Raw genomic sequence first — 112,835 nt, 5'->3', positions numbered from 1 at the left:
CCGATCAGGGCTTCGGGCGAATAGTATTTCGTGATCTGGGCCGAGGATTTCTTCACCCCGATCACGGGACCGAAATCGATTTTCAACTTGATCGCCGGCTTGCGCGCCTCGGGAAAAGGCTCTGCCTCGACGATCGTGCCGGCGCGGATGTCGACGCGGTCGAAATCGGCAAAGCTGATCTCGGGTTTTCGCGCGTTGCTCGAAACCATCGACGGTCAGGCGTTTCCGTAGGTTTCGAACAGCACGCCGGCCAACGCATCCTTGGCCGAAGTTCCCGACCAGACGACGAACTGGAACGCCTGGAAATAGCATTCGCAGGCCTCCAGCGCCGACGACAGCAGCACCTCGACCTGCTGGCTCGACGGCTCGACCCCACCGGCCAGCAGCAGCGACTGGCGGAACATGATGGCGCCTTCCTGCTCCCAGAGATCGAAATGGCCAAACAGCATCTGCTCGTTGATCAGCGAAAGCAGCCGCATCACCTCGAGCGCGCGCGCCTCCGGGACCTTGATGTCGAAGGCGCAGGCCAGGTGCAGCGCCTCGTAGTCCTCCATCCAGGAGAATGAAACGTGGTAGTCGGTCCAGCTTCCGGCAACCGAGATCGAGATCTCGTCGTCGCCGGCCCGCTCGAAGGACCAATCGTTGTTGTGCGCCACCTGCTCGATAACATCCACCGGATGGATTTCGCGGGAGAATTCGAGTTCGAGAAGTTCCATGAAATGCTTCCTGTCGTTCTGGGAGCGCCACCACACGCTCCGCGGGAGAGGCACACTCGAACAATTCTGCCTAGAACTCGGACGGCCAGGACTTCGTCAACGCAAAGACCCCGGACCGGACCCCACCGCCCGGCGCATGACCCTGCTCCGAATCATGCAACAAATTCAGTCTATTGATCGGGAGTCGCGTGACCAGCCAAATTTTTCGCACTGCGTCATTCGCATGTGGAAAGGCGCTGTCACAAAGATTCACGCAGTACCGGTAAGCGATTCACGACAAAGCGCTTTTTGCGATCCGGCTTTGTGGAAAAGTTTAACGATTTATTTCTTGTTATTTTTTTGCACGCGGCTTTGACGCAGCCGCAGGCGCTGGTTGACCGGTCAATTCGGCAAGCCTGGCCTCGAGCGCCTCGATGCGAGCGGCGAGGCGGGTGTTTTCTTCCCTGGCCTTCGCCGCCATGTCGCGAGCGGCCTCGAATTCCTCGCGCTGCACCACGTCCATGGAGTTGAGTATGCGCTCGGCCTGGCCCCTGAAGGCGGTCTCCACCTCGCGCCGCACGCCTTGCGCGGCACCGGCTGCGTCGGTCATCAGCTTGGCGAATTCATCGAGAATGCGGTTCGGTCCGGTCGCCATGGCAAATCCTCGCTTGGTCGAATTGACGTAGTGGCGCGCGATTCGGAATGCAAGCATATGCTTGCCTTGACCCCGCCAAAAGCCTGCCGCATGGTCCGCGCCCGAACCTGATTGGGAACCCGGAGACCCTGTTGAGCGAATATTTGCTGCCGCTGGCCGCCCTGCCCTTTCCCAACATCGACCCGGTCATCGTCCGGATCGGACCGCTGGCGGTGCATTGGTACGGCGTCGGCTACATCGTCGGCATTCTGTTCGCCTGGTGGTATGCCAAGCGCCTCGTCACCAACCCAAAACTGTGGCCCGACGGCACCCTGCCGATGAAGCCCGTCGACCTCGACGACTTCATCGTCTGGGCAGCCATCGGTGTGGTGCTCGGCGGACGCACCGGCTACGTGCTGTTCTACGACCTGCCGCGCTACATCGCCAATCCGCTCGATATCGTCGCCGTCTGGCAGGGCGGCATGTCGTTTCATGGCGGCCTGATCGGCGTCATTCTCGCAATGACGCTGTTTTCCCGGTCTCGCGGCATCCGCACATGGTCGCTGTTCGACGTGGTTGCCGCCGGCGTGCCGGTGGGGCTTGGCCTCGTTCGCCTGGCAAACTTCATCAATTCCGAACTATGGGGCCGGCCGACCGACGTTCCATGGGCATTCGAATTCCCCAATGGCGGTCCGTTTGCACGCCATCCGAGCCAGATCTACGAGGCGCTGCTCGAAGGGCTGGTGTTGTTCCTTATCCTGCGCTTCCTCACCCATTCGCGGCTCAAGCTGAAGACGCCGCGCTTCGTCGGCGGCGCCTTCATCGCCGGCTATGGCGCCTCGCGCATCTTCGTCGAATTCTTTCGCGAGCCCGACCAGCAGCTTGGCTACCTCCTTGGCACGAGCTGGCTGACCATGGGAATGGTGCTGTCACTGCCGATGGTGCTGGCCGGCATCTGGGCGATGGCTACAGCCAAGCCGGTGACAAAACCGCAGCCGGCATGACGCGGCTGGAGACCCGCATCGCCGAGCTGATCGGTGCGGTGGGACCGATCCCCATCAGCGAATACATGGCGCTCTGCCTGTTCGATCCGCAGGACGGCTATTACACGACACGCGAGCCGTTCGGCGCCGCCGGCGACTTCGTCACCGCGCCGGAGATCAGCCAGATGTTTGGCGAGCTGGTCGCCATCTGGCTCTACCAGGCGTGGCTGGCGATCGACCGGCCGACGCCGGTCGCCATCGCCGAAATAGGCCCCGGCCGCGGCACGCTGATGAGAGATATGCTGCGCACGCTTTCGCGGCTCGATCCGACGCTTACCGCCAGCGCATCGTTCGCCTTGATCGAGACCAGTCCGCGGTTGACCGAGGTCCAGAAACGAACGCTTGCCGGGACGTCGGCCACCGTCGCCTGGCATGAGGCCGTGGACACACTACCGCAGGCGCCGCTTCTGATTGTTGGTAATGAGCTGTTTGACGCGGTGCCCATCCGCCAGTTCGTCCGCGCCGGAGCCGGCTGGCGCGAGCGGATGATCGGTCTCGACGATGCGAACCGGCTGCGCTTTTTCGTCGGCGCCGGCTCGCTCGACCCGATGCTGCTGCCGGAGGGTGCCGAGAATGCGCCGGAAGGTGCGATCGTCGAGGTGGCGCCAGCCCGCGCCGCCCTGATGGCGGCCATCGCCGGGCGACTTGCCGGATTTGGCGGCGCCGGCCTGTTTCTCGACTACGGTCACCTCCAGCCCGGGATCGGCGACACCTTGCAGGCCTTGCGCAAGCACCGTCATGAGGACGTGCTGGCCAATCCGGGGCGGGCCGATCTCACAGCCCATGTCGATTTCGCTGCCCTCGCGGCAACCGTTCGGGCACACAGCCTCGATGCCCACCTCTCAACGCAAGGTGAATTCCTGCTCAAGATGGGGCTTCTCGAACGAGCTGGCCGGCTCGGCGCCAATGCCGATGAGGCAGCTCGCGAAAAGATCGCGGCCGACGTCGAGCGCCTCGCCGGCCCGCTGGCCATGGGCGAACTCTTCAAGGTGCTTGCCGTCCTCCCCGCCGGCATTGCCGTTCCGCCGTTTCCAAGCATGGATTGACTTTTCGCTGCCGCCTCTCCCACTCTCCCGTCTCCGACTAGCGGCCGACATCAACTGCGCCAGCCTTCAACTGACCAGCCTTCAACTGCGCCCCTTCAACTCGCTTGACGAAATCGCCTATACGGACAACAAAGCCGCCATGCTGAATCAGACCAAACCGGATCCCGTTCGGTCGCCCTTGCTGGAAACGGCGCAAGGCATCCGCCACGGCTACTTCACGCGCGTCGGCGGCATTTCCAGCGGCATCTACCGGGGCCTCAACATCGGCACCGGCTCGAACGACGACCAGACGCTGGTGCGCGAGAATCGCCGCCGGGTCGCCGAATGGATGGGCGTGCCTGCAAACCATCTGCTGACCGCTCACCAGGTTCATTCGCCGGACGTCGTCATTGCCAGGGAGCCTTTTGCCGGCGAGCGGCCCAAGGCCGACGCCATTGTCACCGACCGGCCGGGCATTGCCGTCGGTGCCTCGACCGCCGACTGCGGACCGGTCCTCTTCGCCGACGCCGAGGCGCGCATTATCGGCGCCGCCCATGCCGGCTGGAAAGGCGCTTTCACCGGAGTGCTGGAAAACACCATCGCGGCAATGGAAAGCCTCGGCGCCCGGCGCGACCGCATCGTCGCAGTGCTCGGTCCTTCGATCGGCCCACGGAATTACGAAGTCGGACCGGAATTTGTCACCCGTTTCGTCGACGCCGATGCCGGCAGTGCCCGCTATTTCGCGCCCTCCGCAAATGCCGGACACGCGATGTTCGATCTCAACCGCTACACGGTCGACCGGCTGACCAAGGCTGGCGTCAATGCCGAAGGACTTGGCCGCTGCACCTATGCCGAGGAAGAGCTTTTCTACTCCTATCGGCGCAGCACGCATCGCAACGAGCCCGACTACGGGCGGCAGGTTTCGGCAATCGTTTTGGAGGCTGACTGATGGCGCTGCATTTCGAACGCTCGGAATTCGACGCGCGGCGCGATCGACTGATGATCGAGATCGCCGAAAAGAAGCTCGACGCCGTCCTGCTGTTTGCCCAGGAAAGCATGTATTGGCTAACCGGCTACGACACCTTCGGCTTCTGCTTTTTCCAGTGCCTGGTGGTCAAGGCCGACGGCTCGATGGTGCTGCTGACGCGTTCGGCCGACTTGCGCCAGGCGCGCCACACCTCGATCATCGACAACATCGTTTTGTGGACGGACCGCAACGGCGCCAATCCGGCGGTAGATCTGCGCAATCTGCTCAACGAGCTTGACCTGCTCGGCGCCCGGATCGGCGTCGAATACGACACCCACGGCCTGACCGCCTATAATGGCCGGCGCCTCGACGAGCAGTTGCAGACCTTCGGGCAGATCGCGGATGCCTCCGGCATTGTCAGCCGGCTACGGCTATTCAAGAGCCCGGCAGAAATCGCCAAGGCGGAAAAAGCCGCAAATCTGGCCGACGACGCGCTGGACGCAGCACTGCCGCTGATCAAGCAGGGTGGCGATGAGGCGCTGATCCTCGCCGCCATGCAAGGTGCGATCTTTGCCGGCGGCGGCGATTATCCGGCCAACGAGTTCATCATCGGCTCCGGAGTCGACGCCCTGCTTTGCCGCTACAAGGCCGGTCGCCGCAAGCTCACCAAGAACGACCAGCTGACGCTCGAATGGGCCGGTGTCTTCCATCACTACCATGCGGCAATGATGCGCACGGTGTTGACCGGCAAGGTATCGAAACGCCACCAGGAATTGTTCGATGCCGCCCGCGCCGCGCTACTTGCAGTCGAGAAGGCGATGACGCCCGGTAATACGTTCGGCGACGTGTTCGACGCCCATGCCCGCACCCTCGAAGCCCACAACTTGACCAAGCACCGGCTCAATGCCTGCGGCTATTCGCTCGGCGCCCGCTTCACCCCGTCCTGGATGGATATGCCGATGTTCTATCAGGGTAATCCCGAACCGATTGCGCCGAACATGACGCTGTTCGCCCATATGATCATCATGGACTCCGAAACCGAAACCGCGATGACGCTTGGCCGCACCTATCTGACCACCGAATCCCAGCCGAAGCCGCTGTCCCGCCATGATCTCGACTTGATCGTGCAGTGAATCCATAATGGAGAGAGTGTGAGGGGCGTTCGTCGCCAAGGAGTTTTCAGGCTAATGAGACGATCGCATGTGACGACCGTGTCATTGCTCGTGGCGCTGGCACTGGCGGCCTGCACCAATGCGAAGGACGTTCTCGAACCCTCGGCCATTGCCCCGCAATCGACGCAATCCCTCTCCGGAGCCGGAGGTGCCGCGACGCCCCCCGCAACTCCGGCTCAGCCTGCCGGCACCGCGCAAACTGCAGATACGGCGCAGCCTTCCGCTGCAGCAGCCGTGCCGCGCGCCAAAAGCGCGGCTGCCATTGCGCGGACCCGGCTGCAGGTGGCGCCGATCGTCGGCGCCTCGGTAGAAGCCGCGACACCGCTGACCGCCGAGCTTCAGACACGCGCCAGGCAGCGCGGCATCACCTTGGCCGGCAGCACCGACCAGACCCCAACACATGTGCTCAAGGGCTATTTCTCGACCATGACGGAAGGCAAGGACACTACCGTCATCTATGTCTGGGACATCTATGACCCGGCCGGCAACCGGCTGCATCGCATCAACGGCCAGCAGAAGGCGCCCTCTGTTGGCGGCGGCGAAGGCTGGACGGCGGTCGCCCCGGCGACCATGCAGGCAATTGCCGACCAGACAATCGACCAGTTCGCCACCTGGCTTGGCGGCGGCGCCGGCTGACCTGGAGTATGATTTCCGAAAAGTGAATCCGGTTTTCGGAAAAGACCATCCTCAGACTGAAAGATAGAGCTATCCCCGATTCCGTCGGCATCGAAGTGGACCTATCGCGGCATCGTCAAGCCGTAAGCGTTTATTGAGATTAGCCGGCGGATTCCCATTCACGACGCTTGCAATACCGGCGCGGGCCGCTAAAAGCCCGACTAAGAGGCTGGAGTGCTATCGGAGTCTCTCAATCCTTCGCCAGGAACGGTGCATGAAGCTCTTCGCGGGCAATTCCAACAGGGTGCTGGCCGAATCAGTCGCCCGCTACCTCAACATTCCGCTGGGCAAGGCCAGCGTCAGGCGCTTCGCCGACCAGGAAATCTTCGTCGAGATCCAGGAGAATGTGCGCGGCGAGGACGTCTTCATCCTGCAGTCCACCTCGTTCCCGACCAACGATCATCTGATGGAACTGCTCATCATGATCGACGCCTTCATGCGCTCTTCGGCCAAGCGCATCACTGCGGTTATTCCTTATTTCGGCTATGCCAGGCAGGATCGCCGTGCCTCGGGCCGCACACCGATCTCGGCCAAACTGGTCGCCAACATGATCACGAGGGCGGGCGTCGACCGGGTGCTGACCCTGGATCTCCATGCCGGCCAGATTCAAGGCTTCTTCGACATCCCGACCGACAATCTGTTTTCCGTGCCGGTCATGGCCCGCGACGTAAAGGCGAAATACAAGCAGCTTGCCAATGTCATGGTGGTGTCGCCGGATGTCGGCGGCGTGGTCCGCGCCCGCGCGCTCGCCAAGCGCATCGACGCCCAGCTTGCCATCGTCGACAAGCGCCGCGAGCGCCCCGGCGAATCGGAAGTCATGAACGTCATCGGTGACGTGCGCGGCAAGGATTGCCTGTTGATCGACGACATCATCGATTCGGGCGGCACGCTGTGCAATGCGGCCGATGCGCTGCTTGCCGATGGCGCCACCAGTGTGACCGCCTATACTACCCATGGCGTTTTGTCCGGCGGCGCCATCGCCCGCATCGGCGCCTCGAAACTGCAGGAACTGGTCATCACCGATTCCATCCAGCCGACCCAGGCAGTGCTGGACGCCGCCAATATCCGCGTCATCTCCATCGCCGAACTGATGGGCGAGGCGATCTCGCGCACGGCGACCGAGGAATCGGTGTCGAGCCTGTTCGATTAATGCGTGTCGCGCAAAACTGTGCAGCGGTTTTGCGATAACGACATGCATACAACAAGAACCCAAAGCGCGTCGCATGAGGCCGGTCGAACGCGACGCCCTTCAGGGCTGCGCCTCAGGCCGAGCCGGACCACTTGTTCGTCGCACACCTTCGCCAGCATCACGGGCGCCCCGCATGTAACCGCGTGGCGAGGCTCCCAGCATGCGCTTGAACATGGTGATGAACGCCGGCACGCTGTCATAGCCGAGATCGAGCGCCACCCTCGTGATCGGCTCGCCGTCGGCCAGCCGTGGCAGCGCCGCGAACAGACAGGCCTGCTGACGCCAGGTCGACAGCGACAATCCGGTCTGGCGGTGGAACGCGCGGGTGAAAGAGCGGCGGCTCATGCCGACGATAGCGGCCCACTCGTCGATCGTCGCATGCGGTGACGGTGCCGAGACGAAGCGCCGGCACAGCGTCGCCAACCTTGCATCGGACGGGAACGGAAGGCCGAGCGGCCGTTCCGGCAGGTTCGGGATTTCGTGCAGCAGGAGCTTCATGATCAGTCCGCCCCGCCCCTTCAGCTCGGCGCCTTGCGGCAGCTTTTCCGATTCCACGATCAGGCTGTGCATCAGGTCGGTGATGCCGACGACACGCAACCCGTCCGGCAGGCCGGGAATGGCCTCCGGCATCACATAGACGGACCGCATGCTGACGTCGCCCAGCATCTCGACGGAATGTTCGGTGCCGGCGGGGATCCACATCGCGTGGTCCGGAGGCACCATCCAGCGCCCATGCCGCGTCGTCACCAGCACGACACCGACCAGCGCGTGCAGCAACTGGCTGCGGCTATGATGGTGCCGTGGCACATGGTAGCCGTCCGGATATTCGGTCGGCAGCGCCACTGCCGGCCCGACGGCCTCTTCCAGCCATTGCCAGCGACGCTCATGCAACAGCCCGAGATCGGTGTCGCCCGCTCTGAACATTTCCCTGCCATGCGGCATCAGCTATGGCCCACTTGCGAAACTATTGGACCAAACCACGAAAGAAGTCGCGTGACAAGCAACGTATAAGGCTGCGCCCTATAAGACCGCCTGCGGGAGCGCCCGCCAAAAAGACCACGGAGCCTGCCTTGACCGATACCACAGCAACCGCCGACGCCAAGCCGGCAGCGGCCAGCCACATTTCAGCTCAGGCGACGGCCTTCACCGTCATCCTGGCGGTGAGCTTCTGCCATTGCATCAACGATATCATGCAGTCGCTGCTGTCGGCGATCTATCCGCTGCTGAAGGACAATTACGGTCTCGATTTCTGGCAGATCGGCCTTTTGACTTTTACCTTCCAGGTGACGGCATCCTTGCTGCAGCCGGTGATCGGCATGATTACCGACAAGCGGCCGATGCCTTATTCGCTGCCCTACGGCATGGCTTCTTCGCTGATCGGGCTGGTCGTGCTGGCCTATGCCGGACATTACTCGCTGCTCCTCATCGGCGCCTCGCTGATCGGCATCGGCTCGGCGATCTTCCACCCGGAATCCTCGCGCATCGCCCGCTTCGCCTCCGGTGGCCGGTTCGGTCTTGCGCAGTCGCTGTTCCAGGTCGGCGGCAATTTCGGCCAGGCGATGGGGCCGCTGCTGGCAGCCTTCATCGTCGTGCCCTTCGGCCAGACCAGCATCGCCTGGTTTGCCGGCGGCTCGCTGATCGGCATCATCGTGCTGTGGCAGGTTGGCGGCTGGTACAGCCGCCTGCGCGCCGCACAGGGCACCCGCAAAGCGGCAGGCTTCGTTTCGCCTTTCCCGCGCCGCAAGGTCCTGGGCGCGCTGGCGGTGCTGACCTTGCTGGTATTGACCAAGAACGCCTACATCGCCAGCCTGTCCAGCTACTACACCTTCTATGCCATCCATAAATTCGGCGTTTCGGTGCAGATGTCGCAGGTCATGCTGTTCCTGTTCCTCGGCGCCTCGGCCCTGGGCATCCTGCTCGGCGGCCCGTTCGGCGACCGCTACGGACAGAAGGCGATGATCTGGTTCTCGATCGTCGGCGTGCTGCCCTTCACCCTGGCCCTGCCCTACGCCAATTTCGAGTGGACAATGGTTCTCACCGTGCTGATCGGCCTGATCCTGTCCTCGGCCTTCTCGAACATCGTCGTATTCGCGCAGGAACTGGTGCCCGGCCGGGTCGGCATGATCGCCGGCATCTTTTTCGGCTTCGCCTTCGGCATGGGCGGCATCGCGGCCGCCGTGCTTGGCGTCGTCGCCGACATGAAGGGCATCGATTTCGTCTTCCAGGTCTGCTCGTATTTGCCGCTGCTCGGGCTGCTGACGGTTTTTCTTCCCAACATGAAGGAGGCGAGGAAGCTCAAGGCGGGGACCACGATCGGGTGAAGTTTGGGTTGGACTTCGGCTTCCCCGCCCACCGGGCAGCGCGAAATTCGGTTCTCGACATAGACTTCGAGCCGGTCAGGGCCGCCGCTTAGCGACATCGCGGCCATTGGCTGACACGCTCCGTCATCTGAAACACGCTCCGTCATCTGAGCTTGAAAGCACGCGTCGCCCGCATCAGCCGGAATGCCTGCTCGGCAGCGTTCGCCAGCAGCGTGTCGGCGTCACGGATCGCGTCTTCGAGGGAACACGGTCGGCACAGAATGCTGAAGAAGGCATCGATGCCGATGTCGTGGGTCGCCTCTGCACCTGCTCCGATCGTTCCGGCCAAGGCGATGACGGGCAGATTGTGACGTTTCGCGCGCCGGGCAATCTCGGCTGGTATCTTTCCAAAGCTCGTCTGACCATCCAGGCCACCCTCGGCTGTCATGACGATGTCGGCGTTTGACAGCCGATGATCGAGATCCATATACCGCAGGATCAGGTCGAAGCGCGGATGCAGCCGGGCTCCAGCAAAGGCGTGAAGTCCGGCGCCGAGTCCCCCGGAAGCTCCTCCGCCGACAAGCGGCGTCACGTCGACGCCGAGGTCGCGGCGAACGACGTGAGCGACATTTTCCATGCCCTGCTCGAGCAAAACCACCTGATCAGGTGTTGCACCCTTTTGCGGGCCGAACACCCGAGCGACGCCTCTCTCGCCGAGCAGCATGTTGTAGGGATTTACCGCGACGTCGACACGAACATTCGAAAGGCGATGATCACGACTGGAAAGATCGACACGAGCTAGCGATGAGAGGGCCGAGCCGCTCCCCGAAATGGGACGGCCGCCGCCATCGAGCAGACGCACGCCTAATGCTTGGGCCATGCCGGTTCCTGCATCGTTGACACCCGAGTCACCGCAGCCGATCAGAATTCTTTCCGCGCCAAGATCGAGCGCAAAACGAATCAACTCACCAACCCCATAACTTGTAGTGCGGGTCGGGTCACGCATGTCAGTGGGGACGAGCCGGAGCCCGGCAGCCGCCGCGATTTCCAGAACTGCAGTCCGTTTCTTTCTTCGCCCGAGAAAACCGACATTGGCCGCCACGGGTTGTCCCACCGGTCCCGTCACTGTGACGGAATGCAGCTCGCCATCAGACAATTCAACAAGGGTCCGCGTAAAATCCTCGCCGCCATCCACCATTGGAAGGCCCAGGATCTTTGCTGTCGGAACGGCATTGCGAACGCCGCGCGCCAATGCAGCGATGACATCACGAACGCCGAGGCTCTCCTTAAAGCCGGAGGGTGCGACCAATACTCGAAGCCGTCTTCGTTTCGTCAATCCTTTCTTTTTCGACATTCTACGGCTCTCCAACAAGTTGCAGATGGAGCGTGTTGAGCAGGGCTCCGGTGGCTGGCCACACGGTGACCGCGAACACGACGATGAGGATGAACTGCATCGGCAGCAGGATTGAGCTGAGCAAGGCGAGGTCTTTCGGGCCGTAGCCTTCCTCGTCGACCCCCGCGAAAAGCGCCACCGGTTTCGCGCAGATCGCGAGGGTTTGGCAAAAGCCGGTCGCCGAGACGAGGACAAACATTGCCAGGAGAGGGTCGAGCCGCGCTGTCGATGCGAGCATCAGCGCCGGGGGCAGCAGCACCGAGACACGCGCCGTGCGACTGTGGATCACGAGATGACTGAAAAGCCCAAGCAAGGCTAATAAGGAGATAAGCGCCAACGGACCCAAGCCGGTGCCGCGCAGCGGATCGACAGTCGTCTCGATCAACCACCGATTGAGGCCTGATGCCGTCAGGCCGTCTGCCAAGCAGATCGTCGCCGCCAGAAACAAGAGCAGCTTCCACTCCGCACTCTTGATTGCATCGCCAAACGCCACGGAGCCTACTCTAGGAAGTGTGGCCAAGAGAGCGCCGCCAAGAGCGACAACGGTGGCATCAAGTCCGTGGACAGGTTCGGTCAGCCACGCGGTGACAACCCCGCCGGCGATCCAGAGTATCGGCTGCCGTGCCAATCCGGCACCGCCACTAGTCACCGTCGTTGGCTGCAAAAGGGTCATCCGCCGTTCGACCGGCGACAGGAAAAGCCGGAGCAGGCATTCGACCGAAAGGAAGGTGCTTACGGCCGCAAACGGCAGGCCGAAAGCGATCCATTCCAGATAGCTTACTTTCACACCCGAGAGGCGGCCGACCATTTCGATCGCCAGCAGATGGGCACCGGCGCCGACGGGCGATGCAATGGCCGAGAGCAGGATAACAGTGGGGAACAGCAGCGCGAAGGCCCTTCGCAACCGGGCGCTTCCACAGCGTCCCGCGATCGCCTGAAAGGCGGGGATCATCAAAGCTGCGCGACCTGAGGTCGACGGAATGACGAAGGCTGTGGCGATCATGACGGCCGTCAAGGAATAGGCGATTGCGCGAACCGATCGCATGCGCCCCGTCACGAGGCCGAGAACGCGATCTGCGACCCCACTCGCCTTGAAGGTGGCCGCCAACATGAAGGAGGCAAGCAATAGCCAGATCAACTCATCGCCGAGCGCATGAAACAGCGCGCCTGGATCACGGTTGACCAGCAGCGCCATTGCCAGCCCGGCGGCGATCGCAACGAAGGTGTCGTCGAACGGCGTCAGGGTCCACCCGATGATCGCGACAAGCAGGATCTCGAGCGCTCGCCGGGCGTCGGACGGGAGCGCGGAGAGGCCGAATTCAATGATGGCCACACACAGGGATACACAGGTTCCGATCAGTGCGGCTCGCCATATCGGCCAGAGCACCGGCGGTGTCCTTTCCCGAAGGGTGGCGTCACTGTCGGTCCGAAAATCTACTTGTGCCAACCGAAACCTCGTCTAGTTCGCCGCCAACGTGGCGATGAGGGCGTCGCACACCCTCCGCTCGAACTTAGGAGGTTCCGATTAGACGCTTGCGAGGGCTCCGGTTAGAATTTGGTGAGAGGCATTATCCGATCGCCGGCAGGATTACCGCATGACCGTTCGAGGCCGCATCTTCCTATTTCAAATCGTCATTCTCGCCCTTGTCGGACTGATTTCAGGACTGGCATTCGCAACACTCCAGCTGACAGAGGAATTCGTCCGCCGAATCGACAGCGTCCACGGGCGGTTCGAGGCGCTCGCCGAACTCAATGGGCAAGCCAACAATTACACCGAGCAACTCTCTGAAGTCTTGCTGCTTGGGCCCGAGCAAATGCCGGATTTCGAAGCGGCACGAGAAGCAGTGAAATCCGGATTCTACAAGCTGGAGGGCGCCACTCGCGAGGAACTCGGTGCTCTCGGATATTGGAGCGATAGACGCCAGGAGGAGGCCGAACTCAGATTCGTCGGTCGCGTCAAGGCGCTGTTTGAGGCGATCGATCGGGCCGCCCAGCGACTGTTCAGCCAGCGAACAAAGGGGGATCCAAAGGGCATCGTAGACGCCTTCCGCAACGATGTGGAGCACCGATTAGAGAACGATCTTGAAGAAATGATTGAAGCCGCTTTGCACGATGAGCGCAGGGAGGTTGGAGAGGAACTCGCCGGCGTCCGTGGCGCACAATGGCGGCTGCTGCTGCTGACCGGCGGCTTCGCTGCGTTGCTCATGCTGGGCAGTCTGGGGTTCGGCCTGGTCCTGCGACGATCAATCGCCACACCTGTGCGTGAACTGAACGAAAGCGCCAAAGCCATCGCTGCAGGCAAGCTCGACCATCGCGTTTCCGCGACCGGACGCGACGAGTTCGCTTCCCTCTCGCGAAGTTTCAACAGCATGGCCGAGGCTCTCGAGATCGAACGTGCTGCTCTGATTTCGGTACAGGACCGCTTGGAGGCGGAGGTTCAGTTGCGCACCCGTGAACTGCGGAAAGCCAATGAGCAACTGAGAGCGATCGATAGCCGACGCACACAATTTTTTGCGGAGGCAAGCCACGAACTCCGCACGCCGTTGACGATTCTCCGCGGAGAGGCCGACGTTGCCCTCCGCGGCCAACCGCGTGTTCGATCTTACCGCGAAGCTCTGAGCCGAATCCGCAATTGCGCTGAAGATATGGCTCGCAACCTGGGGGACCTTCTGGCATTCGCCCGCTCCGAAGCTGAAAATTTCAGGTTCTCCTTGCGCAACATCGATACCGGTGAGGTTGTGAAGGCGGCCGTTCAGGAGGCTTCCGTACTCGCAGGTCCCAAGCAGATATCCGTTGACCTGTCGCTCAACCCAGACCATTGCCTCATTCGGGGTGACGCCCAGCGCCTAAAGCAAGCGCTGCTGATCGGCTTCGACAACGCCATAAAGTACTCAAAGCCGTATCAGACAATAGCAGTCGAGATGGCTGAGCGTCATGGAATGCTTGAGATCGCCATCCGCGACAACGGTTCAGGGATCGATGCCAACGATCTCCCGTTCGTGTTTGACCGATATTATCGCGGGCGTGTCGGCGGGAGGTCCGCAGCCGACGGCCTTGGTGTTGGCCTCGCGATCGCCAAGGAGATTATAGACGGGCACAATGGCACAATCGGCCTTGAAGGAATTGAGCCTTCGGGAACCCTCCTCAGAATCAGACTGCCGCTGGTACATCGCACCCATGATTCGAATCCTGATCGTTGAAGACGACCGGCGTGTCTCCGACTTTCTCCGCCGGGGGTTGGAGGCCGAAGGCTTCCACGTGAGTGTCGCGGAGGACGGTCGCGAGGGACTAGCCATTATTCGTACGGATCCATTCGATCTCGTGATCCTGGACCGTCTGCTTCCCTACCTGGACGGCCTTGAGCTGTGCCGGATCGTGCGATTGGAGCAGTGGCCGGTTCTCATCCTGATGCTGACCGCGAAGGAGACAATTCAGGATCGCGTAGATGGGCTCAAGGGCGGTGCCGACGATTACCTGACGAAACCGTTTGCGTTTGATGAACTGGTGGCCAGGATTGACGCGCTGCGCCGACGCCGTCAGGGTGCAGTGGATCGACAATTGCTTCGAGTGAGCCGCCTCAATCTCGACACGAGCGCTCGTCGTTTTGCGGACGGCGACCGGGAAATCAGCCTTACCCGACGTGAATTCGACCTTCTGCATTTTCTCATGCTCAACGCGGGGAAAGTGGTTAGCCGCGAGCGCATCCTCAACAATGTCTGGTCATACAGCTTCGAACCCGGGACGAAGATCGTGGAGGTATACATTCGCTATCTGCGTGCGAAGCTCGGGCCGGATGCATCGGCCAGCATTCAGACAGTTCGTGGGATCGGCTACATGCTGGTCGAGCGGAAGCCATAGAAGGTAGAGCGAAACTCTTTATCGCACCGTTCTCGCCACTCGCTGGAAACCTCCTCTTTCCGCAACGCCGCTTCCACCGCTTGTTTCCGAATAGGTGTTCATCGGCTCCCTTCCATGCTGCCGGCGCGCGCCGTCCACCCGCCGTGGGCATTGCCCCGCCGCGGTTCCCCTTTCCACCCGCCGCGGTTCCCCTTTCCATTTGTGTTCGGGCTTGGGCGGCGACACCGATTTTGGCGGCCGTTAACCGCTTTCGTAATTCACGGCCTCTACCCCCAGGCCTGCAGCCACCCAGTCGGGGAAGCCGCCTTCGAACCGGCGCGGGGCCCAGCCTCGTGCCCTGAGGATTGCCAAGGCGTCGGGCGAAAGAACGCACTGGACTCCACGACAATAGGCGACACGGGTGAAACAAGAGATGCCAAAATGTTGGAGTTCGTTGTTCGTGCGGCCGTCGTTGGAATCGGCGCGACAGCCCTGATGGACCTCTGCGGATGGTTTCTGAAGCGAATGTTCGCGATTCCACCGCTTGATTACGCCTGGGTCGGCCGCTGGATCGGGCACTTTCCACATGGACGTTTTGCACATGCGAATATCGCACAAGCTGCCCGCGTTCGCGGCGAAACCGCCATTGGATACCGCCATTGGATGGAGTGCGCATTACGCGACCGGCATCGTATTTGCCGCAGCGCTGATTGGAGTGTGGGGCCTCGACTGGGCACGGCACCCGACAGTGCTTCCGGCCCTGTTGGTCGGCGTCTGCACCATCGTCGCCCGTTCTTCGTGATGCAACCGGCTTTTGGGATCGGCATCGCGGCTTCGAAAGTTCCCAACCCGCGCACTGCGCGCCTGCGCAGCCTTATGGCCCATCTGTCTTTCGGGGTTGGGCTGTACGTTGCAGCATCGCTTTCGGCATTGCTACTTCCGGCCTGATGGGCCGCCCGCTTGCACCTCGCGCCGCCTTCCGCTATAGAGCCGCCACCCGCGTAGACACCCTTGGAGGCAACGCGGCGGAAGGCCGCCTTCCCGCATGATCCCGAAAAGTGGATTCCGGTTTTCGGACCAGGTCATGCGTTAGCTATGTCGGCTTTCGACGTTTACGGCCCCGGCACGTTGCCGGCCGCGAACGCTCCAGAACAACGCGAAAGGAAATGCCATGAGCCACGATACTTACGAGCTCAAGGCCGAAGCGCGCGAACAGGTCGGTAAGGGGTCCGCCCGTGCAGTTCGCCGCAACGGTAAAGTGCCTGCAGTGATTTACGGCGACAAGCAGCCTCCCCTGGCGATTGCGCTGACCTACAAGGACATCTACTACAAGATCCATGGCGGCGGGTTTCTGACCACGGTCGCCACGATCGATGTCGACGGCAACAAGATCCAGGTTCTGCCCAAGGATTTTCAGCTCGACCCGGTCAAGGATTTCCCTGTCCATGTCGATTTCCTGCGCATCGGCAAGGATACCGAAGTCAACGTCGATGTGCCCGTGCACTTCATCAATGAAGACAAGTCGCCCGGCATCAAACGCGGCGGCGTGCTCAACATCGTGCGCCACGAGGTCGAGTTCCACTGCCCGGCCAATGCGATCCCGGATTTCATCACCGTCGATCTCACCGGTACCGATATCGGCGATTCGATCCACATTTCGGCCGTCACCTTGCCGGCCGGCGTCAAGCCGGTGATCTCCGACCGCGACTTCACCATCGCGACCATTGCCGGCTCCTCGGCGATGAAGCCGGAGGCTGCGGAAGAGACGACTGAAGCGGCTGCGCCCGAAGCGGCTCCTGCCGCCGAAGAGAAGTAACCCCTTCCCGCCCGGAGGCGACGATGCTTGTCTTTGCAGGCCTCGGCAATCCGGGCGCGAAATACGCCAACAACCGGCACAATGTCGGCTTCATGGCGGCGGACGCGATCGCCCGCCGCCATTCCTTTTCGCCTTGGTCGAAGAAATTCCAGAGTCTGATTGCCGAAGGCACGCTTGCCGGCGAAAAGGTGATCCTGATCAAGCCGCAGACCTTCATGAACCTGTCCGGCCAGGCGGTCCGCGAAGCCTTGCGCTTCTACAAGCTCGGCCCTTCGGCGCTAACTGTCTTTTATGACGAGATCGACCTTGCCGCCGGCAAGGTGCGGGTCAAGGTCGGTGGCGGTTCCGGCGGCCACAACGGCATCCGCTCCCTCGACCAGCACGTCGGCAAGGATTTTCGCCGTGTGCGCATCGGCGTCGGCCATCCCGGCGTCAAGGAAATGGTGCACGGCCATGTGCTTGGCGATTTCGCCAAGGGCGACCGCGAATGGCTGGACGTGCTGCTCGACGCAATCGCCGATGGTGCCGGATTGCTTGCCAAGGGCGACGACAATTCGTTCATGAACCGCGTGACGCTGGCGCTGCGCGACAAGCTCACGCCGACGGACGACGACGATCGCCCGCCGCCCAAGGCGCCAAAGGCGCAAAGCCACGTCCGCCAGGCGCGGCCGCAGCAGCCGGCGGCCAAGCTGCCCGAAACCGGCCCGATGGCGGCCATGCTGAAGAAGCTTTTTGGCGGCAAGGACTGAGCCATGGATCTGGATGACATTCAGGAATTGGTCCGTCTCATCAGACAGAAGTATGTTGATTATTTCGTCACCGCTGCCGGCGAACTTGCTCGCAACAGCCAAGGATCGCATGCGACCGAAATCAAGTTTTCGAACGTCGATTCCTTCTATCGAAATTTCATCGCGGTTGATTTCGTCAGTAATGACGGACAGCCAAATCCGCAATTCATCAACAGCGATTCCTATGTGAAATTCTCTCCGGATATTCACGCCGGGATGGGTGGAATGGATGTCCTCATCTCACCTTTCAGGTGGGATGAGGTTCATTTTAAATTCCCTATAAATGAGCTCGACGGCGATCTCTTCGACGAATGGTTTCGCGGCTGGTTCGATATCGATAGCGAGCGTGAAACATCGGAGACCGTCGGAAACGTCATTCACAGTGCGCAATTGCTCGAGGGGCAACTGACCATCGATTTCGGAACCGCTGAGGTCGACGCGTTCTGGCATCTTCTGCAAATACTGAGCAGGTCCGGCGTTCGTTCGTTGGCGATAGGCACCGATGACATCGCGCAGCGTCTGAATTGAATTGCGCCTTGACGATCATCGGGGCTTTCGCCCATAGCCCTGATTAAATTTCGATTTCCCGATAGGACCAGACAAAAATGGGTTTCAAATGCGGCATCGTTGGCTTGCCCAATGTCGGCAAGTCGACGCTCTTCAATGCGTTGACCAGGACGGCGGCGGCGCAGGCCGCCAATTATCCGTTCTGCACCATCGAACCGAATACCGGCGAGGTGGCGGTGCCCGATCCGCGCCTGCAGAAGATCGCCGCGATCGGCAAGTCGAAGGAGATCATCCCGACCCGCATCTCGTTCGTCGACATTGCCGGCCTGGTGCGTGGCGCCTCCAAAGGCGAAGGGCTTGGCAACCAATTCCTCGCCAACATCCGTGAGGTCGACGCCATCGTCCATGTGCTGCGCTGCTTCGAGGATGACGACGTCACCCATGTCGAGGGCCGCATCGATCCTGTCGCTGATGCCGAGACCGTCGAAACCGAATTGATGCTTGCCGACCTCGACAGCCTTGAGCGCCGCATCGTGCAGATCCGCAAGCGTGCCGCCGGCAAGGACAAGGAAGCAGCGACCGCACTTCCGATGATGGAAGCGGCGCTTGAACTGCTGCAGGCGGGCAAGCCCGCCCGCATCCTGCTCAACGGCATCTCGGCTGAGGATCTACGCATCCTGCAGGGGCTGAATCTCTTGACCTCACACCCGGTGCTTTACGTCTGCAACGTCGCGGAAGCCGATGCCGCCACCGGCAACGCGCATACCAGGGCGGTCGAGAAGATGGCCGCCGCGCAAGGTGCCCGCACCGTTGTGATTTCCGCGGCGATCGAGGCCGAGGTCGCCCAGCTCTCGGACGAAGAGGAAATGGAATTCCTGGCAACGCTCGGTCTGGACGAACCCGGCCTGAACAAGGTCATCCGCGCCGGCTACGAGCTGCTCCAGCTCATCACCTACTTTACCGTTGGCCCCAAGGAGACACGCGCCTGGACCGTGCACAAGGGCGCCAAGGCGCCGCAGGCGGCAGGCGTCATCCACACCGATTTCGAGCGCGGCTTCATCCGCGCCCAGACCATCGCCTATGAGGACTTCGTCAGGCTAGGCGGCGAAGTCGCGGCCAAGGAGGCCGGCAAGGCGCGCGACGAAGGCAAGGAGTATGTCGTCCAGGACGGCGACATCATGCTGTTCAAGTTCAACACCTGAACCGGCGAGGGAGCCCAATGGTCACCATTGCCGTCGCTCGATGACAAACTTCAAAGCAGGGTGTCGCAGTGCCTCTTGCGCTGCTTGACGGGCCATCGTGCGGGGTCTAAGGGGCCTCTGCACCGGCCTCGCGCCTCGCCTGCCCGTGTCCGTGCGATGTGACTGACGCGCCCCCTCCAAACGAACGCTCTTTGGCAACAGCAAGGGAGACCCGGCGATGATCAAGGCCTTCGTCGTCGACAATGATCGCCTGCGCCTGGTCGACGATCTCGTGCAAAACAGCGACACTGTCGTCTGGGTCGACCTCTTCAACCCGACAAAGGAAGAAGAGACGACAATCGAGACCTGGCTCGGCATCGCCGTTCCGACCCGCGAAGAGATGGAAGAGATCGAGATCTCGAGCCGTCTCTACGTCGAGGACGGCGCCTACTTCATGACCGCCATTCTGCCTGCGCAGACCGAGGTGAACGATCCCTTGATGTCGCCGGTCACCTTCGTGCTCGCCGGAAGCAGGCTGATCACCGTGCGTTACCACGAGCCGAAGGCGTTCAAGACCTTTCCGCTGCGCGCCGAGAAGGTGGCGACCGGCTGCACCAGCGGCGACACCATCCTGATCGGACTGCTGGAGGCGATCGTCGACCGCCTCGCCGACATTCTGGAGCGCGCCGGCCGCGACGTCGAGGCGATCTCGCGCGACATCTTCGAGGCACGCTCGACCAAGGTTTCCAAGCGCAACCGCGACTTCCAGGAGCTGTTGAAAGGCATTGGCCGCAAGGAGGACCTCGCCTCCTCGATCCGCGACAGCCTAATCTCGCTGCAGCGCCTTGCCGGCTTTCTCGCCCATGCCTCCACGCAAAGCAGGATGAGCAAGGATACCCGCGCTCGCATCAAGACCTTGTCGCGCGACGTGCTGTCGCTCGCCGACCACGCCACGTTCCTGTCGCAGAAGATCAGCTTCCTGCTCGACGCGACGCTCGGCATGATCTCGATCGAGCAGAACGCCATCATCAAGATCTTCTCCGTCGCCGCTGTCATCTTCCTGCCGCCGACGCTTGTCGCTTCGTCTACGGCATGAATTTCGACATCATCCCTGAGCTCAAATGGCACTTTGGCTATCCCTTCGCCATCGGCATGATGGTGCTTTCGGCAATCCTGCCCTTCTGGTATTTCCGCCGCCGCGGCTGGCTATAGGGTCGTCAATACCGCGCTGCGGCTTGGCGCAGCGGGCTGGCGCAATAGAAATTGCTTGACCAAATGCCGCCCTGCCTGCATCCGGGACCCGGACCCGTAGCGATCGTACAATCCTGAACAGGATTTCCAGACCATGACCGCAAAAACCTGGGCTTATGAGGATTTTGTCGAGGGCGCTTCGCTCGACCTCGGCACCAAGCTGGTAAGCGCCGCCGAAATCATAGAATTCGCCAACGAGTTCGATGCCCAGCCGATGCATCTCGACGAGGCCGCGGGCAAGGCCAGCATCCTCGGCGGGCTGGCGGCTTCGGGCTGGCACACCTGCGCCATGTTCATGCGCATGCTGTGCGATGCCTTCCTGCTCGACTCGACCTCCCAGGGCGCGCCGGGCGTCGACCAGGTCAAATGGAAACGGCCGGTCCTGGCCGGCGACCTGTTGACCGGCAGCACCACCGTCCTTGCCAAGCGAGTGTCCAGATCGAAACCCCGCCTTGGCCTGGTGACCATGCGCAGCGAGTTGTTCAACCAGCGCGGCGAAGGTGTTTTCGAGCTCGAAAACACCGTCATGTTCCTCACCCGCGAGGGCAGTGCGTGAGCCTCGACGAATTCTTCTGCATCGGTATCACCGTCACGCTCGGTTCGCATCGATTCGAACCGGAGGCGATCAAGGCGTTCGCCCGCAAATACGATCCGCAGATATTCCATATCGATGAAGAGGCGGCGAGGAACAGCATATTCGGCGGGCTCTGCGCCTCGGGCTGGCACACCGCCGCCACCTGGATGAAATTGAACCTCCAGGCTGGCATAGAGGCAGAGGTCGCCCGCTGGCCCGGTCCCGGGCCGGTGCCCGAATTCGGTCCCTCGCCCGGCTTCAAGAACCTCAAATGGCCCAAACCTGTCTATGCCGGGGAAACCGTGACTTTCACCCGCACCGCGCTGGCCCATCGCCCCATCGCCTCGCGACCGGGCTGGCGGCTGCTGACGCTCCGCTCGGAGGCCTTCGATTCGAGCGGCGACAAGGTCATCGAATTCGAAAGTGCCGTGCTGGTGAAGGTGGAGTGAGCGGAGTTCTTCCCTTCTCTACAAGAAGGGGAGAAGGAAGAAACGCTCAATGCCCCTCAAACCCGATCAGCGTCCTCACCGGTACGCCGAGCGCCTCTAACCTCTCGCGGCCGCCAAGGTCCGGCAGGTCGATGACGAAGCAGGCGGCGAGGATGTCGGCGCCGATCTGCCGCAATAGCTTGACGGCCGCCTCGGCCGTGCCGCCGGTGGCGATCAAATCGTCGACGAGGATTACCTTCTCGCCTGGAGAAACACCGTCTTTGTGCATCTCCATCTCGTCCAGCCCGTATTCCAGGCTGTAGGCGACGCGCACCGTCTCGGAAGGCAACTTGCCCTTCTTGCGGATCGGCACGAAGCCGGCCGAGAGCTGGTGGGCGATGGCGCCGCCGAGGATGAAGCCGCGCGCCTCGATGCCGGCGATCTTGTCGATCTTGAGGCCGGCATAGGGATGCACCAGTTCGTCGATGGCGCGGCGGAAGGCCCGCGCATTGCCGAGCAGCGTGGTGATGTCGCGAAACAGGATGCCCGGCTTGGGATAATCCGGAATGGTGCGGATCGCGGCAAGCAGCGTCTCTTCGAGCGAGGATTTCATCAAGCGGCTCTCCGGGCCTTTCAGATTCGGCTGAAGACGTGAAGGGAATGGGCCAATCGTAACCCGGTGCAGCTAAGTCCGGCTACCGCCATGTGACGCCTGACGGAAAATTGTCCGGCAAAAGGGCCACTCTGCGCCGGCAGCGATGAATCGACATGCCTGCAATGAGAAGGGCGTCTTTCGACGCCCTCGCATTCTCGTAAATCGCAGGGCTCAGTGCGCCACGCCGGCCCACACCTTGCGCTTGGTCAGGTAGACCAGTGCGCCGAACAGCAGCAGGAAGACCAGTACGCGAAAGCCGGTCTTCTTGCGGTCCTCGAGGTGTGGCTCGGCCGCCCACATCAGGAAGGCCGACACGTCACGCGAATACTGGTCGACCGTCTGCGGCGCGCCGTCATCATAGGTTACCTGGCCGTCAGAGAGCGGCTTCGGCATCTTCAGCGACACGCCGGACAGGAAGTACGGATTGTAGTACGTGCCTTCTGGTATGACCATGCCCGCCGGCGGCTGCTGGTCGTAGCCGGTCAGCAGCGAGTGGATGTAGTCGGGGCCGCCCTGGGCATACTGGGTAAAGATATCGAAGACGAAGCGCGGGAAGCCGCGTTCGACCCCGCGCGCCTTTGCCAGCAGCGACATGTCGGGCGGTGCTGCGCCGCCATTTGCCGCCGCCGCCGCCTCCACATTGGGGAACGGCGCCGGGAAATGGTCGGACGGCTTGCCGGGACGATCGAACATGTCGCCGGCATCGTTCGGTCCGTCATGGATCGTATATTCGGCCGCCAGCGTCTTGATCTGCGCATCCGAATAGCCAAGGCCCACCAGTGTACGGAACGCCACCAAATTCATCGAATGGCAGGCCGAGCAGACTTCCTTGTAGACCTTCAGCCCGCGCTGCAGCTGGGCCTTGTCGTAGGTGCCGAATGGCCCGGCGAAGCTCCAATCCATTTCCTCCGGTTCGTGTATCGGGAAATGCGTCGGCGCCGCCTCATTGTGCGCCTCTTCCTGGGCGCTGGCTCCAGTGCTTGCGGCACCCATGCCCGCGGCCAAAAGGCCAAGCAGCGCCAGCGAGGAGAGAATCTTCTTCATGCCAAATCCCCTTGAGATTCTCTGACGCGCCGTCACCGTCTCGAGCATGACCTTGTCCGAGTACCGGTTTCCACTTTTCGGAATCATGCTCAGCCCTTGGTTTCCGGCGCGGTCGTGGCGCCGGCAGGATGTCCACCGCCGCCCTTGTTCTTCTCGAGCACCGCCTCGGTGATCGAGTTCGGCAGCCGCCGCGGCTTTTCGATCAGCCCGAGCACCGGCAGCGCTACCAGGAAGAAGGCGAAGTAGAACAGCGTCGCCATCTGCGCCATGAATACATAGCTGCCCTCGGCCGGCTGCGAGCCCAGCCAGCCGAGCAGGATGGCGTCGGCCACGAACAGCCAGAAGAACAGCTTGTACCAGGGCCGGTAGACTGCCGAGCGCACCTTCGAGGTGTCGAGCCACGGCACCAGGAACAGCATGACAATCGCGCCGAACATGCAGAGCACGCCGCCGAGCTTGGAGTTGATGGGCCCGATATTGAAGGTGATAGCGCGCAGGATCGCGTAGAACGGCAGGAAGTACCATTCCGGCACAATGTGGGCCGGCGTCTTCAGGGGGTTGGCAACGGTGTAATTGTCCGGATGGCCGAGATAGTTCGGCAGATAAAAGACGAAATAGGCGAAGACGAACAGGAACACGATCATGCCGAACCCATCCTTGATGGTCGCGTAAGGCGTGAAGGCGAGCGTGTCGGTCTTCGATTTGACCTCGATGCCGGTCGGATTGTTCTGGCCGCCGACGTGAAGCGCCCAGATGTGCAGCACGACAACGCCGGCGATCATGAACGGCAGCAGGTAATGCAGCGCAAAGAAGCGGTTCAGCGTCGGATTGTCGACCGCGAAGCCGCCGAGCAAAAGCTGCTGGATCCAGTCGCCGACCAGAGGTATGGCGGTGAAGAAACCGGTGATGACGGTGGCGCCCCAGAAGCTCATCTGGCCCCAGGGCAGCACGTAGCCCATGAATCCGGTCGCCATCATCAGCAGGTAGATGATACAGCCGAGGATCCACAGCAGCTCGCGCGGCGCCTTGTAGGAGCCGTAGTAGAGCCCGCGGAAGATATGGATGTAGACGGCGACGAAGAAGAACGACGCGCCGTTCGAATGCAGGTAGCGCAGCAGCCAGCCCGAATTCACGTCGCGCATGATCTTTTCGACCGAATCGAAGGCGAGAGTGCTGTCGGCCGCATAGTGCATGGCCAGCACGATACCGGTCAGGATCTGCGCCGCCAACATAAGCGCAAGGATGCCGCCGAAGGTCCAGGCATAGTTCAGGTTGCGCGGCACCGGATAGGCGATGAAGCTGTCATAGACCAGCCGCGGGAGCGGCATGCGGGAATCGAACCAGCGTCCGATACCGGTCTTGGGCGTATAGGTCGAGTGTCCCTCGCTCATCGAAATATCCCTTGCCTCAGCCGATACGGATCTTGGTGTCGGAAACGAATTGAAACACCGGCACCGCCATGTTCTCCGGCGCCGGTCCCTTTCGGATGCGGCCGGCCGTATCGTATTGCGAACCGTGGCATGGGCAGAACCAGCCGCCGAAATCGCCTTCCTGGCCGAGCGGGATGCAGCCGAGATGGGTGCAGACCTGGACCATCACTATCCAGGCTTCCTTGCCCGGCGTGGTCCGGTTGGCGTCGGTTGCCGGCGCGTCGGCCGGCAGGTTGGCATTGCGGGCAATTGGATCCTTGAGTTCGGCGAGATTGACCGCCTCGGCGTCCTTCATCTCCTTTTCGGTGCGGTTGCGCACGACAACCGGCTTGCCGCGCCACTTCACGACGAGCGACATTCCCGGCGTCAGCGAGGAGACGTCGACCTCGACCGAGGCGAGCGCCAGCGTCGAGGCATCCGGGCGCATCTGGTCGATGAATGGCCAGGCAACGGCGCCCGCGCCGACCACTGCGGCCATGCCGGTGGCGACGTAGAGAAAATCACGACGGTTGGGATCCTGGGTGTCGGTTGCGCTCACGGGTGCCTGATCCTTTCGCCTCTTCCGTGCCGGCGGCCGAGCCTTGTTCCCCGCTCAATCGCGCCGGCCCGACAGCGCATGGCGAACAGGCTAGCGAATTCCTCCGGCATTTGGGACTTGGGTTTATGCGTGAAGCCTGTTTTTGTCCAGACGGGTGAAGGCACAAGGGCAGATTGTCGCGGGGGCGTAATTCGCACGGCGGAACGATTGGAAAACAGCAGCAAAACCAAATGGCTGCGTTCGCCTCGACAGCTGGCGCTGGCCCGGTTTATCCTCGGCCTATGGCGCATGTCATAGACCGCGGCAAATGGGCCGAAGCGCCCGACCGCTGGCCCGACCACTGGCAGGGCGAGCTGCAAGGCGGAGCTTACGGCTCCCGCAGCTGCCTGATCTTCAACTACCTGCCCGAGATCGGCGGCGGCCCCAGGCTGCACAGCCATCCCTATTGCGAGATTTTTATTATCCGGACCGGCACCGGCCTGTTCACCGTCGGCGACCGGCAGATCGAGGCCACCGCCGGCCAGATCCTGGTCGTACCGCCGAACACGCCGCACAAATTCACCAATGTCGGGCCCGGCCCGCTGGAAACCACCGACATACACGAGAACGGCAGCTTCATCACCGAGTGGCTGGAATAACGCTTCTCAAACCAGTTCCGGTTCGGATCATGCGCTGGCGCCGAGCCTGGCCAGCACGGCGTTGGGAATGTTGTATTCCCGGATCACCGCGTCGTGCTTGCGAAGGCCGCAGAGTTCGCGCTGGATGAAATACCCGTGCACCGCTTCGGCTGCATCCCTGAGCAGCCGGGCGCGGTCGACATCGTCGCAATTCTCGCGCAGCCTCGTCAATGTTTCCTCGACGCGCCGGCCGGCGCGGCCGAGCGCGGCCGCCTTCTCGCCGAGGATTTCATGGCCAAGCAGGTCCAACGCGCTCTCCTGCGCGCCGGACCGTCCGAAATTCGATGGCATTCTCACCGCCATGGTCTACTCCGGTCTTTAGAAACTACTCCGCCGGCCGGGTCTCGGCCAGCGCGCTCTCCTCGTTGAACAGGAAACCTCCGGACTGCCGCTTCCACAGCCTGGCATAGAGCCCGTCGAGCCCGACCAGCTCGTCATGCGTGCCTTGCTCGACGATGCGGCCCTCGTCGAGCACCACCAGCCGGTCGAGTGCCGCAATGGTCGACAGCCGATGCGCGATGGCGATGACCGTCTTGCCTTCCATCAGCCTTGCCAGATTTTCCTGGATCGCCGCCTCGATGTCGGAATCGAGCGCCGAGGTCGCCTCATCGAGCACCAGGATCGGCGCATCCTTGAGGAAGACGCGGGCGATCGCCACGCGCTGGCGCTGGCCGCCGGAGAGCTTGACGCCGCGCTCGCCGACATAGGCCTCGTAGCCGATACGATCGCGATTGTCGCGCAGACCGAGGATGAACTCGTGCGCCTCGGCCTTCTTCGCTGCCGCGACCACCTCGGCGTCGGTCGCTTCCGGCATGCCGAGCTTGATGTTGTCGCGCAGCGAGCGGTGGAAAAGTGCCGTATCCTGGCTGACGACGCCGATATTGGCGCGCAGCGAATTCTGCGTGACCCTGGAGACGTCCTGCCCGTCAATGGTGATCTTGCCGCTCTCGAGGTCGTAGAGGCGCAGGATCAGATTGACCAAGGTCGTCTTGCCGGCGCCGGACGGGCCGACCAGGCCGACCTTTTCGCCCGGCCGCACGACGAGGTCGATGCCGTTGAGCACGCCGGACCCCTTGCCGTAGTGGAACTCCACATTGCTGACGTTGATGCGCCCGCCGCCGACGACAAGCTCTTTCGCGTCCGGCGCATCGGTCAGGCCGAGCGGCTGTGAGATCAGCGCCTTGGAATTCTCCAGCACGCCGAGGTTCCGCAAGATGCCGTTGAGCTGCATCATCAGCCGGCCGAGCAGCATGTTCAGCCGCAGCACCAAAGACAGCGTGAAAGCCACGGCGCCGACTGTGATCGCACCCTCGACCCAGAGATAAACGGCAAAGCAGGCGATCGCCGTGATCATAATGCCCGACAGCATCGTCAGCGCCATGCGCACGCCGGTCAGCCTGCGGGTGAACGGGCGCAGCGCGTCGAGATAGATGTCGAAGCCGTTCCTGATGTAGCGGTCGTCGCCATCGGCCGAGAACAGTTTCAACGTCTGCACGTTCGAATAGGAATCGACAAGGCGGCCGGTGATCATCGAGCCGGCTTCGGCGGTGGCTTCGGCATGTTTGCGGATTGCCGGCAAATAGCGCCTGGCCAGAAAGCCGAAGGCGGTAATCCAGATCACCACCAGCACCGCCAGCCGGAGATCGAGCCCGGCGACCAGCGCCAGCGTCGTCACCGTATAGACGACCATGAACCAGACCACCTCGATGAAGCTTTCCATCAGATCGCCGGTCGCCTGTCCCGCCTGCCAGACCTTGGTCGCGATACGCCCGGCAAAGTCGTTCTGGAAGAAGGCGTAGGATTGGCGCGAGACATGGCGATGCGCCTGCCAGCGCACCAGATTATAGAAACCCGGCGTGATCGTCTGCTCGTCGACCAGCGCCGACAGGCCGACGACAATGGTGCGGATGACCAGCACCACCGCGATCATGAAGACAAGTTCCGGGCCGGCGGCAGTCCACAGAGCGTGCCAGCTGCGTTCACCGGGAAGCTGGTCGAGGATGTCGACCAGCCGCCCGACGAAATAGAACAGTCCGGCTTCGACCAGTGGCGCGATGCCGCCGATCACCAGCATGGCGAAGAAGGCGATCTTCGCCTGCCCGACATAATGCCAGAGGAAACCCCTGACGCCGGCAGGTGGGCGAAGGTCCGCAGGCTCGCGGAATGGATAGACCCAGTTCTCGAACCAGCGGTAGATGGCAGTCATCATTCGGCGGCTTCACCCTTGGCGATTGCATCGTTGGCGGCTGCATCGTTGGCGGAGGGGCCGTCGTCGAGCAGGAAGCCGCCCGACTGGCGCTGCCAGAGCTGGGCATAGAGCCCGCCGCTGGCAACCAGTTCCTCATGCGAACCTTCCTCGATGACGCGGCCCTTGTCCATAACGACGAGCCGGTCCATGGCGGCGATCGTCGACAGCCGGTGCGCAATGGCGATGACGGTCTTGCCTTGCATCAGTCTGTAGAGGTTCTCCTGGATGGCCGCCTCGGCCTCGGAATCGAGGGCGGAGGTCGCTTCGTCGAGGATAAGGATTGGTGCGTCCTTCAGCATGACACGGGCTATGGCGATGCGTTGCCGCTGGCCGCCGGACAATTTGACGCCGCGATCACCGACATGCGCGTCGAAACCCTTTCGACCGTTAGAATCCGACAATCCGGCGATGAAATCCAGCGCCTCGGCGCGCCGCGCCGCCTCGATCAGCATCTGGTCGCTGGCGTCCGGCCGGCTATAGAGGATATTCTCGCGCACCGAGCGATGCAGCAGCGAGGTGTCCTGCGTGACCATGCCGATCTGGGCGCGCAGCGAGTCCTGCGTCACCGCCGCAATGTCCTGGCCGTCGATCAGGACCTTGCCGCTTTCGAGGTCATAGAAGCGCAACAGAAGATTGACCAGCGTCGACTTGCCGGCACCCGAACGGCCGACGATGCCGACCTTCTCGCCCGGCTTCACCGTCAGCGACAGGCTTTCGATCACGCCCTTCTGCTTGCCATAGTGGAAGCGGATGTCCTCAAAACGGATCTCCCCCTTGGTCACGGCAATATCGTTGGCGCCAGGCCGGTCTTCGACGAGGCGCGGCAGCGAGATCGAGGCGATGCCGTCCTGCACCGTGCCGATATTCTCGAACAGCGTGGACATCTCCCACATGATCCATTGCGACATGCCCCAGAGCCGAAGCACGAGGCCGATGACCAGGGCGACGGCGCCGATCGTCACGACTTGGCCGAGCCACAGCCATAGCGAGATTGCAGTGACCGAAAACAACAGCAGCGAATTCAGGACGTAGAGCAGGCCGTAGAGCTGCGTCACCAACCGCATCGACCGGTAGACTGTATCGAGAAAGCCGGCCATACCGTCCTTGGCGAAGGATGCCTCGCGCCGCGCATGCGAGAACAGCTTGACCGTCTGGATGTTGGAGTAGCTGTCGACGACACGGCCGGTCATGGTTGAGCGCGCATTAGCCTGCTCCTCGCCGACCTTGCCCAGCCGCGGGATGAAATAGCGCAACAGCAGGACATATCCGGCAAGCCAGACGGCAAGCGGCGCAGCCAGCCGCCAGTCTGCCGAGCCGACAATGAACAGCATGCCGAGAAAATAGACGACGATATAGTTGAGCACATCGATGAGCTTGATGACGCACTCGCGCACCGCGAGCGCGGTCTGCATCAGCTTGGTCGCGATGCGCCCGGCAAACTCGTCCTGATAGAAGCTCATCGACTGCTTGAGCAGGTAACGATGCACCTGCCAGCGGATACGCATCGGATAATTACCCATCAGCGTCTGCTGGTTGAGCAGCGAATGGAACCAGACCGTCGCCGGCAGCGCGAAAACCACGATGAAGGCCATCCCGGCCAGCTTCAAGCCTTCGGTCTGCAGGAACGTCTCGCGATTCTGTCCGGACAGCCAGTCGACGATCCGGCCCATGAAGCCGAACATCCACACCTCGGCAAGGGCGATGGCCGTCACCAGTACCGCATCGAGAGCGATGTAGGGCCACGCGCCGCGCGTATAATGCACGCAGAAGGCGATCAGTGTCCGCGGCGGCTCGACCGGCTCCTTGGCAGGGAACGGATCGAGCCTTTTTTCAAACCAGCTAAACATAGAGATGCTCACAATACCTGTTTCCGCTCACGCGGCACGCGAACGGACGGGGTGCCCAGACCGCATGGCGTCAAGGACCGGCGATACGGAATCGTCCGCCTCGCCGGTCCTGCTTCGCGCTATATAGGTTGTCGCGGGCCTTTCGCCGACAGTCTCGTTTGACGATGCTGACGACGTTTTGACGATCCGGATTTTCGCGCTGGTTTTTGCACCAGGCCGGATCAGCCTGATGATCCGGCGCACCAGCGACGGCCGGCTATAGTCCGGAACGGCGCGCGAGAAATCGACGTCCGGCAGCATACCGCGATGCGGACGCCGGCGGGTCTCGGCGTGAACCGCCGACGAGTAGGTCTCGCCGATCAAAAGCGCCCAGGTCGCAGTCTTCCGCTCGTGCAGGCTTCTTGAGCCGGGTATTCTACAGGGATCGAACATCGGTCCGTCCTCCAGTTGAAGATGCAGGTAGAAGGGTGAACCAACCCAGGCCGCGGGCACGCGCGGCGCGGCAAAGGTGGCATCGGTCGAAGCGTGTTCAGGTGGGGCGTTCAGCCCCTTCCACAGCTTGAAAAACATCGCAGGATTCCTTCAAAGGCCGAAAAAGGTTTCGGCGGGAATCGGTGCGATTGAAGTCTAGAAGGTCAGGAGAATCGTCGTACCGAAACCGCCGTCGGGCTGGTAAGCCCACGAGAGGGGTGGTGGATGTGCATGGCCATCATGAATTACCCCTCCGTCGGTTCGGGTTGACAATGCTGGCCGTATAACCGACTTCGCAGAAAATGACCACCCGCCAGTCCAGGAATTTCCGAAACCGCGAGAGCTCTGTGGCTGATCTGCCACTTATTAGAAAGACGCGGAAATGAACGACCGTCTCCGCATCGCGCTCTACCAGCCTGATATCGCCGGCAACACCGGGACAATCCTGCGCTTCGCCGCTTGCCTCGGTCTCGGCGTCGACATCATCGAACCGGCGGGCTTCCCGCTCGGTGACCGGGCGCTGAAACGGGCCGGCATGGACTACCTCGAAATGGCGGCGCTCACCCGGCACGTCGACTGGCACGCCTTCGAGGACTGGCGCAAGCTTGCCAAGCGGCGGCTGGTGCTGCTGTCGACCAAAGCCACGACCCCTTACACCAGCTTCGCCTTCGGCGATGACGACATTCTTCTGTTCGGCCGCGAATCCGCAGGCGTTCCGGATCTTGTTCATCAAGCGGCGAATGCCCAATTGACCATTCCCATGCAAGACGCTGCGCGCAGCATCAACGTCGCGCTTTCCGTCGCCATGGTGGCGGGTGAAGCCATCCGGCAACTCGGATAACGGCACTCCGTCTCCCGTCATCCTGGCCCAGGCGCACATCACCATCTCCTTGGTTTGCAGATCCCGGGTTTCTTCGCTACAAGCTCAACTTAACTTTAGGTCAAGCGAAAAAATCGGAACGGAAAAAGAGGGATGGCACCGGTAACGGAATTGACGGTCGGCCAAGTGGCCATGCGCAGCGGTGTGGCGGTGTCGGCGCTACATTTCTATGAGGCCCGCGGGCTGATCCGCAGCCACCGGACGTCAGGCAACCAGCGGCGCTACGGCCGCGACGTGCTGCGCCGTGTCGCGATCATCAAGGTAGCGCAGGAGGTCGGTATCTCACTGGCCGAGATCGGCACGGCCCTTGCGTCACTGCCTGAGGGCCGGACGCCGACGCGCGAGGATTGGAACTTGCTTTCGACCGCCTGGCGCGACGGGCTCGACCACAAGATCGCCCAGCTGAAGAAACTGCGCGACGGGCTGACCGACTGCATCGGCTGCGGCTGCATGTCGATCGACAAGTGCCCGTTGAGGAACAAGGGCGACCGGCTGGCAAGGGAGGGGACCGGGGCGCGGCGGCTGATTGTTGCATCCTAAATGGAAGCAGTGCGATTATGGTGCGATACGGAAGGGAACCTCAGTGCTGGGACATCTAATCCAAGCAGAAGAAGAGACACAGCTCATCGTGATCTATCGGATCGATTCCGGCGGCATGCCAACGCCCTATACGTCCTTGAGCTTCGATGAGGCGCAGAAAATGGGCTTCGAAAAATTCGGCAAGCTACTTGGTGAGAACCTAATTCTAGATTCTCCAAAATTGCGCGATCTATTTTTGTCGTGACATCCCTTAATCTGCTGCCGGCAACCGTCGTATCGTGAACTCGATCACGTCGCCCGGCCGCTCGAACCAGCTTTCGATCTCGGTCCAATAGGCCTGCTTGGGAAAGCGCTCGAACCATTCCTTCGCCTTGAGACGAGCGTCGGAGCGCGGCAGCACGAAGGTCTCGCGCAGGAAGCCGTCGCGCGGCATGCGCGCGTTCTCGGCGCGCGAACGGTCGAGCCTCTTCTTCAGGCCATCCAGCGGCGGTCTTGCCGGGGTGCGCACGAATGAACTCCATTCTGACTTGACCCTTGCACCCAAGAGATTAGGGATCGCGGCCGGAAAAGACGAGTCATTTGTCGGGCGCGCCCGCAACCGGAGACAGGATTTGCAACGACCCGAGATACCGGCGGGGCTGCCAGCCGACATCGAACAGAAGAAGACGAAGGCACGGCTGTGGTTCGAGACGTTGCGCGAGCGCATCTGTGCCAGCTTCGAGCAGATCGAGCAGGACCTGCAGGGGCCGCAGGCTAGCTGGTCGCCCGGCCGCTTCGAAAAGACGCCGTGGCAACGCGATGCCGGCAAGGGCGGCGGCGGTATCATGTCGATGATGCACGGCCGCGTCTTCGAGAAGGTCGGCGTCCACACCTCGACCGTCCACGGCGAGTTCTCCCCCGAATTCAGGAAGCAGATGCCGGGCGCCGAAGAGGACCCCTCCTTCTGGGCAAGCGGCATTTCGCTGATCGCCCATCCGTGGAACCCCAACGTGCCGGCCGTGCATATGAACACGCGCATGGTCGTCACCTCGCGCCAGTGGTTCGGCGGCGGCGCCGATCTGACACCGGTGCTCGACCGCCGCCGCAGCCAGGACGACCCCGACACGATCACCTTCCACAGAGCGATGCAATTTGCCTGCGAGAAGAACGCGGCGATCGCCGACTACGTGAAATTCAAAGCCTGGTGCGACGAGTACTTCTACCTGCCGCACCGTGACGAGCCACGCGGTACCGGCGGTATCTTCTTCGACTGGCTGCATTCGGATGAGGACAAAGGCGGCTGGGACGCCGATTTCAACTTCGTCCAGGACGTCGGGCGATCTTTTCTCGTCGTCTACGAACATCTGGTGCGCGCCAACTTCAATGACAACTGGACCGATGGCGACCGTGACGAGCAGCTCATCCGCCGCGGCCGTTATGTCGAATTCAACTTGCTTCACGATCGCGGCACCATCTTCGGGCTAAAGACCGGCGGCAATGTCGCCTCGATCCTGTCCAGCCTGCCGCCAGAAGCGAAATGGCCGTAAAATCTCGGTGAGCACGACGTGAGCCGCAATCGGGTCCAAATCCCCAGAATTTGACGGCGAATGTGGCGCAAGACGCGCCAGAAAATATCTTTTTCGTCTAATATATCATTGTAAAGATTGGGCTATTTGTCGCGTCGGGCCGGGAAACGCCGGCGGTTCTTTACTCCCGAGAGCCGCGACCCGACGTGACCGGACGGCCCATGATTGAATCGGGCACCTTTCCCAAGCGGTGCCCGTATTTTCCAGGAGAGCATGCCATGCGCAAGCTTATTATGACCGCAGCCGCCACTGCCGTTCTCGCCTCTGGTACTGCCGCATTCGCTGCGGTCAAGCACACCACCGGCACGATCAAAAGCTTTGATGGAACGGCGATGAGCCTAGTTCTGGATAACGGAGCCACCTTTACGTTGCCCCAGACCTTCAAGGATCCTGGCCTGAAGGTCGGCGAAAAGGTCCGCGTCACGTGGGATATGAGCGGCAAGGATAAAATTGCCGAGGCAGTCAAGATCGTGAAGTGATGTCCTGCCCGCTGGAGCAAGACGAGGTCTTACTCCTGGGTGGCGTAAGAGGGCGGAGCAGCGATGCTCCGCCTTTTCGCAACCCGATCACCAGAGGGCCGCGTGTCGGCTTGGACGCACGGCACTCTAAGGCAACCAAAACCGTTCGATCGTGTTATGCTTAGCTGGCCAGCGTGTAGCCCGGATACCGTACGCGGTTTCCGGATCGCGCAATCAAAGGTCTGGAGCTTCCGTGTCAGTGCGCTGCGCGGCGCTCCAAGGAGGAGATGAGGAGAAGCCGATGAAGGAATTCCATTGCGGGTCGCTCGTACCCGGCTGCGAGTGGCACACACGCGCCGAGGAGGAGGCTGAGGTCATGCGCCGTGCCGTCGAGCATCTGCGCGAGACGCACGGCGAGACGGTGATCCGCGAGACGATGATCGAGGCGATCCGCTCGCGCATCGAAAAGGTCCGCGACGCAGCGTGACGGTCAGGATTCGAGTGCCTCCGCGGCGCGCTTGAGCAGCGCGCCGCGATCAAGCGCAAAACCGGACTCGACCCATTCCTTTTCGAGATTCTTCAACGTTGCACCAAGCTTCGGCCCCGGTGATGCGCCAAGCGTCGTCAGATCGGCGCCCTTGACCGGAAAAACAGGGTTTTGCCATTTTGCAGCGAAGGCAAGCAGGCGCGAGAAGCCGCCGGCTTCGAGCAGTGCGTCATTGTCTTCGACCGCGCGGGCTCGAGCGGAAGCGAGCAACAGCCGCAACCGGTCGACAAAGCCTTGGCGGTCGCCAAAATAAAGCCTTTTCGCCAACTCTCCTTCAGTCGTTTTCGGATCGACGGCAGCCGTGATCGCCCAATTCCGCAGCCGGCTTGCTTCGCTCACGGAAAGCCTCAATCTCTCGGCAAGCGTTTTCATGCGCGCGGCATCCGGCGGCACGATGGATTCCAGCCTGAGCAGCGGGTCCGGCGCCCAGGCCAGGTCCTTCTCGGTCTTGGTCAGCCCGTGGATGGCATCGATGCCCCATTTCTCGCTTTCCGGCAAAACGGCGGTCAGAACGCCGGCCTGGCGCATCCACAGCAGCGCCCGCGACGGATCTGGCGCCGACAGCAATTTCTTCAATTCCCACCAGACGCGCTCGACCGAAAGCTGGTCGAGCCCCTGCTTCAGCCGAGCACAAGCCTTCAACCCTTCGGCATCCGGCCTACCGTCGCCATACCATGCGAAGAAACGGAAGAAACGCAGGATGCGCAGATAATCCTCGCGGATACGGGCTTCCGGATCGCCGATGAATCGCAGCCTCCGCGCTTCGATATCGGCGATACCGCCGACCAGATCGACGACCGTTCCATCGGCTTCGGCATAGAGTGCATTGATGGTGAAATCACGCCGCTCAGCGTCGGCTTTCCAGTCGCGGCCGAACGACACTTTGGCGCGCCGGCCGTCGGTTTCGATATCGGCACGCAGCGTGGTGACCTCATAGGCCTTGCCGTGGCCGACCGCGGTGACTGTGCCATGCTCGATGCCGGTCGGTACCGTCTTGAAGCCTGCCGCCTCGGCGCGCCGGATGGTTTCCTCGGGCACCGTGGTGGTGGCGATGTCGATGTCGGCGACCGGCTGGCCGATGAGCGTGTTGCGCACCGCACCGCCGGCGACACGCGCCTCCTCGCCGCCATCAGTCAGCGCCGCGAGCAGGCGCTGCAGGTGGCGTTCGCCGAGCCACCCGGCCTTGCCCGCGATCGACACTGGATCGCTCACGAATAGAGCCTTTCATAAAGCGTACGGATGATGCCCGCGGTGACGCCCCAGATGCGCTGGCCGCCATAGGGCATCTCGTAATAGAACCATTCGAGGTCGTTCCACATGCGACTGTCTCTGGTGTGGTTGGCGGGGTCCATCAGAAAGCCCAGCGGCACCTCGAAGACGGCATGGACTTCGTCGGAATTCAGCGTCAGGCTGAAACCGGGCCGCACAATCCCGAGCACCGGGGCGATGCGATAGCCGCTGCCGGAAACGTAGTCCGGCAGACGGCCGACGATCTCGATGTAATCCCTATCGAGACCGATCTCCTCGAATGTCTCGCGCAACGCCGCCGCTTCCGGGCTCGCATCGGTTTGATCGATGGTACCACCGGGGAAAGCCACCTGCCCCGAATGGTTGCGCAGCTTTTCGGCCCGCCTGGTCAAAAGGACCGTGGCTTCATGGCCATGATCGACCACCGGGATCAGCACGGCGGCATCGCGCAGCGCCTTGGCCAGCTTCAGCCTGGGATGGCCCGGATTGAAGCGGTGGTCGCCAAAATCGTCGCCGGCATGCGCCAGCGGCTGCGCCGCGACGCGCTGGCGAAACCCGGCAACGGAAAACGGCAACGGCATCACCTGATCCATCATAGGCGGTCCATCATGCGCTCAGCCGTTTCAGTTTCTCAGCCGGCATGATTGGATAGACCTCGCCTTTGGAACGGACGGCAAACATCCTCTTGCCACCGATGTCGATCTCTTCGCCGTGCTCGACCAGCTCGTACATCACCGGCCGTGCCACCAGCGCCTCCAGCCGCCCGCGCACCAGCACATAAGGCTTCAGGCCACCTGTCTCGTCCTCATCGACGAAGCGCAGCGGGTGTCCCGCCCCAGCCTCGACCACGTCGCCGACATTGGTGCGAAAGGTGATGATTTGTCCGTCGCCGGCGCCCGACACGTCCATCTCGACGGCAATGAAGGGCGCGTCGGCGACGCGGATGCCGACCTTTTCCACCGGCGTCACCAGGTAAGTCCTGCCGTCCACGTCCTTGCGCAGCACTGAGGAAAAAAGCTGCACCAGCGGCATCCGGCCGATCGGCGTTCCCAGATAGAACCAGGTGCCGTCCTGCTTGATTTCCATGTCGAGATCGCCGCAAAATGCCGGATTCCAGCGTTCCACCGGCGCCGGCCCCTTACCGGCGCGCGTCGCGCGCGAGACCAGCGCTTCCAGCCCCCGCGCCTCGGTCGCGGCCGTCAGGCTCTCTTCACGATGGTCGGCGGCTTCCGTCATGGTCACGAAATAGTCACTGTTGTTCCGCTTGTCAGCCTAAGTCTGTGATTTAAGTTCATTGCAGGCGCATGCGAAGCCGAATCGCGGCATTCTCTGCGGCACCAAGGTGCCAAGCGGTGTTTCCAACAGAAGGATCGATGCTGCATGAGCGTTATGATCAAGGAAAGCCCAATCAGCGAAAAGGACATGGTGGCGCAGGCCGAGAAAGCGCTGGCCGACATTTCGAGGGTCCGTGACGGCGTCGGCCGGGTCATTTTCGGCCAGGAAAGCGTCGTCGAGCGCACGCTCGTCGCATTGCTGGCCGGCGGCCATGCACTGCTGGTCGGCGTGCCCGGCCTCGCCAAAACCAAGCTGGTCGAAACGCTGGGCATCGTGCTCGGCCTCGATTCGCGCCGCATCCAGTTCACGCCCGACCTGATGCCATCCGACATTCTCGGCTCCGAAGTGATGGAGCAGGATGAATTCGGCAAGCGCTCCTTCCGCTTCATTTCCGGGCCGATCTTTGCGCAACTGCTGATGGCCGACGAGATCAACCGCGCCTCGCCACGCACCCAGTCGGCGCTGCTGCAGTCGATGCAGGAATACCACGTCACCATTGCCGGCGTGCGCCATGATCTGCCGTCACCGTTCCACGTTCTGGCGACGCAGAACCCGCTGGAGCAGGAAGGCACCTATCCGCTGCCGGAAGCGCAGCTCGACCGCTTCCTGATGCAGGTCGATATCCTCTACCCCGAGATCGAGGCGGAGCGCCGCATCCTGCTGGAAACCACCGGTATCGAGGATGCCAAGGCTGAAAACGTGCTGCAGCCGGCGCGGCTGAAGGACATCCAGACGCTCATCCGCCGTATGCCGGTGCCGGAAAGCGTCGTCGAGGCGATCCTCAAGCTGGTGCGCTCAGCGCGCCCCGGCCAGGGCAACGCCGATACCGACAAGCACGTCGCCTGGGGCCCAGGCCCGCGCGCCAGCCAGGCGCTGACGCTGTGCACCCGCGCCCGCGCCCTCTATGACGGCCGGCTGGCGCCGTCGGTCGACGACGTCCGCGCGCTGGCCGAGCCGGTGCTGCAGCACCGCATGGCGCTTACCTTCGCCGCCCGCGCCGAGGGCACCACGGTTCGCGATGTTGTGGCGAAGCTCGCGAAAGGGATTTGATGGCGCGCATCGGTGAAGCGCAGGCACCGGCAGCGACGCGCGATGCGCTCGCCAGAGGCCGGTTGCGGGCTTCGTTGGTGCCGGACCTGCTGGTCGAGGCGCGCCGCATCGTCAACACGGTAATTGCCGGCTGGCATGGCCGCCGCAAGCGCGGTATCGGCGAGAATTTCTGGCAGTTCCGGCCCTATGTCGAAGGCGATTCCTCGCGCATTGACTGGCGCCGTTCCGCTCGCGACGACCACACCTATGTCCGCGACCGTGAATGGGAGGCTGCCCACACGGTGTGGCTGTGGGCCGATCCCTCGCCTTCCATGCTCTACAAATCGACCGGGGCCAGCGTTTCCAAGGAATCGCGCGCCCTGGTGCTGACGTTGGCCATGGCCGAGCTTTTGTCGCGCAGCGGCGAGCGCATTGCCTGGCCGGGCCTGACCGACCCGTTCACCGCCCGCAATGGCGCCGAGCGCATCGCGGCGCAACTGATGCACGCCGGCGACCTGCCGGCAAAGCCCGATCTATCCGGCATTCGCCGGTTCTGCGACATCGTCCTCGTCAGCGATTTCCTCGACCCCGTCGAGGACACTATTGCGTGGCTGGACGTTCCCGCCCGCCACGGCGTGCGCGCCCATCTGGTCGAGGTCGCCGATCCGGCCGAGGAAAGCTTCCCCTATGCCGGGCGCACCGAATTCACCGATCCTGAGACCGGCGACAAGCTGACCGCCGGCCGCGCCGAAATGCTGGGCGAGGAATATCGCCTGCTTTATGCCGCCCGCCGCCAGGAACTGGCCGCCTGGTGCAAACGGCTTGGCTGGAGCTTTACCGTCAATCATACCGATCGCCTTGCCTCCGAGGCGCTGGTGCGCATCCACATGGCGATGACCGCCGAAGGCAGCTTTGCCGGGAGGGCCCGCGCATGAGTTGGCTGCCGCTCTCCTTCGGGGCGCCGATGGTGCTGTGGGGCCTGCTGGCGCTGCCGGTGATCTGGTGGCTTCTGCGGCTGACCCCGCCCAGGCCGCAAGCCGAGGTGTTTCCGCCGCTCAGGATTCTCGCCCGCGTGCTGAGGCGCGAAGAAACGCCGCAGCAGAGCCCTTGGTGGCTGACGCTGCTCAGGCTGCTGATGGCCGCGCTTGTCGTGGCAGCACTTGCCGAACCCGTCTTCAACCCGCGCGAAAAGCTGCCGGCCGAAGGCGCCGCCCTGGCGCTGGTGATCGACAATGACTGGGCAAGTGCCGCCGACTGGGGCAAGCGGGTCGCCACCGCCGAGCGGCTGATCGCCGATGCCAATTCGAACGGCGTGCCGGTGCTCATCGCTTTCACCGCCGAGAAGCCGAATGCCGAGATCGGTCCCTTCGATGCCGCTGCCGCGCTCGACCGGCTGCGCGCGGCAAAGCCGCGGCCGATCCCGACCGACCGCCCCGCCGTCTACGCCCGCGTCGCGTCAGCCCTGGAGTCGCTGCCGGGCGCAAGCGTCGCAGTGCTCGCCGATGGCTTGGCGGCGCAAGGCGACGAAGCCGCCTTCAACACGTTGTTGTCAAAGAACGCGGCACGTGTCGTCTGGGCCGTCTCCGACCGGCTGTCGCTGACCGGCCTGACCGGCGCCGACAACCAGGTCGACGGCTTCGCCCTGACCGCCATCCGCGCACCGGGCGATCCGGCACCTGCACAGGTGACGGCCGGCGCGTTCGACGACAAGGGGCGCCGCATTGCCGACGCGACGCTGACCTTTGCCCCGGGCGGAACCACCGCAACCGGCACGATGGCGGTGCCGTTCGAACTGCGCAACGACTTCGCCTACATCGCGCTCGATGGCGAGCGCCAGGCCGGTGCCGTCCGCGTGCTCGATGAGAGCTCAAAACGCCGCCGCGTCGGGCTGCTGTCGCAGTCCGAGGCTGATCAGGCGCAACCGCTGCTGTCGCCGCTCTACTACATTCGCCGCGCCCTGCAGCCCTTCGCCGATCTCGTCGAGCCGTCGAGCGTCGATCTCGCCGACGCCATCCCGCAACTGCTCGACCAGAAACCGGCGATGATCGTCATGGCTGATGTCGGCACCATTCCGGAACAGGCGCGGCAGAGGCTGGTCGACTGGGTCGACAAGGGCGGCACGCTGGTGCGTTTTGCCGGTTCGCGGCTGGCCGCTGCCGGCAATGACGACGATCTGCTGCCGGTCCGGCTGCGCACCGGCGAGCGATCGCTTGGCGGCGCGCTGTCATGGACGGCGCCGCAGCCGGTCACCGAATTCCCGAAAACCGGTCCCTTCGCCGACCTCGCGCCGCCGACCGAGGTCACCGTTACCAGGCAGGTGCTGGCCGAGCCGACGCCCGACATTGTCGAGCGCACCTGGGCCACGCTTGCCGACGGTACGCCGCTGGTGACCGGGATGAAGAAGGACAAGGGCACCCTCGTACTGTTCCACGTCACCCCCGAGGCGACGTGGTCCAACCTGCCGATCTCCGGCAGCTTCGTCGAGATGCTGCGGCGCATCGTGCAATTGTCGCGCAACCAGGGCTCGGCGGTCGCCAATGCCGAGGCAGCCGCCACGTCGCTGGCACCCTATCGCATGATCGCTGCCGACGGCACGCTGGTGCCGCCGACGCCGGATGCCAGGCCGCTGGTGCCCGGCGCCGGCCCGCTGCCGGTGACGCTGGAAAACCCGCCCGGCCTCTACGGCTCGGAGACGGGAGTGTTCGCTCACAATCTGCTCGGTGGCGACAGCGCATTCACGCCGCTGACCCGGCCTGAAATCACGGTACCGGTCACCACCATCCAGTATGCCTTCGACGAGCAGCACAACCTCAAAGGTCCGCTTGTCACGGCCGCTCTGGTGCTGATGGTGCTCGACACGCTTGCCGTATTCTGGATGGGCGGCCTGTTGTCGCGCCGGCCGCGCCGTGCCGGCGCTGCGGCCACGGCAGCCGTCCTGCTGATTGCGCTCGGCGCTTTGATTGGCCACGCGGACGTCGCGCGCGCCGACGACGCCAAACCGGGAGATACGGAGGCGATCGGGGACATTTCAAAGACCCGGATCGCCTATGTGCTGACCGGCGAGCCGGGTGTCGATTCGATCAGCCGCGCCGGGCTCGAAGGCCTGACCCGCTTTCTTATCGAAAAAACCGCGCTCGAACCCGGAGCACCGGCCGGCGTCGACATCTCGAAGGACGAACTTTCCTTCTATCCGCTGATCTACTGGCCGATCGATCCCTCGGCCCCGATGCCCAGCGAGGCCGCCATCGCCCGCATCGACGCCTACATGCAGCAGGGCGGAACGGTCTTGTTCGACACCCGCGACCAGTTCGCCAATGGCATTGGTGCGGATTCGACCAGCCCGGCGACGGAGCGGCTGCGCGACATCCTCGGCAACCTCAACGTGCCACCGCTGGAGCCGGTGCCGTCGGACCACGTGCTGACCAAATCCTTCTATATCCTTCCGGAGTTTCCTGGCCGTTTTGCCGGCAGCCCGCTTTGGGTCGAGGCATCGCTCGAAGCCAGCAACACCGAGAACCGCCCGGTGCGCACCGGCGACGGCGTTTCTCCGATCATGATCACCGCCAATGATTTCGCCGGCGCTTGGGCCGTCGACGAGAATGGCGACCCGCTATTGCCGACGGTGCCTTCGGATCCGATGCAGCGCATCTATGCGCTGCGTGCCGGCGTCAACATTATGATGTACATGCTGACCGGCAACTACAAATCCGATCAGGTGCACGTCCCGGTGCTGCTCGAACGGCTGGGGCAATAGACCATGAACTGGTCGCTCGCCTTCGAACCGCTCATCACCTGGCCGCTGCTCGCCGTGGTTCTGGTGCCGCTGCTGCTGCTGTCCCTCGCCGGCCTTTGGTTTCGCCAGCGCGGCGCGGTCTTCCGCCTGGCAGCCCTGATTGCGCTGGCTGCGGCGCTGCTCAATCCGGTGTTCCTCGACGAAGAGCGCGAGCCGCTGAAAAGCATCGTCGCCGTCGTCGTCGATCGCAGCCACAGCCAGGATATCGGCGACCGCACCAAGCAGACTGACGCGGCGTTGGCCGGGCTTCAGCAGCGTCTCGGCCGCTTCAAGCAGTTCGACGTCCGTGTCGTCGAAGCCGGCAAGTCCGAAGCCGCTGACGAGCGCACCGAGACGCGGTTGTTTTCCTCGCTCGAAAATGCTTTCCGCGACGTGCCGCCATCGCGCATCGGCGGCGCCATCATGATCACCGATGGCGAGGTGCATGACGCGCCGTCCGGCGCACCCGACTTCAATGCCCCGCTGCACGCGCTGATTACCGGCAACGAGCATGAGAAGGACCGCCGCATCCGCTTCGAGAATGCGCCGCGCTTCGGCCTCGTTGGCAAGCCGCTCGACATGACCTATCGCGTCATCGCCACCAACAACGAAACCGGCCCGGTCGATGTCCGCGTATCGGTCAACGGCGAGCAGGTATCGGTCGAGCACGCCAACATCGGCCAGGCGATGCCGCTGCAGGTGACCATTCCCAGCGCCGGGCGCAACATTGTCGAACTCGCCATCAACCACGAGCCGGGCGAACTCACCGACACCAACAACCGCGCCATCGCGCTGATCGACGGCATCCGCGAAAATCTGCGCGTGCTGCTTGTTTCCGGCGAACCGCATGCCGGCGAGCGCACCTGGCGCAATTTGCTGAAATCCGACGCTTCGGTCGACCTCGTGCACTTCACCATCCTGCGCCCGCCGGAAAAGCAGGACGGCACGCCGATCAACGAATTGTCGCTGATCGCCTTCCCGACGCGCGAGCTGTTCGTCGAGAAGATCAAGGATTTCGACCTGATCATCTTCGACCGCTATCAGCACCGCGACGTGCTGCCGATCCTCTATTACGACTACATCTCCGAGTATGTCGAAAAGGGCGGCGCGCTACTGATCGCGGCAGGCCCCGAATATGCCGGCGAAAGCTCGATCGCCCGCACGCCGCTGATGTCGGCGCTGCCGGCAATGCCGACCGGCGAGGTCATCGACAAGGCCTTCTATCCGCGCCTCACCGATACCGGCCAGCGTCATCCAGTAACGCGTGGGCTCGACGGCTCCGCGACCGAGCCGCCGCACTGGAGCCGCTGGTTCCGCACCATCGGCGTCGAGAACCCCGAGGGCGAGGTGGTGATGAAGGGCGCCGACAACCGGCCGCTGCTGCTGCTCGACCGCAAGGGCGAAGGCCGCGTCGGCATGCTTCTGTCCGACCAAGGCTGGCTGTGGGCGCGCGGCTTCGAGGGCGGCGGCCCCCATGTCCAGCTCTACCGGCGCATCGCCCACTGGCTGATGAAGGAGCCCGAACTCGAGGAAGAGCGGCTGACCGCCGACGGCCGCGGCATGGTGCTTGAAATCCGCCGCCAGACGATGAGCGACGACCCCGGCCCGGCGCAAGTCATCACGCCGTCCGGCAAGGCACTGATCGTCAGGCTCGAGAAATCCGAACCAGGCGTCTTCCTCGGCAGCGTCGAGACCAACGAAATCGGTCTCTATCAGGTCGGCAATGGCGACCTGACGGCATTGGCCCATGTCGGGCCGGTCAACGCCCCGGAATTCACCGACGTCGTCTCCACCGAGAACCGGCTGAAACCACCGGCTGAGGCAACCGGCGGCAGCGTTCGCCGGCTGGCGCCGGCCTCAGCACTTGGCACTCTCACCAGCACCGTCACGCTGCCATCCGTAGTCCCGGTCCGTTCCTCGGGCGCTGCCTCCGGCGATGATTGGATCGGCCTGCGCACCACCGACGACAGCGTACTCAAGGCCGTCTCGCGCGTGCCGCTGTTCGGCGGCTTCCTCGGCCTCGGCCTGCTGCTTCTGGCGATGGGCTCGATGTGGTACCGCGAAGGGCGGTAACGCGGTTTATCCTTCTCCCCTTGTGGGAGAAGGTTGATTGGCGCGCAGCGCCAAGACGGTTGAGGGGTGTTGGACGGAGTGCCGTCGTTGCCAAGCTGGAACACCCCTCATCCGACCGCGCTTCGCGCGGCCACCTTCTCCCACAAGGGGAGAAGGAAGAAAGCGAACCGCCCTACTCCTCCGGCTCCGTCGTGAACATCAGCGGGTAGCCCTTGGCCTTGCCGGCATCGGTTGCCCGCGCCGCCTTGGTCTCGGCGACATCCCTGGTGAAGACGGCGACAACGCAGACGCCGCGCCGGTGCGCGGTGATCATTATCCTATGCGCCTGGTCTTCGCTGAGCTTGAACTCGGACTTCAGCACCGTCACGACGAACTCGCGCGGCGTGAAATCGTCGTTGACCAGGATGACCTTGTAGAGCTTCGGCCGTTCGACCTTCGGCTTCGTGCTGGTACGGGGTTTTGTCGTGATTTCAGGCATTGGACCGGCAATTGCGTACGACAGCTTTGCGGTCATTTTGACATGGACAAAAGCGGTCGTCCATTCAACCGCGCGCGATCGGCTTCCCGGCAGGCGCAGTTCAAAGTCCGTGCCTATGTGGGAACTGCCGTCTGGCGTTCAACCGGGGGTGTGGGCCGGGCCTGGCCCTATTGTATGCACGCAACAAAAAAGACGACCGCTCCAGGCAAATCGCAACTGGAGCGGTCTTCTCGTAGGGTAGAAAGATGTCGCTTGATCAGGCCTTCGGGGCTGCCTTGACCGCGTGCTTCTTGTGCTTCTTGACGGTCTTCTTGGCAGCGACCTTCTTCACGGCCTTGGCCGGCGCAGCGGTCGTCGTTGTCGTCGCAGCCGGGGTGGTGGTCGCGGCATTGGCGCTGCTGGCGCCGAGAACCGGCATCGAGACGGCCAGCGCGATGGCGAGACCGAGGGCGGAGAGGAGGGACTTTTTCATGGCTTCACTTCCTTTTTGTGCAGATCGGATTGAGTGTCACTGAACGGGATCGATCGGTGTCACTCCAAGCAGCTTCAAAGCGTTCGCGAGCATCCGGATTCCCTGTGCCTGTTTCTTGTTGGCGCAGAACCGGTTTCCCTTTCTTTGAAGTGCTTTCGCCGCGGTGACCTGCGTTGCCGCGGCATGGGTTTCGAGGGCTTCGTCAAACTGGCGGTTCAGATCGATGCAACGCTCGCTGCGGGTGGTCGCCACCTTTGCATCGGCCGCCTTTGCATTGGCCACCTTCGCATCGGCCAGTTTTGCATCGGCATGTTCGACCGCGACCGTGACGAGCGAAATGGAAAGCAACGCACCCATCAGACTGATCGAGAACCTTTGCATTGGTCTGTCCGTAATCCCGTAACGCGTGTCGCAGCCGATGACCTGACCGCCACGGCACCACTTATGCCTTTGATTTTTTTCGGCAGTTTTTCCGGATTGTAGAATTTTGTTTCTGGATTGTTTCTGGGCAGCCCGGATCGGGCCGCCGATCTCCACTGGCCAACTTATGGCCTGAATTCTATCGTCTGGCTGACAGCCGAAGCAGCGCTTGGGCGATCCACAAATGACAGGTTCCCTGTGAAATCCGACCCCCACATACTGATCGTCGACGACGACAAGGGCATTCGCGACCTGCTTCAGGAATTTTTCCAGAAGCGAGGGCTGCATACATCGGTCGCCGCCGACGGCACCGAGATGGAGACCATCCTACGCCGCGCCCAGGTCGACCTGATCGTCCTGGACGTCATGCTGCCCGGCAAGAGCGGGCTGGAGCTCTGCCGCGAGTTGCGCGCCAATTATTCGACGCCGATCATCATGCTGACCGCGGTTACCGAAACTACCGACCGCGTGGTTGGGCTGGAGATGGGTGCCGACGACTACGTGCCGAAACCCTTCGATCCGCGCGAGCTGCTCGCACGCATTCGTGCCGTCTTGAGACGCAATGGCGCCGCCGAACCGCGACGCGCGGCCTCGCGGCAGATCTACCATTTCGCCGGCTGGACGATGGACTGTTCGCGCCGCCGGCTGATGGCGCCCGGCGACGTCAGGATCGAGCTGACGATGGCCGAATTCAATCTACTGCAGACCTTCGTCAAGAGCGCGCAACGCGTACTGAGCCGCGAGCAGCTGATCGAGCTGTCCGGCGGCGACAGCGGCTACAGTTTCGACCGCAGCGTCGACATTCTGGTCAGCCGGCTGCGGCGCAAGATGGAGGATGACCCGAAAACGCCGAAGCTGATCTTGACTGTGCGCAGCGGCGGCTACCAGTTCCTGCCTGAGACGACCGCCGAATGAGACGTATTCTGCCACAAACACTGCCGGTCTGGGTGCTGCTCATCGTCATAGCCGGCCTGCTGATCAGCCAGATCGCGACCCTCTACATCGTTTCGCGCGACCGTGCCGCCGCCAATGACGTCGTCGATCTCTACCGGCTGAACGACCGCGCCTTCTCGCTGGTACAGCTGATGCATGACGCCACCCCCGAACAGCGCAAGGCGACGGCGTCCGGCCTGTTCAACGCCACTTATGCGCTCACCGTTTCCAACACGCCTGCCGTTACTTCCTCGATAGCCGGCGACGACGAGCTGGCCGAATTGGAGGACATATTGGTCGGCCGGCTATCGAAGTTCGGCATCACCGACGCGCGGGTCCGCCGCGACCCGGCAACGCACGAAGCCGACGCTCCCGGCGGGACGGTCGCCGGTCCCGATATTGGCCAGGTCGAGCGCGACCTGCTGGTGCTGGCGGCCGATTTCGCCCAGAGCGACAAGCTGACCGCTTCGCTTCGCTTTGCCGACGGCCAATGGCTGAACTTCACCGAGCCGAACACGCCGGCCGGGCCGATATTGAGCTTCGATAGCCTGCCACTCTATGCCTTGATCGCCGGGCTGGTGGTGGCTTCCTCGATCTGGTCGCTGCGCCGGCTGACGGCGCCCTACCGGATGATGGAGACCGCGGTGAAGCGGATCGGCGAGGACCTGAAGAGCCCGCCGATCGCCGAGAGCGGCAGCCGCGAGGTGCGTACCGCGGCAAAGGCGGTCAATGCCATGCAGGCAAGACTGCGCGCCTACGTCGAGGACCGCGAGCATCTTGCCGCCGCACTGGCGCACGACCTGCGCACGCCGTTGACCAGGATGCGGCTGCGCCTCGAACTGCTGAGGAATTCGTCCGTGCGCGCCGCACTGGCGCACGACCTCGCCGACATCGAAGGCATTGCCAGCTCGGTCATCGACTTCGCCACTTTCGAGGTGACCGAGGAGAAGAGCGAGAGGATCGATTTCTGGTCGCTGGTAGAATCGATCGCCGACGGCTTCGACGAGGTCTCCTTCGACAATGAGGACGCGCGCTCGCGCGGCCTGATCTGCGTCGCGCAGCCGGTCGCGCTACGGCGCTGTGTCACCAACCTCGTCCAGAACGCGGTGACCTATGGCAAGAGGGCGCATCTCAGCCTGCGTCAATCAGGCAAGACAATCACGCTGGCGATCCATGACGAGGGTCCGGGCATCCCGCAAGCCGAGCTCGACGCCGTGTTCGGCTCGTTCGTGCGCCTGGAACAGTCGCGCAGCCGTCAGACCGGCGGCCTCGGCCTCGGCTTGACCATCGCCCGCAACATCGCCCGTAGCGCCGGCGGCGAAGTCAGCCTGTCCAACCATCCCGATAGCGGCCTGATGACGGAGCTGCGCCTGCCGCTGGCGGTTTAGCTTGCGTATCGGGCTAAGCCGGCGTTCCTTCGCGCCCCCCTCTGTTCTGCTGGACACCTCCTCCACAGGTGGGGAGATTGGCCGTCATCGCCGATTTCGCCAATTACAAACGTTGGAATGTGAGAGCCGTCCGCGAAGCCGCCGATCTCCCCCCAAGTGGGAGAGATGTCCGACAGGACAGAGGGGGGCGCGACAGAACTCGGCGTTTGGTCTTGGTTCTCTCCCCAAGGAGAAAAACTATCTTCGCAACACCGCGCTCAACACATCCCTGACGCCGATGGCGCCGACGAAGCGCGACTGCTCGTCGAATAGCGCGACGGGTGCGGTCTGCGAGCGATGCATGGCCAGCATCACGGTCTTCAGCGAGGTGCCGGGATTGGCCCAGAATACCTGAGCCGTCTCCTCCGGCTGGGCTTCGACATCGGCGCAGGACACCCAGACCGCCGGCTTGCCGTCGCGCTCGGCCGCCGCCACCAGCCCATGCTCGTCGATCTTGAAACGTGTCGTCCTGCGCCGGTCGAGCCACACCCAGCCGTTCTCGCCATGTTCGAGGTCGCGTCGGTCGCGCATGACGTTCCACGCGGTCAGCACCGAGAGCGGGTTCACATTGGCGATGAAGTCGCGGACATAGTCGTTGGCGGGCCGCAGCACGATGTCTTCCGGCGCGCCTGTTTGCACGATGCGCCCGCCTTCCATGATGGTGATATGGGTGCCGATCTTCAGCGCCTCCTCGAGGTCGTGGCTGACGAAGATGATGGTCTTCTTCAGCTCGGCCTGGAGCTGCAGCAACTCGTCCTGCAGCTTGGTCCGGATCAGCGGATCGAGCGCCGAGAACGGCTCGTCCATGAGCAGGATCGGCGCCTCGGTGGCAAAGGCGCGCGCCAGGCCGACGCGCTGCTGCATGCCGCCGGACAGCTCATGCGCATATTTCTTCGACCACTGGTCGAGATGAACCAGCTTCAGTTGCCTGTTCACCCGCTCCTTGCGCTCGGCTTCGGGTACGCCGGCGAGCTCGAGGCCAAGGCCGACATTCTCCTCCACCGTGCGCCACGGCAGCAGGCCGAACTGCTGGAACACCATCGCCACCTGCTTCTGCCGCAGCCGCCGAAGCGTCGCCTCGTCGCAGGTGACGACGTCGACCGTACCGTCGCCGTCCTTGACCAGCACCTGGCCGCGCGAGACGACGTTCAGCCGGTTGACGGCTCTGAGCAGCGTCGATTTGCCGGAGCCGGAAAGCCCCATCAGCACCGAGATCTCGCCCTCGTTCACGGTGAGGCTGGCGCCGGCGCAGCCCAGCACGTTGCCGGTCTGTTCGAGGATCTCGGCGCGGGTGGCGCCGCTGTCGATCAGCGCCAGCGAGCCGGCCTGGTCGGCGCCGAAGACGATGTCGACATTCCTGAAATCGACGGCGACGGTCATTTCTTGCCTCCCACGCCGATGCGCGTCATCCGGTCGAGCACGATGGCGAGCACGACGATCGCCAGCCCTGCCTCAAGCCCGAGGTCGATCCTGCGCGAACCGAGCGCCCGGTTGATTTCCGTACCGAGGCCGCCGGCGCCGATCAGGGCGGCGAACACCACCATCGACAGCGACAGCATGATCGACTGGGTCAGCCCAGCCATGATGGTCGGCAGCGCCGAAGGCAGCTCGACCTTCCACAGCAGCTGGCGCTTGGTGGCGCCGAACGCCTCGCCCGCCTCGACGATCGATTTCGGCACTGAGGTGACGCCGAGATGGGTGAGCCGAACCGAGGTCGGGATGACGAAGATGATGGTGACGATCAGGCCGGGCGCGTTGCCGAGGCCGAACAGGGTCAGCACCGGGATCAGGTAGACGAAGGTCGGCAATGTCTGCATCAGGTCGAGCACCGGCAGCATGACGCGATACACCTTCGGCTTGTGCGCGGCCCAGATGCCGAGCGGCACGCCGATGGCCATCGACACGGCGGCGGCGGCGACCACCAGCACCAGCGTCTCCACCGTCTGCTTCCACAGGTTCTGGTTGAGGATGAACAGCAATCCGATGAATACCGCCAAAGCCAGGCCTTTCGAGCGCTGCAGGAAATAGGCGAGCAGAGCGATCAGCGCGATCAGCAGAACCGGCGGCAGCAACAGCAGCCCGTCGACGATGCCGTCGAGCAGGAAGTTGAGGCTGTTGGAAAAAGCCCTGAAGATGGTGTCGAAATTGTCGGTGAGAAAGCCGAAAAACGCCTTCCCCCATGCCCCGATGGGAATCTTGTAACTGACCAGGAATTTGGAGATCGGATCCATCTAGCCCCTCTTCTGCCGGCGCCGTCCTTCGCCGGACGGTCATCTTGTCACAGGATACGAAAAAGGGCAGCCATTTCTACCGTGGCTGCCCCTTGTCTCGTCATGCCAGATGGTCGGGTCAGCTTCCGAGCGCCGTTTTCACCGCAGCCGCCGCATCGCCGCCGTCGAAGGTGGTGACGCCGGCGATCCAGGGAGCGACCGCGTCCGGGTGCTTCTTCAGCCAGTCGGTCGCGACCGTATTGGCATCGCCGCCCTTCAGGATCGCGTCCATCATCTCGCCTTCCATGTCCAGGTTGAACTTCAGATTGGCGATGAACTTGCCGGCGTTCGGGCATTCGCTCATGTAGCCCTTGCGTACATTGGTATGCACGGTGGCAGCACCAAAGCCGCTATCGCCCATCCCCTCGAGATAGGTGATCTTCATGGCGCCCATCACCGGATGCGGCGTCCAGCCGAGGAAGGCGATCCATTCATTGTTCTTCATCGACTGCTCGGCCTGGGTGAGCATGCCGGCCTCGGAAGATTCGACCAGTTCGAAGCCTTCGAGATTGGTCTTCGGATCCTTGATCATGTCGAGGATGATGCGGTTGCCGTCATTGCCGGCCTCGATGCCGTAGATCTTGCCGTCAAACTTGTCCTTGAACTTGCCGAGATCGGTCAGCGTCTTGACACCGGCATCGGCGACATAGGTCGGAACGACGATGCCGTAGCCGGCACCGCTGAGATTTTCGCTGACGGTCTCGACCGAGCCTTCGGCGGCATAGTCCTTGATGTCGTTGGTCATCGACGGCATCCAGTTTCCGAGGAACACGTCGAGGTCTTTGTTCTTCAGCGACGCATAGGTCACCGGCACCGAAAGCTGGATCACCTGCGGCTCGTAGCCCAGCGCCGTGAGCAGCACCGAGGCGACGCCGGTGGTCGCCTGGATGTCGGTCCAGCCGACATCGGACAGCCGCACCGTCTTGCAGCTTTCCGGATCGCCGGCGAAGGCCCCAGTCGTGGATAGAAAAGCCGCCAGGCCGAGGCCGGCGACGAATGAACTCATACGCGACATGAAAATTCTCCCATTTCAGTTCTCGGTGAAGCGACGCGACGGTTTTATCTCCGCCTTTGTTCCGTCAGCCAAACATCATTCTGCTGCGGTTTCAAGCACTAAGGCAATCACGAACAACGGCGCAGGCTGGCCGATCAGCGACACGCCCGCCGCTTTCCGGATGGAAGTCGTCTTTTCCCGGTGGAATGTAGGCGCTCCCCCTCCCCGCTTTGTTGCAACTCGGCTTAAAAGGACGGCATGGCCAAGCTGTACTTCCATTATGCGACGATGAATGCCGGCAAGACGACGATGCTGTTGCAGGCCTCGTACAATTACCGCGAGCGCGGCATGACGACGATGCTGTTCATCGCCGGCCACTACCGCAAGGGCGATACCGGGCTGATCTCGTCGCGCATCGGCCTGGAGACGGAAGCCGAGATGTTCCGCGACGGCGACGACCTGTTCGCCCGGGTCGCCGAGCATCACGACCACGCCACGGTCCATTGCGTCTTCGTCGATGAGGCGCAGTTCCTCGAAGAGGAGCAAGTCTGGCAACTCGCCCGCATCGCCGACCGGCTGAACATCCCGGTCATGTGCTACGGCCTGCGCACCGATTTCCAAGGCAAGCTGTTTTCCGGATCGCGCACCCTGCTGGCAATCGCCGACGACCTGCGCGAGGTGCGCACCATCTGCCGTTGCGGCCGCAAGGCGACGATGGTGGTGCGCCTCGGCGCCGACGGCAAGGTGGCGAAACAGGGCGAACAGGTGGCGATCGGCAAGGATGTCTATGTCTCGCTCTGCCGCCGCCATTGGGAAGAGGAAATGGGCCGCGCCGTGCCCGACGATTTCATCGGCTTCACCAGAACCTGACTAGCGCTATTGCCTTCATCCGACCTCCCGGCCGACATTCGTTCGCCAATCGCGCCATCGTGCGGCGCTTATTTAAGGCCTGCTTGCTATTTCAGAACCTCTCAGCCAGAGCCGTCGGGGAGTTCCCATGCTTCGAGCCATCTCATCTGCAACTGCTTTCCTCATCGCCGGCGCTCTTGCCGCGCATGCCGACGGCGATGCCGCTCTCGGCAAGAAAGTCTTCAACAGATGCATGGCCTGTCATGAGGCCACGAGCGACCACGACAAGGTCGGCCCGCATCTGCTGGGTGTCGTCGGCCGCAGCGCCGGCACCGCGGACAGTTATCTCAGCCGCTACTCGCAGGGGATGAAGGACGCCGGCGCCGCCGGCCTGGTCTGGGACGAAGCAAACCTCGCCGAATACCTGCGCGCGCCGCGGCAGAAGGTCCCCGGCAACAAAATGGCCTTCTCCGGCCTGACCAGCGACGACGACATCGCCAATGTCATCGCCTACCTCAAGGCCGATCCCAAGCCCTGAGCGTCGCTCCCGACCTAAAGTCCAGCCGCGGTTGAAGCGGTGTCTGATTGGACGGCAGTTACACCGTAATCATTGCCTGACTATCCTGCGGTCGGCCTCCTGAAATTCTTTTGTTTTCCTGTAATCCCATGTCTTCCGTCTTTCATTCGCCAAACCCGGCACATATATTCGCGGCGGTTTGCGAAACGAAACCGATGCCGAAGCGGGAGGCCCCAATGGCGACATTGCAGAATTTCGACGCCGAGATTGCCAAGACCAAGCAGGTCGTTGAGGACATGCGCACCAAGATCGAGCAGTCCGGTACTGTGCTCGACACGCTCGCCACCGCCGACAAGAAGATCGGCGACGCCAATTTCGACATCGAGAATGCCCGCATCGAGGACGTGCTGAAGCAGCAGAAGGTGATGGAAGGCAATATCGCCGACCTGATTATCGGCCTCGAGGACGCCACCAACGTCTTCGGCGCCGAATTCGAGAGCATGAAGAACTACACCGGCTGGGAAAATTTCGTCGGTGTCTTCTCCAGCCAGCGCAAGCAGCGCCTGCGCACCGACCGCGTCCGCAACATGTCGCTGGCCGGCAATCTGCAGGAGCTGCTGGCGAAATCCGACACCATCGTCGGCATCCTCAAGGCGCAGAAGCAGGTTCTCGACACGCGCTACAAGACCTCCGAGGCCAGCCTGTCGCAGGTGATCGAGCGCCGCAAGACCACCATGTCCAATCTCGAGACCGTGCAGAAACGCATCGAAGAACTCAACCCGATGCTGCTCGACATCGAGAACAAGATCGCCGCCTCGACCAGCCAGAAGGAGCGCACCCAGCTGGAAGGCGAACGCTCGAAACTAGCCACGGAATACAACGAGAAGCAGGCCAAGGAGCAGGAATTGCTGGCCGAAAGCCAGACGCTGGAGCGCTACACCTCGATGTTCCAGACCTTCGTCGATTCCCTCAACAACCAGATCGCGGCGCAATCGACGCTGATCAACAAACTGACCATCGATACCGAGCAGCGCATCGTTCTGTACAAGGCGCTGGAAGATTCGCTGAAGACCGCCGCCCAACAGGATGTCGCCCACAAGATCAATACGCTGGGCAGCCAGGTCGACAATACCGCCGAAGAGACCATGGCCGGCATTGGTGCCGCCTCGCAAAAGCACATCGGCGATCTGCTTGAAATGCACGAGAAAAACATGGTCGCCACCGCCGACATCCAGCGCCGCAAGAAGCTCGCCGACGATGCCTTCGCCCGCCGCTTCGACGATGTGATGAAGAAGCACAATTCGGCAAATTACGTGCAGTCGTAATTGCTGCACGTGCACTGCTCCCAAGGGCTGGCAGCATGACCCCCGAAAACGAAGCTGCGGCGCGTTATTTCTCGGCGATCGCGGCGGCACTTGGCGGCCTCGAAGTGTTCATGCGCGACGATCGCTCGCCGCTCTACCGGCACGGCATCGTCGCCAAGGTCGTCGCCGAATATATTGCGCGGCTCGACAAGTCGTTCTCGTGCTGGCGCAACCGGCTGGGCTTCACCGAGACGTTCCGCATCTCGCGCGCCGAAAGCGGTTTTCCGGTCTTCCAGAACCTGCTCGAGTTGGAGAACGACCGGCTCCAGGCCGATGCGCGACTCGCCAACCTTCCGCTGGCCGATGAGCTGCGCGAGGAAATGGCGGACTTCATCCTGCGCCACAAGGAATTTCCCGAAGCACTGCAGAAGTCGATGGCCGAGCGGCTTTACCTCGAGGACGTCAAGAGCGAGACTACCTTCGGCCCGTTCACGCTGGCCCAGACGGTCAAGGTGTCGGTCAATCCGAAGACGTTGCGCCCCTATTATCTGGTCCACTGGGCCTGCTTCGACGGCAGCGCCAACCTGCCGCTTGTCTATATGGTGACGGTCGAGGATTCCTCGGACGACATGATCCGGCAGCTTGTCGACTCCAGCGGCAAACTTAATGAGAGGATCGACATTCCGCTGCCGGTCGACGGCTTGCTCAATCCCGAGCTTGCCCACCGTTTCGACGATTTCACCGAAAAGAATTCCGCCTACGCGCTGTCGCCGGCGACCATCGCGGTCAACCTCGACAAGGATTTCGAGCCGCTGCATCCCAAGCAACTGCGTCGCGTCGTGCTCGGCCCGTTCTATTCTGCAGGGATTACCGACAACAATTCGACGGTGAGCGAAGTGCTGGCCAAGGTGCGCAAGCCGGAAAACGCCTGGCTGCTGACCTGGACCATCCAGGAGGTCTTTTCCAAGGCCGAAAAGCCAGGCCGCAAGGGGCTGTTTTCGAGCGAAAAGACGACACAGGAATTCTTCATCAATACCGACGATCTCGAGGCCGCGCGGCAAGGCGTGTCGAGCTATGAGAACCATGCGCTGATTCCGCACGAGGCCTATCAGGCGCTCTATGCCGCCGGCGAGGCGCAGAAGATCTTTTCGGGCTACAAGGTCCACATCCTGTCCAAAGGGCAGGTCATCAGCGACGTCTGACCGTCAAATCGCGGAGCATCCTCCATGGACACCGGCCTGACCACCATCCCGGAAGCGGCAATTGAAAAGCACCGTGCCACTGCGCAAAGTTTCATCACTCGCATCGTCGTGCTGGAGGACCCATCGCGCGAGTCCGGCACCGCGCTTGCCGGCACCAACCGCCGCTTCGTCTCTACCGTCTCGGTCGGCTCGGTGCGCCGCACGCGCGAGGTCGAGCTCTCCAAAACCGTCGCCGCCGTCCATTCCGACGACCAGTTGCTGACCATCCCGCAGCACACGCTGTTGTTTCGCGCCCGGCGCGGCACAGCGATAGCGCTGGCCATATCGGATGTCTTCGCCGAGGGCTCGGACCTCGAAAGTCTGCAGGCGAAAAACGCCCGCTCGCCGCTCGAAGGCGATGAAGCTGCCACCTTCAAGAAGCTGCTGTCGGCCTCTGCCTACATCTCCGCCTTCAGCCTTGCCTCCTATTTGTTCCAGCTGATCGACAGCGACGGCGAGGCGCCGAACGACACGCCCGAGCCGGACTTTCTGTTCGACACGCCACAGGATGCGGTGAAGTCGATCGTGGCCGGGCTCGACAGGGCGATAGCAGGTTCGAAGGACGATGCCGACCTGATGACCCGCGCCCGCGCCTTTGCCCGCGTCGCCATCGACGGGCTGTTGGCGCGAAAGGGCCGCTTCGACGGCATCGGTCCGTTCGAGAACGCGCATATCCGCATCGACGTCGACGATTTTACCCTTGACGGCTTCGACGTCGCGCCGGGTAAGCGGGCAAAGCCGCTGGTGATGACCTTCAAAAAACCGGAAGAGGTCGTCGGCAACCACATCGCCAAATACCAGTCAGTCAAGCTTGCCAAGATGCTGATGGCCTACGACTTCGAGCGCGAGCTGAACCCGTTCGTCGAGCTCGGCGGCTTCCTGTTCACCTTTATCGGCGATGGCGCGCCCGGCACCGGCAAGACAACCTTGATCCAGATGATCGCCGGTCTTCTCAATGGTTATTGCCAGGTCGCCGGCTATCCCTTCGCTTACGAGAATTTCGGCGTCGACCAGATCTCCTCCTACCAGGGCAAGTCGGGCCAGAACTGCCGACAGTTCATCAACAATGTGCTGAACCCGCGCGTCATCGGCTTCGGCACCATCGACGATATCGACCAGGTGGCGGCACGCCGGTCCGACGACCGCGCCTCGGCCGGCCAGCAGGAAATCACCGGCGTCCTGATGGACGCCTTTGGAGGTGCGGCGACCGTGGTGCGCGGCAATTGCTCGTTCGGCATGTTTTCCAACTATCCCGAGAACGTCGACGACGCATTGCGCCAGCGCGCCGGCGCGCGCTGGCTGGTCGATGGCCCGCAGAGCCGCGACGACTACATCGACATCTTCGTTCTGCTCGCCGGCAAGAACCACAAGATCCCGCTCGGCGAGCACAAGCTCTACGCTGCCCAGGAAATCCAGCGCGCGGTGATGGAAGCCTACGAGGAGCATGAAAAGCCGCAGGAAGACGGGCTGATAAAGGTCTATGAGCGCTACATGAAGGAAAACGGCGCGCCGAAGACGATGGCTGACATCGGCACCTATCTGCACTTGATCAAGGATGCCGAGCCGCGCTTTACCGGCCGCGCCATCAAGAACGTTACCGATGCCATCAAGATGCGCGCCATGGACATCGAATTGCCGGACGAGTGGTTCGAAAAGCCGGAAGCCTTCATGCACAAGGGTTACGACGACAAGAAAGCGATGATCGAGGAGCTGCGCGGGCCATTCTCGATGGACATGGTCATGCAGGAGATCAACCGCTATGCGGATTCCGAATTCCGCTATTCCGACAAGTCCGATGATGCGGCGGTGACCAAGATGATCCGCGACACCCGTCTGCGGGAGCGTGCCGTCCGCGAGATCGAGGGGTTGAAGAAAAAGGGGCTGTGGAATGCGTGAGATGCGCCGACGCCACCTTCTCCCCTTGTGGGAGAAGGTGGCGTCGAAGGCGACGGATGAGGGGTATTCGTCAAGCTGGAACACCCCTCATCCGACCGAGCTTCGCTCGGCCACCTTCTCCCACAAGGGGAGAAGGAGCGTTCGCGCCCCTCATCCGCCCTTCGGGCACCGTCTCCCCGTGAACGCGGAGAAGGAATAATGGCCAAGAAACCCGATCTGTTGCGCGACAACGAGCTGATCTACGGCCGGCTGCTGACGATCGACGAGCCGCACCTGATCCAGCGCTACAACAAGGCGATGGTCGCGTTCGGCTTGAAGCCGACCAAGTTGAGAAGCTTCGAGATCGACCGCACTGGCTTCTCGCCGCAGGTCGCCGAGGAATGCGGCGACTACAGCTACCTCGATCCGAACGAGGTCAACCGCCGCTTCATCATCCTGACGCCGTCGCAGATCGACCTGCCGGTGGTGCACACGGCGTTCTCCAACACCTCGCTGCTGATGTACGAGTTCATGTCCAAGAACCAGCGCGCCATCGATGCGCTGACGATCAAGGACGTCATCTACGGCGAGATCGAGGATTCGGTCCCCAAGGTCGACGACATCGAGGACCTGCTGTCGATCAACCAGGTCGAGTTCAAGGTGCTGTCGGCCGAGGATGTGCTCGGCAAGGCCGCCGAGCTCGGCAAGCTGGTCGACCGGCTGAAGCAGGAGCCGGATGCCTGGCGCGACAACGCCATGCTGGCCCACATGGTCGAGCTGGCGAAGGTCTGCGGCGACATCCGCGAGAATGCGCTGGTGCCGGACCAGGTGATCTTCCGTCACAATGCCTATTGGACCAGCCATTTCGGCGGGCTCTATGTGTTCGTCGATCCCGACGTGACGACGGTGATCAGCGACCCCGCAGCGCCCGGTTTCCGCCGCTCGCGGCCGTGGCAGGTGAGTTACCTTTCGATCCACGATGCCGACAAGGTGTTCAAGTTCCTCGCCTCGACCGGCCGCATCGAGCTGCCGCGCGCCTCATGGATCGAAACCTCCGGTTATCTCGAGCATCGCGCCGAAATGGTGGTGCGCGCGCTGATCCGCGACGCCGATCCCGACCGCAATCTGACCGACGTCGACAAGGTCTGGCTGCAGACCTGGATCCACGGCCATACCGATCTGATCACCAGGGACGGCAATTTTCCCTTCCTCAACGCCGCCAAGCGCGAGATCGCCCAGCTCGGCCATCTCAAGATCGAGGACGTGTTCCCGCAGCAGCGCTTCCTGGTCATCCGCGCCAAGCCGGACCATGCCGACGCCTGGCTGACCAACCAGCTGATCTCGGACTTCGTGCCGCAGGACTTCGTTTCGCGTTACGTCTTCAACAAGCCGGGCTTCTACAGGGACTATGAGGGCTTCAGCGACGCCTGGCGATCGCATGTTGTGGACGTTCTGAAAACCACATATCTGAAGGACAAGGTGGCGTTTCGCACACGCCTCTACGGCTTGACTGACTGAGGGGTGACATCGCCATGCTTGATCCGATCGTGAGTTTCTTCACCCGGATTTTCCAGTGGATTGGCCGCGGCATCGGCCTGCTCATCGGCGCGATCCTGTGGCCGTTCCTGTGGGCGGGGCGCTGGTACACGCAACGCGGCTGGATCCTGAAGGCGGTGCTCGGCCTGGCTGTGCTCGTGCTGATCGGTCTCTATGTCAACTTCTTCTACGCCACCCAGTGGTGGAACAATTTCGACCCGAATTACGTCGACAAATACACGTTCGAAAAACGCAACAGCTCCGCCGGTGAACAGGTTTCCGCCGGCGCCGGCACCGACACGGCCAAGACCTGCGGAAATTCAGCCATTGCCCAGGTTGCGGCCGACCTGACCGACTTCAACGTCAACCAGAATGCCTGGGTGTCGTCGATGATTCTTTACAAGCTCGGCCTGTTCGGCATCGACTGGGATCACACGCCGTTCATGGACAACAAGGCTTCGTTCCAGCGCGGCATCAACCAGGCGGTGCGGCGCACGGCGACCGAGCTTGCCGATAATCTCGGCCGCGTCCGCACCACCTCGCAGATCGACGCCGACCTGCAGGATGCCCGCGGCAATCTGCAGTTCGACGAGGAAACCTGGTATTTCGGCTTGAACCCGTTCGGCCCCAAGACGCCGACGCCGAGCTACTATCGCGACGCGGTGCGCAAGCTGCGTTCCTTCAACGCCCGCCTCGCAGCCTGCCAGGCGACGTTCGATGCCCGCGCTGACAATCTCAAGCAGTATATCGACCGCATCTCGTCCGACATCGGTTCGACCTCGGCGATCCTCAAGGAGCGTGCCGAAAACCACAATAATGGCTGGTTCGACACTCGCGCCGACGACCGCTTCTGGTTCGCCTATGGCCAGCTCTATGCCTATTACGGGCTGATGAAGGGCGCACAGGCCGACTTCGAGGACGTCATCAAGGAAAAGCACCTGCAGAACCTGTGGGATACGATGGACGCGCAGTTCGTCTCGGCACTGCGCATCCAGCCCTTCATCATCGCCAATGGCCGCGAGGACGGCTGGCTGTTGCCGACACATCTGACGACGATGGGTTTTTACATACTCAGGGTGCGCTCGAACATGGTCGAGATCAGCAACGTGCTGACGCAGTAGCGGATCGTCCCGCACAGCCGGCGCTGGTGAATTTGCGCCGTTGCTTCTGTCGCTTTTCGCGTATTACGCGGCTGTTTTGAGACGGCGGAACCGCGCCTGCTCTGGCTTCTATACGGCGCGGCAACCGGCGCGAAAAGAACCTGTGGCAGGGCAGCCGGCCGCAGAGGCATTTTCTTCGTAGGAAACATAGTTGCATGAAAGTTGACGCCGCGGCAGCGACAGGGGTAGAACATGCCCGCGCCTGCAATGCCGGGCTATTCTTGCGACCACACTAGTCAAATCCGTCCAATTCAGAGGGAAGTCGTCCATGGCCGAAGTGAAGTCCGACATCGAGATCGCGCGCGGCGCCAGGAAGAAGCAGATCCAGGAGATCGGCCAGAAGATCGGCATTCCGAGCGAACATCTTCTGCCCTACGGCCACGACAAGGCGAAGATCTCGGCCGAGTTCATCAAGTCGGTGAAGGGCAACAAGGATGGCAAGCTGATCCTCGTCACCGCCATCAACCCGACACCGGCCGGCGAAGGCAAGACGACGACGACGGTGGGCTTGGGCGATGGCCTCAACCGCATCGGCAAGAAGGCCATCGTCTGCATCCGTGAGGCTTCACTCGGACCGAATTTCGGCGTCAAGGGCGGTGCCGCCGGCGGTGGCTACGCGCAGGTTGTGCCGATGGAGGACATGAACCTCCACTTCACCGGCGATTTCCACGCCATCACCACCGCCCATAATCTGCTGTCGGCGCTGATCGACAACCACATCTACTGGGGCAACGAGCTCGGCATCGATACCCGCCGCGTCGTCTGGCGCCGCGTCATGGACATGAACGACCGGTCGCTGCGCGAGATCATCTGTTCGCTCGGCGGCGTCGCCAACGGTTTCCCGCGCGAGGCCGGTTTCGACATCACAGTCGCCTCGGAAGTCATGGCCATCCTGTGCCTGTCGACCGACCTGAAGGACCTGGAAAGGCGCCTCGGCGACATCATCGTCGCCTATCGCCGCGACAAGTCGGCCGTCTATGCGCGCGACCTCAAGGCCGACGGTGCGATGGCCGTACTCTTGAAGGACGCCATGCAGCCCAATCTCGTGCAGACGCTGGAGAACAACCCGGCTTTCGTCCATGGCGGCCCCTTCGCCAACATCGCGCATGGCTGCAACTCAGTCGTTGCCACGACGACGGCGCTGAAGCTTGCCGACTACGTCGTCACCGAAGCCGGTTTCGGCGCCGATCTCGGTGCCGAAAAGTTCTTCGACATCAAATGCCGCAAGGCCGGCCTGAGGCCCGCCGCGGCGGTCATCGTCGCCACGGTTCGCGCCATGAAGATGAATGGCGGCGTCAAGAAGGAGGACCTCGGCAAGGAGAACGTCGAGGCGGTCAAGAAGGGATGTGCGAATCTCGGCCGCCACATCGAGAACATCCGCCAGTTCGGTGTGCCGGCTGTGGTCGCCATCAACCATTTCTACTCCGACACAGAGGCCGAGATCCAGGCGATGAAGGACTACGTCGCCTCGATGGGCGAAGAGGCGATCCTGTGCAAGCACTGGGCCCAGGGATCGGCCGGTATCGAGGAACTGGCCAAAAGAGTCGTGGCGTTGGCCGAATCCGGCGCGTCGCAATTTGCCCCGCTGTATCCCGACGCCATGCCGCTGTTCGAGAAGATCAACACCATCGTCCAGCGCATCTATCGCGGTTCCGAAGCGATCGCCGACAAATCGGTGCGCGACCAGCTCCACGCCTGGGAGCACGCCGGCTACGGTCATTTGCCGGTCTGCATGGCCAAGACGCAATATTCCTTCTCCACCGATCCGAATCTGCGCGGCGCGCCGACCGGCCACACCGTGCCGGTGCGCGAGGTCAGGCTGTCTGCCGGCGCCGGCTTCGTCGTCATCATCTGCGGCGAGGTGATGACCATGCCCGGCCTGCCCAAAGCGCCATCCTCGGAAAAGATTTTCCTGAACGAAATGGGCCAGATCGAAGGCCTGTTTTAGGGATAATCAACGCTTGAACGGCAAAGGGCGCCGCAACGCTGCGGCGTCCTTCTGCCTGTTCGCGACAGTCTCCTACGCCGCGCTTCGCGCCAGCGCGCGCTGGTTGGAGGCATAGGGTGTGTCGTGCTGGGGTACCACGCCGGTCTTCAGGCAATCGATCCACTCGGCGGTTTTGAGAACGGCCGCGAAGCGCGACTGCAGGATGATCGTCACGACGCGATGGATTTCCTCCCCCGAAGCGTAACCGGCGCTGTTGGCGTACGGCAACGACCCCGTTGCGTCCGACAGGAACTCGACCTCGAAGCCCGTATGCACGGCGTGGATGACCGTCGACAGGTCGCAATTGTGAGTCATGTAGCCGATGACTGTGATCGTATCGATAGAGTTGGCGCGCAGCCACTCCTCGAGGTCCGTGCCGGTGAAGGCGCTGGGCAAGTTCTTTTCGATGTAGTGGTCGCGGTCTCGCCTGGCGATTTCCGGGTGCAACTCGGCGCCATGGCTGCCCTTGGCGAAGACCGGTGAGGTTTCCGGCGCCAACTGTTTGATGACCACCACCTTGACGCCTGCCTCGGTGGCCGCGTCCATCGCTCGCGCGACATTGACGACGCTGTCGCGGAAGGGCGGATGCTGGATGGCGAGGTTGCCGCCATCATAGTCGTTTTGAACATCGATGACGATGAGGGCGCGGCGCGGAGCTTTGCCTTTGGCTGGTTGCGACATGGGGTTTTCCTTTCCCGTTGGACATTGATGGGTGGACGATAAGCTCGGCACCGGATTGCAAAAAGTGTCCCGATTGACATTATTCGAAAGAATTGGGACAATCGGCCTCACCCGTTGCTGGAGCTCCCATGACCGATCCTGCCGTTGCCGCCATCGCCTTCGATGGCATCAGCCCGTTTCATCTCTCCGTGCCGTGTCTCGTGTTCGGCGCTGATCGCACGGAGCTCGGCCTGCCGCGCTTCGACTTCCGGGTCTGCGCGATTGAGGACGGGCCGATCCGCACCGATGCCGGGCTGACCATCAGCGTCCCGCACGGGCTTTCCGCGCTCAATGACGCCGACATCGTCATCGTGCCAAGCTGGAAGGATCTCGGGAGCTCGCCTCCAGCCGCATTGATCGACGCGTTGCTTGGCGCGCACGAGCGCGGCGCGCTGATCGTCGGACTGTGCTTGGGAACGTTCGCTGTTGCGGCGACCGGACTGCTTTCGGGGCGGCGAGCGGCGACGCACTGGGCCTACGCGGATCAGCTGCAGGAACTCTATCCCGACATTCTCGTCGAACCGGAAGTGCTCTACATCGACAATGGCGATGTCGTGACATCCGCCGGCGTCGCCGCCGGGCTCGACTGCTGCCTGCACGTCGTACGGGCTCGTTACGGCGCGGAGGCGGCGCTTCGCCTTGCCCGGCAGATCGTGCTTTCTCCGCACAGGCAGGGCGGGCAGGCGCAATTCATCGAACGTCCCATCGCCAGGACCGGCAATGCGGACCGCTTCACCCAGGCTCTCGAAGCGGTGCGCAAAACCCTGGGTGGGCCGCACAGTTTGGACAGCGTTGCCGGTCACGCCGGCCTCACCCGCCGGACGTTCACGCGCCGTTTCCAGAAAACGATCGGCACCAGTTTCGGTGACTGGCTGACCGACCAGCGCGTCCAGCTGGCGCAACGGCTGCTGGAAGCAACGGAAAAATCGATGGACACGGTTGCGTTCGAGGCCGGCTTCGGCAGCGCTACCTCGCTGCGCCAGCATTTCGCAGCGCGCCTCAGAACCTCGCCGGCGCAGTACCGGCGCGAATTCTCGAGGAGTGCTCAGGAGGAGCGCGTGGCGCACATGCCGAGGTGAAATTCGGCTCGCGCTCGATTCCAGGGCAATCGCTTCAGTGCCGACCTTGGACTGCCATCTGGCCCGAGTAGGCTATCTTTTCTCTCGAAGCGATTGCCCTGCTCTCGATCCTGTCGTGCTTGAAAGGCTCTGCGTCATCTGTCACATATTAAAGCGACAGATGACGCGAAGAGGGCTCGCCGTGGCGAGGGCATTGGAAAAGGCTGCGCCAGCAGCAAAAAACAATGAACTTCAGAAGGTGGCGAAATTGCTAGGCGGCAGCCGCATTCTGGCAAGGCGCCTCAGCAGCGCTTTGGATGCCCACGAGTTGCTTCTGCACGGCCTGCCGGCTTCAGCGCTGGACCATCTTATCGGGCAACTCGTCTTCATCCAGAAGACCGATTCGCTGGAGAAGGCCGTCGGCATGAGCCTGCGCACCTACCAGCGCCGCAAGGATGCTCCGTCCAAGCCTCTCAGTCAGGACCAGAGCGGACGAACCTGGAAGTTCGCGGAGATCCTGTCGAAAGCGACCGACGTGTTCGGTTCGCAGGCGGAGGCAGAGCAATGGCTGGAGCGCCCGGCGATTGGGCTCGACCAGCGTCGTCCAATCGACCTTCTGGCGACGCCGGCGGGGATCGAGCTTGTAGAAGACTATCTGGAACGGCTTGAATATGGCGTTTATGCATGACGCCGCTGCCGGCGGCGCTTGGTGGCTCCGACCTCATCGGATGGCGCCTCGATCAAGCCGCGTTTGCGCCTACATGGGATAGTGGCGAGGGCGCATACAGGGTGGGCGGACGCTGGAACAGCAAGGGCGTGCGCGCCGTCTACTGCTCGATCGATCCGTCGACTGCGATCCTCGAGGTTGCGGTCCATAAGGGCTTCAGGGCGCTCGACACGATTGCGCATGTCATGACGGCAGCAATCGTCAGCGATGTCGCGGATGTGCATATCGTCGACCCCGCCGCCGTGCCCAACCCCAACTGGTTGCGCCCGGGCATTCCGAGCTCCGGGCAACAGGCGTTTGGCGACGATCTTCTGCAACGGCACCGGTTCGTTGTGATTCCGAGCGCCGTATCGCAGCATAGCTGGAACCTGATCTTCGACGCGAGCCTCGCCAGAGGGGCATACGCCATGAAGACCCAGGAGGCGTTTGCGCTCGACACACGGTTGCATCCACCTCCGGCCAAGTGACATAGCCGCCCCCATGTCCATCAGAACGAGGACGTGACCGGCGACAGAAGCACGGTGCTCAGTTGTTGCTGATTACCCGTGCCGGATTGCCGACCACCGTGGTGTTCGCCGCGACGTCGCGCGTCACCACAGCACCGGCGCCGACGACGGCGCCATCGCCGATCCTGACTCCGCCGAGGATGACGGCACTGCCGCCGATCCAGGCATTGTCGCCGATCTCGACCGGCTTGGCGATCTCCAGCCCTGCCCGTCGCCCGGCAGCCTCCTTGTGGTGCTCGGCACAATAGATCTGCACATTGGGGCCGAGCAGCGTTCCCTTGCCGATGCGCACTGGCGCCGTATCGAGAATGGTGCAGCCGGCATTGAGAAAAACGCGGTCGCCGAGAAAGATGTTGAAGCCATAGGCGCAGTGGAACTGCGCCTCGATCCGGGCGCCCTCGCCCGCAGCGCCGAGCAGCGTCCGCAATCCAGGCCCGATGTCGCGACGCTGCCGGGGCGGCAGGCTGTTGTGCTCGAACACCGCGTCTCGCGCCGTGATGCGCAACGCCTCCAGTTCCGGATCGAGGCAGCAATACCACTCGCCCGCCGCCATTTTCGTGCGTTCGCTTTCGGCCATGGCCGCAACTCCAGTCTCAATCTTTGCCAAAGCACAAGTGCTGCAAATGCGGAAGCGCCGGCGGCGACACCACCTCTGGTCAAATACCGGACCTATGGTAGCTTGCTCTCTCGGACCTGTCCCAAGCCGGCCATCGAGGGGATCAATCATGCTGTACATTTTTGCACTCCTGATTGGCATCGTTGCCGGGCTTCGCGCCATGACCGCGCCCGCCGCCGTCGCCTGGGGCGCCTGGCTTGGCTGGTTGCCGGTCGCGGACACCTGGGCGAGCTTCATGGGCCACTGGATCGCCGTCGGCATCTTCACCATCCTGGCCATCGCCGAACTGGTCACCGACCAGCTGCCCTCGGCGCCGAGCCGCAAGGTGCCGCAGCAATTCGGCACGCGCATCGTCTTGGGCGCTTTCACCGGCGCGGTGATCGGCGCGACCGGCGGCGCCACCATCGGCGGCCTGATCGCCGGCGCCATCGGCGCGGTGATCGGCACGCTGGGCGGCGCCGAGGCGCGTAAACGCCTGGCCGCCGCCTTCGGCAAGGACCCGCCGGCCGCCTTCATCGAGGACGCGGTGGCGATCGTCGGCGGGCTTCTGATCGCGGCGGCGGCGGCATGACGGCAAAGACATTCGACGCCATCATCGTCGGTGCCGGGCAGGCCGGCCCACCGCTCGCCGGCCGGCTGAATGCGGCCGGCATGAGCGTGGCGCTGATCGAGCGAAAGCTGGTCGGCGGCACTTGCGTCAACACCGGCTGCACGCCGACCAAAACGATGGTGGCAAGCGCCTATGCCGCGCATCTCGCCCGCTCGGCCGCGGATTACGGGGTGACGCTGTCCGGTCCCGTCGGCGTAAACTACAAGGCGATCAAGGCGCGCAAGGACAAGGTCTCCAACGGCGCCCGCGGCAATCTCGAAGACTGGATTGCCGGCATGGACAAATGCACGCTCTATCGCGGCCATGCGCGCTTCGTAAGCGCCAACACGGTGCGCGTCGGCGACGATCTGCTGAGCGCCGAAAAGATATTCCTCAACACCGGCGGGCGCGCCTCGGTGCCCGACCTGCCTGGCATCGACGGCATTTCTTACCTGACCAATTCCTCGATGATGGATCTCGACGTGCTGCCGCGCCATCTCATCGTTGTCGGCGGCAGCTATGTCTCGCTCGAATTCGCGCAGATGTTCCGCCGCTTCGGTTCCGAAGTCACGGTCATCGAAAAAAGCCCGCGCCTGATCGGTCGCGAGGACGAGGATGTCTCGGACGCCATTTTGTCGATCCTCGAAAACGAAGCCATTGCCGTCCATCTCGGCGCCGACGACATCCGCTTCGCCAGGCGAGGCAACGAAATCGCCGTGACCTTCTCGCCAGGCAAGGCGGCTGCGGTCGGCTCGCATGTGCTGCTGGCGCTCGGCCGCACGCCAAACACCGACGATCTCGGCCTCGACAAAGCCGGCGTCGAGGTCGACAAACGCGGCTTCATCGTCGTCGACGACCAGTTGCGCACCAGCGTGCCCGGCATCTGGGCAATGGGCGACTGCAACGGCAAGGGCGCCTTCACCCACACCTCGTACAACGATTACGAGATCGTCGCCGCCAACCTGCTCGACAACGATCCGCGCAAGGTCAGCGACCGCATCGAGGCCTATGCGCTCTATATCGACCCACCACTCGGCCGCTGCGGCATGACCGAAGCCGCGGTAAGGAAATCCGGCCGCCGCGCCCTGGTCGGCCAGCGGCCAATGACCCGCGTCAGCCGTGCCGTCGAAAAAGGTGAGACGCAAGGCTTCATGAAGATCCTGGTCGATGCCGACACCAAGGAGATCCTCGGTTGTTCGGTGCTCGGCCCGGGCGGCGACGAGGCGGTGCACTGCGTGCTCGACCTGATGTATGCCAAGGCGCCGGTCAGCACGCTGGCGCGCGCCGTGCACATCCACCCGAACGTCTCGGAGCTTCTGCCGACCATCGCCCAGGAACTCAAGCCGCTGGTGTAACGGCCGGGTAGAATCGTGCGCCCATAGCGGCAGCGACTGGACCAATCGACAGCCCAGCGGCAAAAGGGCATGTGTTCCGCCTCTTCTCCCGGAGGCATCCCATGCAGAAGTCCATCGAACGCGTCGCCGGCGACAGCGAAGGCGTTTCCTACGAATTCCCCGTTTTCCGCTTCGCCGGAACGGACAAGACGGCGCCTTCCGCCTATCTGCAGGCGGCACTTCATGCCGGCGAATTGCCGGGTGTCGTCGCCATCGACACGCTGATGCCGATGCTCAGCAAGGCGGAAGCCGAAGGCCGCATCACCGGCAACATGACCATCGTGCCCTGGGCCAATCCGATCGGCCGCGCGCAATATCTCTACGGCGACCATCAGGGCCGCTTTCATCTGGGCACGCGCACCAATTTCAACCGTGGCTTTCCGCGGCTCGCCGCGCCCGACCTCACGCTGCTGCCGGCGCACGGCACGGTCGACCAGCGGCTGAAGACGCGGCTGCTGCAGCTCTCCATTGGCCACGACATCGTGCTCGACCTGCATTGCGACGATGAAGGCCTCGCCTATCTCTACGTCCACACCAGCCTGTGGCCGGCCATGGCGGATTGTGCAGCGGCCATGGGCGTCGATGCGGTGATGCTGTGGGACGAAGACCCCGACGGCACCTTCGAAGGCGCTTCGATCATGCCGTATCAGAATGTCCCGGCCGACGTGGCGCGCCTCCACCGGCGCGTCGCCACCACCGTCGAATATCGCGGCATACTCGATGTCGACGGCGCCCTCGCCGGCGCCGATGCCGAAGGGCTCTATCGGCTGCTGGTGGCGCGCGGCGTAATCCAGGACCAGGCGCTGCGCGCGCCTGGCAGCTTCGTTGGGCTCGTCGCGCCGCTCGAAAACATCGAGATGATGCCGGCGCCCCGCTCGGGCGCGATCCTCTACGACGTGAAGCCGGGCGACCGCGTCACCAAGGGTGCGCGCCTTGCCACCATCGTCCACGCGCCCGGCGATCCCGACGGCCGCACGGAAGTGTTGGCGCCGCAGGCGGGCCTCATCCTGACGCGGCGTTCCCGCCGCATCATCCGCGCCGGCGAAGACCTCTTGAAGCTGGTCGGCGACGGGACGAGCGCCGATGCAAGGTCGGGAACGCTGGAGGACTGACGCACCCCGCCAGGCTACCCCGAAATCGCCTGTCGCGCCCTGGCCTCCAGCCATTCGGCCATCTGCCGGTACGGCACCGGACCATGGCTCACGCGGGCGACGCCGAGTTCGGCAAGCCTCTGGCGCGGCGGCACATGCGCCAGGGCAACACAGAGTCTAGGCAGGACTGCCGGTCTTGGCCATGTGCTGGGTTGCGAAAGCGGCAGCCACCCCACAGACTTTCAAACCTGTTGCGCATACCGCTTTTCGCGGCTATGGATTTCGCCATGAACATGCGCTCGATCAAGACCATTTAGTGGTGGGCTCGCTGACAGCGGCCTGTTCGAACGCGTTCGCGTGACAATAGAGGGTGGCCGCAGCGGAATGTCCGGGCGGCCATTTGTTTTTTCAAGCCATTCCCGGGTCCGTTGCCCCAAAGACGCTGATGGAGACGGCAATGACGACGAAAATTCTGGAGAATGGCGCCGAGCGCTTCGTCACGGCGGGTGGCGTGGCGATTACCCGCCAGCGCCATGACCGGCCTTACGAGGGGGCGATCGACGGCTATGTCGATGGCCTGAATTCGCGCCGCGGCGCCGTGTTTTCCTCGAATTACGAATATCCCGGCCGCTATACGCGCTGGGACACCGCCATCATCGATCCGCCGCTGGTGATCTCGGCACACGGCCGCGCCATGCGCATCGAGGCCTTGAACAGCCGTGGCCAGGTGCTTTTGCCGGTGATCGGCAAGGCGCTTGCCGGTCTTGACGACGTAACGATCGCGGAGACAACGCAGAAACTCATCCGCCTCGAGGTCGCCAAGCCCGGCCGTGTCTTCACCGAGGAGGAACGCAGCCGCGTACCCTCCGTCTTCACCGTGCTGCGCGCCATCACGGCTTTGTTCAAGACCGAGGAAGACGCCAATCTCGGCCTCTATGGCGCCTTCGGCTATGACCTCGCCTTCCAGTTCGATCCGGTCGACTACAAGCTCGAGCGCAAGCCAAGCCAGCGCGATCTCGTGCTGTTCCTGCCCGACGAGATCCTCGTCGTCGACCACTATTCGACCAAGGCCTGGACCGACCGCTACGACTATTCCGGCGATGGCTTCTCGACCGAAGGCCTGCCGCGCGACGAAATCGTCGAGCCGTTCAGGACCGCCGACCGCATCCCGCCGCGCGGCGACCACGAGCCCGGCGAATATGCCAAGCTGGTGCGCAAGGCGATGAAGAGCTTCGAGCGCGGCGACCTGTTCGAAGTGGTGCCGGGGCAGATGTTCTACGAACGCTGCGAAACCCAGCCCTCCGAGATTTCCCGCAAGCTGAAGAGCATCAACCCTTCGCCCTATTCCTTCTTCATCAATCTCGGCGAGGGCGAATATCTGATCGGCGCCTCGCCGGAAATGTTCGTGCGCGTCAACGGCCGCCGCGTCGAGACCTGCCCGATCTCCGGTACCATCAAGCGCGGTGACGACGCCATCTCCGACAGCGAGCAGATCCTGAAGCTGCTCAATTCGAAGAAGGACGAATCCGAACTCACCATGTGCTCGGACGTCGACCGCAACGACAAGTCGAGGGTCTGTGAGCCGGGCTCGGTGCGCGTCATCGGCCGCCGCCAGATCGAAATGTACTCCCGCCTGATCCACACCGTCGACCACATCGAGGGGCGGCTGCGCGAAGGCATGGACGCCTTCGACGCCTTTCTGTCGCATGCCTGGGCGGTCACCGTCACCGGCGCGCCGAAATTATGGGCCATGCGCTTCATCGAGCAGAACGAGAAGAGCCCGCGCGCCTGGTATGGCGGGGCGATCGGCATGGTCAATTTCAACGGTGACATGAACACCGGCCTGACGCTTCGCACCATTCGCATCAAGGACGGCATCGCCGAGGTGCGCGCCGGCGCCACGCTGCTCTTCGACAGCATTCCCGAGGAAGAAGAAGCCGAAACCGAACTGAAGGCATCCGCCATGCTCTCCGCCATCCGCGACGCCAAATCAGGCAATGCCGCCAGCACCGAACGCAGCACCGCGCGTGTCGGCGACGGCGTCAACATCCTGCTGGTCGACCACGAGGACTCCTTCGTCCATACGCTCGCCAACTATTTCCGCCAGACCGGCGCCAATGTCTCGACGGTGCGCACACCAGTGCCGGACGAGATCTTCGACCGGCTGAAGCCAAACCTGGTCGTGCTCTCGCCCGGCCCCGGCACGCCGAAGGACTTCGACTGCGCCGCCACCATCAAGCGGGCCCGTGCGCGCGACCTGCCGATCTTCGGCGTCTGCCTCGGGCTGCAGGCGCTGGCCGAGGCCTATGGCGGCGAGCTGCGCCAACTGCACATCCCGATGCATGGCAAGCCGTCGCGCATCCGCGTGTCGAAGCCGGGCATCATCTTCTCCGGCCTGCCCAAGGAGGTGACGGTCGGCCGCTATCATTCGATCTTTGCAGATCCGGTGCGGCTGCCCGATGGTTTTGTCGTCACCGCCGAGACCGAGGACGGCATCATCATGGCCTTCGAGCACCGCAAGGAGCCGATCGCCGCAGTGCAGTTCCACCCGGAGTCGATCATGACGCTCGGCCACAATGCCGGCATGCGCATCATCGAGAACATCGTCGCGCACCTGCCGCGCAAGGCCAAGGAAAAGGCCGCTTAATTCGAGGGCTCAGTGTTGGGATCTTTTCCCCAGTGACCGCGGCGGAAATCAAAGCCGCCGCCAGGCAGAAGGTCGCCAGCCTCGCCTTCTGGTCGATCGTCGTCGCCTGCGTCGTGCTCGGCCTGAAGCTGGTGGCCTGGTACGTCACCGGTTCGGTCGCGCTTTATTCGGACGCGCTGGAATCGATCGTCAACGTCATTGCCTCTGCCGCCGCCTATTGGGCGATCCAGGTCAGCTACAAGCCAGCCGACCAGGACCATCCGTTCGGTCACCACAAGGCCGAGTATTTCTCGGCCGTCCTCGAAGGCGTGCTGATCGTGCTTGCCGCCTTGCTGATCCTCAACGAGGTCTGGTGGTCCTGGCAGCATCCCGCCCTGCTGGAAAAGCCATGGACCGGCCTTGCCGTCAATGGCGTCGCAACGGTCATCAACGCCGTCTGGGCCTTGACGCTGATCCGCACCGGCCGAAGCGAAAAATCGCCGGCTCTCGTTGCCGACGGCAGGCACATCATGACCGACGTGGCGACCTCGCTCGGTGTGTTCATCGGCCTGGTCGGCGCCGTGCTGACCGGCTGGCAGGTTCTCGATCCGGCTCTTGCGGTAATCGTGGCGCTGAACATCCTGTGGCAGGGCTGGCACGTCATCGGCTCGTCGATGAACGGGCTGATGGACCGCGCCGTCGACACCCAGGAACATATCCGCATACGCGACATCATCTCGGCCAATTGCAAGGGCGCGCTCGAGGTCCACGACCTGAAGACGCGCATCGCCGGCCGCGCCACCTTCATCGAGTTCCACCTGGTCGTCGACGCCGACATGTCGGTCGGCGCCAGCCACGTCATCTGCGACCGCATCGAGGACGCGCTGCAGGCCGAAATCCCTTCCGTGCGGGTCATCATCCATGTCGAACCCGACGACGAAGCGAAACTGCCCAAAGGCACGACAGCCGTGCCGTTCGCGTGAGGCGATAGCGGGACGCCGCCATCCAAAACCTTGAGGTCGGCGGGACAGCACCCCCTCTGTCCCGCCGGCATCGCGTCTCTGAACTGCTACAGCCCGCAGGCAGCCTGCGGCATCGGCTCCAGCCGGTAGACCTTGTCGTCGGAGCTGGTGTCGCCTTCCGCCACTTTCGAGCACAGATCGATGATCGGCAGGCCGCTGTTCGGGTTGGCCAGCATCATCGTGCCGTTGGCGCCGCGGCGAAGGAAGACCTCCCTTTGCGCGATGTCACAGGACGCAGCACCCGTCTTCGCGCTCGCCGCGCAGCGCCACTGGTCGCCCTCGCCCTGACAATTATAGACCTGCGTGACCTTGGCCGATTTCTGCCGCGTGGTAACCGAAACGGCGATATCGGCGCCGCTTGGCCAATTGGCCGGATCGCCCTCCTTGGCGAAAGACGCCAGCTCGACCGCTCCGCGGAAAACCCTGATCGACTGGGTCAGCTGGTCGGGATGCGAGCCGAGATGCCCGGCGTCGTAGTCGCGTCCGTAGCAGAAGGGCTGGTCCGGCTTCAGCCGCTCGCGCAATGGCGGGCCAAGTGCCGGGTCGATCGGGTCGATGCGCGCGAACTCCGCCTTGCAGGTGGCGGCCGGCATCGGGTCGAGCCTGAAGCCGGTATCGTCCTTGCCCAGCGCCTGCCTTTCGTACTCCGCCTTGCCGAGCTCGTCTTCCGAGCCGGCGTCGAGATAGAGGTCGGGCTGCACGTCCGAGACGATCAGCCGGCCTTTGTCGTCGACCTTCAGCGAAGCCATGGTGCGGTCGCAGTCCATGCCGCAACGGATCGGGCCGGTCTTGCCGTCCTCCGACTCATGACTGCACCAGCCTCCAAGCCATTCAGGCGCCTTGGCGCCGCGCACCGTCGTCGCCATGAAGCCATTGTAGGAGGAATCGACGCCGGTGCTTGGCTCCTCGTTCGGCCGGCTGACCGGATCGCGGCCGTAATAGAAGAAGATGCGCGTCACCTTCTGCTGCGGATGCGACTTGAGATGCGCGGCGTCATAGACGCGGCCGAAGCAGGCGTCCTTGCCGTCGGGGCTGAGCTCGGTGAGTTTGAGCCTGTCATCGGCGAAAGCAGAGCCGGCGACGGCAGCAAGCAAGGCAACCCCAACTCCGGCGCCCATCACGATCCTTGATATCATGCTGGCTCCCCCTGCCCCGACAAGACGTCGCTTCAATTTATGCTAGGATCGAGGCCGAGGCCACGCAATTTGCGCCGGCCGGATAAATGGAGATAAAGCCATGCGACGCCGCGATATTTTCCGCGTCGGTCTTGCCGGGGCCGCCGGGCTTTTCGGGCTGCGCCCCACCAAGGCGGTAGCCATTGAAGTCAAGGCCGTCGAAGAGGAAAGGCAAAAGGTCGCCTATCACCTCAGCGATCTCGACAAGGTCAATTTCGTGCTCGGCAACATCAAGAACCACTTCGAAGGCACCGACGGCAAGGTCGACATCGCGCTTGTCGTGCACGGCCCGGCACTTGCCGCCTTCAAGTCGAAGGGCATATCGGCCGCCATTTCCGGGCGGTTCGCCGGCCTTGTCCAGGATGGGCTCAGCCCGCACGCCTGCGCCAACACCATGCACGGCATGGATATCGGCCTGGCCGACCTGCTCGACGGCTTCCATGCAGCCGACAGGGGCGGCGTCGTCAAGCTCGCCGAATTGCAACGCCAGGGCTACGCCTATCTCAGGCCATAGGGCAATTCCAGGAAAAGCGTGAAACGGTTTTCCGTCCGGAATTGCGTCAAGACAAAGAGGGAGCGGTTCGCCGTTTCCGTGAAACGGTGAACCGCTCTAGACTTTTACGGACTTGAACGCGAGGACTGCGAAGGCTTACGAAGAGCAGGCAGAGTCCCCGGAGGAATAGACGTGCCAGCCACCACCACCCTTGTCAGCCCCTCTCTGGTCATCCCCGACCTTGCCGGAAAGGCGGTCCTGGTCACCGGCGCCTCGACCGGCATCGGCGCGGCGCTTGCACTTGCCTATGCCGCGCAGAAATGCCGCGTCGCGCTGCATTACAATTCGAGCCGCGCGGCTGCCGAAAACCTGGCCGCGACCATTCGCAACGGCGGCGGCGACGTGTTCCTCGCCCAGGGCGATTTCTCGATCCCCGCCGATGTCGAGCGCGTCGTCGAGGACAGTGCGCAACATTTCGGCCGGCTCGACGGCCTCGTCAACAATGCCGGCGGCATGCTCGGCCGCGTGGCCTATGCCGAGCAGACCGAGGCGCATTACGACGCGGTGATGGACCTCAACGCGCGTTCCGTGCTGACAGCTTCGCGCAAGGCAATCCCATGGCTGAAGCGGCAGGGTGGCTTCATCGTCAACACCTCCTCGATCGCCGCGCGCAACGGCGCCGGTGGCGGCGCCGGCCTTTACGGCTCGGCCAAGGCCTTCGTCTCCAACGTCACGCGCGGCATGGCCAAGGAGCTGATCGGGTTCAACATCCGCGTCAACGCGGTGGCGCCCGGCACGATCGCGACACCTTTCCACGAGCGCTACTCGACCGACGACCAGATGAAGGGCATGATCGCCACCATCCCGCAGGGCCGCGCCGGCACCGCCGAGGACTGCGTTGGCGCCTATCTGTTCCTCTCCTCCGATCTGTTGAGCGGCTACATCACCGGCCAGGTGATCGAGGTGAATGGCGGGCAGTTGATGCCGTAGACGGCGAACTGCATACTCCTGGTTGCGTCATCTCAACGGAGCAAAGCGAATGTACGGACTGATCGGCAAGATGCGGGCGATGCGCGGCCAGCGTGACGCAATGATGGATATCCTGCTCGCCAGCACCGGCGCCATGCCCGGCTGCCTGAACTACATCATCGCCACCGACCCGGCCGATGCCGACGCGATCTGGGTGACCGAAGTGTGGACCGACGCCGAAAGCCACAAGGCTTCGCTGCAGCTGCCCGAAGTCCAGGCGGCAATCGCCAAGGCACGGCCGATCATCGCCGGCTTCGAGTTCCAGGTGGAGACGCATCCTGTTGGCGGGTTCGGGTTGCCGGCGGTGAAGGCGGGATAGAGGGAGAGGCCTATGGGACAGCGCCCCCTCTGGCCTGCCGGCCATCTCCCCCTCAAGTGGGGAGATTGGCAGCTTCGCCGACAGCGCTCTTTTTTGGAGATTGGCGAAGGCCGACGTGACATCCAATCTCCCCACTAGAGGGAGAGGCCGGCAGGCCAGAGGGGGGCGCGAAGGATCGCTGCGGATGGTTGGTGCCATTACCACCCAAGCCCTTTTCCGCGCAAAAAGGGTTCGCATTTTTTCGCGACCGGTCTAAGAGCCCATCTATGGATTCTTCCCCGAACCCGCCGGCCATCGAGCACCTGGCGCGGATCCACAAGGCCTGGCAGTGGCCCGTCCTGGTGGTGGTCTCGGTGCTGTTTGCCGGCGCGCTGGAGCTCGCCGCCCTGCCCGCCGCGCTCTTGATCGGACCGATGCTGGCGGCCATAGCTGCCGGCACCAACGGCGCCACGGTGCGTGTGCCGCGGGTTCTGTTCGGCTCAGCCCAGGCGGTCGTCGGCTGCCTGGTCGCCAGTTCCATCTCGGCCGATATCTTTCCCGTCTTCTACAGGGAATGGCCGCTGTTCCTTGGCGTCGTGATGGCGACGGTCGCGGCATCCAGCCTGCTCGGCTGGCTGATCAGCCGCTGGCGCATCCTGCCCGGCACCACCGCGGTCTGGGGCTCGTCGCCGGGCGCCGCCACCGCCATGGTGCTGATGGCCGGTGCCTTCGGCGCCGACCAGCGCCTCGTCGCCTTTATGCTGTATCTGCGCGTCATCTGCGTCTCGATGACGGCAGCCCTGGTGGCCAAGCTCTGGGTCGACACCTCGGGCATCGAGGTGCCGGGCATCGTCTGGTTTCCGCCGATCGACCCGCAAGGCTTGGCCGCAACATTCGGCGTGGCGCTGGTTGGCGGCCTCGCCGGAAAGCTTTTCCGGCTGCCGTCGCCGTTATTCCTCGGCACCTTCATTTTCGGCACCGTGATCCATCTCGGGCTCGGCGTGACCATGCAGTTGCCGCCCTGGCTGCTTGCCTTGAGCTATACGATGATCGGCTGGAGCATCGGCCTGAATTTCACCAGGGCCATTCTGCGCCACGCGGCCCGCGCGCTGCCGCAGATCGTCGGCTCGATCATTGCCCTGATCGTCTTTTGCGGCGGCCTCGCCTTCCTGATCAGCCGCCTGCTCGGCATCAATCCGCTGACCGCCTATCTGGCAACCAGCCCCGGCGGCATGGACAGCGTCGCCATCATCGCCGCCGCCGCACAGCATGTCGACATCTCCTTCGTCATGGCGCTGCAATCGGCACGCTTCCTGATCGTGCTTCTGGTCGGCCCAAGCGTGGCGCGGCTGGTGGCGAGAAGCCTCAAACCATAGCAGCTCGCCTCTCCCTGATTGGCAGCTGGTTTTCCTGAAACCGGTCGCACTTTGCTGTCGCCGACCGTATCGGGCCAGCACCCGCACGAGCTCAAAAAATAACTTGACGCAAATACTCAGATTTGAGAGCCCCTTCCGTCAATGTACGGAAGAGTGGAGACGAGTTGATGCGGAAACGGACGATGACATGGCTCCTGGGGTTATCACTGCCGGGCAGCGTTGCCCTGCTCGGCCTGTCCGGGCCGGCTCACGCCCAGGATCAGGGCGGCGTCACGGTTCTCAACAAGATCGAGGTCGATGCCGAGAGCGACGAGATCCTCGTGCAGGACGGCTATGTCGCCCAGAAGGACCGCATCGGCACCAAGACCGATACGCCGATGGTCAAGATTCCGCAAGCCGTTTCGGTTGTGACGCAAAAGCAGATCGAGGACCAGAAGCCACGCACGCTGAACGAATCCCTCGGCTATGTCGCAAGCGCCAATCCCAACAGCTTCGGCTTCGACACCCGCTACGACGCCTTCTTCCTGCGCGGCTTCCAGGCCTTTTACAACGGCATGTTCCGCGACGGGCTGCGCCAGTACAACGGCCCCTCGGCCTGGTTCAAGACCGAGCCCTACGGCATCGAGGGCGTCACCATCCTGAAGGGTCCGGCCTCCTCGCTTTACGGCATCAGCGGTCCGGGCGGCATCGTCAATCTGGTCACCAAGCGCCCCAAGGAAGAACAGTTCCGCGAAATCGAAATGCTGCTCGGCGCACACAATCGCTTCCAGGCCGCACTCGACGCTTCCGGCCCGGTGAACGACGACGGCAGCATCCTCTACCGCTTCACCAGCCTCGGCCGCACCAGCGATACCGACCTGCCCGGTTATCCCGACGACAAGATCTATCTGGCGCCGGCAGTCACCTTCAAGCCGGATGAGGACACCAAGCTGACCATCCTCGGCGAATATTCGAAATCCGTCACCGGCGGCACCGCTGCCTTCTACAATTCAGGCGGCGCTCTGACGAACCTCTACGAGGGCGATCCCGCCTGGAACGACTTCGACCAGACCCAGGGCCGCATCGGCTACGAGTTCGAGCACCGTTTCAACGACGTGCTGACGGTCCGGCAGAACCTTCGCTACAGCGCCGTCGACAGCGACATCGAATATAGCGGTCATTACCCGGACGGCGTGGATCTGAAACGCTATTGGGGTCACTACACCGAGACCATGAAGAACTTCGTCGTCGACAACATGGCGCAGTTCGAATTCGATACCGGCCAGGTCAGGCATACGGCGGTAGCCGGCATCGACTACGCCTGGTCGAATTATGACGCCGGCAGCGGTATCTCCTACGTTTCCGTCGGTGACATCAAGGCCGCTCCGGTTCCTTACTCTGGCGGGCAGGAGATGAACCAGCTCGGCGCTTATCTGCATGACCAGATGGAGTGGAACGATTTCACCCTGTTCGCCAGCGGTCGCTACGACTGGGCCGACACCACCTCGACCGCCGCCGACTTCACCAGGTCCAAGCAGGACGACAGTGCCCTTTCCGGCCGGCTCGGCCTGTCCTACCAGACCGAATGGGGCATCACGCCCTATGTCAACTATTCGACGTCGTTCTCGCCCAATATCGGCTTCGTCTATGACGATGTCAGCAGTCCGATCGGTCGCGTCGCCCGTCCGACCATCGCGACGCAAAAGGAAATCGGCGTCAAATACGAGTTTGCCGATTACAACGCCGCCGTCAGCGCCGCTCTGTTCGACATCGACCAGAAGGATGGCGTCGTCTTCGACGCCTCGACCGGGATCAACAAGCAGCGCCAGCTCGACCTGAACTCGCGCGGCGTCGAACTGGAAGCCAGCGCCTCGCTCGACAACGGCCTCAGCATACTCGCCTCCTACACCTATCTGCGCGTGAAAATCGAACGCGGCGCCACGGGAACCGCAGGCAAGGAACTGTCGGCGACGCCAAATCACATCCTGTCGCTCTGGGGGCAGTACCAGTTCGAGGACGGCACGCTGCAGGGGCTCGGGCTGGGCAGCGGCGTTCGCGTTGCCGGCTCGAGCTATGGCGACGACACCAACACCTTCAAGAACGACGCGCGCGCCTTCGTCGACGCCTCGCTCTCCTACGATTTCGGCTACCGCAACCCCAAGCTCGAGGGCGTGAAGCTGCAGGTCAACGCCAAGAACCTGTTCGACACTCAAAAACCCATCTGCTCGGCCGGCTATTGCTACCGCGACGAGGGCCGCTCGCTGTTCGCCAGCCTGCGCTACCGCTTCTGATGTCGATCGCCGTTTCCAGCCGGGCATCGACGCCTGCCGCGATCGTCCTGGCGATCGGCGGGCTCTACGTCGCGCAGAGTGTGATCGGCGGCATCACCTGGGCGGGGCTGCCGGCGGTGATGCGCGACCAGGGCCTGCCGCTCGACCGGATCGGCCTGGTTTCGCTGATCGCGCTGCCCTGGGCGCTCAAGTTTCTATGGGCGCCGGCCGTCGAGCGCTATCGGCTGCCGCCGGTCGGCAAGAACCGCACCGGCACGATCGTCGCCGCCGGTGGACTTGCGTCCATCGCCGGGCTGTGGGCCGTCGGCGCGCTCGGCCCGGAGGCCTGGTGGCCGGTCCTGGCCTGCCTGACCATCGTCGCCTTCGCCGCCTCGACGGTCGACATTGCCTGCGATGGTTTCGCCGTGCAGAGCCTGGCCAGGGAAAACCACGGTTGGGGCAATGCCGCGCAGGTCGGCGGCGCCTATCTCGGCTCGGCCATCGGCGCCGGCCTGTTTCTGCTTCTGGTCGACGCTTATGGCTGGCGCATCGCCGTTTGGGCGATGGCCTTGCTGCTCCTGCCGCTCGGCCTCCCCTTCCTGCTCGGCGCGGCCGGCCGCGCGCGCGAGGAGACGCGCGAGCATGTTCCCAGCCTCCTCGACGCGTTGAAGCGTCCCGAAATTCGGCGCGGCCTGGCAGCGTCGGCCATCTATGTCCTGGCCCAGAAGGCGGCACTCGCCATGCTCGGACCATTCCTGATCGACGCCGGGCTCGACCTCTCGATGGTCGGACTTGTCAACGGCGTCGGCAGCATGTTCGTCGGCCTGGCTGCCGCACTCGCCGGCGGCGCTCTCGTCAAATGGTTCGGCCCGCGCAACGTGCTCGTCCTGGCGCTTTTCCTGCAGGCCGGATCGCTGTTCTTCCTTTCGGTCTTCGATTTTCTTGGTGGCTTCTCGACCACCGCTTTGATGGCCATCGCGGTGCTCAGCTCGTCCGGCTTCATGGCTCTCGGTTTCGTCGCGCTTTACGCGCAGTTCATGCGCTGGTCAGATCCAAGACAGGCGGGCGTCGACTTCACGCTGTTCCAGTGCATGGACGCACTGATGAGCATGGCCGGCGGGATCGCGGCCGGCTACGCCGCGCAGTATTTCGGCTATGGCGCGTTCTTCGCAGGCGCCGGCCTCGTCGCGCTTCTGGCCGCACCGGCGATCGCCTTCGTATCCGACCGCGGCTGACCGCGGAGCATCGTCGCGCGCTATTCTTCGCTGCCGTCCGCCGCTTGCGCCCCGCGGCGCCAGTAGGCGGTGACCAGGTGCCGGTCGCGCGGCACACCCCATTCCTTGCGGACGATCCTGCGGATCTCGCGGAAATCGCCGAACTCGCATCCGGCCCAGACATAGAGATTGTCGGCAAGCGCGGTCCGGCTCCGCTGCTGCAGCACCGCCGGTAACAGCCTGGCTGTACCGGCCTCGCGCCCATGCCGATAGAACCAGGTGACGGCAACGGCCTCGCCCGCGGCCAGCGGCATCCGATCGTCGGGACCATCGACCTCGATGAACGCTTCGGCGCGGGTTGACGGCGAAAGCTGCTCCAGGATCCTGCCGATCGCCGGAAGCGCGGTGTCGTCGCCGAGCAGCAGCAGGTTTTGCGCCTCGGGCACGCCGCCTCCGCCCGGTCCGATCATGCCGATGATCTCGCCGGCAACTGCCTTTTCGGCGAAAGCGGCCGCCGGCGTCTCTATACCGGGGTGGAGGACGAAATCGACATCCAGCCAGCCGCTTGCGGCGTCCAGTGCCCGGATCGTGTAGACCCGCACGACGAGCGCGTCCTTGCCCGACGGCCAGACCATCAGGCCGTCGGCGCCCATCGACGGCCACACCGGCAGCCTGCCGCGCGGCGGCAGCAGCAGCCGCACATGCAGGCCGCCACGGCCAAAGCGGCCGAGATCGTTGCCGGTGAAGCGGACGCGCTGCATATGCGGAGAAATCCGCGTCGAGGACAGCACCGTGATCTCGCGGAAGAACACCGGCGTGCCGGCATCGCTGCCGTCGCCCTGCCAGGCGATGCCCCTGGTCGTGCCGAGATGTTGCGAAAAATGGCCGGCGACCGCCATCTTCATGTAGGACAGGCAGGCTTCATCCTCGGCCGCGACGCGGATCAGCACGTTGTCGTCACCGAGCGTCGCCTTCAACGAGCCGTAATGCGTGCGAAATTCCCAATGATCGGCAAGGCCGGTATCGATCTCGGATTCGCCATGCTCGGCGCGCAGCCTGTCCATCACCGACCGGATGGCGGCACCGCTGATCCGGGTTTGCGCACTCAATTGCTCCATCGCTAAGCCTTTCGATGCCGTTGAATTCGAGATCGCCCTGGACGTCGGCGCCTTTGCGGCATGCCACAGCCGGCCTGGCGTTTCCACTAAAAGATGATAAACATAGTCATGTTTTTGGCATCAAGCCAATGAGTCCCGCGCGAGCAACGGCGGCCGTGGCGGCGAGGTGGCCTAAAGGGCCCTCAAAATATCCTTCAGCTGATCACCAGGCTGGAGATGCGGTTGCCGTCCACGGTGAATGCCATGTCGCCCTCGCCGTTGAAGCCGTTGCCTGTGACAGCGATGCGCACCTTGTAGGTATCGCCCGCCGGTTCGATACGAATGATGCTAAGTTTGGACTGCACGCCGATATTGTCCGACTGGTTCCAGCGCGCAATCTGCTCGCGGCCCTTGAAGGACCGGCCCCAGTCGCTCAGGAAGGCATCGGGCGTGAACGTCTCGAGGAAAGCTTTGGTGTCGCCGGCGTTGGTAGCTTCGACAAAGCGGCGGATGGCATCGGGCGTGGTCATTTCCTTCCTCCAGGTGGCCTAATCCAGCCGGTGCATCAGGTCGTCGTCCAGCCAGCGAGCGAAGAAATAGACCAGTTGCTTGTGCCACCACGGCCAGTCATGGGCGGCATCGCCGCCCCAGTAGTCGACCCAGGCCGGAATCGACTTGTCACGCAGGATCTGTTCCAGCGCCTGCGTATCGGCCAGCATCCGTTCCTCCCAGGCACCCTGCCCGCAGCAGAAGATCAGCCGCAGCGCCTTCAGCCTGCCAAGCAGCCCCGGATCGACGATACCCGGCAGGTAGTCGAGCGGCGAGTTGAAGAAAATCTGTCCGTCGAGCGCATTGCCGAAGAAATCGTGGGTCGAGTAAACCCCCGACAGCGCGATGACGCCGCTGGCCAGTTCCGGAAAGCGGAAGACGAAATTCGACGAATGGTAGCCGCCCATCGAGCAGCCGCAAAACAGCGGCTTCAGCGTACGCCCGCCATTGGCCTCGGCTGCGACAGACAGGAGTTCCGGCAGCGCCTCCTCGCGCACATAGCGGAAATACGCTTCATGCCGGGCGATGCGATGGGCCGGCTCGGCATGGCGGTCGAAGAAGGATTCCGCATCGATGCCGTCCAGCGTGAACAACTGGATGCGACCGGTGTCGACGAACTCGGCGAGAGCCGAGACGGCGCCGGAATCCTCGAACTGGTAGAACCGCCCTTGCGAAGTCGGGAACACAACCACGGGTCGGCCGGCATGGCCGTAGCGCTTGTATTCCATGTCGCGGCCGAGGTTGCGGCCAAAACCCTTGTGGTAGGAAACGTCCATCGCCTCACGCCTTTTCCGCATGGATGTAGTCGACCGCCCGGCGCAGCGCCTTCGGGTCGGTGGAGCGCAGCTGATAGGCGTAGTTTCCCATGGCGCGGCTGAAAACCTCCTCGATGGCGTGATGATGGACGATCATGCCGCCATGGGCGGCCAGCACGTCGGCATGGCTGTGCACATAGTTGAGGTGCCGCTTGCGGCTGGCATAGGCGGTGAAATACTTGCCCCTGTAAGGGCCGCCGGCGGCGTCCTTGACCACCATGTCGGCCCATGCGGCATAAACATCGATATCGAAGGTGTAATTGATGGCATCGGTCATCCAGGCGCCAGGCGGCCGCATGTTGACCTCCAGCGCGATGACCCTGTCGTCCCTGGTTTCGAACAGCTCGATGTGGAAGAAGCGCTCGCGCACGTCGAACGCCTTGAGGATTTTCCTGCCGGCCTCCTCGACCGCCCGGCTGATCTCGGGAAAACAGACATAGCTCATATGGCGGTCGCGGTTGACCACCTCCATGACGCTCTGGTCGTAGCGGTGGCTGGCGGCCAGCACCACCTCGCCGTCGCGGTTGACCAGCCCGTCATAGGTCACCACCAGCCCTTCGATGAATTGCTCCATGACGAAGCTGACGCCTTCCGGCTTGTCCCTGAAGAAGCTGTCGAGTTCGCCGGCGTTGGAGATTTTGAAAGTGTTCGAGGCGCCAGAGCCCGAATCCGGCTTCACCACCACGGGATAGCCGACACGGCGGATGAAGGTCATGGCGCCGGCGCGGTCGGAGCACTTGCGTTGCGGGATGGTTTCGACGCCGCTCTTGCGGAAGAACGCCCGCATGCGGCTCTTGCGTTTCAAATTCTTCACGAAGTCGAGCTTGGTGCCGAAGATGTTGAAGTCGGTGCGGATATTGGCTTCCAGCTCCAGCCAATGCTCGTTGAGCGATTCGAACCGGTCGACGCGGCCCCATTTGTGGATGAAATGGCCGATCGCCCGGAACACCGGCTCGTACTCCTCCATGTCGTCGATGCGGTAATATTCCGAAAGGGCTGCCTTCAATTTGCCGTCCAGCGCATCGAACGGCGCGTCGCCAATGCCGAGCACGGTGGCGCCGGCCTTCTTCAGCCGGTCGCAGAAATCGGCGCCATTGGCTGGAAAATGCGGCGAGAAGAACACGAAGTTCATGGACGATCCCTCCCGGCGGCGAGCCATTACACCCCCGCCGACAATCGACTCTGGCGCATTTGCCGGGCTCGGGGAAGAGCAACTGGATCAGGTGAGCGGCTGGGTCCGCGAAAGGTGACGCCAAAACCGTGAAATAAAAAACCCGCCACGACAGCGGGTCCTCGGCGCCAGTCAGCACCATACCCAAATTACTAGCATAGCTGCCGGCACAAAGCAAGAACAAAGTTGCTATAATCAGGAAAAATCGCTTCATGTCGGCGCCGCGCCTTCATTGCAGCTTGGGTTCCTCTCCCCCGTTTCGCGACGGCGAGGAACCCAGGTCTTGCGAGGCTGGAATAAGCAGCTTCACCCATCTCCCATGCCCCCACTTGCCTCGCTTTGCCCGCTCCTGTATGAAAACCGCATGAGCCCGCGCGCCACCTCTTTTGCGTCTCGTCCGACCGGCATTGCCGGCCAGACCGTCCGCGCGTTTGCCTCCACCCTGCTGCTTCTCGGCCTTATCGGCGATCGCCGGGTTCGCTGAAGGAGCGCCCGGCGGTCGAATTCGCCGCTCACGCGCACGCTCCTTGGCCAGTCACAAAATTGGCACGTCACATCAAGCGAACGAAATTCTGGTAAAGGCGCCGCTCGCCACCAATCCGCCTGAAGCTGGATCCGCGAGCCGCCGGGAGAAAAGACGATGAACGCACGAGAAGATATCCGTCTGAATGTAGAGGAAACCGCCAAGCCCGCGAGGGGCATGCCGGACGCTGCCCGCAAGTACCAGCCCTATCCGACCGTCGGTCTTGCCGATCGCACCTGGCCTTCGAAAGTGATCGACAAGGCGCCGATCTGGTGCTCGGTCGACCTGCGCGACGGCAACCAGGCGCTGATCGATCCGATGGGCCAGGAACGCAAGGCGCGCATGTTCGCCCTGCTGCTCGACATGGGCTTCAAGGAGATCGAGATCGGCTTCCCGTCGGCCTCGCAGACCGACTTCGATTTCGCCCGCTGGTGCATCGAACAAGGCAACGTGCCCGCCGACGTCTCGCTGCAGGTGCTGGTGCAGTGCCGGCCCGAACTGATCACCCGCACTTTCGAGGCGCTGAAGGGCGCCACCAATCCGATCGTCCATTTCTATAACTCGACCAGCGAGCTGCAGCGCCGCGTCGTCTTCGAGAAGGACGTCGCCGGCATCAAGCGCATCGCCACCGACGCGGCCAAGATGATCACCGACATGGCGGCCAAGGCCGGCGGCGGCTACCGTTTCGAATATTCGCCGGAGAGCTTTACCGGCACCGAGCTCGAAGTGGCGCTGGAGATCTGCAACGCCGTCACCGAGATCGTCAAGCCGACGGCGGAGAACAAGCTGATCATCAACCTGCCCTCCACGGTCGAGATGTCGACGCCCAACATCTACGCCGACCGCATCGAATGGATGTGCCGCAATCTCGACAACCGCGAGAACCTGTTGATCTCGCTGCATCCGCACAATGACCGCGGCACCGGCATCGCCACCACCGAACTCGGCCTGATGGCGGGCGCCGACCGCGTCGAAGGCACGCTGTTCGGCAACGGCGAGCGCACCGGCAATGTCGACATCGTGACGCTGGCGCTCAACATGTACACGCAAGGCGTCGATCCCGGGCTCGACTGCTCCGACATCAACCGCATGAAGGACGTCTACGAATACTCCAACCAGCTGAAGATCCCCGAGCGCCATCCCTATGTCGGCGAGCTCGTCTACACCGCCTTTTCCGGCTCGCACCAGGACGCTATCAACAAGGGCATGAAGGCGCTGCGCAAGGCCAACACGCCGCATTGGGAGGTGCCCTATCTGCCGATCGACCCGGCCGATGTCGGCCGCAGCTATGAAGCCATCATCCGCATCAACTCGCAGTCCGGCAAGGGCGGCATCGCCTATGTGCTGCATGCGGATTACGGCCTCAACCTGCCGCGCAACCTGCAGATCGAGTTCAGCCAGGCCATCCAGGCGATCACCGACGCCGAAGGCAAGGAGGTGCCGGCCAGGCGCATCTACGAGCGCTTCCTCGACACCTATGTCGACCAGCCCGGCGCGCGGCTGAAGTTCCTCGACCACCACACCTACCCCGACACCGAGGTCAAGGGCCGGCGCGTGGTTGAAGCCGTGATCCTCGACAGGGGCAAGGAGGTGACCATATCAGGCACCGGCACCGGCCCGATCGACGGCTTCGTCGATGCGCTGTCGCGCCATGTCGGGGTGCCGATGTCGGTGCTCGATTATTCCGAGCATTCCATGCAGCGCGGCTCGAATGCCTCGGCCATTTCCTATGTCGAGATGGAACATCCGGGCGGCAAGCTGTTCGGCGCCGGCATCAACACCAACATCGTCGCCGCCTCGCTCGAAGCCGTGGTTTCGGCGGCCAACCGCATCGTCGGCCGAAAGGGCGGCTAGCCGGGACTGCCAGGCTCGCGCCATCAGCCCACCGGAAATTTTATCCGGTGGTTACGCTATCGCACCATAAGCAGATGCTTGTATGGCGGCGCCAGCGCGATATGATTGTACCTCAACCTGTGCCGAATTCGAAGGGATCGACACTTGCAGCATACCACGCCTGCCGCCCCCGCAGTGCGCGAAACGCTGGAGCGATTGCTTGCCAGCGAAACGTTCGGACGATCCGAGCGCGCGCGCAAGCTGCTCCGCTACCTGGTCGAGCGCGAGCAGGCAGGCGAAGCCGACAGGCTCAAGGGCTTCTCCATCGCGATGGACGTCTTCGGCAAGGACGGCGATTTCGACCCGTCGACCGATGCGGTGGTGCGGGTGCAGGCCGGCAGGCTGCGCGAGCTTCTGCAGCAGTATTTCGCCAATGAGGGCGTTGCCGAACCGGTCCGCATCGCCATTCCGCGTGGCGGCTATGTTCCGTCGTACGAACTCAACGCCATTCGCTTGCCGGCAGAGGCTGAGGCAGAGAGCAAGCCGCAGCCGGCGACAGAGGAGGCGACAAACGCCCCGCCCGGATCGCCGGAAGATGCCCGCAACCGGGCACATCCGGCTGCATTGCTGAGCGTTCCAGCCGTCGCCCCTGCTGCACCTTCGCTGCAGCGGCATTTGCAGTTCTTCTGGCTGGCGATCGCGCTGGTCATTCTCATGCTGGGTGTGCTGATCCTTCGCCAGGGTAGCGTGGTGTTGCTGACCGGCGGCGACACGGCGGTCGAGACCGCGGTGGCGACCGGCAGCATTGCAGCGCCTCCCGTCGAAAACCTCCCCCGGGTCTACATCGCCGTCAAGGCCGACAGCGACCTGGCTCGCCGTGTCGCCGCATCGCTGCGCGCCGGCCTCAGCGGCTTCGATACCATCAATTTCATCGGCCGTGATGCCGACAGCCCGCCCGATCCAGTAACCGACGCCGCCAGCTTCGTATTCGATGTCCTGCCCGGGCCGCGTAGCGGCGACATCATGCTCGAGCTGCAAAGCGTGGCGACCGGCCGCGTGCTGCTCTCACGCAACCTGACCGCCAGCGACAGCGCGAACACCGCCATCGAGGACCAGATCTCCGGCATTTTGACCTCGGCTCTTCCCGCCTCGGGCACGATCTACAACTACATCGAGCAGAGCGGCATCCAGACCGGGCTGACGGCGTGTCTGGTGCTCAACGGCAAATATTATCTCGACCAGAATGCCCAGACGCATGAAGCCGCCTACCGCTGCCTCGAAGATCTTGCCAACCGGGAGGCGAAGTCGTCGCTCGTCTATTCGGAACTCGCGTCCTTGCATCTCGAAGCGGTCACCGACCACTATCCCTACCCCGCCGACGCGACGATCGACAAAGCCATGACGTTTGCCCATCGCGCCATCCAGATGGGCCCGACCAGCCCCTACGCGCACCGCGCCCTTGGTTACCTCAATTCGCGCATGGGCAATTCCGCGGAATCGATCCGCTGGATGCGCAAGGCCTATGAGCTCAATCCCTACGATCTCGCAATGGCCGCCGCCTACGGCTACGGGCTGGTTTTCGCCGGCAAGTACAGCGAGGGCGCCCCGATCCTTGCTCACGCGGTGGACATCGCCAGCGCCCATCCGACATGGTGGGATTACGGGCTGTTCGCCGGAGAGTTCATGATGGGCGACATGAACAGGGCCACGCTTGCCAGCGACGGCTTGCGAACGACTGAAATGAAATCGCATTATCTGGCGGCGCGGCTGATCGGCGCCAAGGCTGCCGGCCGCGAGAAGCTGGCGAGCAGGCTGCTGCAGGAACTGACCACCAAATTTCCGAAATTCGCAGCCGATCCGCGCACAACCTTCGTCGAGCGAAGATATCCCGCCGATCTGACCAACCGGCTGGTGGAGGCCCTGCGTGCCGCCGGGCTTGGCGGCGCCAGCTGACGTCTCCCGGCGCGTGCACGACGTCAGGTGATCGCGAAGATTTTACTGGCCATCCGGACGGCCAAAGCGCAATTCAGACACAATTTGAACCGGCCAATCTGATGCCCCATAGGTCTGATCCCGCATAGGCTGATCTCCACATAAGTCTGACCCCCGCAAAAGACTGATCCCCGCATAAGACCGCCCCGGCATCCTGATTGATTCCGGCACCAAGCCATAAAGTTTGCATGATCCCTTCCCTTTACGCCGCCGAACGGGGCACCGGCCCGACAACGATTGCCTTCCTGCATGGTTTCGGTGGCTGCCACGACGACTGGCGCGATGTGGCCGAGTCTCTGGCGCCCGGCGCGCGGACCCTGGCCTATGATCTGCCGGGACATGGGCTGTCGCTCGATTTTCCGGGCGGCGGTCCGGCCAGGATTGCAGCCAGTGCCGTCCTTGCCGATCTTTCCGCTCGCGGGATAAAGCGGGCTCATCTCGTCGGTCATTCGATGGGCGGCGCCGTGGCCGCCCTGATGGCATTGAGCGAGCCCGAAAGAATGGCGTCGCTGACGCTGCTGGCGCCGGGCGGTTTCGGTCCTGAGATCAATGGTCCGCTGCTGCGTCGCTACGCCGCCGCTGCCGGCACGGATGAAATCCGCGCCTGTCTTGCCGCCATGTCGGGACCGCAAAGCCGGCTGCCGCAGCATAGAGTCGAACTCGTCAACGAGATGCGCCAACGTCCCGGCCAGTTGCGTACACTTGTCGAGCTCGCAGCCGCCATGACCAGGGATGATCGGCAAGGCGTCATCCCGAACGAGCGGCTTGAAACGCTGAATATGCCAATCATGGTGGTTTGGGGAACCGACGACGCGATGCTGCCCGTCAGCCAGGCGGACAGCCTGCCGAAGCATTTTCATCTGCACCACGTGCTGGAAGCCGGCCATATGCTGGTCGCGGAGGCGCCCGGCCTGGTCGTCGAGGCCGTCCGTCGCAATATGCGACGCCGCAGCAGGCGGCTTCGTCCGGGATTCGCCGCTGCGGCGAGCTGATCGGTCTTCGCGCAGGCACGGCGGCGGCGCTGGTGCTGCTCCAGCGAACCCTTGCCCGCTCATCGATCTCGCAAGTGCAATTTGCCGGCGGCTGTGTTAATTCGGTGTTAACCAAACCCCGCGAGGCAACGCCGATGAAGGACGCAGGCGAGAACATCACCCAGATCGATCAGTCGCGAAAACTGTCCGATGCCATTCGCGACGTCAAGAACGCCTTCGCCGACCGCGACGACGTCGTCGTCGACATGCGCGAAGCGCATCGCATGCGGCTCGATCTGCTTGCCGCCGAACTCGCGTCGGTTTTCGGCGACGTACCCACCGACATGGACAGTTTCGACTTCGCCGTCTCGTCCGGCCTGCAGCCACGGCTGTGGATCGACGCCGTCAGCCATGTCGCCATGGGACGCGACCGTCGCACCTACCGCTTTCTCAAGGACACGCGCATTGGCCGCGTCGTCCTCGCCGAATCGACCGACATGAAGGTCGTTGCCGACCAGGTGACGCGCTATGTCGCCGAGCGCGTCGTCGAACGCCAGAGGATGATGGAAGGCGGCATCGAGCAGGCCGTCGCCGGCCTGAAACGCGCCCTGGTGGCGGAGGCTGAGCCGCCGCTGCATGTCCCTGCGCGCAGCAACGGCTGGTCGGCGTTCTTCTCGGGCCTCGGCCTGATCGCCGCCGGCGCCCTGGTCGGCCTGGCGATTTCGCTCGTGCTGTTCTGGGACCGCATCGTCGCGATGAAAATCAGCTTTTAAAGCATTTGCAGCCAAGTGATGTCACTTGGCGTCGCAGAGTGCGGCTGACGACCGGCGAGACGCTCCCATCTGAGTTCACCGCGCCCCGGCAAGCGTGGCCTCGGCCCCCACGCCAAGCTCCATTGTCTGCAGGTCGCTGGGCGGCAATGCCGGCCCGGTCAGGCCGCGGCGCGTCAGCCTGATCCGCCAATTGTCCTTTTCACCGTCGATGTCGAGCAGATTGTATTGCGCCGGCGCATGCGAACTGCCGGGCGCCTGCCCCGCGGCGGCGACCCCGACCACCGGAATTTTGATCTTGCGGGCGCCGATGAAGAACAGCGACGGCACATGCGAATGGCCGTGCAGCACAAGCTCGGCGCCGTGCCGGTGAAGAACCTTGTGGAAGCGCGAGATGCCGAACAGCCGCTTGTTCTGCGAAACGGCGCCGCGCACCGGCGGGTGGTGGATCATGATCACCCGGAACAGGCCCTGCTTGCTCGTGGCGTCGAGGATGCCGCGCAGCCTTTCCGCCTGGCCTTCCAGAAAGAAGCCGTTGGCCATGAATGGAGCCGTGGCGCGCGCCGTCGTGACGCCGACCAGCGCAACATTGCCGCGTACGCGCAAATAGGGAAAGGTGTTGCGGTCGACCGGCGTATTGACGCCGTCGCCGGTCATCCACGCCGCCCACGACCGGCAGGTCTTGTCGAAGGCGCCCGGCACATAGGCGTCATGGTTTCCAGGCACCACCGACACGTCATTGGGCGAGCCCAGCGTCTCCAGCCAATGCTTGGCCATCTCGAGCTCACCGTCGAGCGCCAGATTGACCAGGTCACCGGTGATGGTGAGATGGTCCGGCCCGCTGGCCTTCATGTCGGCGACGATCGTGTCGATGACTGCATCATGCATGTAGCGGCGGCGGTTGCGCTGCCAATTGACGTAACCGACCACGCGCTTGGAGGCGAGATCGCGATAGGTTACATCGGGAAGCGGCCCCAGATGGACATCGGAAATATGCGCGAGCCTGAACATCTTTTCTTCATAAGCGAGGCGCGCGCGGCTTTCCACTCACGGTTTCGCGGACGATGACGACGCCGGATCCGGAGCAAGCCCTGCGTCAGACCGGCTGGCCGGGCTTCAGGGCAAGGCTGTTTCACCTGTACTTCGTGCTGCGGCGGCCGATGACGCTCGGCGTGCGCGGCTTGATCCACGACCGCCGCTCCAATTCCGTCTTCCTCATCCGCCACACCTATGTCCCGGGCTGGCACCTTCCGGGCGGTGGCGTCGAGTTGGGCGAGACGATGATCGAAGCGCTGACACGCGAAGTCTTCGAGGAAGGCAACATCGCGCTGACCGGACCGCCGGTGCTGAAGTCGCTGCATTTCAACCGCCGCGCCAGCCGCCGCGACCATGTCGGCCTCTATCTGGTCGAGGAGTTCAACCAGACAGCGCCCAAGCTGCCCGACCGCGAGATCGCCGAAGCCGGCTTCTTCCCGCTCGACCGCTTGCCCCAGGGCACGACACCGGCGACGCTGCGGCGGATTGCCGAAGTTTTTGGGGGGAATTCGGCATCGCCTTACTGGTAGATCATCTCTTCAACAGCTTTGGCTGCGTCGGTATAGACCGGCAGCATTCATTGTTCTCAGAGAGATAAATGCTGAGCGATGAGGAGAAAAAATGCAACACTGCCAAAACGATAGATTTAGAATCGCGCTCTATGTATCACTTTACACGGGAATTAATGTGATATCATTTTCCGTTATAGCGTTAATTTCGACAATAGTTCTTGGATAGATCCATACATGTTAGCAAAAGTTGGAATATTCATCCAATTCACAATACAATTAGTTGCGGCATTCGTGACATATTTCGTTTTTATAAAGCGACATGCTCAGCTTTTTACTCGCACTGAATTCTGGAAAATGGTCGGCTTCTCAACCCTGATAGTAATGATTTTGGGAATGGCTGTGCTTCTGCCGTCGGGATTGTTACGCGCAATCCCGCCCCAGATGTCGGTCGTGATCGTCATGATCAGCGGCATCGTTGCGTTCCTTGCAACGTCGCTCGGCTACTCCAATCGATTTGGAAATACCATATTGAAAGCTGAACTCGTTAGAAGGGCAAAGATGGACTCCGAGACCTTCCGCTAGATCGCTGATTTCACGCCGCCTTCCTGAACCTGTCCCGGTCATGCGGCGCGCCGTAGTCCAGCTCCGGCCCGACCGGCACGATGCGCGTCGGGTTGATGGTCTCGTGGCTGCCGTAATAATGCGCCTTGATGTGGTGCAAATTCACCGTGCCGGCGACGCCCGGCACCTGGTAGAGATCGCGCAGGTAATTCGACAGGTTCGGATAGTCGGCGATGCGGCGCAGATTGCACTTGAAATGGCCGATATAGACCGGGTCGAAGCGGACCAGTGTCGTGAACAGCCGCCAGTCCGCCTCGGTGATGCGGCCGCCGACGAGATAGCGCTGCCTTGACAGACGGTCCTCCAGCGTGTCGAGCGCCGAGAACAATTCGCCGAACGCCTCCTCGTAGGCTGCCTGCGTGGTGGCGAAGCCGGCACGGTAGACGCCATTGTTGACCGCGGGATAGACCAGCGCATTGATCGCATCGATCTCGCCGCGCAACGGTTGCGGATAAAAATCGAGCCTGGCATCGCCCCATTCGTCGAAGGCCGAATTGAGCATGCGGATGATCTCGGAGGATTCGTTGGAAACGATGGTCTGCTCGCGTTTGTCCCACAGCACCGGAACGGTGACCCGGCCCGAATAGCCGGGATCGGCCCTGGTGTAGATCTGGTGCAGGAAATCGAGGCCGTAGAGCGTGTCGCCGGTGGCGCCGTCCTCGGCCAGGAACGTCCAGCCGTCGGCGCCCATGAAATGATGGACGACCGAGACGGAAATCACGTCCTCGAGTTTTTTGAGCACGCGAAAGATCAGCGTCCGATGCGCCCACGGGCAGGCGAGCGAGACATAGAGGTGATAGCGGCCGGGCTCGGCCTTGAAGCCGCGTTTTCGCCCTTCGACCGGCGTGCCGTCGCGGGTCACCCAGTCGCGCCACTGCGACTGTGCCCGCACGAACCTGCCGCCGCTCTCCCCGCTATCGTGCCAGCGGTCCTGCCATTGGCCTTCGACTAGCAATCCCATGCAATATCCTTTCGCGTTCCTGCTCGATGTAGGGCACCAAGCGGCGCCGCGGAAATCCCCGATGCTGAACAGATCGTCAACGGCTGCGTCGTCGAGTGCGCGTCGGCTGCGCGGGCCGATTGCGGCGGCTGAAAATTGGTGCTAGCGGACATCCGCATGTTCGACTTTGCCATGATCCGGTTCGACCGACGACGAAAGAGCGCCCGCGCTTGATGAAGCGCTGACTGGCGAACGCTGCCGCTTGCAGCAAACCTTTCCTCGCATACCGGAACGCAAAGACCATGAGCCTTGCCGACTTGAAATACCTGGCCGACGTGAAATACCTGCCGGAAACTCCGGCGCACGATCCTGAAATCGAAGCCATCAATGACGAGGCCTTCGGGCCAGGTCGTTTCGTGCTCGCCGCCTACAAGATCCGCCAAGGTGGCCCGCATGAACGGGCTTTGTCCTTCGTGGCCGTCGATGGCACAATCGTCGTCGCCTCGGTACGGATGACGCGCATCGCCGCCGGCGCTGGCCGCGCGCTGATGCTCGGGCCGCTCGCTGTGCGGCCGGCCTTCAAGAATTTCGGCATCGGCCGCCGGCTGGTGGCAATCGCGCTGGAAGCCGCCGCCAAGGCCGGCGCGCCGGCGGTGATGCTGGTCGGCGACGAACCCTACTACGGCCCGCTCGGCTTCAGGAGGCTGCCGCGGGGGCAGATCTCGATGCCGCGTCCGGTCGACCCCGACCGGCTTTTGGCGCACGAGATCGTGCCGGGCGCGTTGGCGAGGCTGGCGGGCGAGGTTTGCCACGCCGACCAGGCAAGGATTGCCGCGCACATCGCCGCGATGGCATGACCGTGCCGGTGCTGTCGCACGGTGGCTTGGCGGCATAGTCTGGGCACGGAGGAGGACGTCGAGATGAACCCGAACGGCCAGATTGCGATCGTCACCGGTGGCGGCTCCGGCCTTGGCGAGGCGACGGCGCGCGCTCTTGCCGCCGGCGGCGCCAGGGTAGCCGTTCTCGATCTCGGTATCGAGCGTGCGGCCAAGGTGGCGGCTGACATCGGCGGCATCGCCGTCCGATGCGATGTGAGCGACGCCGAGAGCGGTGCCGCCGCAGTCGCGGAAGCGGCAGAGACGCTCGGCGCACCGCGCATCCTGGTCAATTGCGCCGGCATCGTTGTCGGCATGAAGACGATCGGCAAGGACGGACCGCATCCGCTCGATCAATACCGCAAGGTGATCGAGGTCAATCTGATCGGCACCTTCAACATGATCCGCCTGGTCGCCGACCGCGCCGCCAGGCTCGAGCCGCTGCAGGGCGGCGAGCGCGGCGTCATCGTCAACACCGCGTCGGTCGCAGCCTATGACGGCCAGATCGGCCAGGCCGCCTATTCCGCGTCCAAGGCCGGCGTCGTCGGCATGACGCTGCCGGTGGCGCGCGATCTCGCCCGCTCCGGCATTCGCGTCTGCACCATCGCACCCGGCATCTTCAGGACGCCGATGATGGCCGGCATGCCGCAGGAGGTGCAGGATTCGCTCGGCGCCGCTGTGCCCTTCCCTTCCCGTTTGGGCGAGCCTTCGGAATACGCGGCACTTGCCTTGCACATCATCGAGAACCAGATGCTCAACGGCGAGACCATTCGCCTCGACGGCGCCATCCGCATGGCGCCGAAATAAATGCGACGGTGATGCCTTGGACGAACCCAGGAAAGACGTGATCCGCGCGACCGATACCGAGGCGATCAGGCTGGCAAAGACGCTGATCCGCAGCGCCCGTTTCGGCGCGTTGGCAGTGCTCGAACCAGGAACCGGTTCGCCGCTGGCCAGCCGGGTCGGCGTCGCCACAGACATCGACGGCACGCCATTGATCCTGGTATCGATGCTGTCCACCCATACCGGCGCCATCCTTGCCGACCCGCGCTGCTCGTTGCTCGTCGGCGAACCCGGCAAGGGCGATCCGCTGGCGCATCCGCGATTGACGCTCGTCTGCCGCGCCGTGCGGCTCGAACGCGGAGCGAACGAACACGCCCGTGCCGAGCGGCGCTACCTCAACCGCAACCCCAAGGCAAAACTCTATGCCGGGCTCGGCGACTTCTCGATTTTCCGGCTCGAACCGGAGCGCGCCAGCCTGAACGGCGGCTTCGGCAAGGCCTATCTGCTCGACCGCACCGATCTGGTCGTGACGGGAGCGATCGTCGAAGAGCTTGCCGCCGGCGAGCAATCGGCGCTCGACCACATCAACGCCGACCATCTCGATGCGATTGCCCTCTACGCAAGTCATTTCGGCGGGGCCGAGAGTGACGGCTGGATCGTCACCGGGTTCGACGCCGACGGGATGGATCTCGTATCGGGCGACAATGTCTGCCGGGTCTTTTTCCCCGAGCCGCTGAGAGCGGCGCGCGACCTCAGGCCTGTCCTGGTTGACATGGCCAAGGCTGCCCGATCGGCAAATTAATCACAGCCGCACAGTTAATCGGCTTGCGTGGAAAGCAAGCCTTGAGATTTGAGCGAAATGTTCTACCTTTGCGAGTGACGCTGAATCGCTGGCGTGCATCTATAGGGAAAGTCTATGGAATCCGACGCTATTGCCCCCATAGCGGCGGATGAGCAAGAAGGCATGGGGGATCTATGGTCTCGAACAAACTAGTCGCCAACGCCGGAACCGCGGCTGCGTTTCTGACGCTGATGGGCAACGAAAAACGTTTGTTGATCATGAGCTATCTGGCCGAGGGCGAGATGTCGGTCGGCGCCATAGCCGAGAAGGTATCGCTCAGCCAATCCGCCCTGTCACAGCATCTGGCCAAGCTCAGGGCTTCCGACCTTGTCGAGACCCGCCGCGACCGGCAAATGATCTATTATTCCTGCAAGTCCGCGGCGGTGCGCGAATTGCTGCACATGCTGGACGGCATTTTCGGCGAAGGTGAACTGTCGCAGATGGCGCACCGGCTGCGTCGCGCCGGGACCTGAGCGGCCGAGGCGGAGAATGCCCCGCCAAATCCGCTTTGCTGCCAAGTCCGCTTTGCTACTGAACGCGCTCGTCGGCGGCCTGCGCAATCTCGTCCTTGAACTCGACCTTCGTGCCCGGCTGCACCATGGAGGCAAGGTCTTCGGCATCCCAATTGGTCAACCGGATGCAGCCATGCGAAAAGGTCGTGCCGATCTTGCCCGGTTCGGGCGTGCCGTGGATGCCGTAGCTTTCGATGGAGAGATCGATCCAGATCGATCCCACGGGGTTGTTCGGCCCGGCAGCGATGGTGAAGGGCCGCTTGGTCTTGACTCCCTTGAAAGCGAAGTCCGGATCGTAATGATAGGTAGGGTTGTGCACCACGCGCCTGACCTCCGCCATGCCGCTTGGCGCCGGCTTCTCGTCGCTCCCAATCGAGGCGGGGTAGACCGCCAGCCATTTGCCGGCACGGTCGAGCACACGCACCAGGCGAGCGCCCTTGTCGACCTCGACGGTGGCGACGCCGGCGGGAGGGTCGCCTCTGCCGACATCAGGCACCACCAAGGTCCTGCCTGGTTTCCTGAGGCTGGTGCCCGGATTGAGCATTCGCAGCAATTGGTCGCTGACGTGGAAGCGCTCGGCCAACCTCTCCACCGCATTGCGGTAGCCGAGCCGCCGCAAGCGGGCCATCCTCTCCAAGCGAGCCGGAATACGCCTGGTGAAAGGTCCGCGCACATCCTTGCGCATCACCTCATAGGTCACCAGCACCGGCTTGGCGGAGGTTGCGATGAGTTTGCTCCAGGTTTGTGGACTGAGCTTGCCATCGGGCGGAAGTCCGTTTGCCGCCTGAAACGCGGCGACGGCTTTGGCGAAGTTCCGGGAAAGGCGACCGTCGATGAGGCCCGGCGAGAAGCGGGCGCGATCCAGAAGGATCTGCGCCTTCAGCAGCATCGGATCGACACCCTTCGGTTCGCCGATAGTGAATTGGGACTGATTGACGGTGGCTGGATCGAGCTTGGCCGCGCGGGCCACGCCGCATGCGAGGGCAAGTGTGGCGGCAAAGACGAGGAGGAGCCTGATCATCGATGTCGTCCCAGGACCGCAGCAGGAGCCCGCCTCTATGACGCGGCATGGCCCCGTGGGGTTCCTTCGCCCCATCGAAATTCTGCATTGAAGCGGCTTGGCCGAAGTGCCGTGCCGCGGGAATCAATATCTCCATGCCGCCAGGAGGCCAGGCAAGGCGTCTCGGCCCGGCGCCTTGTGATTGGATTTGACCGTTAGAACGGCGTGCATCCATTTGGACGCTGAGATACGGTCAGAGCTTCGGATCCGGCATCATGCCTTCCGAAGCCGAATCCCGATTCGCGGCCGACGCCAAGATCCGCCGAGGAAGCCATGAATCCGATCCGCATAGACGACCCGCAGGATCCTCGCGTCGCCGCCTATCTCGACATCCGGGAACGCGATCTTGCCGGCCGGCAGGGCCGTTTCGTCGCCGAAGGCAAGGTGGTGCTCGACACGCTGCTTGCCGCCCGTCGCTTCGAGGCAGAATCGGTGCTGGTGCTCGAGAACCGGCTGGCCGGCCTCGATGACGTCCTGCGCAAGGCGCCTGCCGGGCTTCCGATCTATGTCGCATCCGGCGAAGTCATGGACAGGATTGCCGGATTCCACATGCATCGCGGCATATTGGCGATCGGCCGCAAGGGCGCGGCCGTCTCCGCTGAAGCTTTGCTCGGCGCACTGCCCGCCCGCGCGCTGATCGTGGTGCTGGTCGGCATCGCCAATCATGACAATATGGGATCGATCTTCCGCAATGCCGCCGCCTTTGGCGCGGATGCCGCGCTTCTCGATCCGACCTGCTGCGATCCGTTGTACCGCAAGGCAATCCGCGTCTCGGTGGGCGCGGCCTTGAAAGTCCCCTTCGCCTGCTTTGCCGATACCGCCGGCTGCACCGCAATGCTCGACCGGCAAGGCTTCAGCCAATTCGCCTTGTCGCCGCGCGGGCAGATCGACATTCGCGATGCCAAGAGAAACGAGCGGCTGGCGCTCTATCTCGGCACCGAGGGCGAAGGCCTGCCGGAAAGCCTGCTTGCCCGCCTGCAGACTCTGCGGATCGGTATGGCGCAGGGCTTCGACAGCCTGAACGTCGCCGCCGCATCAGCCATCGCGCTGCATCATTTTTCCGGAGCCTAATTTAGAGCCGGGGCGTCCCGCTCGCGCTTGTGGAATCTTAGTCGGTCGAAGCGGCCTTCTGCAGCGCCCGCACCCGATCGGCAAGGCTGCGTCCGCCGCTCCCCGGCCGCGTATCCTCAGGCGCTGCAAGCGCCCGGGCGATCGGCGAATCCGGCCCGTCGAGCTTTGCCGTCAAGGCCACGACTTGCGCCGCCAGATCGTTCATCTCTTCGCGCAATGCCGCGCTGGCGCTGCCGGTATCGTCTCCGGTCCGCGATTTCGACGTTTCGACGGCAGCAAGATCTGTCTTCAGCCGTCTGTTCTCGCGTGCCAGCGACGTCAGCCTGGCCTCCAGCCGCTCGCGGTCGGCGTCGAGCTTGGCGGTTGTCTGTTCGATGTCGCCGTTGGCGGCCACATTGACCTGGGTGCCTGGCACGCCGGCAAGACCCACCGCAGGCGCCCTTTCAGCGCCTTTCGGCTTTTCGCGAAGGCGCACCAGTTCCTTCTCGCGGCGCTCGAGCCTGTCCTCGCGATCGGCCAGCGAGGCGAGCAGGCGTTCGACCTTCTTTTCCAGGTCGCCGGTTCTTTTCTTCTCGGCCTTCAGCGCGTCCCGCAAAACCTTGCTTTCGGCTGCCAATTCCTGGCTGCGCCTGTCCGCCTCCTTGCGCTGGCCGCGCAGCAGCGAAATGTCGCTTGCCAACTTCTGCAGCTCGGATTCGCGCGCCACCAGCTCGATCTGCCTGCTGCTGGATGAAAAACTGGCGTCGTCATACATGTGCTCCAGTTTCCGCAGTTCGAGCCCGCGCTTTTCGAGGGCGCGCTCGGTCTCCGCAAGCCGTTCCGACAGCTGCTGCAGTTGCTCATCGCGCTTGCGAAGCTCCTCGCCGCTGGCTGTAAGATCGGCGACGACCCGGTTCTTGTCCTGTCGCTCGGCCGCCAATTCCTTCAGGGCTTCGCGGTCGCGGCCGATCTCGACCAGCTGTTCGGCGGCTTTCTCGCGCAATGACTTGACGGTCATTTCAAGCCGGCGCACCGAAACCGCGAACTCGGCGCGAATGCGATCCTTGTCCGCCTGGATCTCGGCCAGCGTCAACGGCATCGAGCCCTCGACGCGCTTGCGCGTCAGCGCCACCGCCCGCCGCCACACGGCCGGAGCAATCATCAGCGCCAGGAAGCCGGCGCAGAGAAAGCCGAGAACAAAGAACAGGATCGACTGGACCAAGATGACTATCCGTTGTGCATGGCAACCGCCAAAGGTCGACTTTGCCATCTTCGCATGACGGAAATCCGGCGCCACGGCAAGAGTATGCCGCGGCAAAGCTCAGACCGTGGGATCACAGCTCCAATCGCAGTGGCGCCATCATGCAGGTGTCAGAACGGATTCCAGGTCGCGCGCTGGGTGAGCTTGAGGTAGCCGAGATTGACGCCGAGACGGGCGCCGACGCCGGTACGGATCGGCACGAGCAGCACATTGTTGTTCTTCAGCACGTTGAAGCCGACGCCGGCGACGACATAGGCGGAGCCGGCGACGCCGCCAAAACGATTATAGAGGCTGCTCACATCGTCGAGATTGTAGACCAGCATCATGACGCGCGAGCCCTCGCCGCCGAAATCCCAGCCGAGCGAAGGGCCTTGCCAGAACACTTTGTGGTCGCCGGCATTCTTGGTGTAGAGCGTGCCTTCGCCATAGGTCAGGCCACCGATCAGCGCCCCGGACCCCTCTTCGCCGAGCAGATAGCCGTTCGGCAGGCCATAGGTGGCGAAAATCTTCTCGACGACGGTGGCGAGCCCGCCCGATGTAGCGCCGAAGAATTTATGACCGGAATCGACGATCTCCTGCGCGGTGTATTCCTGCGCCCGCGCCGCCGATGCCGAAAAGGCGACAAGGCCGATGAGCGCGATCGTCATTGAGATGACACGGAAAAAAGTCCGGTCGTAGAATCGGGAAACCATGCTTCCAATCTCCGTCAGGGAGCACTTTCGCCGACGCCTCGCACCCGTACGGCTCTTTGGCGGCCGTTAAGGATGACTGTTAGGGGCAAACTATGCCGTAATCCTTTTTCAACCATTAAACTCCCACATGAAGATGGCGGTTCGAAGGCTGTTTTCACATCGCCCGCGCAGCACCCTGCTGCGTGAACACGCCATTTTCGACAATCATGATTTCGGATTTGTTGCTGCACGCACAAGCGCTGTGTATTCAGAATGCTTGGGAGAGAGCGTGATTCGTGTGGACAGGCGTGATCATGATCGCCCGGTCATTGTGTTGTGAAATTTGCAGGGATTTTTGCCGATGGCCGAGCTTTTCACCCTTTCCGCACCCGATCTGGCAGCGCTGCTGTGCAGCCGGGTCTGCCACGACATCATTTCGCCGGTCGGCGCCATAAACAACGGGCTTGAGCTGCTCGACGAAGGCGGCGCCGACGAAGACGCCATGAAGCTGATCCGCCAAAGCGCCAAAAACGCCTCCGCCCGCCTGCAATTCGCCCGCATCGCCTTCGGCGCCGCCGGTTCCGCCGGCATGCTGATCGACACCGGGGACGCCGAGGCCGTGGCCATCGCCTTCCTGAAGAACGAGAAGCCGGAACTGATCTGGAACGGAACCCGCGCACTGTTGCCCAAGAACAAGGTCAAGCTGCTGCTCAATCTCATCCTCGTCGCTAACGCCGCCATTCCGCGCGGCGGCAGGCTGGTGGTCACGCTGGAGAACCTCGAGACCGAGCCGCGCTTTGCGCTCGCGGCGAGCGGCCCGATGCTCCGCGTGCCGCCCAAATTCCTGGAATTGCATTCCGGCCACAGGCCGGAAGAGCCGATCGACGCGCATTCGGTGCAGCCCTATTACACGCTGCTCCTGGCCCGCGAAGCCAACATGACGATTTCGATCCATGCGACCGCCGACGAGATCGTCCTTTCCGCAGCCTGAAGTTCTCCTAAAGAGCGGGGAAAGTATTTTTCTCAAGTCATATTTGCGGCGTTGTCCTAACATCTGTGGGCGGGCTTGCGGATTGATTGCGTGAAGCATTGCGAAAGAAGATTTCACTTAAAACACCTTCAGGAAAATTTTACCTAACGGCTTTTCGGCTTCTTTACCAGATCGGCCTATGTTCCCCGGCAGATGCCACGACGCTGCCGGTTCGCCGCATGGCAAAGAGGGTCCCGGAATGAAACGCTGCATGTTCGTCGACAATTCGAGCGTCATCAGGAAGGTCGCAAGGCGTATCCTGGGCGGTTCCGGCATGATGGTGATCGAAGCCGCCAGCGGCCACGAGGCGATCGAGATGTGCGCGGCCGACATGCCTGATATCATCGTCGTCGACGGCGCCTTGCCGGACATGCAGGCGCAGGACCTCATCCGCCGCCTGCGCGCCATGGAAAGCCCGGTATTGCCGCAGGTTTTGATTTCGCTGGTCGAGGTCGATGTCGGGGCGATCATGCGGGCAAAACGAGCCGGCGCCCAGGGCTACCTGCTGAAGCCGTTCAACCGGCCGCAACTGCTCGAGTGCTTCCGCGCCTTGAAGATTGCCGCCTGATCAGAGCTGTTCCATTCCGACGAAAATCGGATCGGCTCTATCTTGTTGTTTTGCCGGGTTCTTTTCCGAAAAAATCGGCGCCCACCTTGGGATCACGCCCCTAGTTCAGGCGCTGACGCGGATATCTTCGGGCTCACGCAGCACATAGCCGCGGCCCCAGACGGTCTCGATGTAATTCTGCCCGCCAGACGCGGCGTCAAGCTTCTTGCGCAGCTTGCAGATGAAGACGTCGATGATCTTCAGTTCTGGCTCATCCATGCCGCCATAGAGATGGTTAAGGAACATTTCCTTGGTCAGCGTGGTGCCCTTGCGCAGCGAGAGCAGTTCCAGCATCTGATATTCCTTGCCGGTCAGATGCACGCGCTGGCCACCGACCTCAACGGTCTTGGCATCGAGATTGACCACCAGGTCGCCGGTGGTGATGACCGACTGGGCGTGGCCCTTGGAACGCCGCACGATGGCATGGATGCGGGCGACCAGTTCGTCCTTGTGAAAGGGCTTAGTCATGTAATCGTCGGCGCCGAAGCCGAGGCCGCGCACCTTGTCCTCGATGCCGGCCATGCCGGAGAGGATGAGGATCGGCGTCTTCACCTTGGACAGGCGAAGTGTTCTCAAAACTTCATAGCCCGACATGTCGGGGAGATTGAGGTCGAGGAGAATGATGTCGTAATCGTAAAGCTTGCCTAGATCGACGCCCTCTTCGCCAAGGTCGGTCGTATAGACATTGAAACTTTCCGATTTCAGCATCAGCTCGATGCTTTGTGCGGTTGCACTGTCGTCTTCTATCAGCAGAACGCGCATTTCATTCCCCTTTTCTGCTGCCGGACCATTTCACGACCCGTCCAGGACCGGAGCAGTGATTGCCTGAGCAGAGGCTGCCATCGAATGGTTAATAAAACCTAATTCCCCGTCCATGACGGTATCAGATTTTTTAACCCCTTTCTACACCTTGTTGAATCCAATAACGAATCACAGACCCAAACCGTTAATGCAGCACATTAATAAGCCAGACTAAGCGACTCTTCGGACTCGTTGGCCGGGTTTCCCGACGAGAAGCAGAATTTTTACCCGCCCTTAAGTCCTGAGCCGTATGATTAACAATGCCCGTAAACGAATGGTTACCGCCGGCAAAAAACTTTAGGAGTTTGTTTCCCATAGTTCGGGGAAAGCCGGTGGAAACGGGTCAAGCCTGGGCCTTGCCGGGTGAATTGGACGATATGTGCAGGTGTGCGTTTCCGGGAGTACCGAATCATGAAGTCACGTGAAAACCTCGTTCGGCTGAAGCAATTTCAGGTGAGCGAGAAGCGGCGGCAGCTGCTGCAGCTCGACATGATGATCGCCGAATTCGAGCGCATGGCCGTCGAGCTGGAACTTCAGATTGCTGCCGAAGAGAAGAAGGCCGGCATCACCGACATCAATCACTTTGCTTATCCGACCTTCGCCAAGGCGGCACGTCTGCGCCGCGACAACCTTAGAAATTCGCAAAGCGACCTCGCCCAGCAGCGAAATGTCGCCGAATCATTGCTGAGCGAAGCCGAAGCGGAGCTTTCCAAGGCCGAGATGCTGGAATCGCGCGACACCAAGGCGCGCGACACGGAAGCCGGCGGCCGCAGCGCCATGATCGGCTGAAAACAAGACTCTAACGCGCGTCGCGCTTGTGCGCTATTGCTGCGCACCGACTGTGCCCGCCTCAGGCATCCAGATCTACTTGCTGTTCCGCCGCCCGTGCGCGCGCATTTTTGATGTCGGGCACATGCTGCTCCGACCAGGCTCTGATCTGATTGAGCAGTCCTGCCAGGTTCTGGCCAAGTTCGGTCAGCTCATATTCGACACGCGGCGGAATGACCGGGAAAACCTCGCGCCGCACAAGCCCGTCGCGTTCCAGGATACGCAGCGTCTGCGTCAGCATTTTCGGCGTGATGCCTTCGAGCTTGCGCGCCAATTCGCCGTTGCGGAGCCGGCCCCGGCGCAGCGCACAGATCACCAGGTAGACCCATTTGCTGGCGAGCGTCTCGAGCACGGCGTGTGACGGGCACGACCGCCGAAAGGCGTCATAGCCAAAAGGGGAAACATCTTCACTATCCATGAGGTGTGTATATATCAACAAGGTACATACTAGACAAGAGAAAATAACTATCCAAATGATAGTGGCACATCAAAACCAGCAGGAGAGCCTTCCATGCGTGCCATTATCCAGAATTCCTTCGGCGGACCCGATGTCCTCGTCATTGCCGATCGCCCCGCGCCATCACCCGAAGCCGGCGAAGTGCTCGTCCGCATCGAAGCGGCCGGCATCAATCCGGTCGATGGTGCGGTGCGCGGCGGCCACTATCCGCTGCTTGGCGAGCCGCCTTTTGTCCTTGGCTGGGATGTTTCGGGGACTGTCGAGGCGCTGGGCTCCGGCGTCTCCGGCCTCAAGGTCGGCGATGCCGTGTTCGGCATGCCGCGCTTTCCCAAACAGGCGGCAGCCTACGCCGAACTCGCCGCTGTCCCGGCTGATGAGCTTGCGCCGAAACCTGAAGGCATAGATCACGCGCAAGCCGCCGCGCTGCCGCTGGCCGGCCTGACGGCCTGGCAAGGCCTTGTCCGCCATGGCCGGCTCGATTCTGCCAAGCGCGTGCTGATCCACGCCGGAGCCGGCGGCGTCGGCCACCTGGCGGTGCAGATCGCCAAGGCGCACAGCGCTTACGTCGTCGCGACCGCCAGCCCGGAAAAGCTCGATTTCGTCCGCTCGCTCGGCGCCGACGAGGTGATCGACTACACAAGGGATGATTTCACCGCGAAGGCCCGCGACATCGATCTGGTTCTGGACCCGTTCGGCGGCGTGCATGCGGAGCAATCACTGAAAGTGCTCACTGCCGGCGGCGTTCTGGTGTCGCTGCTCGATGTCAGCGATGCCACCAAGGCAAAGGCCAGGACGCGAGGCATCCACGTCGAGCGCATGTCCGTAGTGCCCGACCGTGCCGCTCTGGTGGAGCTCGGCAAATTGATCGACGCGAAAAAGCTGGCCGTCCACGTGGCAAAGGCGTTTCCCCTCGAACAGGCCGGTGCCGCCCATGCCTTTCTCGCCACCAGGCCGATCGGCAAGGTGGTGCTGACGGTCTGAAATTGCAGATCGTCGCCCCTCGCAGACGTAAGGGCGCTGATCAGCGCCCTTATCGGCCTAATGCCGGTATTGCTGGATGCGCGTGGTGCGCAGGCCGGCAAGGCCGTATTCGTCGATCGACGCTTGCCAGGACAGGAATTCCTCGGTGGTGAGCTTGTAGCGCTGGCATGCCTCTTCGAGGCTCAAAAGCCCGCCACGCACCGCCGCCACCACTTCCGCCTTGCGCCGGATAACCCAGCGACGTGTGTTCGTCGGCGGCAGATCGGCGATGGTAAGTGGGCTGCCGTCCGGCCCGATAACATATTTGACTCGCGGTCTAATTAGATCGGTCATCGTACTCTCTACAAAAAACTCAAAGACCCAATCCCCACCACATTACCGCCACAGCTTTAAAATTTGCCTAAGCAGACCCTAATGGTTAGGTAAGGATCATGAACGCGGCGTTAGCCTTTTCATCGGCATTTGAAACATCTGCCGGCAAGCGCATTGAACCCGGCAGGAAAAATGAGCCGGCCCGGCAAAGCTGGCGCAGCCGAGACGCTTGACCTATATTCCGGCCATTGGCATTGAAGCGCCGCGCAGAACGAAAGAACCATGAACAGCCTCGATCTTCCCGGACGCCCCGAAAACACCCGCGTCGTCGTCGCCATGTCGGGCGGTGTCGATTCGTCGGTCGTTGCCGGCCTCCTGAAGCGCGAGGGCTACGACGTCGTCGGTGTCACGCTGCAGCTTTATGACCACGGCGCGGCAACGCACCGGGCCGGCTCATGCTGCGCCGGCCAGGACATCGACGATGCCCGCCGCGTCTCCGAGACGCTCGCCATCCCGCATTACGTCCTCGATTACGAGGAGCGCTTCCGCAAGGCGGTGATCGACCCGTTCGCCGAGAGCTATGTCGCCGGCGAAACGCCGATCCCTTGCGTTTCCTGCAATCAGACGGTGAAATTCGCCGACCTTCTTGCGACCGCCAAGGAACTCGGCGCCGACGCGCTGGCGACCGGCCACTACATCCGTTCCGGCGCCAATGGCGCCCACCGCGCGCTTTACCGGCCGGTCGACGCCGACCGCGACCAGAGCTACTTCCTGTTCGCCACCACCCAGGCACAGATCGACTATCTGCGTTTTCCGCTCGGCGGCCTGTCGAAGCCTGAGGTTCGCGCCATCGCCGAGGAGATGGGACTGACGGTTGCGGCCAAGCAGGACAGCCAGGACATCTGCTTCGTGCCGCAGGGCAAGTATTCCGACATCATCGCCAAGCTGAAGCCGGCTGCCGCCAATCCAGGCGACATCGTCCATATAGACGGGCGCGTGCTTGGCCGCCACGAGGGCATTTTGCGCTACACCGTCGGTCAGCGCCGCGGCATCGGCATCGCCTCGGGCGAGCCGCTCTACGTCGTTCATCTCGACGCCGACCGGGCCCGCGTCGTCGTCGGCCCTCGCGAGGCGCTGGAGACCCACAAGATCTTCTTGCGCAACATGAACTGGCTGGGCGATGGCCCGCTGACCGCTATCCCGGCGGCCGGGCTTGAGCTTTTCGCCAAGGTGCGCTCGACGCGGCCGCCGCGCCCGGCCGTGCTGCATCACCGCGCCGGTGTCACTTCGGTGGAACTGGTCGACGGCGAATCCGGCATCGCGCCCGGTCAGGCTTGCGTGCTCTATTCCGACGATGGCAACGAGGCGCGCGTGTTCGGCGGCGGCTTCATCGAGCGCTCCGAGCGCGGCGCCGAGGCCGAGGCGATGCTGACGCGGCTTGCCGTCCAGCCGGCGCGGGTTCCCGCCGAATAGACGGCGTTTTCTCTTAGGGCCTTGTATGGGCGGGCCTTGTATGGGCGACGGTGCCGGCGGTCAGGATGCGCAGCACGCGGATGGCCTCCTCGCCGCTGGTGCGCGGTTCGGCCCGCGTCTCGATGCAGTGGATGAAATGCTCCAGCTCGCGCGTCAGCGGCATGCCTTCACCGACCGCGACATAGGACGGCTCGTTGGCGGTGAACGCCCATTGGCCGCTGTCCTGCCACACCGCGTGGCGATAGACGGCAAGCTTGCGCTCCCACGGCTCGACATCGTCGAACACCGCCATCGCCTTGGTGCCGACAACGGTCAGCCGCCGTTCGCGGTAAGGGTTGAGCCGCGAGGCGAACAGATGGCCGCGCAGGCCGTTGGGAAAGCGCATGTGCAGATGCGCAAAGTCGCTGAGATTGTCGAGAAGAGCAGCGCCTTCGCCGCGCACTTCGACCGGTTCGGTGCCGGTGATGGCCAGGATCATCGACAGATCGTGCGGCGCCAGATCCCATAGCGCGTCGTTTTCGGTGTGGAACTTGCCGAGGCCGAGCCGATGCGAATGGATGTAGCGGACTTCGCCGAGTTCGCCATTGTCGATCAGCGCCTTCAGCGTCTCGAAGGCGGGATGAAAGCGCAGCACGTGGCCGACCATGAAGACACGGCCATTATCGGCGGCCGCCTGCACCGAGCGTTCGGCATCGGCCACCGTCAGCGCGATCGGCTTCTCCACCAGCACGTCCTTGCCGCCGAGCACGGCGCGCACCGCCATGTCGGCATGGAACTGCGGCGGCAGCGCCATGACAATGGCGTCGACATCGTCGCGGGCAAACAGCGCCTCCGGCTCTATCGCAAGGCAATCCTGCTCGCTGGCAAAACCCTCCGCACGCGCGGGGTTGACGTCCGAAACCGCATGCAGCGCGCCGAGCGCCTTTAGGGTGCGGATGTGGTTGCTGCCCCAGTATCCGCAACCGAGGACTGCAATGCGCGGTTTCATCAATTCATGACCATGACTTTCGTGGCCGAGACATAGCGACGTGCCTCGCTGAACTCAACCCCGGCCTGTGCGCCCAAATGTCTGCCCGGCAAAGCTTTCGGGGCCAGCAATATGCCGGCGCGGCAGCCACTTCGATGCTTGACAGGCTTGGCCTCGCAACCTTATATCCGCGCGACCTTGGCGAACGCGCCGATATGCCTGCCGATTTAAGCTGGATTTCGGGCCTTCGCCGCCCTGGCGGGGTAGCTCAGTTGGTTAGAGCACGGGAATCATAATCCTGGGGTCGGGGGTTCAAGTCCCTCTCCCGCTACCACCTTTCCCCACACTCCTTTGACGCCGTTGGGAAAGGCATCCTCGCCCAGGAGCGCGGTCAGACGCCCCGCGATTTCGACTTCAATGCCGCCGATCCTTGATGGATCTCGAAACACAGTAACAGTTTCGATCAAGTCCCGCATCGCCTCTGCAGTTTCGGAATCGCCGGCCACAACGCCTTCGGCAAGCCCTGTTTGAAGCTGGTTTAGTTGTTCCTCGTAGCGCGCCAGCACCGCAGGATGCAGTGCAATGACATCAGTCGGCGCGGGCACGTTGTCCAGCTCGGCTACAATGCACTTACGTTCTTCATTGAGCGCCGTTGATTGCGGCCCCAACACGGCTGGGTCGCCATGACCCTTGGCGATGGCATTGACCAGCCGATCGATCTCCCGAGATAGCTCTCCAAGCCGTCGTTCCAAACGAGTGCGCTTCGCATCGGTTTCGGCTGCCAGGCGCCTTCGTTCTTCGTGATACGTCTGGACGTACTGGGCTATCACATCCGGATGGCGCATCTCCGCGGTGAGCCCGTTTAAGACAGCATTCTCGACCGTATCCAGATAGAAAGTCTTCGGATCAGGGCATGTCCCGTTCTCTGTCGCCGCCGAGCAACGGATACGAATTCGCCTGGACTTGTCCTTGCCGTTTGAGGACATCCCCGCTCCACAAGCACCGCACCTCAAAAGCCCCGACAACATATGTCGGGGCCGGCGCTGATGGCTTGGGTGTGTAACTGCACGAGCCTTTTTCCTGGCTCGTGCCGCTTCAAACAGTTCGGGCGAGATAATGGCAAGGTCGGGAACTTCGACAGTTTGCCATTCGCCTCTAGGATTTGGGCGCGAGATACGTTTGCCGGTGTCGGGGTCCTTGACCATTCGGACCTTGTTCCAAATCAGCCGGCCGGCATAAAGTTCATTCTGAAGCAGCCCAGTCCCTCTTTGTGCATTTCCATTGATGGTGGAGGCATTCCAGACTCGACCGCGAGGTGGTGGTATGCCGTCTTTATTGAGATTGTAAGCGATGTCGCGCGGCGTCCGTCCGTCAACGTATTCCCTAACCACGCGACGCACGACCTCGGCTTCGTCCTCTGCGATCAGGCGCTTTCCAGGGTCGCCCAGCAGGTAAGAATAGCCGTAGGTTAATCCACCCGCATGGAGTCCTTTGTTAACTCGGCCAGCTTGGCCTCGCCGAACTTTGTGAGCATTGTCCTCTCGATAGAGCTGCCCAACAAGGCCGCGAAGCCCGACCAAGACTGTGTTTACCACCCCCTCATGAACGGCACGAATTTCGATCCCAAGAAATGAGAGGCGCTTGTGAATGCCGGCAAGGTCTTCCATGTCACGAGAGAGCCGATCAAGCGCCTCGACGACGAGCACATCAAATTCGTGCTCACGAGCTTTGTCCATAAGGTGGAGCAAACCATCGCGCCCCATGACCGAACCGCCGGAGCGAGCTCGATCGTCAAACGTTGCGACAACGTTCAAACCCTCACGCTCAGCGTAAGTTCGGCAGAGCGTGAGTTGATCGTCTATTGATCGTTCATTCTGAAGATCGGTTGAGAAGCGTGCGTATATCGCGGCTCGATTCATGATCTATTTTCTCGGCCTGTTCGCGCGCGTGATCTTCGCGGGCCGCTTGGCGCGCGAGAGCGCTTGCAAGACGCAGAATCGCTCTGTCGGGCGCCGGGCGCAAGATGCTTTTGTGGGATTTCACCACCATTGCGGGTGGCGCTCGTCATGGAAGAATAGCCAGGGGCACAATCTCGCGGAAAATACCAGTCCGCAGAATGCGCGGCCTCCTTCAAGCCTGCCGAGATCACTTTCTTGGTCCATGTCTCGCAAGATGTGTTCAGGCGCGAGACAAGAGAAGGCATCAAATCCGTCGGTCGCAAAAAGGGATAGCAAGGCGTGCTATTCGGAAACCACAAGCTTGATCGGTTGCTCTCGTTGAATCAGCCCTTGCGCTTGGCAGCTGCTGCTCGGCCCCTCGTCGGACTCCAGTGATTGCTCGTCAGCCTACAACACCGATGCGAAAATCGCATCAGCTTCGCGGATGACCGAGGTTTCCAGGCCTTCAGCGGTCTCGCTAATCCGAAGCTGATTCCGACAGTCAGCTCGGAGCTCCTGGCCCGAACTTGTTGAGAGCTTGGCCGACTCGGTTGCAGCACGAACCGCCAACCAATGCGCGCCCTGACTTATCGCAGTGTCATAGGCTTTAGTTAGGACTTTCATCCCTCGGGTCACATCCGCCTTGGCGATCAAGCAACCCTCAATACGTTCTATTTCAGCCTGCGCCCATCTCTCGTCGGTCTTGTCCATCGCCTCGATAGCATTCTCGATCGCCCCGAGGCCCTCATCGATCCGTCCATGCCGGAGGCAAATATCCGCAATCGACGAATAGAAGTGTGGCAAGTGCAGTTCAGAGCCCGTCGAGCGCCAACGGTTAATGCCATCTCGCAGCATTTTGAGCCCTTCGTCGGGTAGGTCGCTGCCGATGGCCCAGCCGAGCAACGTGCGAGCACCGCCGGACCAGGATGCCAGTCTGCGGTTGTCAGCTAAAATGAGCATCTGTTCAGCGATCGCGCGGCACTCGACCGGCTCATTGCGGAAACGTCGAGCAAGGGCGAGGTTCATGAGGATAAATGCCAGATTGAGCGGATGATCGAGCCGCTCCGCGGTTTCAACGCTCGACGCACAATTGGCGAGCCCGGTATCGACCCGCCCTGCGAGCACCTGCGCCACGCCGAGATAACTGCGACAAATCGAGGGGCCGTCCTCTCCATACCTTGCGACATCGAAATGCCTATCGGAGGTCGCCCAGGCATTGATTCCAGCCTCGGCCTCCCGTGCAGCATCCCCAATGGCACCGAGATAGAAATAGGACGTGGCGAGCGCCCGATGCGCCAAAGTCGTTTCCTCAACGTTTTCTCTGCGCGAGGCTTCGACAAGGAGTTCCTTGGCCAAGTGTCGGCTCCGGTGCAGGTCAGGCCGGTCAAGATAGAAGTTCCAAAGCGAACGTCGGGCAAAAAAGAGGTTGGACGTGAGGCCCGTGGATATACAAAGCTCTTCGGCACGGAGAAAGTTCGCTTCAACCTTCTCCGACGCATATCCAGCTGACGCGTTCAGCGGGACGCCCATTTCAATCCGGATTCCGAGTTCAAGCTCATTTGCATCGCCCGAGTTAGTGACTGCTTCCAGGGCGTGCAGCGCGCTCGTGAAATGCGCGACCGCCTCCGGATTGGCAAATCGCGCCGCGGCAGCGCGCCCAGCTTGGAGGAAGCATTCAGCTGCCTCACGATACCGCTTTGCCGCCATGAGGTGGTGTGCAACCAGCTCCGGTTCGGCTGTCGACTCCGAGCCGAGTTTGTCGGCCAGTTGGCTGTGTATGTGCTGGCGCACCGATTTCAACATGCTGTGATAGGCAGCATCGCGAACGAGCGCGTGCTTGAACGTGTATCGTGCGTCCGAGCCCCGTCCGCGACGGAAGACGAGCTCGGCATCCACGAGCTGATCGAGTGCCTCTTCCAACTGGGCAGCGCTGAGCCGCGTGACCGATCGAAGGAGGTCGTGGCGGAATTCGCGGCCGATGCATGCGGCCATTTGCGCAACTTCCTTGACCGGCTGCAATCGGTCGAGGCGGGCCATCAGCGAATCGTGCAACGTTAGCGGAATGTCGAGATTTGCGAGTCCGGCATGATCTTCGTCGAAGACGGCTGCGCGATCGAAGTGGCGGGCTTCAAGAACACCCTTTGTCAGCTCTTCAATGAACAGCGGCACACCATCCGTCGTGGCGATGATCTTGTCCACAATGGTGGGCGGTAGTCGAATATCGCCAGCGAGCTTCTCGATGAATGCGGTGGTCTGTTCACGGCCCAGGCGATTAAGCGCCAATTTCGTCACTATGGGATGTCCGCCAAAACCGTGTTCGAAGGTCGGTCTCGTCGTCACCATCATCATGACCCGAGCGTGCTGAATCCGTTCGACACATTGATCCAACAATTCGAGTGTTGTCGCGTCAATCCAGTGGATGTCCTCGATCACGAACAACAATGGCAGCCTTGCTGCAGCGTCGAGAATGTCGTCCAACAATCCGTCAAGCGTTCGCGCTCGCAGTTGCTGCGGATTCAGGCCCGTCAAAGCATCGCTGTGGTGGTTTTGAAGATCGAGCAGGGAAGCGAAAATAGGCAACAACGGATTTGCTGGACCTTTGGTGGCTTCGAGTTTTCTGACCTTCTCTTCATCCTCATCGGCTTCTCCAATACCGATAGTGCGGCGGAGCTGCTGAACAGCTGGATAGAGCGGCGAGCCAGAGTAATAGGGCGAGCACTGATAGCTCACCCGCACATGGTTCTCTTGAGAGACCGCGTCGATCAAGGCGCGGGTGATGCGAGATTTTCCGATACCCGCCTCGCCGCTGAGAAGCACGAGCTGGCCTTCGCCCCTCTTCGCTTGGCCCCATCGTTCGAGAGCAAGTCCGAGTTCGAGGTCTCTTCCGAACATGACTTGAGGAGCGCTCGTGACGCGCGCGTCATAGCGTGTCTCGATGGCATGTTCCCCGACAACCAGAAATGGCGAGACGGGTACCGAAAATCCCTTCAGTTCGATAGGACCGAGGCTCTCGACCGCGAATATTCCGCCGAGCAACTTTCTCGTGCTCTCGGCGACCACCACATATCCCGGTTGGGCCAGGGCTTGCAGCCGAGCGGCGAGATTGGGTGTTTCGCCAATGACGACTTCTTCGTGTGCGGACCCAGTCCCGATGACTTCTCCGACGACACATAATCCCGTGGCAATTCCCACTCTAGCTGCCATTGGCACTTGAGCAGGAGTGCGCAAACTGGCGACAGCTTTCACAATGGAACGTCCAGAGCGGACCGCCCGCTCGGCGTCCTCCTCGTGGGCGAGTGGCCAGCCGAAGTAGCACAGCACGCCGTCGCCCATGAATTTGGCGACGTAGCCATCATAACGGGCGACCTCTGCGGCGACCAACGATTGATATGCGGCTATGACCGAGCCCAAGTCCTCAGGATCGAGCGTCGAGGCCAGCACGGTCGATCCCACGAGGTCGACGAACATAACCGTCAGGTTGCGCCTCTCTGCCTCACTCCCCTCTCGCCTAGGCACTGCACTTTGGAGAGCATCCCGCTTGGCATTGTCGTTTGCTTTCGGCGGTTGGGCCGGTGGATGCGAGAGCTCGGCGATCGCGGCCAGGATTCTTCTCCGGTGACCAACAGATTTTACGCCAAGCTCCCGCAGGTCATCGTCGGAGAGCTTTGGTAGAATTGCCGGTTCAATGTCGTTGTCGATGAATGCGCCGGCATACTGCTCAAGGCCCAAACCTTGCAGCCATGAAGCGATCTCCTTGCCGCCCTGCTGACGATCCATCGAAGCAGTCAAGCGCACATACTCAAAATGTCAATCGGACCGCCTAAGAATGCGTCACCGTTTGTGGTCAGGTGCGGACGAGCAGCGTCCGCGCTGCACCGAAGCGCTCCCCATCCGATTGCCTGGGCTCACCGCTGCTCCTGGCGCAACCGCGACCTCCAAAATGATCGCCAACAATGTCTGCGTTCAGGCAGTGGCAACAGTGCCTTCAATGGCTGACATGCTGAAGGGTTTCGGGTGCCGTTAGGCGTACGAAAGTCTCTCATGCAGGAACCCGCGGGCCGCACGCTCTGAGCTATGGAGAT

110 protein-coding genes, 1 tRNA gene and 1 pseudogene (1 of these 112 running past the window's edge) are annotated in these 112,835 nt (G+C 62.6%); 69 read left to right on the top strand and 43 right to left on the bottom strand.

Going from position 1 to position 112,835, the window contains the following annotated elements; translation table 11 throughout:
* The 3 genes from NKH04_RS11250 to NKH04_RS11240 form a co-directional block, all read right to left on the bottom strand.
* A protein-coding gene (locus NKH04_RS11250; protein WP_352850314.1) for a tRNA-binding protein crosses the window boundary here: on the bottom strand, positions 1–209 show its 5' portion. Its footprint begins 151 nt before the window's first position; 209 of the gene's 360 nt are visible here — the first part of the coding sequence; the start codon lies at positions 207–209; its stop codon lies off the left edge, out of view.
* A gap of 6 nt (positions 210–215) precedes the next feature.
* Positions 216–716, bottom strand: coding sequence for a type III secretion system chaperone family protein (locus NKH04_RS11245; RefSeq protein WP_023678420.1), 501 nt, complete (start codon positions 714–716; stop codon positions 216–218).
* 331 nt (positions 717–1,047) lie between these two features.
* Complete coding sequence (locus NKH04_RS11240) at positions 1,048–1,350, bottom strand: accessory factor UbiK family protein (RefSeq protein WP_352469829.1); 303 nt, start codon at positions 1,348–1,350, stop codon at positions 1,048–1,050.
* 131 nt (positions 1,351–1,481) lie between these two features.
* On the opposite strand from NKH04_RS11240, the gene lgt reads away from it, so the two are divergent.
* From lgt to NKH04_RS11210, 6 genes are all read left to right on the top strand, one after another.
* Positions 1,482–2,333, top strand: a complete 852-nt coding sequence (lgt, locus tag NKH04_RS11235; RefSeq protein WP_352772597.1) for a prolipoprotein diacylglyceryl transferase — start codon at positions 1,482–1,484, stop codon at positions 2,331–2,333.
* On the top strand, positions 2,330–3,418 hold the full coding sequence (locus tag NKH04_RS11230) for a class I SAM-dependent methyltransferase (protein ID WP_352921127.1): 1,089 nt from the start codon (positions 2,330–2,332) through the stop codon (positions 3,416–3,418). The genes lgt and NKH04_RS11230 overlap by 4 nt, the downstream gene beginning before the upstream one ends.
* Before the next feature lie 139 nt (positions 3,419–3,557).
* Positions 3,558–4,346: a peptidoglycan editing factor PgeF gene (pgeF, locus tag NKH04_RS11225; protein ID WP_352469752.1), complete on the top strand. Its 789-nt coding sequence runs from the start codon at positions 3,558–3,560 to the stop codon at positions 4,344–4,346.
* Complete coding sequence (locus NKH04_RS11220; protein WP_023678425.1) at positions 4,346–5,497, top strand: M24 family metallopeptidase; 1,152 nt, start codon at positions 4,346–4,348, stop codon at positions 5,495–5,497. The genes pgeF and NKH04_RS11220 overlap by 1 nt, the downstream gene beginning before the upstream one ends.
* A gap of 54 nt (positions 5,498–5,551) precedes the next feature.
* A complete protein-coding gene (locus NKH04_RS11215; RefSeq protein WP_353044346.1) occupies positions 5,552–6,172 on the top strand; it encodes a hypothetical protein in 621 nt (206 codons plus the stop codon).
* A gap of 253 nt (positions 6,173–6,425) precedes the next feature.
* Positions 6,426–7,361: a ribose-phosphate pyrophosphokinase gene (locus tag NKH04_RS11210; RefSeq protein ID WP_254819191.1), complete on the top strand. Its 936-nt coding sequence runs from the start codon at positions 6,426–6,428 to the stop codon at positions 7,359–7,361.
* Between the two features lie 99 nt (positions 7,362–7,460).
* Here NKH04_RS11210 and NKH04_RS11205 read toward each other — a convergent pair whose 3' ends face one another.
* Entirely contained in the window at positions 7,461–8,342 is an 882-nt protein-coding gene (locus NKH04_RS11205; RefSeq protein WP_352770932.1) for an AraC family transcriptional regulator, read from the bottom strand.
* Between the two features lie 128 nt (positions 8,343–8,470).
* Between NKH04_RS11205 and NKH04_RS11200 the strand changes: the two genes are divergently transcribed.
* Positions 8,471–9,721, top strand: coding sequence for an MFS transporter (locus NKH04_RS11200; protein ID WP_352469748.1), 1,251 nt, complete (start codon positions 8,471–8,473; stop codon positions 9,719–9,721).
* A gap of 142 nt (positions 9,722–9,863) precedes the next feature.
* Here NKH04_RS11200 and NKH04_RS11195 read toward each other — a convergent pair whose 3' ends face one another.
* A complete protein-coding gene (locus tag NKH04_RS11195; protein WP_352819922.1) occupies positions 9,864–11,054 on the bottom strand; it encodes a glycerate kinase family protein in 1,191 nt (396 codons plus the stop codon).
* A gap of 1 nt (position 11,055) precedes the next feature.
* On the bottom strand, positions 11,056–12,480 hold the full coding sequence (locus tag NKH04_RS11190; protein WP_352469746.1) for an SLC13 family permease: 1,425 nt from the start codon (positions 12,478–12,480) through the stop codon (positions 11,056–11,058).
* 208 nt (positions 12,481–12,688) lie between these two features.
* On the opposite strand from NKH04_RS11190, the gene NKH04_RS11185 reads away from it, so the two are divergent.
* From NKH04_RS11185 to NKH04_RS11140, 10 genes and pseudogenes are all read left to right on the top strand, one after another.
* Entirely contained in the window at positions 12,689–14,293 is a 1,605-nt protein-coding gene (locus NKH04_RS11185) for a sensor histidine kinase (protein WP_353044345.1), read from the top strand.
* The gene (locus NKH04_RS11180; RefSeq protein ID WP_352450507.1) at positions 14,271–14,951 is read left to right on the top strand and encodes a response regulator transcription factor; all 681 of its coding nucleotides are present in this window, start codon (positions 14,271–14,273) and stop codon (positions 14,949–14,951) included. Before NKH04_RS11185 ends, NKH04_RS11180 begins: the two co-directional genes overlap by 23 nt.
* 420 nt (positions 14,952–15,371) lie before the next feature.
* The gene (locus NKH04_RS11175) at positions 15,372–15,878 is read left to right on the top strand and encodes a DUF2938 family protein (RefSeq protein WP_352819919.1); all 507 of its coding nucleotides are present in this window, start codon (positions 15,372–15,374) and stop codon (positions 15,876–15,878) included.
* A 223-nt stretch (positions 15,879–16,101) separates the two neighbouring features.
* A complete protein-coding gene (locus NKH04_RS11170; RefSeq protein ID WP_352469743.1) occupies positions 16,102–16,746 on the top strand; it encodes a 50S ribosomal protein L25/general stress protein Ctc in 645 nt (214 codons plus the stop codon).
* Positions 16,747–16,769: 23 nt separating this feature from the next.
* Positions 16,770–17,495: an aminoacyl-tRNA hydrolase gene (pth, locus tag NKH04_RS11165; RefSeq protein ID WP_352921120.1), complete on the top strand. Its 726-nt coding sequence runs from the start codon at positions 16,770–16,772 to the stop codon at positions 17,493–17,495.
* 3 nt (positions 17,496–17,498) lie between these two features.
* Positions 17,499–18,062, top strand: a complete 564-nt coding sequence (locus NKH04_RS11160) for a hypothetical protein (protein ID WP_352770921.1) — start codon at positions 17,499–17,501, stop codon at positions 18,060–18,062.
* A gap of 77 nt (positions 18,063–18,139) precedes the next feature.
* Entirely contained in the window at positions 18,140–19,243 is a 1,104-nt protein-coding gene (gene ychF / locus NKH04_RS11155; protein ID WP_352469740.1) for a redox-regulated ATPase YchF, read from the top strand.
* A gap of 217 nt (positions 19,244–19,460) precedes the next feature.
* Positions 19,461–20,434, top strand: a pseudogene (corA, locus tag NKH04_RS11150) (magnesium/cobalt transporter CorA).
* A 133-nt stretch (positions 20,435–20,567) separates the two neighbouring features.
* Positions 20,568–21,029 (top strand): MaoC family dehydratase, encoded by a 462-nt coding sequence (locus NKH04_RS11145; protein WP_352921116.1) that lies wholly within the window; start codon positions 20,568–20,570, stop codon positions 21,027–21,029.
* Complete coding sequence (locus NKH04_RS11140) at positions 21,026–21,496, top strand: MaoC family dehydratase (RefSeq protein ID WP_352921114.1); 471 nt, start codon at positions 21,026–21,028, stop codon at positions 21,494–21,496. Before NKH04_RS11145 ends, NKH04_RS11140 begins: the two co-directional genes overlap by 4 nt.
* 46 nt (positions 21,497–21,542) lie before the next feature.
* On the opposite strand, the gene NKH04_RS11135 is transcribed toward NKH04_RS11140, so the two are convergent.
* The 4 genes from NKH04_RS11135 to petA form a co-directional block, all read right to left on the bottom strand.
* Entirely contained in the window at positions 21,543–22,088 is a 546-nt protein-coding gene (locus NKH04_RS11135; RefSeq protein ID WP_352469734.1) for an adenine phosphoribosyltransferase, read from the bottom strand.
* A 213-nt stretch (positions 22,089–22,301) separates the two neighbouring features.
* A complete protein-coding gene (locus tag NKH04_RS11130) occupies positions 22,302–23,174 on the bottom strand; it encodes a cytochrome c1 (protein WP_352541009.1) in 873 nt (290 codons plus the stop codon).
* Positions 23,175–23,263: 89 nt separating this feature from the next.
* Entirely contained in the window at positions 23,264–24,565 is a 1,302-nt protein-coding gene (locus NKH04_RS11125; protein ID WP_353044344.1) for a cytochrome b, read from the bottom strand.
* A gap of 16 nt (positions 24,566–24,581) precedes the next feature.
* Positions 24,582–25,142 (bottom strand): ubiquinol-cytochrome c reductase iron-sulfur subunit, encoded by a 561-nt coding sequence (petA, locus tag NKH04_RS11120; protein WP_352921111.1) that lies wholly within the window; start codon positions 25,140–25,142, stop codon positions 24,582–24,584.
* Positions 25,143–25,423: 281 nt separating this feature from the next.
* On the opposite strand from petA, the gene NKH04_RS11115 reads away from it, so the two are divergent.
* Positions 25,424–25,780: a cupin domain-containing protein gene (locus NKH04_RS11115; protein WP_352819963.1), complete on the top strand. Its 357-nt coding sequence runs from the start codon at positions 25,424–25,426 to the stop codon at positions 25,778–25,780.
* A 27-nt stretch (positions 25,781–25,807) separates the two neighbouring features.
* Here the strand turns inward: NKH04_RS11115 and NKH04_RS11110 are convergent, their stop codons facing one another.
* The 4 genes from NKH04_RS11110 to NKH04_RS11095 are packed head-to-tail and all read right to left on the bottom strand — an operon-like array spanning position 25,808 to position 30,484.
* Positions 25,808–26,122 carry a DUF6665 family protein gene (locus NKH04_RS11110; RefSeq protein WP_352819916.1) on the bottom strand — a complete coding sequence of 105 codons (315 nt, stop codon included), beginning with the start codon at positions 26,120–26,122 and terminating at the stop codon, positions 25,808–25,810.
* Positions 26,123–26,144: 22 nt separating this feature from the next.
* The gene (locus NKH04_RS11105; protein WP_352819915.1) at positions 26,145–28,028 is read right to left on the bottom strand and encodes an ABC transporter ATP-binding protein; all 1,884 of its coding nucleotides are present in this window, start codon (positions 28,026–28,028) and stop codon (positions 26,145–26,147) included.
* Positions 28,025–29,914, bottom strand: coding sequence for an ABC transporter ATP-binding protein (locus tag NKH04_RS11100; RefSeq protein ID WP_352921109.1), 1,890 nt, complete (start codon positions 29,912–29,914; stop codon positions 28,025–28,027). Before NKH04_RS11100 ends, NKH04_RS11105 begins: the two co-directional genes overlap by 4 nt.
* A 27-nt stretch (positions 29,915–29,941) precedes the next feature.
* Positions 29,942–30,484 carry a hypothetical protein gene (locus tag NKH04_RS11095; RefSeq protein WP_352469727.1) on the bottom strand — a complete coding sequence of 181 codons (543 nt, stop codon included), beginning with the start codon at positions 30,482–30,484 and terminating at the stop codon, positions 29,942–29,944.
* 283 nt (positions 30,485–30,767) lie between these two features.
* On the opposite strand from NKH04_RS11095, the gene NKH04_RS11090 reads away from it, so the two are divergent.
* The 3 genes from NKH04_RS11090 (at position 30,768) to NKH04_RS11080 (ending at position 32,049) form a co-directional block, all read left to right on the top strand.
* Positions 30,768–31,226, top strand: coding sequence for a tRNA (cytidine(34)-2'-O)-methyltransferase (locus tag NKH04_RS11090; protein ID WP_352541004.1), 459 nt, complete (start codon positions 30,768–30,770; stop codon positions 31,224–31,226).
* Between the two features lie 132 nt (positions 31,227–31,358).
* A complete protein-coding gene (gene soxR / locus NKH04_RS11085) occupies positions 31,359–31,805 on the top strand; it encodes a redox-sensitive transcriptional activator SoxR (protein ID WP_352541003.1) in 447 nt (148 codons plus the stop codon).
* A 43-nt stretch (positions 31,806–31,848) separates the two neighbouring features.
* Complete coding sequence (locus tag NKH04_RS11080) at positions 31,849–32,049, top strand: hypothetical protein (RefSeq protein WP_352819913.1); 201 nt, start codon at positions 31,849–31,851, stop codon at positions 32,047–32,049.
* Positions 32,050–32,055: 6 nt separating this feature from the next.
* Here the strand turns inward: NKH04_RS11080 and NKH04_RS11075 are convergent, their stop codons facing one another.
* Positions 32,056–32,313, bottom strand: a complete 258-nt coding sequence (locus NKH04_RS11075; RefSeq protein WP_023679487.1) for a hypothetical protein — start codon at positions 32,311–32,313, stop codon at positions 32,056–32,058.
* A 103-nt stretch (positions 32,314–32,416) separates the two neighbouring features.
* Between NKH04_RS11075 and hemF the strand changes: the two genes are divergently transcribed.
* The 3 genes from hemF to NKH04_RS11060 all read left to right on the top strand — a co-directional run bounded on the left by hemF (position 32,417) and on the right by NKH04_RS11060 (position 34,315).
* The gene (gene hemF, locus NKH04_RS11070; protein ID WP_352819912.1) at positions 32,417–33,331 is read left to right on the top strand and encodes an oxygen-dependent coproporphyrinogen oxidase; all 915 of its coding nucleotides are present in this window, start codon (positions 32,417–32,419) and stop codon (positions 33,329–33,331) included.
* Positions 33,332–33,588: 257 nt separating this feature from the next.
* Complete coding sequence (locus NKH04_RS11065) at positions 33,589–33,849, top strand: DUF1344 domain-containing protein (protein ID WP_352541000.1); 261 nt, start codon at positions 33,589–33,591, stop codon at positions 33,847–33,849.
* 280 nt (positions 33,850–34,129) lie between these two features.
* On the top strand, positions 34,130–34,315 hold the full coding sequence (locus NKH04_RS11060) for a DUF1059 domain-containing protein (RefSeq protein ID WP_023679490.1): 186 nt from the start codon (positions 34,130–34,132) through the stop codon (positions 34,313–34,315).
* 3 nt (positions 34,316–34,318) lie between these two features.
* Here the strand turns inward: NKH04_RS11060 and NKH04_RS11055 are convergent, their stop codons facing one another.
* Genes NKH04_RS11055 through NKH04_RS11045 form a run of 3 tightly spaced genes read right to left on the bottom strand, consistent with a single transcriptional unit; the run spans position 34,319 to position 36,859 of the window.
* Positions 34,319–35,587, bottom strand: coding sequence for a CCA tRNA nucleotidyltransferase (locus NKH04_RS11055; protein WP_352819911.1), 1,269 nt, complete (start codon positions 35,585–35,587; stop codon positions 34,319–34,321).
* A complete protein-coding gene (locus tag NKH04_RS11050; RefSeq protein WP_352541101.1) occupies positions 35,584–36,216 on the bottom strand; it encodes a CoA pyrophosphatase in 633 nt (210 codons plus the stop codon). The genes NKH04_RS11055 and NKH04_RS11050 overlap by 4 nt, the downstream gene beginning before the upstream one ends.
* A gap of 13 nt (positions 36,217–36,229) precedes the next feature.
* Entirely contained in the window at positions 36,230–36,859 is a 630-nt protein-coding gene (locus tag NKH04_RS11045; RefSeq protein ID WP_352683969.1) for a DUF1285 domain-containing protein, read from the bottom strand.
* A 144-nt stretch (positions 36,860–37,003) separates the two neighbouring features.
* Between NKH04_RS11045 and NKH04_RS11040 the strand changes: the two genes are divergently transcribed.
* The 4 genes from NKH04_RS11040 to NKH04_RS11025 are packed head-to-tail and all read left to right on the top strand — an operon-like array spanning position 37,004 to position 43,832.
* Positions 37,004–38,008 carry an AAA family ATPase gene (locus NKH04_RS11040; RefSeq protein ID WP_352450525.1) on the top strand — a complete coding sequence of 335 codons (1,005 nt, stop codon included), beginning with the start codon at positions 37,004–37,006 and terminating at the stop codon, positions 38,006–38,008.
* Positions 38,008–38,922, top strand: coding sequence for a DUF58 domain-containing protein (locus NKH04_RS11035; protein ID WP_352540998.1), 915 nt, complete (start codon positions 38,008–38,010; stop codon positions 38,920–38,922). Before NKH04_RS11040 ends, NKH04_RS11035 begins: the two co-directional genes overlap by 1 nt.
* On the top strand, positions 38,919–41,741 hold the full coding sequence (locus NKH04_RS11030) for a DUF4159 domain-containing protein (protein ID WP_352819910.1): 2,823 nt from the start codon (positions 38,919–38,921) through the stop codon (positions 41,739–41,741). The genes NKH04_RS11035 and NKH04_RS11030 overlap by 4 nt, the downstream gene beginning before the upstream one ends.
* Before the next feature lie 3 nt (positions 41,742–41,744).
* The gene (locus NKH04_RS11025) at positions 41,745–43,832 is read left to right on the top strand and encodes a hypothetical protein (protein ID WP_353044343.1); all 2,088 of its coding nucleotides are present in this window, start codon (positions 41,745–41,747) and stop codon (positions 43,830–43,832) included.
* A gap of 172 nt (positions 43,833–44,004) precedes the next feature.
* Here the strand turns inward: NKH04_RS11025 and clpS are convergent, their stop codons facing one another.
* From clpS to NKH04_RS11010, 3 genes are all read right to left on the bottom strand, one after another.
* A complete protein-coding gene (clpS, locus tag NKH04_RS11020; protein ID WP_352540995.1) occupies positions 44,005–44,310 on the bottom strand; it encodes an ATP-dependent Clp protease adapter ClpS in 306 nt (101 codons plus the stop codon).
* A 256-nt stretch (positions 44,311–44,566) separates the two neighbouring features.
* On the bottom strand, positions 44,567–44,782 hold the full coding sequence (locus NKH04_RS11015) for a hypothetical protein (RefSeq protein ID WP_352450529.1): 216 nt from the start codon (positions 44,780–44,782) through the stop codon (positions 44,567–44,569).
* A 36-nt stretch (positions 44,783–44,818) separates the two neighbouring features.
* Positions 44,819–45,163, bottom strand: coding sequence for a hypothetical protein (locus NKH04_RS11010; protein WP_352469825.1), 345 nt, complete (start codon positions 45,161–45,163; stop codon positions 44,819–44,821).
* A 237-nt stretch (positions 45,164–45,400) separates the two neighbouring features.
* On the opposite strand from NKH04_RS11010, the gene NKH04_RS11005 reads away from it, so the two are divergent.
* Together NKH04_RS11005 and NKH04_RS11000 are read left to right on the top strand one after the other, a co-directional pair.
* Positions 45,401–46,117, top strand: a complete 717-nt coding sequence (locus tag NKH04_RS11005) for a response regulator (protein ID WP_352469721.1) — start codon at positions 45,401–45,403, stop codon at positions 46,115–46,117.
* Positions 46,114–47,523, top strand: a complete 1,410-nt coding sequence (locus NKH04_RS11000; protein WP_352819909.1) for an ATP-binding protein — start codon at positions 46,114–46,116, stop codon at positions 47,521–47,523. The genes NKH04_RS11005 and NKH04_RS11000 overlap by 4 nt, the downstream gene beginning before the upstream one ends.
* A 237-nt stretch (positions 47,524–47,760) precedes the next feature.
* Here NKH04_RS11000 and choV read toward each other — a convergent pair whose 3' ends face one another.
* The 3 genes from choV to NKH04_RS10985 all read right to left on the bottom strand — a co-directional run bounded on the left by choV (position 47,761) and on the right by NKH04_RS10985 (position 50,847).
* Positions 47,761–48,942, bottom strand: a complete 1,182-nt coding sequence (gene choV / locus NKH04_RS10995; RefSeq protein ID WP_352450532.1) for a choline ABC transporter ATP-binding protein — start codon at positions 48,940–48,942, stop codon at positions 47,761–47,763.
* Positions 48,939–49,793 carry a choline ABC transporter permease subunit gene (gene choW, locus NKH04_RS10990; RefSeq protein WP_254819158.1) on the bottom strand — a complete coding sequence of 285 codons (855 nt, stop codon included), beginning with the start codon at positions 49,791–49,793 and terminating at the stop codon, positions 48,939–48,941. The genes choV and choW overlap by 4 nt, the downstream gene beginning before the upstream one ends.
* 118 nt (positions 49,794–49,911) lie before the next feature.
* Positions 49,912–50,847, bottom strand: a complete 936-nt coding sequence (locus NKH04_RS10985; protein ID WP_292660734.1) for a choline ABC transporter substrate-binding protein — start codon at positions 50,845–50,847, stop codon at positions 49,912–49,914.
* A 237-nt stretch (positions 50,848–51,084) separates the two neighbouring features.
* Here NKH04_RS10985 and NKH04_RS10980 point away from each other — a divergent pair, with 237 nt between their 5' ends.
* The 8 genes from NKH04_RS10980 to NKH04_RS10945 all read left to right on the top strand — a co-directional run bounded on the left by NKH04_RS10980 (position 51,085) and on the right by NKH04_RS10945 (position 61,256).
* Positions 51,085–51,696: a thymidine kinase gene (locus NKH04_RS10980; protein ID WP_352680866.1), complete on the top strand. Its 612-nt coding sequence runs from the start codon at positions 51,085–51,087 to the stop codon at positions 51,694–51,696.
* A 127-nt stretch (positions 51,697–51,823) separates the two neighbouring features.
* Positions 51,824–52,213 carry a c-type cytochrome gene (locus tag NKH04_RS10975; RefSeq protein ID WP_352819908.1) on the top strand — a complete coding sequence of 130 codons (390 nt, stop codon included), beginning with the start codon at positions 51,824–51,826 and terminating at the stop codon, positions 52,211–52,213.
* A 215-nt stretch (positions 52,214–52,428) separates the two neighbouring features.
* A complete protein-coding gene (locus NKH04_RS10970; protein ID WP_352450536.1) occupies positions 52,429–53,517 on the top strand; it encodes a hypothetical protein in 1,089 nt (362 codons plus the stop codon).
* A 35-nt stretch (positions 53,518–53,552) separates the two neighbouring features.
* Entirely contained in the window at positions 53,553–54,698 is a 1,146-nt protein-coding gene (locus NKH04_RS10965) for a hypothetical protein (protein ID WP_352488971.1), read from the top strand.
* A 24-nt stretch (positions 54,699–54,722) separates the two neighbouring features.
* Complete coding sequence (locus NKH04_RS10960) at positions 54,723–56,633, top strand: AAA family ATPase (protein ID WP_352770900.1); 1,911 nt, start codon at positions 54,723–54,725, stop codon at positions 56,631–56,633.
* A gap of 198 nt (positions 56,634–56,831) precedes the next feature.
* Entirely contained in the window at positions 56,832–58,130 is a 1,299-nt protein-coding gene (locus NKH04_RS10955) for a DUF6638 family protein (RefSeq protein ID WP_352683898.1), read from the top strand.
* A 14-nt stretch (positions 58,131–58,144) separates the two neighbouring features.
* Positions 58,145–59,269 carry a DUF2333 family protein gene (locus NKH04_RS10950; RefSeq protein ID WP_352450540.1) on the top strand — a complete coding sequence of 375 codons (1,125 nt, stop codon included), beginning with the start codon at positions 58,145–58,147 and terminating at the stop codon, positions 59,267–59,269.
* A gap of 307 nt (positions 59,270–59,576) precedes the next feature.
* Positions 59,577–61,256 carry a formate--tetrahydrofolate ligase gene (locus NKH04_RS10945; RefSeq protein ID WP_352772531.1) on the top strand — a complete coding sequence of 560 codons (1,680 nt, stop codon included), beginning with the start codon at positions 59,577–59,579 and terminating at the stop codon, positions 61,254–61,256.
* 72 nt (positions 61,257–61,328) lie between these two features.
* On the opposite strand, the gene NKH04_RS10940 is transcribed toward NKH04_RS10945, so the two are convergent.
* Positions 61,329–61,976, bottom strand: a complete 648-nt coding sequence (locus NKH04_RS10940; protein WP_352918105.1) for a cysteine hydrolase family protein — start codon at positions 61,974–61,976, stop codon at positions 61,329–61,331.
* A 128-nt stretch (positions 61,977–62,104) separates the two neighbouring features.
* Here NKH04_RS10940 and NKH04_RS10935 point away from each other — a divergent pair, with 128 nt between their 5' ends.
* The 3 genes from NKH04_RS10935 to NKH04_RS10925 all read left to right on the top strand — a co-directional run bounded on the left by NKH04_RS10935 (position 62,105) and on the right by NKH04_RS10925 (position 64,267).
* Entirely contained in the window at positions 62,105–63,094 is a 990-nt protein-coding gene (locus tag NKH04_RS10935) for a helix-turn-helix domain-containing protein (protein ID WP_352918106.1), read from the top strand.
* 160 nt (positions 63,095–63,254) lie between these two features.
* Positions 63,255–63,761 (top strand): type II RES/Xre toxin-antitoxin system antitoxin, encoded by a 507-nt coding sequence (gene parS, locus NKH04_RS10930; protein WP_352918107.1) that lies wholly within the window; start codon positions 63,255–63,257, stop codon positions 63,759–63,761.
* A complete protein-coding gene (locus tag NKH04_RS10925; RefSeq protein ID WP_352466798.1) occupies positions 63,758–64,267 on the top strand; it encodes an RES family NAD+ phosphorylase in 510 nt (169 codons plus the stop codon). Before parS ends, NKH04_RS10925 begins: the two co-directional genes overlap by 4 nt.
* Before the next feature lie 58 nt (positions 64,268–64,325).
* On the opposite strand, the gene NKH04_RS10920 is transcribed toward NKH04_RS10925, so the two are convergent.
* The gene (locus NKH04_RS10920) at positions 64,326–64,883 is read right to left on the bottom strand and encodes a sugar O-acetyltransferase (RefSeq protein WP_352918108.1); all 558 of its coding nucleotides are present in this window, start codon (positions 64,881–64,883) and stop codon (positions 64,326–64,328) included.
* A 148-nt stretch (positions 64,884–65,031) separates the two neighbouring features.
* On the opposite strand from NKH04_RS10920, the gene NKH04_RS10915 reads away from it, so the two are divergent.
* The 5 genes from NKH04_RS10915 to NKH04_RS10895 all read left to right on the top strand — a co-directional run bounded on the left by NKH04_RS10915 (position 65,032) and on the right by NKH04_RS10895 (position 71,605).
* Positions 65,032–65,493, top strand: coding sequence for a DUF4126 domain-containing protein (locus tag NKH04_RS10915; protein WP_352450545.1), 462 nt, complete (start codon positions 65,032–65,034; stop codon positions 65,491–65,493).
* Complete coding sequence (locus NKH04_RS10910; protein ID WP_352743322.1) at positions 65,490–66,866, top strand: FAD-containing oxidoreductase; 1,377 nt, start codon at positions 65,490–65,492, stop codon at positions 66,864–66,866. Before NKH04_RS10915 ends, NKH04_RS10910 begins: the two co-directional genes overlap by 4 nt.
* Positions 66,867–66,967: 101 nt before the next feature.
* Positions 66,968–68,017, top strand: a complete 1,050-nt coding sequence (locus tag NKH04_RS10905) for a M14 family metallopeptidase (protein ID WP_352918109.1) — start codon at positions 66,968–66,970, stop codon at positions 68,015–68,017.
* A gap of 436 nt (positions 68,018–68,453) precedes the next feature.
* A complete protein-coding gene (locus NKH04_RS10900) occupies positions 68,454–70,643 on the top strand; it encodes an anthranilate synthase (protein WP_352540981.1) in 2,190 nt (729 codons plus the stop codon).
* A gap of 32 nt (positions 70,644–70,675) precedes the next feature.
* Complete coding sequence (locus tag NKH04_RS10895; RefSeq protein WP_502896420.1) at positions 70,676–71,605, top strand: cation diffusion facilitator family transporter; 930 nt, start codon at positions 70,676–70,678, stop codon at positions 71,603–71,605.
* Between the two features lie 86 nt (positions 71,606–71,691).
* On the opposite strand, the gene NKH04_RS10890 is transcribed toward NKH04_RS10895, so the two are convergent.
* Entirely contained in the window at positions 71,692–72,780 is a 1,089-nt protein-coding gene (locus tag NKH04_RS10890) for a hypothetical protein (RefSeq protein ID WP_352918111.1), read from the bottom strand.
* A 100-nt stretch (positions 72,781–72,880) separates the two neighbouring features.
* On the opposite strand from NKH04_RS10890, the gene NKH04_RS10885 reads away from it, so the two are divergent.
* From NKH04_RS10885 to NKH04_RS10860, 6 genes are all read left to right on the top strand, one after another.
* A complete protein-coding gene (locus NKH04_RS10885; RefSeq protein ID WP_352770880.1) occupies positions 72,881–73,333 on the top strand; it encodes a DsrE family protein in 453 nt (150 codons plus the stop codon).
* A 171-nt stretch (positions 73,334–73,504) separates the two neighbouring features.
* Positions 73,505–74,302: an SDR family NAD(P)-dependent oxidoreductase gene (locus NKH04_RS10880; protein ID WP_352450552.1), complete on the top strand. Its 798-nt coding sequence runs from the start codon at positions 73,505–73,507 to the stop codon at positions 74,300–74,302.
* A 49-nt stretch (positions 74,303–74,351) separates the two neighbouring features.
* Complete coding sequence (locus tag NKH04_RS10875; RefSeq protein ID WP_352450553.1) at positions 74,352–74,660, top strand: putative quinol monooxygenase; 309 nt, start codon at positions 74,352–74,354, stop codon at positions 74,658–74,660.
* A gap of 266 nt (positions 74,661–74,926) precedes the next feature.
* Positions 74,927–76,015, top strand: coding sequence for an AbrB family transcriptional regulator (locus tag NKH04_RS10870; protein ID WP_352918113.1), 1,089 nt, complete (start codon positions 74,927–74,929; stop codon positions 76,013–76,015).
* A 182-nt stretch (positions 76,016–76,197) separates the two neighbouring features.
* On the top strand, positions 76,198–78,285 hold the full coding sequence (locus NKH04_RS10865) for a TonB-dependent siderophore receptor (RefSeq protein WP_352918115.1): 2,088 nt from the start codon (positions 76,198–76,200) through the stop codon (positions 78,283–78,285).
* Positions 78,285–79,499: an MFS transporter gene (locus tag NKH04_RS10860; protein ID WP_352918117.1), complete on the top strand. Its 1,215-nt coding sequence runs from the start codon at positions 78,285–78,287 to the stop codon at positions 79,497–79,499. The genes NKH04_RS10865 and NKH04_RS10860 overlap by 1 nt, the downstream gene beginning before the upstream one ends.
* A 20-nt stretch (positions 79,500–79,519) precedes the next feature.
* Here the strand turns inward: NKH04_RS10860 and NKH04_RS10855 are convergent, their stop codons facing one another.
* From NKH04_RS10855 to NKH04_RS10840, 4 genes are all read right to left on the bottom strand, one after another.
* Positions 79,520–80,596: a siderophore-interacting protein gene (locus NKH04_RS10855; RefSeq protein ID WP_353044342.1), complete on the bottom strand. Its 1,077-nt coding sequence runs from the start codon at positions 80,594–80,596 to the stop codon at positions 79,520–79,522.
* Between the two features lie 194 nt (positions 80,597–80,790).
* Positions 80,791–81,105 (bottom strand): nuclear transport factor 2 family protein, encoded by a 315-nt coding sequence (locus NKH04_RS10850; RefSeq protein ID WP_352770872.1) that lies wholly within the window; start codon positions 81,103–81,105, stop codon positions 80,791–80,793.
* 18 nt (positions 81,106–81,123) lie between these two features.
* Positions 81,124–81,900, bottom strand: a complete 777-nt coding sequence (locus NKH04_RS10845) for an esterase family protein (RefSeq protein ID WP_352770870.1) — start codon at positions 81,898–81,900, stop codon at positions 81,124–81,126.
* A 4-nt stretch (positions 81,901–81,904) separates the two neighbouring features.
* Positions 81,905–83,071, bottom strand: a complete 1,167-nt coding sequence (locus NKH04_RS10840; protein WP_023679540.1) for an ATP-grasp domain-containing protein — start codon at positions 83,069–83,071, stop codon at positions 81,905–81,907.
* A gap of 679 nt (positions 83,072–83,750) precedes the next feature.
* Between NKH04_RS10840 and leuA the strand changes: the two genes are divergently transcribed.
* The 4 genes from leuA (at position 83,751) to NKH04_RS10820 (ending at position 89,202) form a co-directional block, all read left to right on the top strand.
* Positions 83,751–85,487 (top strand): 2-isopropylmalate synthase, encoded by a 1,737-nt coding sequence (leuA, locus tag NKH04_RS10835; protein WP_352918121.1) that lies wholly within the window; start codon positions 83,751–83,753, stop codon positions 85,485–85,487.
* Between the two features lie 144 nt (positions 85,488–85,631).
* Positions 85,632–87,419, top strand: a complete 1,788-nt coding sequence (locus NKH04_RS10830; protein ID WP_352918123.1) for a tetratricopeptide repeat protein — start codon at positions 85,632–85,634, stop codon at positions 87,417–87,419.
* A 227-nt stretch (positions 87,420–87,646) separates the two neighbouring features.
* Positions 87,647–88,450 carry an alpha/beta fold hydrolase gene (locus NKH04_RS10825; RefSeq protein ID WP_352918125.1) on the top strand — a complete coding sequence of 268 codons (804 nt, stop codon included), beginning with the start codon at positions 87,647–87,649 and terminating at the stop codon, positions 88,448–88,450.
* Between the two features lie 134 nt (positions 88,451–88,584).
* Entirely contained in the window at positions 88,585–89,202 is a 618-nt protein-coding gene (locus tag NKH04_RS10820) for a hypothetical protein (protein ID WP_352918127.1), read from the top strand.
* A 75-nt stretch (positions 89,203–89,277) separates the two neighbouring features.
* Here NKH04_RS10820 and NKH04_RS10815 read toward each other — a convergent pair whose 3' ends face one another.
* A complete protein-coding gene (locus NKH04_RS10815) occupies positions 89,278–90,210 on the bottom strand; it encodes a metallophosphoesterase family protein (protein WP_352918128.1) in 933 nt (310 codons plus the stop codon).
* Between the two features lie 53 nt (positions 90,211–90,263).
* Between NKH04_RS10815 and NKH04_RS10810 the strand changes: the two genes are divergently transcribed.
* Positions 90,264–90,764 carry an NUDIX domain-containing protein gene (locus NKH04_RS10810; RefSeq protein ID WP_352918130.1) on the top strand — a complete coding sequence of 167 codons (501 nt, stop codon included), beginning with the start codon at positions 90,264–90,266 and terminating at the stop codon, positions 90,762–90,764.
* Positions 90,765–91,069: 305 nt separating this feature from the next.
* On the opposite strand, the gene NKH04_RS10805 is transcribed toward NKH04_RS10810, so the two are convergent.
* On the bottom strand, positions 91,070–91,219 hold the full coding sequence (locus NKH04_RS10805) for a hypothetical protein (protein ID WP_353044341.1): 150 nt from the start codon (positions 91,217–91,219) through the stop codon (positions 91,070–91,072).
* 119 nt (positions 91,220–91,338) lie between these two features.
* Positions 91,339–92,328: a glutathione S-transferase family protein gene (locus NKH04_RS10800; RefSeq protein WP_352822365.1), complete on the bottom strand. Its 990-nt coding sequence runs from the start codon at positions 92,326–92,328 to the stop codon at positions 91,339–91,341.
* A gap of 281 nt (positions 92,329–92,609) precedes the next feature.
* Between NKH04_RS10800 and NKH04_RS10795 the strand changes: the two genes are divergently transcribed.
* The 4 genes from NKH04_RS10795 to NKH04_RS10780 all read left to right on the top strand — a co-directional run bounded on the left by NKH04_RS10795 (position 92,610) and on the right by NKH04_RS10780 (position 95,279).
* On the top strand, positions 92,610–93,164 hold the full coding sequence (locus NKH04_RS10795) for a GNAT family N-acetyltransferase (protein ID WP_352815212.1): 555 nt from the start codon (positions 92,610–92,612) through the stop codon (positions 93,162–93,164).
* 63 nt (positions 93,165–93,227) lie between these two features.
* Positions 93,228–93,989, top strand: coding sequence for a 3-hydroxyacyl-CoA dehydrogenase (locus tag NKH04_RS10790; RefSeq protein ID WP_352822361.1), 762 nt, complete (start codon positions 93,228–93,230; stop codon positions 93,987–93,989).
* 16 nt (positions 93,990–94,005) lie between these two features.
* Positions 94,006–94,767, top strand: coding sequence for a HugZ family pyridoxamine 5'-phosphate oxidase (locus NKH04_RS10785; RefSeq protein WP_352822358.1), 762 nt, complete (start codon positions 94,006–94,008; stop codon positions 94,765–94,767).
* 173 nt (positions 94,768–94,940) lie between these two features.
* Positions 94,941–95,279, top strand: a complete 339-nt coding sequence (locus tag NKH04_RS10780) for an ArsR/SmtB family transcription factor (protein ID WP_023679553.1) — start codon at positions 94,941–94,943, stop codon at positions 95,277–95,279.
* Positions 95,280–95,334: 55 nt separating this feature from the next.
* Here the strand turns inward: NKH04_RS10780 and NKH04_RS10775 are convergent, their stop codons facing one another.
* Complete coding sequence (locus NKH04_RS10775; protein WP_352918134.1) at positions 95,335–96,339, bottom strand: L,D-transpeptidase; 1,005 nt, start codon at positions 96,337–96,339, stop codon at positions 95,335–95,337.
* 312 nt (positions 96,340–96,651) lie between these two features.
* Between NKH04_RS10775 and NKH04_RS10770 the strand changes: the two genes are divergently transcribed.
* Positions 96,652–97,449 carry a TrmH family RNA methyltransferase gene (locus tag NKH04_RS10770; RefSeq protein WP_352502237.1) on the top strand — a complete coding sequence of 266 codons (798 nt, stop codon included), beginning with the start codon at positions 96,652–96,654 and terminating at the stop codon, positions 97,447–97,449.
* Between the two features lie 37 nt (positions 97,450–97,486).
* Here NKH04_RS10770 and NKH04_RS10765 read toward each other — a convergent pair whose 3' ends face one another.
* Both NKH04_RS10765 and NKH04_RS10760 read right to left on the bottom strand, forming a co-directional pair.
* Positions 97,487–98,650, bottom strand: a complete 1,164-nt coding sequence (locus NKH04_RS10765) for a coiled-coil domain-containing protein (RefSeq protein ID WP_352767289.1) — start codon at positions 98,648–98,650, stop codon at positions 97,487–97,489.
* 149 nt (positions 98,651–98,799) lie between these two features.
* Positions 98,800–99,381 carry a DUF1134 domain-containing protein gene (locus NKH04_RS10760; protein WP_023679557.1) on the bottom strand — a complete coding sequence of 194 codons (582 nt, stop codon included), beginning with the start codon at positions 99,379–99,381 and terminating at the stop codon, positions 98,800–98,802.
* Positions 99,382–99,508: 127 nt separating this feature from the next.
* Here NKH04_RS10760 and NKH04_RS10755 point away from each other — a divergent pair, with 127 nt between their 5' ends.
* The 3 genes from NKH04_RS10755 (at position 99,509) to NKH04_RS10745 (ending at position 100,958) form a co-directional block, all read left to right on the top strand.
* Positions 99,509–99,700, top strand: coding sequence for a hypothetical protein (locus NKH04_RS10755; RefSeq protein ID WP_353012964.1), 192 nt, complete (start codon positions 99,509–99,511; stop codon positions 99,698–99,700).
* A gap of 21 nt (positions 99,701–99,721) precedes the next feature.
* Entirely contained in the window at positions 99,722–100,351 is a 630-nt protein-coding gene (gene chpT / locus NKH04_RS10750) for a histidine phosphotransferase ChpT (protein WP_352452917.1), read from the top strand.
* A gap of 238 nt (positions 100,352–100,589) precedes the next feature.
* Entirely contained in the window at positions 100,590–100,958 is a 369-nt protein-coding gene (locus tag NKH04_RS10745; protein ID WP_352452918.1) for a response regulator, read from the top strand.
* Positions 100,959–101,063: 105 nt separating this feature from the next.
* On the opposite strand, the gene ctrA is transcribed toward NKH04_RS10745, so the two are convergent.
* Positions 101,064–101,759 (bottom strand): response regulator transcription factor CtrA, encoded by a 696-nt coding sequence (gene ctrA, locus NKH04_RS10740; RefSeq protein WP_006203583.1) that lies wholly within the window; start codon positions 101,757–101,759, stop codon positions 101,064–101,066.
* Between the two features lie 450 nt (positions 101,760–102,209).
* Between ctrA and NKH04_RS10735 the strand changes: the two genes are divergently transcribed.
* Positions 102,210–102,587, top strand: coding sequence for a flagellar export protein FliJ (locus tag NKH04_RS10735; RefSeq protein WP_023719275.1), 378 nt, complete (start codon positions 102,210–102,212; stop codon positions 102,585–102,587).
* Between the two features lie 61 nt (positions 102,588–102,648).
* On the opposite strand, the gene NKH04_RS10730 is transcribed toward NKH04_RS10735, so the two are convergent.
* The gene (locus tag NKH04_RS10730; protein WP_352683855.1) at positions 102,649–103,044 is read right to left on the bottom strand and encodes a winged helix-turn-helix transcriptional regulator; all 396 of its coding nucleotides are present in this window, start codon (positions 103,042–103,044) and stop codon (positions 102,649–102,651) included.
* A 93-nt stretch (positions 103,045–103,137) separates the two neighbouring features.
* Here NKH04_RS10730 and NKH04_RS10725 point away from each other — a divergent pair, with 93 nt between their 5' ends.
* Positions 103,138–104,064, top strand: a complete 927-nt coding sequence (locus NKH04_RS10725; protein WP_352849939.1) for an NADP-dependent oxidoreductase — start codon at positions 103,138–103,140, stop codon at positions 104,062–104,064.
* A 57-nt stretch (positions 104,065–104,121) separates the two neighbouring features.
* Here the strand turns inward: NKH04_RS10725 and sciP are convergent, their stop codons facing one another.
* Positions 104,122–104,397, bottom strand: coding sequence for a CtrA inhibitor SciP (sciP, locus tag NKH04_RS10720; protein WP_023679563.1), 276 nt, complete (start codon positions 104,395–104,397; stop codon positions 104,122–104,124).
* A gap of 261 nt (positions 104,398–104,658) precedes the next feature.
* Here sciP and mnmA point away from each other — a divergent pair, with 261 nt between their 5' ends.
* Positions 104,659–105,849 (top strand): tRNA 2-thiouridine(34) synthase MnmA, encoded by a 1,191-nt coding sequence (gene mnmA / locus NKH04_RS10715; RefSeq protein ID WP_352456412.1) that lies wholly within the window; start codon positions 104,659–104,661, stop codon positions 105,847–105,849.
* A 13-nt stretch (positions 105,850–105,862) separates the two neighbouring features.
* On the opposite strand, the gene NKH04_RS10710 is transcribed toward mnmA, so the two are convergent.
* Positions 105,863–106,837 carry a Gfo/Idh/MocA family protein gene (locus tag NKH04_RS10710; protein WP_352452922.1) on the bottom strand — a complete coding sequence of 325 codons (975 nt, stop codon included), beginning with the start codon at positions 106,835–106,837 and terminating at the stop codon, positions 105,863–105,865.
* 236 nt (positions 106,838–107,073) lie between these two features.
* On the opposite strand from NKH04_RS10710, the gene NKH04_RS10705 reads away from it, so the two are divergent.
* Positions 107,074–107,150: transfer RNA gene (locus NKH04_RS10705), tRNA-Met, on the top strand.
* Here the strand turns inward: NKH04_RS10705 and NKH04_RS10700 are convergent.
* Together NKH04_RS10700 and NKH04_RS10695 are read right to left on the bottom strand one after the other, a co-directional pair.
* The gene (locus tag NKH04_RS10700) at positions 107,107–108,735 is read right to left on the bottom strand and encodes a recombinase family protein (RefSeq protein ID WP_353044358.1); all 1,629 of its coding nucleotides are present in this window, start codon (positions 108,733–108,735) and stop codon (positions 107,107–107,109) included. The genes NKH04_RS10705 and NKH04_RS10700 overlap by 44 nt on opposite strands.
* A gap of 426 nt (positions 108,736–109,161) precedes the next feature.
* Positions 109,162–112,530: an AAA family ATPase gene (locus NKH04_RS10695; protein WP_352872587.1), complete on the bottom strand. Its 3,369-nt coding sequence runs from the start codon at positions 112,528–112,530 to the stop codon at positions 109,162–109,164.
* Between the last annotated feature and the right edge of the window lie 305 nt (positions 112,531–112,835).

The organism is Mesorhizobium sp. M1365 (assembly GCF_040317865.1).
Classification (GTDB): domain Bacteria; phylum Pseudomonadota; class Alphaproteobacteria; order Rhizobiales; family Rhizobiaceae; genus Mesorhizobium.
The sequence above is the reverse complement of the archived record's forward strand: the minus strand, read 5'-3'. Positions and strand labels throughout refer to the sequence as shown.

Excerpts from the sequence above, each read along its gene's own strand:
- NKH04_RS10945 (WP_352772531.1), top strand. The coding sequence starts at position 59,577 with ATGGCCGAAGTGAAGTCCGACATCGAGATCGCGCGCGGCGCCAGGAAG.
- NKH04_RS11175 (WP_352819919.1), top strand. The coding sequence starts at position 15,372 with ATGTTGGAGTTCGTTGTTCGTGCGGCCGTCGTTGGAATCGGCGCGACA.
- NKH04_RS10850 (WP_352770872.1), bottom strand. The coding sequence starts at position 81,105 with ATGACCACGCCCGATGCCATCCGCCGCTTTGTCGAAGCTACCAACGCC.
- NKH04_RS10840 (WP_023679540.1), bottom strand. The coding sequence starts at position 83,071 with ATGAACTTCGTGTTCTTCTCGCCGCATTTTCCAGCCAATGGCGCCGAT.
- NKH04_RS11065 (WP_352541000.1), top strand. The coding sequence starts at position 33,589 with ATGCGCAAGCTTATTATGACCGCAGCCGCCACTGCCGTTCTCGCCTCT.
- NKH04_RS10790 (WP_352822361.1), top strand. The coding sequence starts at position 93,228 with ATGAACCCGAACGGCCAGATTGCGATCGTCACCGGTGGCGGCTCCGGC.
- NKH04_RS11030 (WP_352819910.1), top strand. The coding sequence starts at position 38,919 with ATGAGTTGGCTGCCGCTCTCCTTCGGGGCGCCGATGGTGCTGTGGGGC.
- NKH04_RS11240 (WP_352469829.1), bottom strand. The coding sequence starts at position 1,350 with ATGGCGACCGGACCGAACCGCATTCTCGATGAATTCGCCAAGCTGATG.
- NKH04_RS11010 (WP_352469825.1), bottom strand. The coding sequence starts at position 45,163 with ATGCAAAGGTTCTCGATCAGTCTGATGGGTGCGTTGCTTTCCATTTCG.
- NKH04_RS10875 (WP_352450553.1), top strand. The coding sequence starts at position 74,352 with ATGTACGGACTGATCGGCAAGATGCGGGCGATGCGCGGCCAGCGTGAC.
- NKH04_RS10700 (WP_353044358.1), bottom strand. The coding sequence starts at position 108,735 with ATGAATCGAGCCGCGATATACGCACGCTTCTCAACCGATCTTCAGAAT.
- NKH04_RS11095 (WP_352469727.1), bottom strand. The coding sequence starts at position 30,484 with ATGTTTTTCAAGCTGTGGAAGGGGCTGAACGCCCCACCTGAACACGCT.
- NKH04_RS10950 (WP_352450540.1), top strand. The coding sequence starts at position 58,145 with ATGCTTGATCCGATCGTGAGTTTCTTCACCCGGATTTTCCAGTGGATT.
- NKH04_RS10735 (WP_023719275.1), top strand. The coding sequence starts at position 102,210 with ATGAAGTCACGTGAAAACCTCGTTCGGCTGAAGCAATTTCAGGTGAGC.
- NKH04_RS11025 (WP_353044343.1), top strand. The coding sequence starts at position 41,745 with ATGAACTGGTCGCTCGCCTTCGAACCGCTCATCACCTGGCCGCTGCTC.
- NKH04_RS10865 (WP_352918115.1), top strand. The coding sequence starts at position 76,198 with ATGACATGGCTCCTGGGGTTATCACTGCCGGGCAGCGTTGCCCTGCTC.
- mnmA (WP_352456412.1), top strand. The coding sequence starts at position 104,659 with ATGAACAGCCTCGATCTTCCCGGACGCCCCGAAAACACCCGCGTCGTC.
- ctrA (WP_006203583.1), bottom strand. The coding sequence starts at position 101,759 with ATGCGCGTTCTGCTGATAGAAGACGACAGTGCAACCGCACAAAGCATC.
- NKH04_RS11220 (WP_023678425.1), top strand. The coding sequence starts at position 4,346 with ATGGCGCTGCATTTCGAACGCTCGGAATTCGACGCGCGGCGCGATCGA.
- NKH04_RS10855 (WP_353044342.1), bottom strand. The coding sequence starts at position 80,596 with ATGGAGCAATTGAGTGCGCAAACCCGGATCAGCGGTGCCGCCATCCGG.
- NKH04_RS10845 (WP_352770870.1), bottom strand. The coding sequence starts at position 81,900 with ATGGACGTTTCCTACCACAAGGGTTTTGGCCGCAACCTCGGCCGCGAC.
- NKH04_RS11130 (WP_352541009.1), bottom strand. The coding sequence starts at position 23,174 with ATGAAGAAGATTCTCTCCTCGCTGGCGCTGCTTGGCCTTTTGGCCGCG.
- parS (WP_352918107.1), top strand. The coding sequence starts at position 63,255 with ATGACGCGAAGAGGGCTCGCCGTGGCGAGGGCATTGGAAAAGGCTGCG.
- choW (WP_254819158.1), bottom strand. The coding sequence starts at position 49,793 with ATGGATCCGATCTCCAAATTCCTGGTCAGTTACAAGATTCCCATCGGG.
- leuA (WP_352918121.1), top strand. The coding sequence starts at position 83,751 with ATGAACGCACGAGAAGATATCCGTCTGAATGTAGAGGAAACCGCCAAG.
- NKH04_RS11040 (WP_352450525.1), top strand. The coding sequence starts at position 37,004 with ATGAGCGTTATGATCAAGGAAAGCCCAATCAGCGAAAAGGACATGGTG.
- NKH04_RS10970 (WP_352450536.1), top strand. The coding sequence starts at position 52,429 with ATGGCGACATTGCAGAATTTCGACGCCGAGATTGCCAAGACCAAGCAG.
- NKH04_RS11050 (WP_352541101.1), bottom strand. The coding sequence starts at position 36,216 with ATGGATCAGGTGATGCCGTTGCCGTTTTCCGTTGCCGGGTTTCGCCAG.
- NKH04_RS10915 (WP_352450545.1), top strand. The coding sequence starts at position 65,032 with ATGCTGTACATTTTTGCACTCCTGATTGGCATCGTTGCCGGGCTTCGC.
- NKH04_RS10925 (WP_352466798.1), top strand. The coding sequence starts at position 63,758 with ATGACGCCGCTGCCGGCGGCGCTTGGTGGCTCCGACCTCATCGGATGG.
- NKH04_RS10885 (WP_352770880.1), top strand. The coding sequence starts at position 72,881 with ATGCGACGCCGCGATATTTTCCGCGTCGGTCTTGCCGGGGCCGCCGGG.
- NKH04_RS10770 (WP_352502237.1), top strand. The coding sequence starts at position 96,652 with ATGAATCCGATCCGCATAGACGACCCGCAGGATCCTCGCGTCGCCGCC.
- NKH04_RS11090 (WP_352541004.1), top strand. The coding sequence starts at position 30,768 with ATGAACGACCGTCTCCGCATCGCGCTCTACCAGCCTGATATCGCCGGC.
- NKH04_RS10815 (WP_352918128.1), bottom strand. The coding sequence starts at position 90,210 with ATGTTCAGGCTCGCGCATATTTCCGATGTCCATCTGGGGCCGCTTCCC.
- NKH04_RS11205 (WP_352770932.1), bottom strand. The coding sequence starts at position 8,342 with ATGCCGCATGGCAGGGAAATGTTCAGAGCGGGCGACACCGATCTCGGG.
- NKH04_RS11160 (WP_352770921.1), top strand. The coding sequence starts at position 17,499 with ATGGATCTGGATGACATTCAGGAATTGGTCCGTCTCATCAGACAGAAG.
- ychF (WP_352469740.1), top strand. The coding sequence starts at position 18,140 with ATGGGTTTCAAATGCGGCATCGTTGGCTTGCCCAATGTCGGCAAGTCG.
- NKH04_RS10730 (WP_352683855.1), bottom strand. The coding sequence starts at position 103,044 with ATGGATAGTGAAGATGTTTCCCCTTTTGGCTATGACGCCTTTCGGCGG.
- NKH04_RS10860 (WP_352918117.1), top strand. The coding sequence starts at position 78,285 with ATGTCGATCGCCGTTTCCAGCCGGGCATCGACGCCTGCCGCGATCGTC.
- NKH04_RS11170 (WP_352469743.1), top strand. The coding sequence starts at position 16,102 with ATGAGCCACGATACTTACGAGCTCAAGGCCGAAGCGCGCGAACAGGTC.
- NKH04_RS11105 (WP_352819915.1), bottom strand. The coding sequence starts at position 28,028 with ATGATGACTGCCATCTACCGCTGGTTCGAGAACTGGGTCTATCCATTC.
- NKH04_RS11110 (WP_352819916.1), bottom strand. The coding sequence starts at position 26,122 with ATGGCGGTGAGAATGCCATCGAATTTCGGACGGTCCGGCGCGCAGGAG.
- NKH04_RS10800 (WP_352822365.1), bottom strand. The coding sequence starts at position 92,328 with ATGGGATTGCTAGTCGAAGGCCAATGGCAGGACCGCTGGCACGATAGC.
- NKH04_RS10955 (WP_352683898.1), top strand. The coding sequence starts at position 56,832 with ATGGCCAAGAAACCCGATCTGTTGCGCGACAACGAGCTGATCTACGGC.
- NKH04_RS10780 (WP_023679553.1), top strand. The coding sequence starts at position 94,941 with ATGGTCTCGAACAAACTAGTCGCCAACGCCGGAACCGCGGCTGCGTTT.
- NKH04_RS11145 (WP_352921116.1), top strand. The coding sequence starts at position 20,568 with ATGACCGCAAAAACCTGGGCTTATGAGGATTTTGTCGAGGGCGCTTCG.
- NKH04_RS10725 (WP_352849939.1), top strand. The coding sequence starts at position 103,138 with ATGCGTGCCATTATCCAGAATTCCTTCGGCGGACCCGATGTCCTCGTC.
- NKH04_RS11210 (WP_254819191.1), top strand. The coding sequence starts at position 6,426 with ATGAAGCTCTTCGCGGGCAATTCCAACAGGGTGCTGGCCGAATCAGTC.
- NKH04_RS10975 (WP_352819908.1), top strand. The coding sequence starts at position 51,824 with ATGCTTCGAGCCATCTCATCTGCAACTGCTTTCCTCATCGCCGGCGCT.
- NKH04_RS11230 (WP_352921127.1), top strand. The coding sequence starts at position 2,330 with ATGACGCGGCTGGAGACCCGCATCGCCGAGCTGATCGGTGCGGTGGGA.
- NKH04_RS10985 (WP_292660734.1), bottom strand. The coding sequence starts at position 50,847 with ATGTCGCGTATGAGTTCATTCGTCGCCGGCCTCGGCCTGGCGGCTTTT.
- NKH04_RS11000 (WP_352819909.1), top strand. The coding sequence starts at position 46,114 with ATGAGACGTATTCTGCCACAAACACTGCCGGTCTGGGTGCTGCTCATC.
- NKH04_RS10820 (WP_352918127.1), top strand. The coding sequence starts at position 88,585 with ATGAAGGACGCAGGCGAGAACATCACCCAGATCGATCAGTCGCGAAAA.
- pgeF (WP_352469752.1), top strand. The coding sequence starts at position 3,558 with ATGCTGAATCAGACCAAACCGGATCCCGTTCGGTCGCCCTTGCTGGAA.
- NKH04_RS10710 (WP_352452922.1), bottom strand. The coding sequence starts at position 106,837 with ATGAAACCGCGCATTGCAGTCCTCGGTTGCGGATACTGGGGCAGCAAC.
- NKH04_RS11015 (WP_352450529.1), bottom strand. The coding sequence starts at position 44,782 with ATGAAAAAGTCCCTCCTCTCCGCCCTCGGTCTCGCCATCGCGCTGGCC.
- NKH04_RS10805 (WP_353044341.1), bottom strand. The coding sequence starts at position 91,219 with ATGCCGCTGATCATGACGATCACGACCGACATCTGGGGCGGGATTGCG.
- NKH04_RS10910 (WP_352743322.1), top strand. The coding sequence starts at position 65,490 with ATGACGGCAAAGACATTCGACGCCATCATCGTCGGTGCCGGGCAGGCC.
- NKH04_RS11100 (WP_352921109.1), bottom strand. The coding sequence starts at position 29,914 with ATGTTTAGCTGGTTTGAAAAAAGGCTCGATCCGTTCCCTGCCAAGGAG.
- NKH04_RS10760 (WP_023679557.1), bottom strand. The coding sequence starts at position 99,381 with ATGGTTTCCCGATTCTACGACCGGACTTTTTTCCGTGTCATCTCAATG.
- NKH04_RS10960 (WP_352770900.1), top strand. The coding sequence starts at position 54,723 with ATGGACACCGGCCTGACCACCATCCCGGAAGCGGCAATTGAAAAGCAC.
- NKH04_RS10755 (WP_353012964.1), top strand. The coding sequence starts at position 99,509 with ATGAAGATGGCGGTTCGAAGGCTGTTTTCACATCGCCCGCGCAGCACC.
- NKH04_RS11060 (WP_023679490.1), top strand. The coding sequence starts at position 34,130 with ATGAAGGAATTCCATTGCGGGTCGCTCGTACCCGGCTGCGAGTGGCAC.
- NKH04_RS10900 (WP_352540981.1), top strand. The coding sequence starts at position 68,454 with ATGACGACGAAAATTCTGGAGAATGGCGCCGAGCGCTTCGTCACGGCG.
- chpT (WP_352452917.1), top strand. The coding sequence starts at position 99,722 with ATGGCCGAGCTTTTCACCCTTTCCGCACCCGATCTGGCAGCGCTGCTG.
- NKH04_RS11245 (WP_023678420.1), bottom strand. The coding sequence starts at position 716 with ATGGAACTTCTCGAACTCGAATTCTCCCGCGAAATCCATCCGGTGGAT.
- NKH04_RS11115 (WP_352819963.1), top strand. The coding sequence starts at position 25,424 with ATGGCGCATGTCATAGACCGCGGCAAATGGGCCGAAGCGCCCGACCGC.
- NKH04_RS11135 (WP_352469734.1), bottom strand. The coding sequence starts at position 22,088 with ATGAAATCCTCGCTCGAAGAGACGCTGCTTGCCGCGATCCGCACCATT.
- NKH04_RS10920 (WP_352918108.1), bottom strand. The coding sequence starts at position 64,883 with ATGGCCGAAAGCGAACGCACGAAAATGGCGGCGGGCGAGTGGTATTGC.
- NKH04_RS10825 (WP_352918125.1), top strand. The coding sequence starts at position 87,647 with ATGATCCCTTCCCTTTACGCCGCCGAACGGGGCACCGGCCCGACAACG.
- NKH04_RS10810 (WP_352918130.1), top strand. The coding sequence starts at position 90,264 with ATGACGACGCCGGATCCGGAGCAAGCCCTGCGTCAGACCGGCTGGCCG.
- NKH04_RS10795 (WP_352815212.1), top strand. The coding sequence starts at position 92,610 with ATGAGCCTTGCCGACTTGAAATACCTGGCCGACGTGAAATACCTGCCG.
- pth (WP_352921120.1), top strand. The coding sequence starts at position 16,770 with ATGCTTGTCTTTGCAGGCCTCGGCAATCCGGGCGCGAAATACGCCAAC.
- NKH04_RS10870 (WP_352918113.1), top strand. The coding sequence starts at position 74,927 with ATGGATTCTTCCCCGAACCCGCCGGCCATCGAGCACCTGGCGCGGATC.
- NKH04_RS11180 (WP_352450507.1), top strand. The coding sequence starts at position 14,271 with ATGATTCGAATCCTGATCGTTGAAGACGACCGGCGTGTCTCCGACTTT.
- NKH04_RS10980 (WP_352680866.1), top strand. The coding sequence starts at position 51,085 with ATGGCCAAGCTGTACTTCCATTATGCGACGATGAATGCCGGCAAGACG.
- NKH04_RS10695 (WP_352872587.1), bottom strand. The coding sequence starts at position 112,530 with ATGGATCGTCAGCAGGGCGGCAAGGAGATCGCTTCATGGCTGCAAGGT.
- NKH04_RS11125 (WP_353044344.1), bottom strand. The coding sequence starts at position 24,565 with ATGAGCGAGGGACACTCGACCTATACGCCCAAGACCGGTATCGGACGC.
- NKH04_RS11035 (WP_352540998.1), top strand. The coding sequence starts at position 38,008 with ATGGCGCGCATCGGTGAAGCGCAGGCACCGGCAGCGACGCGCGATGCG.
- NKH04_RS10745 (WP_352452918.1), top strand. The coding sequence starts at position 100,590 with ATGAAACGCTGCATGTTCGTCGACAATTCGAGCGTCATCAGGAAGGTC.
- NKH04_RS11185 (WP_353044345.1), top strand. The coding sequence starts at position 12,689 with ATGACCGTTCGAGGCCGCATCTTCCTATTTCAAATCGTCATTCTCGCC.
- sciP (WP_023679563.1), bottom strand. The coding sequence starts at position 104,397 with ATGACCGATCTAATTAGACCGCGAGTCAAATATGTTATCGGGCCGGAC.
- NKH04_RS10965 (WP_352488971.1), top strand. The coding sequence starts at position 53,553 with ATGACCCCCGAAAACGAAGCTGCGGCGCGTTATTTCTCGGCGATCGCG.
- choV (WP_352450532.1), bottom strand. The coding sequence starts at position 48,942 with ATGACCGTCGCCGTCGATTTCAGGAATGTCGACATCGTCTTCGGCGCC.
- soxR (WP_352541003.1), top strand. The coding sequence starts at position 31,359 with ATGGCACCGGTAACGGAATTGACGGTCGGCCAAGTGGCCATGCGCAGC.
- NKH04_RS10890 (WP_352918111.1), bottom strand. The coding sequence starts at position 72,780 with ATGATATCAAGGATCGTGATGGGCGCCGGAGTTGGGGTTGCCTTGCTT.
- NKH04_RS10935 (WP_352918106.1), top strand. The coding sequence starts at position 62,105 with ATGACCGATCCTGCCGTTGCCGCCATCGCCTTCGATGGCATCAGCCCG.
- NKH04_RS10905 (WP_352918109.1), top strand. The coding sequence starts at position 66,968 with ATGCAGAAGTCCATCGAACGCGTCGCCGGCGACAGCGAAGGCGTTTCC.
- NKH04_RS10775 (WP_352918134.1), bottom strand. The coding sequence starts at position 96,339 with ATGATCAGGCTCCTCCTCGTCTTTGCCGCCACACTTGCCCTCGCATGC.
- NKH04_RS10940 (WP_352918105.1), bottom strand. The coding sequence starts at position 61,976 with ATGTCGCAACCAGCCAAAGGCAAAGCTCCGCGCCGCGCCCTCATCGTC.
- clpS (WP_352540995.1), bottom strand. The coding sequence starts at position 44,310 with ATGCCTGAAATCACGACAAAACCCCGTACCAGCACGAAGCCGAAGGTC.
- NKH04_RS11215 (WP_353044346.1), top strand. The coding sequence starts at position 5,552 with ATGAGACGATCGCATGTGACGACCGTGTCATTGCTCGTGGCGCTGGCA.
- NKH04_RS11195 (WP_352819922.1), bottom strand. The coding sequence starts at position 11,054 with ATGTCGAAAAAGAAAGGATTGACGAAACGAAGACGGCTTCGAGTATTG.
- NKH04_RS11045 (WP_352683969.1), bottom strand. The coding sequence starts at position 36,859 with ATGACGGAAGCCGCCGACCATCGTGAAGAGAGCCTGACGGCCGCGACC.